The following is a 104,352-nucleotide window of genomic DNA, read 5'->3' as shown; positions in this document are numbered from 1 at the left end:
CATGAAAACATGAAAAACAATAAATCCCAGCAAAAACAGACAAACAACCAGCATTACTGCTGTTGTCCATCAACAATTGCCATACAAAAAATGGCATCAACAAACAGACACGCTATTGAGATATCAAACAACACGCGCACTCGAAAACCCGAGCCGATCAGGCTCTTCGCTCCGGGGCAACCCCACCAGATTAAGCCAGCCACTCACCGCGAGTCAAATCGATCCGATGTGATCCGAACCGCTTCCCAACTCACGCCCTAGAGAAGCCGACCCCGAACCAGACCCATCGGAACCAACTCTGCGAGCCGCTCCGATGCCCCCGGTTCAGCGGGGCACGAGGAAGAACATTACGGAGAAGTAGTTCTGGTCGTCAAGCCGAGAAGGGGGTTCTGAGGGGTGGTCTCCCCCACATGACCTGCGGCACAGCACGTGGGCCCCATCAGCTGGGCCCTACCCGCAGCTGGGCCCTCCCATCAGCCGGGCCTCCCCGGCTTACCCTCCGCTGCTCTCTCCAGCGTCCACCGTGGCCGCCACCCCAGCAGACGCTCCGCGGCATCATCGGCGATTGTCTCCGGCGCGGCGGTCACCGAGATCGCCTCCCATGTCCTTCCCTTAGTCCGGTCGATCGCCGCGAGCACCGCCGCGGCAAGATCCGTCGGGTGCAGGCCGCACACCACCGTCCCGTCGGCCATGGTGTGGACGGTGGGCGCGTCCTCGGGGCCGTGGAGCGGCCCCACCCAGTGTGGCCACGCCTCCGCAGTGGTGGGGAAGGCCAGGCGCAGCGAGGTGACAGTGATGTCCTGCTCCTGCGCGGTGGGGGCGGGGCCCTCGCAGGCAACCTGCAATGCCAGTTCGGCGACCCGCTTGGACAGTCCATAGATCTCCGTCGCATCGGGCGCTGTGCCCGCCGCGATGGGGTCGATCGCGTAGCGCTCGAAGACGGACAGGGAGCTGATGTGCACGAAGGAGCGCACGCCCAGGATGCGGGCCATTCGCATTGCCAGCAGCACGGAGCCGACGTTCACGGCGATCGCCTGCGCGGTGCCGGGCAGCTGTTCGGCCTCGGAGCCGCGGGGGATCACAGCGGCCAGGTGCACCACCGCATCGGCACCGTCGAGGGCGCTCTCGAGCGCTGCGGGATCATCGGCCTCCCCGACGATCTCCCGCACCCCGGGCAGGGGCGTGGTGGAACGGTCCAGGACGGTGAGCTCGTGCTGGTCCTGCAGGACCCCGATGAGCAGACGCCCGACGCCGCCTTTGCCGCCGATCAGTGTGATGCGCATGCGCGCATCATCGCAGATCGGTACGCGGCTATTGACGGATCGTCCATCCGCGTCCTTTGAGGATCTCAGCGCCAGTTCGCCGGGAGCGCGCCAGCCCCTTCCACCCTCTCGACCGACCAACCGGTCCCTGCCAGCCTAGGCAGGAGCGCCCGCGCGCCGTACGGTCCGAGGGTGAGCTCCCTCTCCGCCGCACCGTCGGCCACTGCATCCCGTCCCGAGACCCCCGCCTGTGCGAGCCTCCCGCCGATCGCAGAGGACATCTCCGCGGCGGTGGGCGCGACGCCGCTGGTGCGCCTGACACGTCTGTTCCCCACCTGCCGGGCGCAGCTGTTCGCCAAGCTCGAATCCGTGAACCCCGGGGGCAGCACGAAGGACCGCCCGGCCCTGGCGATGGTGCAGGCGGCGCTGGCCGATGGCACCCTCGCTCCCGGCGGCACCGTGGTGGAGTCCAGCTCCGGGAACCTCGGGGTGGCGCTCGCGCGCACCTGCGCGGTGAGTGGGCTGCGGTTCGTGTGCGTCGTGGACTCCCGCACCAATGCCACGACGATTGCCACGATCCGGGCGCTCGGCGGGCAGGTAGAGGTCGTGGACCAGCCCGATCCGGAGACCGGCGACCTGCTCACCGCCCGGCGGAAGCGGGTGCGCGCCCTGCTCGAGGAGATCCCCGGCGCGGTGAACCTCAACCAGTACGCGAACCCCGCGAACCCGGGAGCGCACCGCAACGGCACGATGGCGGAGATCGCCGCGGCGCTCGAGGGCCGGGTAGATGTGCTGCTGGCGGCCGTGAGCACCACCGGAACGCTCTCCGGCTGCACCGCCTACCTGCGCGAACACGCGATGAGCACCCGCACCGTCGCCGTCGACGCGCAGGGCAGCGCCCTGTTCGACGGCACCCCGGCGCCGCGGCCGCTGCCGGGCTTCGGCGCCGGGATGGTCACCGAACTGTCCCGCAGCGTGCACCCCGATGAGCTGGTGCGGGTGGCGCCCCTGGACGCGGTGGCGGGGGCGCGGCTGCTGGCCCGACGGGAGGGCATCCTGGCCGGCGCCTCGACCGGCGCGATCGTGCACGCCCTGGCGCAGCTGCCCGGCCAGCTCGCCGCCGACGCCCGGGTGGCGCTGATCGTGCATGATTCCGGCGTGCCCTACCTCGAGACCATCTACAGCGATGCCTGGGTGCGCGAGACCCTCGGGGCGAGCCCCGCAGATATCGCCGCCGCGATCACCCGCCTGGAGGAGGCGGCCCGTGCCTGAGCCCTCCACCCGGTGCTCCGCCCCGGGCCGTGATCCGCTGCGCCTGGTCGTGATCGGCGCCGGTCCGAAGGCCCTGTTCGCCCTCGAAGAGTTGCAGGCCCGCCTGGCCGCTGGTGCCGGTCGCGCCCTAGAGGTGGTCGTCGTGGATCCCGGGGAGCATCCGGGCACCGGCGCCGCCTACCGCCCGGATCAGCCGGCGCCGCTGCGGCTGAACGTGGACTGCCGGGTGATCGATGCGCCCGCCAGCAGCACCGCGGCGAGCTTCCCGGCGTGGTGCGCCGAGCATGCGCCGCAGCTGGCCGAGGAGCTCTTCCCGCCGCGTGCCGTCGTAGGCCAGTACCTCGCCGAGCGCTGGTCGCGCCTGTGGTCGGCCCTGGGCGAGCACGCCGACCTCACCCGGGTGCGCACGCGCGCCACCGCCGTCCAGCCGGTCGGCGAGACCTGGTCCGTCCAGCTGAAGGGCGGCGAGGTGATCACGGGGGCCGACGAGGTGCTCGTGGCCACCGGGCATGCCCGCGCACATGAGGGCGCTCTCGCTCGCAGCTGGCAGGGGGCTGTGCCGTTGCGCCCCGCGGTGCTGCCGCCTGAGGAGATGCTCGATCCTGTGCACGTCCCGCCGGGCTCGCGGGTGGCGCTGCGTGGGGCGGCGCTGACCTTCCTGGATGCGGCGCTCATGCTCACCGAGGGCCGCGGCGGCCGCTTCGTCGAGCAGCCGGACGGTGCGCTGCGCCATGAGCGGGGTGCGGCCGAGCCGGCGGTGCTGCTACCCACCGCACGCCGCGGTCTACTGCTGGATGCGAAACCGCAGCCGAACAGCCCCGCCGCGCACGTGCCCGAGCGTCTCCTCACCGTCGGGCAGGAGCGCCTGCGCCGCCTGGACCCCGCGGATCCCCGGGTCGTGGAGCAGGTGCTCGCGGTCGTCGTGGACACGGCGCTTACGCTGCTGGAAGACCGTGGCGCCCCGGCCTCGCGCGTGGATATCGAGCACACGCTGGCCACCGGCGCGGAGCCGGATCTGCCCATCGGCCCCGGTCAGGCGCTCACAGCGCTGGAGCGCAGTGTGCAGGTGGCCTGTGGGGAGCGTGCCCCGGGACCGGCGTGGGCGCTCGGGCGTGCCTGGGCGCGGCTGTACCCGGCGCTCACCGGGCTGCTGCGCGGCCTGCCTGCTCCGGAGGAGACGTGGCAGCGCTTCCGCGACGCCGCGCAGGTGCTCGAGCGTTTCGCCTTCGGGCCGCCGCTGGCCACCGCACTAAAGCTCCTGGCGATGCATGCCTCCGGCGCCGTGGACCTGGGGCCGCTCGAGGCCGGGACCACGGTCGAGCAGCTCGCCACCAGCGGCGAGGCTGATGTGGTGGTCGATGCGGTGCTGCCCCCGCCGGGCGTGCAGGGCCTCGACGAGCCGCTGCTGCGCCAGCTCCTGACCGACGGGCTGATCACGGTGCGGCCGGGCCGGCGCGGTGCCATGATCGCCCCGGATGCGAGCGCGCTGCGCGCCGATGGCAGCACCGTGACGGGCCTTGCGCTGCTGGGACGACCGACGGAGGACCATGTGATCGGCCACGACACCCTGAACCGCCACCTGCACCAGGAGCCCGAACGCTGGGCGGAGCGCCTCACCGGGCGCCTGCGCACCACCGATCCGCTGCGGGCTCACTGCCAGGGGATGCCGCCGCTGGATGCCCGGCTGGAGCCGTGGATGCGCGAGTTGCTCGGCGACCCCGAGGCCTGCCGTGACCTGGTGGAGCGCTTCGGCAGCCCGCTGAACGTGCACGACTTCTCCGCCCTGCCCCGCCACGCCGCGGAGCTCACCGAGGCAGCCGACGACGCCGGGGTGGAGCTCGCCGTGTTCGTGGCCCGCAAGGCGAACAAGACCCTGGGCATGGTCGCCGCCGCGCAAGAGGCGGGGCTGGGCCTGGATGTGGGCAGCCTGCGGGAGCTCTCCCAGGCCCTCGAGCACGGCATGCCTGCTCAGCGCATCGTGGTCACCGCGGCGATCAAGCCGCGGCCGCTGCTGGAGCTGGCCCTGGAATGCGGGGCGATGCTGGTGCTCGACAACCTCGATGAGGCCGCCGCGGTGCTGGACGTCCTCGCCACCGCGGGGCGTACCGACCGCCCGGGCGCCGCACCGCCGGCGCTCGCTCTGCGCCTGGCGCCCACTCCCGTCGGCCCGGTGCCGCCCACCCGGTTCGGAGAGTCCGCCGCTACCTGGCGGGCGTGGGTGGCCTCCCCCGCCGCGCGGGAGGCCGGGGCGCGGATTGCCGGGGTCCACTTCCACCTGCACGGCTATGACGCCGCGGCGCGGGCGCTCGCGATCGGTGAGGCCTGCACGCTCATCGATGCCCTGCGGGAGGCGGGACACGAGCCGACCTTCGTGGACATGGGCGGCGGGATCCCGATGTCCTACCTCGATGACCAGCAGCAATGGGAGGCCTCCGAGCGTGCGGTGCGCACCGCGCAGGGCCCGGACCCCGCGGACTGGATCACCTGGGAGGGGGCGCCGCTCACCCAGCACTACCCCTACCACCAGGCCCCCGTGCGCGGGGACTGGCTGCGCGGGCTGCTCGCTTCCCCCGCGAGTGTCGATGAGGCCGACGGGGCTGCCCGGGCCGATGGAGCTGCCGGGTCCGTGCCCACCGCCGCGGAGGCCCTGCGCTCACGTGGGCTGCGCCTGGCCTGCGAGCCGGGCCGCTCGCTGCTGGACGGCTGCGGGATGACCCTGACGCGCGTCATTCAGCGCACCTCCACCAGTCACGGCGCGGCCCTCGTGGGCGTGGAGATGAACCGCACCCAGTGCCGCTCCACCTCCGATGACTTCCTGGTGGACCCGCTGCTGGTACGCATCGGCACCCAGAGCGGGGAGCCGATGGACGCCTTCGTCGTGGGGGCTTACTGCATCGAGGCGGAGCTGATCCTGCGGCGCCGTCTGCACTTCCCCAGCGGGGTGGCCGTCGGGGACATCCTCGCGCTGCCGAACACCGCGGGGTACCTCATGCACATTCTGGAAAGCGCCTCCCACCAGCTCCCACTGGCCTCCAATGTGGTCCGACGGGAGGGCGGTTTCGTACGCGATGGGATCGATGCGATCGCGCCCCAGCGCCCCTGGGAGGAGGAGCCGCAGATCAGGCCGCCGACTCCCGCTCCCCGAGCCACGGGGCGAGCCGATCCTCGCAGCCCAGCCACGGCGCCAGCCCGTCGGCCCATTCCTCCTCGGTGAGCAGGGCGCGTCCGAAAGCGGTGCGCACCCGCTCGCGGTCCTCGGGGTGGATGCCGGTGACGACCAGACGCGTGGTGGGCAGGTCATCGCGGGTGCGCCACACGGCGCCGACGGCGACCTGTCCCCCGGCGCCGTCCCACTGGCAGATGCTGTCCGGGCGGTCGGGGACCCAGAAGCGGCCGCGGCCGCGCAGGTGTCCGGCGCCGATCGCCTCGATCTGCTCGAGCAGGCGATCGGGGTGGAAGGGCCGCTCGGAGATGAGATCCAGGGTCCAGGTGCCGTGCCCGGTGGGGCCGCCGTAGGGCTCGACGTAGCGCACGTCACGCCGACGCAGCGCCAGCATGTGGTCCAGGCGCCCACTCAGCAGCATCCGCGCATCCAGGGCATAGATCCCCTCGATGAGCTGCTGCTCGGGGGCGCGCAGATGCTCGATGAGCGCCGCACCGGCGCCAGCCCCGTCGCCCTCGAGCACCACGGTGGGCGCGTATTCGAGCTGGGCGGCGAGCGCCTCGCCCACGGCCCGATGGTCCTCGGCGAGCCACTGCAGTCCGCGCTCGGCGAGGGTGTCATCGCCCAGCAGGTCGTGGATCGCGGTCTCGGCATCGAGCACCACGGCGGCATCGGCCAGGTGCCAGCCGTCCTCCTGGGCGCGCAGGGCACCGCAGACGGTGGCCGGCTCAGCGGACAGCGGCGGGGCCAGCAGGATCGCGGCGATGCCGGGCGTGCGGGCGAGGCGCTCGAGGGTGGGCACGGCGTCCTCGCGCATGGCGCAGGAGTGGCAGGGGTGGTCGAGGTCCACCAGCTCGTCCTCGAGGACACCCCGGGAGCTGACGATCAGGCGGCGCAGTGCGGCAGATTCTGCGACGAGCTCGTAGCGCAAGGCCACGGCATCCTGGGCATCCAGCAGCAGACTCGCGATGAGGGCGTCGCGCAGCACAGGGTCCACCGCGGAGATCACCGCGACGGGGACGCTGCGCCCCCCGTCGGCGGCCGGGTGGGCGCGATCAGGCTGGGACTGCTGGGGCACGGACAACTCCTCCGCTTGACGATAACGGTTCTCAGTAGCTAATCTCAGCGGTCGTCTCGCGCGGCTGTCAAGTCCGCGCTCCCGCATCGGAAGGAACCCATGGCCCGCAAGAACGAGGTCCGCGCGCAGGTCGCGCTGCGCTCGAGCGCCGGAACCGGCACCGTGTACCGCACCACGAAGAACCGCCGCAACACCCCCGATCGCCTGGTGCTGCGCAAGTACGACCCGAAGGTCCGGGCTGTCGTCGAGTTCAAGGAGTCCCGCTGATGGCCAAGACCTCGAAGATCGCCGCCGACGCCCGCCGCCGACGCACCGTTGCCCGCTACGCCGAGCAGCGCGCTGAGCTCAAGCGCACCATCAAGAGCCCCGACAGCTCCCTCGCGGAGAAGATCCAGGCCCAGCGTGCCCTGCAGCGCCTGCCACGCGACGCGAGCCCCACCCGGCTGCGCAACCGCGATGCGATCGACGGCCGCCCCCGCGGTCACCTGCGCCGTTTCGGCCTGTCCCGCGTCCGGCTGCGCGAGCTCGCCCACCGCGGCGAGCTGCCCGGCGTGACCAAGTCCAGCTGGTAAGCCCCGCTCACCGCCCCGAAGGAGAACCCCGATGAAGCCCGGCATCCACCCCGAGTACCGCCCCGTCGTCTTCCGCGACAAGGGCGCGAACCACGCCTTCCTCACTCGCTCCACCCGCACCTCGGATCAGACCATCGAGTGGGAGGACGGCAACACCTACCCGGTGATCGACGTGGAGGTCTCCTCCGCTTCGCACCCCTTCTACACCGGCCGCGCCACCGTGCTGGACACCGCTGGTCGGGTGGAGAAGTTCCGCCGCCGCTACGGCCAGAAGGGCTGACCCCGGGGCGGGGAGGACGAGCAGATCTCCGTGGACCGCACGTGGATCGCGGTCAAGGGGTACTCCGATGCGACGACGTACCTGCAGGTGCTCGCCGCCCGCAAGGCCCGGCTCGATGAGTCGACGCTGCTCGCGCTGCATTTCATGGTGCAGGGGTACGACCTCTCCCGCAGCCCCGGCCGATACCGGGACGGTGAGGTGTTCGTCCATGACGACGATGCCCGTCGGACAGTGCACGTCGGCCCGCCCGCGGAGCAGGTGCCCGACCTGATGGAGGAGTTCACCGCACGGTTCACCGCTCCACGGGCCGACGGGACGCCGCCGCTGGCCGACGCAGCGATGACGTCGTAGACGCTGGTGCCGATCCCTACCGTGCCGTGCGGCTCGGTGAGGAGATTCCGACGTCGGCGACCGCGTGAGGTCCCCGGGAAGCAAGGCTCTCGCGCAGCGTCTCCACCGCATAGCTGAGCTCGATGCGCTCCTGCTCGAGCCGCAGCCCGTCGGCCTGCAGCCGCTGGTACATCTCCTGCTCCCCCTCCGTGAGCGAGGGCAGCTCCGCCATGGGCGGCGGGGTGCTCGTCACCGCCAGCTCCGCATACCGCGCGAAGGTCTCCGCGTCCATGAGGATGCTCGTGACGGCGGGATGGTGGGCGCGGGCGCGGTGGAGGATCCGGAAACCGTCCGCATCCAGATCACCCCAGTACAGCACCGGTGCACGCTGGACCCACGGCACCTCGAGCACGCTCGCCACCGCGTATCCGGCCCCGGAGAGCGCGACGGTGCCGGGCAGGTCCGGGAGCACCTGCACCGTTTCGGAGTTCTCGCAGATCAGCACGATACGCGGACTGAGCTCCAGCTCAGCGAGGAGCGCGGCGTCCACGCGGCTGGCGCGCGGCATGCGCGGGCCCAGACCAGCGCCGCGCAGCGCAGGATCGAGCACCAGCACATCGTGGAACGACGGCTCCGCGGCAAGCCCCAGGTCCTGATCGACCGCTGTCCCCTCGCCCTGCGCCGCGGCGACCAGGGCGCGGACCACGGCGCGATGCGCTTGCAGCCATTTGGTGTGCATCCCCGGCAGCGGCACCTGGCGGATCCGCAGACCCGAGGCCGGATGGGCGAGCACCCACGCGGCCGCCCGCAGACACAGCTCCGCATCGACCCGATCCATGCCGAGCCAGCGACTGCGCTGCGCGACGATCGCCCGCGCCAGAACCTCCCGCAGCTCCCCTGCCGGTCGGTCCGACGCGCCCGTGAGCAGCACCAGCGCCCGCTGCACCCAGTGGCTGAGCTGCGTGAACTGCTCATGCGCAGCAGGCCCGGCGGCGCGGGTGAGCTGCTCGGCGCCGGCGAGCTCCCAGCGGTGCGGCAGCTCCTGCGCCCCCAGGTGCGCCCAGGCCACGCGGCGCCAGATGACCGCATCGCGCAGCACCGCGGGTGCGCTGCTCCACTGCTCCACCCAGCGCTGCACCGCCGCGGGATCCGCGAGCACCTGCGGCTGCGTCGGCGGGTGCAGGGGAAGGGAGACCGCAGCCGCCGACGGGTCCGCGAGCCATGCCGCCATCGACCGCTTCCAGCGAGTGCGCAGCAGGTCACGCACCTCTTGCACGGACCTCACGACCCCGCCTCCGGGCTCTCTTCTGTTGAGGACAGGAACGTCGCTGCCGCGAAGGTGGAGCAGTCCCGGGAGTTCTTACTGACCACGGCCGCGCCGCCCACATACGCCTCGATGGTCTGCAGCATCTTCAGCGGCGTCGCGAGCAGCAGCTGGAAGCCGAAAGAGCGGAAGACCTCCAGGCCAGCGCGCGTGAAATGCACATCGGTCTTGTCGAAGGCCTCATCGAGGACCACCAGGCCGTAGGGCGGCAGGCCCTCCGCGGAGTCGGTCAGCTGGTAGCGCAGCGATGCCGCGAGGCAGAAGGTGACCAGGCGCTGGCGCTGTCCCCCGGAGCGGCCCCCCGCATCGGAGTACAGGTCCAGGACGGTCCCGCTCTCATCGAGCTCCTGCGCCACGAACTCCACATGCTGACGGGTATCCAGCACCCGTCGGCGCCACGACACATCCGCGGTCTCCGCGGAGCCGAGGCGCCGCAGCAGCGCATCCATCCCGGCGAACCGCGCCTCCGCTCGCTCGATCGAATCCTCTGGCCCGAACGCCCCCTCCGTGATCGAGGTCAGCTCGGCGAGGAACTGCACCACCTCCTGGGTGTGGCGCTGCCGCGCCACCAGGCGCAGCCAGGTGCGGCGCTCGGTGTCGAACTGGCTCTGTCGCAGCGAGGCATTCACCGGGTCCAGCCGCTGGTGAACATCCCGGATGGCCTGCGCGATCACGGCCCGCAGCTGGCCGATGTTGTTCTGCGACTGAGTGCGCAGCAGCTCCCGGAACCGCTGCTCGAAATCCGGCAGCCGGTCACGTTCCAGCCGCTCCAGCACCGCCAGGAAATCCTCGGTCGCCACGATGTCATCGACGAGGTTCACCGAGCGTTCCGCCCAGCGGCGCAGGTACTCGGCCCGGGCCGCCGCGAGGGTGCTCTCCGCGGTGCGCCGCGCCCGCTCGGCGGCGTTCAGCTCCTCTCCCAGCCCCCGCTCGAGCGGCAGCATCGCCTCGGCGAGGGACCGACGGGTCAAAGCGCTACGGCGGGTCCCGCGGACCCGGCGATCCAGGGCCTCGAACACCTCCGGCTCGAGCTCCACGCCCTCCAGGTGGGTGCGGGCGGTGCGCAGGTCCTCGCGGGCCTCCGCGACCTCCTCGCGCAGGCGCCGCAGTGCATCGCGCGCCGCCGCGGAAACCTCCGTGGCCTCGCGATACTCCTGGTCAGCCCGCTGCTGGGCTGCATTCAGCTGGGCAAGGTCAGTGGAGGCCAGCAGGCGTTCGCGCTGTTCCCGCAGTCGCGTGAGGCGAGCTGTCGCCCCCGCGTGGTCCACGTCCTCCCAGGTCTGCTCGCCCAGGCGCTCGAGGTCCCGTCGGCGCTGTTCAAACTGCCGCTCCTGCTGGGCGACCTCCCCCACACGGGCCTGGTGGCGCTCGACCGCGCGCTTCGCGACCTGGAGCTGCTCGCGCAGGCGCTCGCGCCGCGCGGTGTTGTCGGTGCCGATCACCCAGCGGGACCAGTCATCGATCCGATGCCGGTCGTCCTTGACGTGGTGATCGCGGTTCTTGATCTGACCGGCGCGAGAGAGGGCTCGTTCGTGGCGGGCGAGCTCCGGGACGTCCTCCACCAGGACGTGCGGGAAGCCCGTGGTGAGCCGATGCTGTAGCCACGCTTGGTGCGGGCCCTGTGCGAGCTGCAGGACGCTGAGCACCGTGCGCTCCTGCGGCGCGTCGGGGGCGAGGGTGCCGCTGGGCTCCCGCATCCGCTCGTAGGCGATGCGCTGCCGCCAGTCGCGGCCGTCCACGGCGGCAGCGACCTGGGGGTACAGCCGCTCCGGGACCAGGATCGTGGTGGCGAGTCCGCGCAGCAGGCGCTCCACTGCGCCGCGCCAGGACGCCTCGCGCACATCCATGAGCTCTCCGGCGAAGGGCAGCTCCCAGGTGTGCACGCCGATACTCTCGGCGATCTGGTCACGGGCGGCCACCAGGTGGGAGGGCAGGTTGGAGCGTCGTGTGTTGAGCGAGCGGATCTCGTGCTCGAGCTCGGTGCGGTGGGCGACGGCGTCGCGCTGGGCCACCAGCAGCTCTCCGGAGGATTCGCGCAGCCGCTCCCGTTCGGCATCCAGGCGTTCGATCTCCCGTTGGGCCTGCGCCTGGATCTTCGCGAAATCCTCAGCGTTCGTGGGTTCGTCCGCCTCCAGCCGCTCCAGTACCGGGGCGAGGTAGCGCGTCTGCGCCTCCACGGCGTTCAGACGCTGCTCAGCCAGCTCGATCTCCCGCTCCGCTGCAGTGAGCTCCCCGCCTCCACGCGCCGCGAGCGCCTGATCGGCCAAGCGCAGAGCCTGGCGGGCATCGGCCTCCGCCTGCTGCGCGGCCTCGCTCTCATGCTCGGCGGCCTGCAGCGCGACCTGCGTGTCCTCCAGGTCCCGCTGCGCTAGGCGCTGCAGGACTGTGTATCGGAACGGTTCAGTGCACTCGCGCAAATGCTGGATCTCATCACGCTGCCCCGTGGCGCGGGCGTGCTCGGCCCAGGCCTCTCGCTGCGGCAGCAGGACATTCACCTGCTGGCGGGCATCGACCACGGTGGCGTGCGCATCCTGCAGCGCCCGGAACTGCTCGACGGCCTGCTCGGCCAGGGAGAAGGTGCCGGGCTCCTCCAGCATGAAGCTGCGCAGCAGGTCATTCAGGGAGGTGAGGGATTTCGCGGACTGGGTGCGGTGCAGCAGGCGCTGGGCCGCCTCAGAGCCGATGCCCGTCAGTCGGCGCAGCGCCACCCCGAAGGTCGTGTACGAATCAGACGCCACCTGCGGCGAGAGGGCTCGCTTGAGCCGTCGGCGATCGATCCCGGAGGTGGACAGCTCCAGCACCTCGTTCAGCTCCACCGCCCGGTCGAACAGCAGGAAGGCCGAGCGCAGGTCCGCTGCCGCGGTGCCGCGGCCGGGCACATGCATCACCCGGATCGCGGTGACCGCGCCGCCAGTTCCGTTCTCGAAGGTCAGGGCGATGCCGGAGACCGTGGTGGACGGGCGGAGGTACCCGGCGCGCATCTCCCCGGTGTCCTCATCGGACTCCTTGCGATACGCGCCGCGGACGTAGCTGAGCGGCGTCCGGTCGCGGTCCCCCGCACCGCCGTCCTGGGCCGCGGCGTTGAACCGCACCTCCCCGGGTTTCATGAGCACGGCGCTGATCGCATCCAGCACCGAGGACTTGCCGGATCCGGATTCACCAGTCAGCAGCAGGCCCTCACGCGGCACTGCGAGGTCATGGCCTTTGTCGAAGGTGCCCCAGTTGTGCAGCTGGATGCGGGCAAGGCGCATCTGTCCGGGCGCGACGGGTGACTCCTGCGGCGCCGAGCCTTTGCGGGCAGTGGGGGTGGGGCTCGGGGTCATGCGGTCTCCTCCTCCACCTCGGTGAGCGCGGGCTGGGTCCCGTCGGCCGCTGCCTCGCGCAGCCGCTGGTATTCCTGTTCGATCCCCGTGATCTCTTCCGCGGTGAGCACGAGGGCGAGCACCGAGGAGATCTCCCAGCGGTCCGCGGTGTCCGTGTCCACGAGCAGCGACCATTTGCGCATCCGCTCCAGGCTGGCGGCCAGGCGTTTGGCGAACTGCGCCTCATCGTGCCCGGAGGAGGCGAGGTAGGCGCTCATGTGCGCGGCGATTTCGTCGCGGCCCACCACGGCGCGTTCCTGCTGGGCGGTGGCCTGCAGCAGCAGGTGGCGCAGGTGCAGCAGCAGGGCGGAGTCGATGAAGCTCAGCGGGGCGGTGCGCAGCACCGAAGGGACGGGCTGATCGAAGTCGGGGTCCGGGCGCAGGTTCCGGGTGAAGGCCACCTCGGAGTCGGCGTCGATCTCGAGTTGCAGCAGCAGATCCCCCAGGTGGGCGCGGATCACGTCGGTGTGGGCGAGCAGCGTGGCCCACAGCACCGAGTCACGCCGCTGGGAGAGGTAGGGCCCGCGCAGCAGGGCCACCAGGGTGCGTCGGACATTCAGCGGCAGGGTTCCGGGATCCCCCTCCCACAGGGTGACGCGGCCGACGGGGGCGGTCTCCTCGGGGGCGGTATCCAGGTCCTCGACGGTGTCGGGGCTCTCGGGGGTCATGTCAGCTCCTTCGCGAGGCCGGGGACGGCAGCGGAGATCGGGCGGGTGAAGCGCAGGGCTGTGATCACGGCGCTGCGGCGCTGCCCGGGGGCCTCGGGGAGATCCCATGCGACCCGTTCGGTCGCCGGGGCCGGGTCTTCGTCCGCGTCGGTGGTCTCGTCGGTGACCGGTTCGCCGTGGCGCTGGGCCAGCAGCAGCAGTCCGACGATCGAGGCGAGGCCCTGGGTGGCCGGATGGACGGAAAGCACCTCCCCGATGGTGGCCGTATCGCGCCAGGCCAGGACGTCATCCACGGCGTCGGTGAGCTCGGCGAGGTCGATCTCCGATTCGCGGACCACTTCGCGCAGGTGCTCCAGATCCAGCGGTTCGGCGTCCGCGGCGGAGAGGTCATCATCGGCGGTGACCTCCGCCGGGGACAGCAGGCGCAGCTGGCCGACGGAGCGCGGCGTGAAGGTGGACAGGGTGAGTCCCACGCCGATCCGATGATGAGGGCGCACGAAGGGGGCGAGCTCGAGGCTGAGGCGCTGGGGCCGGCGCAGCACGTCGCCGAGCGCCCGGTACTGCTCGAACTGACGGGAGCGCACGAATTCTCGCAGTGAGCGGGAGAGGTCGATCATCGCGTGGCGCACCTGGTGGGATTCCTGCTGCAGGCGCCCCAGGTAGTTCTGCAGGAAGCGGATCTTCGCCGCCCCCAGGTGGCTCGCGAAATCGCGGGTGGCCAGGGCGTCTGCGGCCGCGTGGTAGCGCTGTTCGAGCACCGGGGAGATGAGCATCGAGTGGAAGGCGGCGAAGGAACGCCCGGCCTCGGAGTCCTCCACCGCGTCCACGCCGAGGAACAGCTGGTCGAGGATTTCGCCCTGTGGACCGTCGTGTTCGATGAGCTCCAGCCGCAGCGAGCGGTGCAGGCGCTCGAACTCGGCCCGCACGCGCGCGAAGTCGGAGGGGACATCGAGTGCCAGGGCGTAGAGCTCCTCTGCGGCCTCGACCGCCTGGGAGATGGGCAGTGGGGAAGCGCCGTGCTCCTGCAGGGTGCGGATCTGCTGGGCAATGCGCTCCTGCTGCTCCTGCAGCGCGGTGATGCGCCGGCCGGCGTCGGGGTCCGTCTCCTGCGCGAGCTGCAGCAGCCGGTCAGTGAGCAGGCTCAGGCGGGAGCGGGTGACCGCTTCGCGCGGGGAGGCGAGGTCGGCGAGGAAGCGGATGGCCTGGTGCGCCGATTCGGTCAGGGAGAACAGCTCGGTGCGCTCCTGCTGGGCAGCCCGCCGGGTCAGGTACCCCTGCTCCACCCAGGTCTTGCAGTACTGCTGGGCGCTGCGCGGCAGATCCTGGCCATGGAAGCGCAGCTCATCAAGATCCGCGTCCAGCAACTCGTACAGCTCTGCGGCGGTACGGCTGCGCTCGTCCTGCCCCAGGTGGGTCTCGAGCAGCGCAAGGGTGATGGGGGCGTTGTCGGCGCGCAGCAGGGCGAGCACCGGTGCGTCATCGAACAGCTCCAGCTGCTCCAGGGCGCGGCCCGCACCGCTCATCGCGCCCCCTTTCGGCAGGTTCGTCCGGTCTTGAGCGTCCGGCCCAGCGTACTGGGGGCGTCCGACAGTCGGTGGTCCTCACTACGATAGCGGCCAGGGGAGATCACTCCACACCCATCTCGTCCCCATCGGCACCCGTCCCGGGAGACGGCGCCGATGCCGATGTTCCAAAGGAGCCTGTTCATGACTGAGCCGTACGAGAACCAGCCGCCGACCAGCGCGAATCCTGTTCCCTCGGAGCAGCCGACGAGCGCGCAGCCCGCGCAGCAGTCACACGCGGGGCAGCCCGCGCAGCCGGCGGCCGACTACTCCGCCTACGGGCAGTCCGCCCCGTCGGCGCCCTCCGCGCCTGCGCAGCCCGCAGCGGGCGCCGCGCAGTCCGCCCCGTCGGCGCCCTCCGCGCCCGCACAGCCCGCAGTGGGGTCCACCTCCCAGCCCGCCCCCGGCGCAGCGAGCGGCACCACCGCCGACACCGGCACTGCCGCTGCAGGGAGCGCCACCGGCACTCCCAGCAGCACCAACACCGACGGCGACCCGAACATGATCCAGGCGCTGTTCGACTTCAAGTTCAAGCACTTCGTGTCCCTGAAGTACGCGAGCGTGCTGTACATCGTGGCGATCATCGTGGCGCTGCTGATCTGGGCGGCACAGGTGGTCGGCTCCCTGATGTTCGGCGCGATGCTGGGGGCATTGAACTCCTCCTGGTACGGCGAGCCCTCGTTCAACGCGATTCCGCTGCTGATCGCACTGCTGCTGGGCTGGATCCCGTCGGTGGTGGCGCTTATCGGCATGCGCCTGGCGATCGAGTTCTCCGTGGCCTCCGCCCGCACCGCCCAGAACACCACCGCGATCCTGGAGCACCTGCGCCGCTGACGCCGGTGCGAGGCTGACGCCGGACGGCGAGGCTCAGACGGGGCGGCGAGGCTGACGCCGGGGGCGGCCACCCGCCCATCGGCACCACAAATGTGAGGTCTGGTGGCATGTTTCTGCGGAACATGCCACCAGACCTCACATTTGCGTGGGGGTGGGTCCGGCGGGCCGGCGCTGGTGGGGCCGGGGGCCCGCCGGGCGCGCAGGTGGGGCCGATGGGGCCGGAGGGTTCGGCGCTCTCAGGCCTGGCCGGAGTCGAAGTACTCGCGCATCTGGGCTGGCACGGCCGGAACCTCGCGCGGCACGCCGCCGTCGCGGATCGAGAGGGCACCGTGCACGCCGGTGGCCACGGCCTCCCGGGCGGCGATCACGGACACGTCGGTCTTCCCGCCGTCGCGGGCGAAGCGCAGGAACTCCGAGACCAGGCTCGGATCCGCACCGCCGTGCCCACCGGTCGCTCGGGCCACGACCTCGACCGCATCAGGTTTGCCGGCGCCGGAGTAGCGGGATTCCCAGATGTGGATCTGGTCCCCAGAGCCATCGCCCATGTTCTCGATCCGCCCGGCGTCGCCGATCACGGTGTAGTTGCGCCAGTAGTCGGGCGTGAAGTGGCACTGCTCGTAGGAGGCCAGCACCCCGTTGTCCAGCGTCATGTGGATCATCGAGATGTCCTCGACGTCAATAACGGGGTTGAGCTCCTTCTGCGCGGTGGGCGGCCAGATATCCGCGTCGTACCAGTCGACCATGAGGCGGTCGGAGTTGTCGCGGCGGTCGGTGATGTCCCCGTAGATGGCGAGGTCGCCGATGCCGGAGACGCGCCGCGTGTACCCGCCGGCCAGCCAGTGGATGACGTCGATGTCGTGCGCGCCCTTCTGCAGCAGCAGGCTGAAGGCCTTCTCCCGCTCGGCGTGCCAATCCTTGAAGTAGAAGTCGCCGCCGGCGCCCACGAAGTGGCGGCACCACACGGCGCGCACCGTTCCGATGCGGCCGGAGTCGATGATCGCCTTCATCTGGCGGATCACCGGCATGTGGCGCATGTTGTGGCCGACGTACAGCCGGGCCCGCTTCTGCATCGCCATGTCGAGCATCGCGTCGGTGTCCTCGACGGAGATCGCCATCGGCTTCTCGCAGAACGTGGGCAGTCCTGCCTCGAGGGTCTTCAGCGCCACGGAGGCGTGCGCGAAGTCCGGGGTCAGGATCATCACGGCGTCCACCGCGTGCTCGGCGAGCAGCTGGTCGACGTCATCGACCACGGCGACGTCCTCGCCGAACAGCTCACGGGCCTTGTCCTTGCCGCGCTGCGTGGGGTCGGCGACGACGGTGACCTGGGAACCCTCTCCGGGCTGGTGGGCGTGGCGGGCCAGGCCGCCGCGGGCGCCGAGCCCGATCACGCCGATGCGCAGGTCAGTCATGAGGTACCACCTTCAGAAAGGTCCGATGGACACGCGGCGCAGAGAGGTCACAGCTCGGAAACAACGCCGTCCAGATGTCGTGAACCGATTTACAAGTCCGATGAAAGCATTTACTATCTCCCTCAACCTGTCAAGCGGGGCACCCGGTCCGACCGCCTCGCTCTCCCCGGCAGGGATTACCGAGAGGACCCAGCACGTGACGATGCGAAGCCCTGAACAATCTCCCGCGCCCCCGCTCTCAGCATCCCCGGATACCGCGCTCCCCGCGTCCGGAGTGGCGAAGTCAGCGGGAACCGCGCGCCGCGGACGGCGAGGGAAGAGGCCGCTGTCGGTCCGCCTCCGACGCGACTGGCAGATGCTCGTGCTGATGCTCCCCGGGGCCGTCGCCCTGCTGCTGTTCTTCTACATCCCCATCCTCGGCAACGTCATCGCCTTCCAGGACTACCAGCCCTACTACACGATCACCCAGGCACCCTTCGTCGGGTTCGAGAACTTCATCGACCTCTTCGATGACGACCGGTTCGGACTGGCGCTGCGCAACACCCTCTTCTACGCCGCTGTCCAGCTCGTTCTGTTCTTCCCGCTCCCGATCCTCCTCGCACTGATCGTGGACTCGATGATGAGTCCCCGATTGCGCAAGGCCTTCCAGTCGATCGTGTACCTGCCGCACTTTCTGTCGTGGGTCCTGGTGATCGCCCTCTTCCAGCAGATGCTGGGCGGCGCCGGCCTGATCAACCAGACCCTCGTGCAGAACGGGATGGACCCGATCCCCTTCATGACGAATCCGGACACCTTCGCGCTCCTCCTCGTCGCGGAGGTGGCATGGAAGGACGCCGGCTGGGGAATGATCATCTTCCTGGCGGCCCTGGCATCGATCGATCAGTCGCTCTACGAGTCCGCAGCTGCCGACGGTGCAGGACGCTTCCGCCGCACATGGCACATCACTCTGCCCGGCATGCGACCGGTGATCGTCCTGCTGCTCATCCTGAACCTCGGTTCGATCCTCACCGTGGGATTCGAGCAGTTCATCCTCCAGCGTTCCGCGGTCGGCGCCGACACCGCGGAGGTGCTGGACACCTACGCCTACTACACCGGCGTGATCGGCGGCGACTGGTCGATGGGCGCCGCCGCAGGCCTCGCGAAGGGCGTCGTCGGCACCATCCTCATCCTCCTCGCGAACAAGGTCGCGCACATGCTCGGCGAGGACGGCATCTACCGCGGGAGGCCCCAGTGAGCTCAGCAGCCACCACGAAGACCACGCCGCGACGCAAGGAGACGGCGCATCAGAAGCTGTGGTCGTTCGCCTTCGGCAGGGTGCACCGTCCGGCCTGGATGGAGAAGCCGAGCGTGCCGCTCACCGCGGCCAAGGCGATCATCATCCTCACGATCAGCATCTCGATCCTGGTGCCGATGCTCGTCGTCATCTCCACCTCTTTCGCCTCCGGTGATCAGATCCGTGACGCGGGCGGCTACGTGCTCTTCCCGACCGATCCCACCCTCGAGGCGTACACAACGATCTTCTCGAGCCCGCTCATCTTCCGTTCACTGGGAGTCAGCGTCTTCGTCACCGTCGTGGGAACGCTCCTGGCGCTGTTCGTGACCATCTGCATGGCCTACGCGCTGAGCCGCCCCGTCATCGGCGGACGGTTCATGCTCATGGCGATCATCTTCACGCTGTTCTTCAGCCCCGGGCTCATCCCGATGTTCCTCATGGTCAAGCAGCTCGGCCTGTTGAACTCGATCTGGTCTCTCATCCTCCCGGGAGTTTTCGCCGGGTTCAACTTCATCGTCATGAGGTCGTTCTTCATGGGGATCCCGACGGAGATGCTCGAGGCGGCCCGCATCGACGGCGCGAGCGACTTCCGCATCCTCCTCAGCGTGGTCCTGCCCCTCTCCAAAGCGGTCATCGCGGTGATCGGACTGTTCTACGCAGTCGGATTCTGGAACTCCTTCTTCAACGCGATGCTCTACATCAACGACCAGTCGCTGTGGCCAATCCAGATGATCCTGCGCAGCTACGTCATCCAGGGCACCTCGCTGACCGCCGACCAGCTCGGCGTCCAGCAGGCGCCGCCTCCGCAGTCCATCAAGATGGCCGTCGTCGTGGTCGCGCTCGCTCCCATCGTCATGGTCTACCCGTTCCTCCAGAAGTACTTCTCCAAGGGCGTCATCACCGGCGCCATCAAGGGCTGATCCACCCACCGAACGCACCAAGGACGGTGCTCCACGAAAGGAAATGGCATGCGATTCGAGATCCGACGACGTGACCTCTTCGCCCTCACCGGAGCCGCTGCGGTGGCCACCGGCGCAGCAGCCTGCGGTGGCGGGACCACCCAGGAGGGTGGCGCAGAGGCCTCGGCCACTCTCGAGCTCCCCACGTACCAGCCGATCGAAGGACTCACCCCGGACCTGCCGGGCAATGAGGAAGGGCTCCACAACGTCTTCCTCAAGGCGCCGGAGGAGCTGCTCCAGACCACCGACGCCAAGCCCATCACCTCCGGCGAGATCACCGCACTGACCCAGACCTTCGCCACTCCCCCCACCCCCATGGCGGACAACGGGATGTGGCAGCGGCTCAACGAGGCGCTCGGCGGAACCCTTAACCTCGATATCGCGATCGACTCCTACCCGGAGAAGTTCGCGACCATCCTCGCCTCCGGCGATCTGCCGGATCTCATGTGGGTGCCGCCGAACCAGGGCATCCCGAACATCGGCCCGATGCTCGAGGCGCAGTTCACGGACCTCACCGGGTACCTTTCGGGCGATGCGGTGCTGGAGTACCCCAACCTCGCAGCGCTCACCCCTGGCTCGTGGCGCACCGCAGTGGTGAACGGGAAGATCTGGGGCGCACCGATCCCCTCCACGCCCTTCGGCCAGGTGTATCTCGGCAACCCCACGGTCTGGGAAGAGGTCGGCGGATTCCAGTCGGCCAGCGCCGAGGAGTTTCTCGACAAGTGCAAGGAGCTCCTCATCCCGGGCCAGCGCTGGGCGCTGGAGCCTTTCCTGCCGAACGCCTTCCACATGTTCAGCCAGTGGTTCGGGGTCCCGAACATCTATCGGGTCAACGAGGACCGCACCCTGACGGCGAACTTCCAGCTGGATGAGTACTACGAGACGCTGGAGTATGCCCAGAAGGTCTTCGCGGCCGGCGTGTTCTACCCGGATCTCAACCACGCCGAGACGGCTCAGGACTTCGCCAACGGCTCCATCGCAGCGCTCGTGTCCGTGGGCCCGCGCGGTGCGACCGAGTACCGGCGGTACAAGAAGGAACTGCTGGCCGACATCATGGTGCCGTTCTCCGCTGTCGAGGGACGCCGCCCCGTATACAACATGGGATACGGCACTGTCGGCTTCACTCCGTTCAAGAAGACCGACGACGAGGCGAAGATCCGCGAGCTGCTGGATCTCATCAACTGGCTCTCCGCTCCGTTCGGCACTGTCGAGTACATGCAGAAAAACTGGGGCACCGAGGGCAAGGACTACGAGCTCAAGGACGGCAATTACGTCGGAATCGGATCGTCGGAGGCCGACGTCCCGGGTCTGCGCAGCGCGCTGGAGATCATGACCGCGGGCGAAGGTGTCATCTACAACCCGATCCCGTCCGACTCCGAGTACATCTACGGCAAGGAGCAGGAGCTCCTGAAGCTCGCGATGCGCCGTCCCACCAACGGCCTGTACTCGGACACGAACTCCTCCAAGGGCACCGAGCTGAATAGCCGGCTCAACGATGTCCGCGACGACGTCATCCAGGGCCGTAAGACCATTGATGACTTCAAGGCCGCGGTCAAGCAGTGGGAGGAGGACGGCGGCAAGCAGATCCTCGACGAGTTCGCCGCAGTCCTGCCCGAGGACGTGCCGGTGACCCCGCCGAGCACCCTCTGATCAGAGCGCAGCATGGAAGAGGGGCGGCCCGACGGGCCGCCCCTCCTCGCCCCGCAATTCACCCCTCGCTGCGCCCGAACCGATGCTCGGTCGCAAGCGCGAGCCGCTCTGGCCGCTGCTCAAGGTCCAGCAGCAGCACCTCATTGCGGCCGGCGCGCACGAGCGGCGCAGGGACGTACAGGGTCAGCTGCGGGCCGATGCTGGACCAGTAGCGGCCCACGCACACGCCGTTGACGTAGGCGACGCCGTGCCCGGCCCCGGAGACGTCCAGGAACGTGTCGGCCGGCTCCTCGGCGTCGAAGGAGGCGGCGGCGAGCACCGGCAGGGCCTGCTCATCCGATGTGTCTGCGGGCAGGTGCTCCCCGGCGGCGAGGAGCTCGGCGAGCTCCTCCCCCATCTCCTCGAGCGGCCACGGGTCCGCCTCCCAGTCGTTGAGGAAGCGGATGGTCTGCCACACGCCGCCCAGGATGCCCTTGCGCTCCCCCAGGTACGGCCCGAAGTTCACGCGGCCCAGGTTCTCCACGAGGATGTCCACTCGCACGGTCCGACGCTCCGCACCGGCCAGCAGACGCTCGCTGTAGGGTGCCAGCTCGATGACGGCCGGGTCGATGGGCTGCTGTTCGTTGCCGACCACGCCGGTGGCGCCGACGTACACCCCTTCCACATACACCCAGGCCCGATCATGCAGGTCATACAGCCGCAGCGGGCCCACCTGCCCGTCGGCGTCGGCCGCGATCTCGATCTTGCGCGACAGCCGCAGCAGGCCGCGCTCGAGCCCCAGGTCCTCGAAGGACGGCGGCTTCGGGTACACCTCGGCACTGCGGGTGAAGCGCTCGCTCTGCCGCAGGGCGACGGTCTTGTCGATCGTGAGCTCGGCGGCGGGCAGGGTCCGCGGCTCTGCCTGCAGGCCCAGCTGCGCCAGCTGCTCATCCAGCGGTGGCAGCTCACGGTGGCGGGCGATGACCTCGCGGAAGGCGTGGAACTTTTCGGTCAGCGCGCCGTTCTCCGCGATCGGGGCGTCATAGTCGTAGCTGGTGGTGGTGGGCTGCAGGGCGCCGTCGTGGTTCGCCCCGGCGGTGAGGCCGAAGTTCGTGCCGCCGTGGGCCATGAAGAAGTTGACGCTCATGCCGTTCTCGAGCATGTCGGCGAGCTCGGCGGCGGCGTCCTCGCCGGTGCGGGTGTGGTGCTCCTCGCCCCAGTGGTCGAACCAGCCGATCCAGAACTCCATGCACATCTGCGGCTGATCCGGCAGCTCGTCCTTCGCCATCTCGAGCACCTGCAGGGTGCGGGAGCCGAAGTTCACGGTGGCGAGCGCTCCGTCCACGGTGCCGCCGGTGAGCCACATGCGCGCCGGCCCGTCGGAGGTCACCAGCAGCTCCTCGATGCCGCGGGCGCGCAGGCCGTCGCGCAGGTGCTCGAGGTAGGCGGTGTCATCGCCGTAGGAGCCGTACTCGTTCTCCACCTGGAGCATCACGACGTTGCCGCCGCGGGTGGTCTGCCGCTCGGCGATGACGGGGATGAGCTCATCGAACCAGGCGTCCACCTGCGCGAGGTAGCGCGGGTCGCGATGCCGCAGCCCCATGTTCTGATCGCGCAGCAGCCAGCCGGGGAAGCCGCCGTTCTCCCATTCGGCGCAGATATAGGGGCCGGGGCGCACGATCGCATCCAGCCCCTCCTCGGCGGCGAGGTCGAGGAAGCGGCCCAGGTCCGCCATGCCCTCGAAGGTGGTGGTCTCGGGGGTGGGCTGGTGGAGGTTCCAGGCCACGTAGGTCTCCACGGTGTTGCAGCCCATCGCGACCAGGCGGCGCAGGCGGTCGCGCCACTGCTCGGGGTGGACGCGGAAGTAGTGGATGGCCCCGGAGATGACCAGGTGCGGCTCCCCGCCGCGCAGCAGGCCGTCAGGGGTGGGGGTCAGCAGGGCGGGCATCAGCGTCCATCCTCTCGGGGGTGAATCGGTTCACAGCATGGTAGGTGATTCCGGGCCGACGGGGCGGGGCCTCTCGCCCTGGTGACGCAGGCACGCGCCGGTCGAGCGGTCCGAGCTCCCGACGTGGCGCCGCACCTCGGCTCCCTCAGGCCTGCGGGTCCTCGATCCGGCCGACGAGCAGCGGGGTGCGCCTCGCGGTGTCGCAGACCAGCAGCAGGTAGGGGCGGTCCAGGGTGAGCTCGTGCCGCGGGGTGGCGGGGGCGCCGGTCAACATGATCGCGGCGGTCGCGGCGGCGGCCTCCATGCCGTGCTCATCGATACTCAGCACGGCCTGCTGGATGACCATCGAGATTCCCGCGGGCCCCTCGAGGATGCCGCGGAGATCCGCGGCGGGTGAGAGCGCGCGGCGAAGGCCCAGCTCGCGCAGCGGCCCGCTGAGGTCCGCGCCCCAGCTGGTCTCGAGCGCTGGCATCCCCAGCCGCACCCGGTCACCCCCGCCCAGCGCGCTATCCAGCAGACCCGCAAGGGCCGACGGGTCCGCCGCCCACGCCTCCAGCACCGCATCCGTGCTCGCGGCCGGTCGCACGAGCACGAGCGACAGCGCCCCGCCCTTCGTCGGCAGCGCGGTGGCCGTCGCGTGCGCATCCTCGTGCCAGCCCGAGCCCGTCCCGTGCAGCATCGGGACGGTGACCTCGGTGCCGTCGGAGAGTGCGAAGTCCCCGTCGGCCCGGTGGAGCGGCGTCATCCAGGGGGCCGTCACGTGCAGAGCGCTGATGAGCACCAGGAGCGTCTGCGGCGTGAGCATCCCCGGGCTCAGCAGCTCGGGGATCCGCCCGCCGGTGCGCTCGGCGACCCAGGCGTTGATCGCGGTGCGGCTGCGGTCGATCGCCGCGGCATCCGTGAGGTCCAGGGCGCCGATCCCCGCGCCCAGCTCCTGCTCCACCCGCTCGCGGTACTGCCCGCGCAGCGCCTGCTCATCGTGCACCCACACGCCGCTGGCCAGATGCGCGGCCGCGGGATCTGTGATCGCAGCGAGGGACTGCGCGAGCTCAGCGGCAGTGCGGGCGAGCTCGCGTGCCGGCGCCCCGAGCACCTGCTCGAGCTCGGCGAACGTCTCCCCGCGCGCGCCGAGCGCCGCGAGGGTCAGCGCCACCTGGGCCGAAAGCGGCGAGCAGACGGTGTTGCCGCCGGGCCGTGCGAGAGCGGGCAGCAGGCGGGCGGTGAAGGTCGTGACCGGTGAGAGCTCGACAGTCATTCCGCCATCGAACCGCACCCGGCCCCGGCGGGCAACCGCCGCCCGGTGCGTGGCGGGATCCGCACCGCCCCGCCTCGAGCAGCTCAGCGAGTCTCGCTCGGGTCCCCGATCCAGCCCAGCACGAGCGGGGCAAGGGTGCTGCGCTCAAAGACGACCAGCAGGAACGGGGAGTCCAGGACCAGCGTCCGCGGCTCCGCCGGAGCGGATGTCGCCCCCGCGATCGCCGCGGTCGCGGCCGCAGCCTCCAGCCCGTTCTCATCCACGGTGAGCACCGCCTCCTGGATGACGTCGCTGATCAGCAGCGAGGTGTCACTGATACCGGAGAAGTCCGCGGCATCGGTGAAGGCCTGCTCCATGCCGAGCTGCTTCAGCGGGTCCGTCAGGGAGTCCGTCCAGCCCACGTCCAGGGCGGGCACGCTGACCAGCACCGGATCCTCGGATTCCGTGACACCGGCGAGCAGCGCACCGAGCCCGGCCGTGGGGTCCTCCGCAGCATCCGCCCAGGCCTGCTTCACGGCCCCGATGGTGTCCACCGGCTGGATGAGCGCGAGCGAGATCGCATCACCGTAAGTGGGCAGCGCGGTAGCTCGGCATACATCGTCCTCGAACCAGCCGGTGACATCCCCGCTGAGCATCTCCACGCTCAGCTCCTGCTCATCGGCCGTACTGAACCTGCCGCCCTCGCGGGTGAGGGGCTTCGGCCAGGCGGCCTTGACGTGCAGGGCGTTGACCAGCACCAGGCGCGAAGCCTCACTGAGAGTCCCTTCGGGGACCAGCTCCTCGATGAGATCCGCGGTGTTCTCCGCGACCCATCCGTTGATCTCCTGACGCGCCTTCTCGCGCGCCTTTTCCTCGGCGAAGTCGGCCTCGAACAGGCCCGCCCCGAACCAGGTGCCCAGGTCCTCCAGATAGGGCTCGTGGACCTCGAAGCCCTCCTGGATCCAGGCTCCATTGACAAGACTGGCGCGCGGCGGCTCCAGGGCGTCCTCGTCCTCCTCCTCACGCTCAGCATCCCCCACCGCATCGAGCACCTGCGACAGGGTGTTCGCGCTCTCGGCGAGCTCCGGCATCGGCCCGCCAAGTGCCTCCTCCATCTCGGCGCGGGTGTCCCCGGCCGCGCCGAGACCCGCCATGGTGAGCGCCACCTGCGCGGACAGCGGCGAGCACACGAGGTTCACGGCCTCGGGATCCAGGGCGCTGAGCAGCCGAGCGCTGAAGGGCACCGCCACGCTTCCCGCGCCCTCGGCGGTACCGGGCTCGGCGCGGTCCACCTCGGCGCGCAGATCCGGCTCCGCCGCGCCGCCGCCTCCGCCGAGGTTCGGCCCGCCATCGCAGGCGGCCAGGCTCGGCAGGGCAAGACCGGCCAATGCCGCACCGCCCAGCACGGTCCGACGGGGCAGGGCAGGGACTGCAGTCACAGCGCGCATGCCCACAGTGAACACCGCCCGCCCGCTCCGCGCACCCGGTTCTGCACAACCTTCACACCGCGGAACCAGGTGCGGCGAGATAACGACGCGAGGGCGGCGTGAGGGCGGCGTGAGGGCGCGACCGCTCGCCACGCCGCCCGCTCAGCCCTTGACGGAGCCTTCGGTGAGGCCGCCCTTCCAGAAGCGCTGCAGCACCAGGATGAGGATCGCCAGCGGGATCACCGACAGCAGCGCACCCGTGGTGGTCAGCTGGAAGAACTCCGGCAGCCGGTCGGTCTGCGCCCGCCAGTTGTCCAGACCAAGAGTGATCGGGTACAGCCGCTCATCGGCCAGCATCACCAGCGGCAGCATGTAGTTGTTCCAGATCGCGACGAACTGGAACAGCAAGATGGTCACCAGCGCCGGCACCAGCTGCGGCAGGGCAATGCGATGGAAGATCCCCAGCTCCCCCACGCCGTCCAGGCGCCCCGCCTCGAGCATCTCGTCCGGCACCGCGGCCGAGGAGTAGATCGAGGAGAGGAACAACCCGAAGGGGCTCACGAGCGAGGGGATGAGGACCGACAGGTAGCTGTTGGTCAGCCCCAGGCTGGAGAACAGGAAGAACAGCGGCAGCGCCACCGCGGTGCCGGGCACCAGCACGCCCCCGAGAACGAAGGCGTACACGAAGCGCCGACCGGGGAAGCTGTACTTCGCCAGCGCGTACCCGGCGGCGGTCGCGAAGTAGGTGGCGATCACCGAGCCCAGCCCCGCGTAGATCACCGAGTTCAGGGCCCACCGGGGGAAGATCCCCCCATTCGCCGTGAGCACGGCCTTGAGGTTCTCCCCCAACACGAAGCTGTCTCCGAACCAGAAGCCGCTGGTGCCGAACAGATCCTCGGTGGTCTTGGTGGCGTTGATGATCACCCAGTAGACCGGCACCAGGAAGTACATCGCGACGATCGCCAGCACGGCGGTCACGATGATCGTCGTGGCCGGATTGCGGCCGGCGTCCCGTGCTCCGGCGCGGTGGTCCTCGCGGGCCTTCACGGGTCGATGGGTCTTCGCGGTCGGGGTCGAGGTGTTCGCGGTGGTGCTCATCGGCGCTTCTCCAACCAGTTCGAGACGCCCAGCGCGATCGCCGACAGGCAGAAAGCAGAGACCGCGATGATCACGGACTGCGCAGCCGCCATGCCGATGTCGTTGTACTGGAACGCAAAGGCGTAGGCGGACATGTTCGGGGTGTACTCCGACGTGATGCCCGCGCTCATGGTCTGCAGCAGCCGCGGCTCCGCGAACAGCTGCAGGGTGCCGATGATCGAGAAGATGACCGTCAGCATGACGGCCGGGCGGATCAGCGGCAGCTGGATGGACCAGGCCACCCGGAAGGAGCCGGCCCCGTCCACCTTCGCGGCCTCGTAGAGGTCACCGGGGATGGACTTCAGCTGAGCGATGATGATCAGCATGTTGTAGCCGGTGTATGTCCAGGTCACGATGTTCGCGATCGACCACAGCACCATGTTCGGCGCCAGGAAGTCCACCTGGAGCCCCATCCACCCCAGCACGTCCACAATGGGGCTCAGACCCGGGATGTACAGGAACGACCACAGGATCGTCGCGATCACGCCGGGGATGCCGTAGGGCAGGAAGTACGTGGAGCGGAAGAACCCGGGCCACTTCGCGGAGGCGCTCTCGAGCAGCAGCGCGAGGATCACCGCGGCGACGATCATGACCGTCACCTGCACCACGCCGAACAGGATCATCCGGCCGATGGAGGTGATGAAGTTGATGTTGGTGAGCGCGGCGACGTAGTTGTCGAATCCGGCGAACATGCTCTCCACACCCTGCTCACCGAGCAGGCCGGAGCGCTCCACACGCGTGAAGCTGTAGCCGATCGCCATGATGATCGGCACCACCATGGTGCCGATGAACAGCAGCAGGAAGGGCGCCATCAGCACCCACGGGGCGTATCGCGCCTTCATCGTGCCTCCTCCGCGTTCAGGCCCATGGTCTGCATGATCTCGACGATCTCCTTCTGCGCATCGGCGAACATGTCCGCCAGCGGAACCTCGCCGGTGACCGCGCGGGTCATGCCGTCGCCGATGATCGCCTGGGCGCGCTGCATGAGCGGTGCCCACGTCCAGTCGAGGTTCTGCCCGTCGGCCATCGGCTTGATGACGTCCTCGTTGTAGTTCTGTCCGGAGTAGAACTCGCTGGGCTGCTCGCGCACCTCGCCGATGTAGTCCTTCGCAGGCGACCAGCCGATGCCGGAGAACTCGATCATCGCGTCGATACCAGCGGGGTCGGTGCACATCCAGGTGCAGAACTCGAGCGCCTCCGCGGGGTGCTCGCTGTTCACGGAGATCGCCGCAGCCGAGCCGCCATGGCCGCCGGAGGCGTAGCCGTCGGGCCAGGTGGGCATGGGGGCCACGGCCCATCGGCCCTCGCCGTTCGGGACGGTGGCGATCAGGGCGTCGGACCACGAGCCCGAGATCGAGGAAAGCACCTTGTCCTCGCCGGCGGCGGCATTCCACGGAGTGGACATCGCGCCGTAGCCGGTCCCCACGAGCTTCTCGGCGAGGATGCGGTCCCAAAACTCAGCCACCCGCATCGAGGCGTCGTCGGTCATGTTCACGATCCAGCCGTCATCTTCGGTCTGGAACCATCGGGCACCGGACTGCATCACCCAGGCGATGGGGTGGGAGCCGTCGGAGGGGTCCAGGGTCATGAGCGTGGCGCCCTGCTCCCGCACGGCGCCTGCGGTCTCGTAGAACTCGTCCCAGGTGGCGGGGGGCTTCAGCCCCATCTCGCCCTCGAGCACCTCGCGGTTGTAGAACATCGCGACGGGCCCGGTGTCCTGCGGGATGCCCCAGGTGTTCTCCCCGACCTGCGCCTGGGTGAGTGCGCCGGGATCGTAGAGATCCGCCGTGGCCTCGAAGTCATAGCGGGTGAGGTTCACAAGGGAGCCGGCAAGGGCGAACTCGGGGATCTGCCGCAGCTCGATCTGCATGATATCGGGCCCGCCGCCGGCGGCGATCGCGGAGAGGATCTTCGCGTAGCCGCCGGTGTTGCCGCCGGGGATCCAGGTGGCGTCCACGTGGATGCGGTCCTGAGAGTCGTTGAAGACGTCCGCGACCTTCTGCAGGTCCTTCAGCCAGGCCCAGTAGGTCAGGTGGACTTTGCCGTCGGCCGGCGGGATGGTGGGCCGGGAGTTCGCATCTCCCGTGTTGGGCGGGGCGCATGCCGCGAGGCCGGTGGCCAGGGCGGCCCCTCCGGCACCCCACAGCGCACTGCGTCGGGTCAGGCGTGGCGTCATCGCTCTCCTTCTCCTTGAAGCCGAGTCCGCGCTCGCGGGACTCGGGGCCGATGGGCCCCCGCATGTGGGGTTCCCCCGTCGGAACCGGCTCCGCCCGGGTGCGGACACCCGGATCGTGAACGTTCCCACTTTGACATGAGGAGGGGCTCTTGCGCCAGTGGGGCGGCGTGTCGGGGCGCTGCAGGGGACGGGGGCGACTGCGCACGCTGGCGTGTAGCGTCGGCTGCGACCCGTCCCCCGCCGCGAAGGAGCCCCGCGTGAGCACCGAGCCCGCCACCCCCGAGACCCCGTCGGCCCCGAGCCCGACCAGCACCGACGCTCCCGCCGCGTCGAAGGGCCCCGAGGACCACCTGGTCACCACCGTGCACACGCTGGATCTGCCGGATGGGCGACTGGACTACACGGCGACGGCCGGGACTGTGGTGCTGCGGGAGGAGCCCGAGGGTGAGAAGTACGGGCGCGGCGCGGCCTACGCGGAGCTGTTCTCCGTCTCCTACGTGAAGCAGGGTGCCGATCCGGCCGAGCGCCCGGTGATGTTCGCGTTCAACGGCGGGCCGGGCGCCTCGACCGTGTGGCTGCACCTGGGGCTGCTGGGGCCCCGCCGCGTGATCTCCGGGGATGCGGGCGCACCCGCGGCGCCTCCGCATCGGCTGGTGGACAACCACGAGACGATCCTGCGCAATGCGGACCTCGTGGTGGTCGATGCGATGACCACCGGCTATTCTCGTCCAGCGCCCGGGCAGAAGCCGGATCGGCACCACGGGCTCATCGCGGACCGGGACCTCATCGCGAGCTTCATCATCGACTGGCTGACTCGCCACCAGCGCTGGACCTCCCCGATCCACCTGGCCGGGGAGTCCTACGGCACCACGCGCGCCTCCGCCGTGGCGGCGCGCCTCATGGACCGCTATTACGTCGCCGTCGCCGGCGTCGTGCTGATCTCCCCGGTGCTGGACTTCGGGTCGATCGACTTCTCCGCCGGAAACGACCGGCCCTACATCCACTACCTGCCCACCTATGCGGCGATCGCCCATGCGCACGGTAAGCATGAGGAGCGGATGCTGCAGGACGTGGTTGATGAGGCGGAGGCCTTCGCCGAGCAGGAGTACCCGGCACTGCTCGCGGCCGGGCGGCGCCTGGGGATCAGTCAGCGGCAGGAGGCAGCAGCGCGGATCGGCGCGCTGATCGGCGTGGATCCCGACTGGGTGGAGCGGGCGGACCTGCGGGTGGAGCATCTGGCGTTCCTCGCCGAGCTGCTGCGCGATCAGGGGCTGATCACCGGACGGATCGACGGGCGGTTCACCGCGCCGATGGGGGCCGGGAACGCGGCACAGATGGAGACCGATCCGTCGATCGACCAGCTCGCCCCCTCCTACACAGCGACGATCAACCAGTACCTGCGCACCGAGCTCGAGTTCACGACCGATGTGGTCTACGAGATCATGTCCGGACGCGTGCACCCGTGGAGCTACAAGGAGTTCCAGAACCGCTCCGTGGAGGTCGCCTCGGACCTCTCCCGCCTGCTGCGCACGTCCCCGCACACGCGGGTGCTCGTGGGGCATGGCTACCACGATGCGGCCACGCCCTTCCACGCCAGCGAGCATGTGCTCGCGCAGCTGGCGATCCCACGGGAGGACTACGCCGAGCGGATCCGCGTGGAGTACTACGAGGCCGGGCACATGATGTACTGCCACGAGCCGAGCCGCCGCGCGCAGTCGCAGCACCTGCGAGAGTTCGTCACCGGCACGGACGGCGGCGCTGATGGCAGCGCTACCGGCGACAGCACCACCGATAGCGGCGACACGCAGGGTTGAGCCGGCTCCTCACAGGAAGGGCCGCAGCGGCACAAGGGCCTTCTCCGCCACCCGAGCCATGAGATGCCTCTCCTTCCAGTGCGGGGAGGTGAGGATCTCGCTGTGCTCGGAATCGGCCTCGAAGACCTGCTCCATCGTGCGTGCGAAGCTCTCGTCGATGATCTCCACGTTCGTCTCGTAGTTGAAGGACAGGGAGAGACGGTCGATGTTCGCCGTGCCCACCGTGGACCAGATCCCGTCCACGGTGGCGGTCTTGGCGTGGATCATCGCCGCCTCGTACAGCAGGATCGTCACCCCTGACTCCAGCAGTTCCGCGTAGAAGCCGCGGGCGGCAAAGTCCGCGACGATGTGGTTGGACCTTTTGGGGACCATCACCCGCACGTCCACCCCGCGCCGGGCCGCGGCCTGCAGCCCGCGCAGAATCTGCTGGTCCGGGATGAAGTACGGGGTGGTGATAAAGATGCGGTGCTGGGCCCGCTCGATCGCGGAGAGGTACAACTGCCGGATGGGGTACACCAGCTGGGTGGGCAGGTTCGCCGCCACCCGCACCGTCGGATCCCAGTCCTCCGGCGGGATCCACGGAACATCCTCATCATCGGGGCTCGCGTCATTCCACAGCCGCGTCATGGCGTGGCGCAGCCCCCACACCCCGGCCTCGATCTGACGCACATGCGTGTCCCGCCACTGCTTGGCATAGGTGTCGCCGATGTTGTACCCGCCCACGAAGGCGATCCGGTCATCGACCACCAGGATCTTGGAGTGGTTGAACCCGGTGTGGCGCAGCAGTCCCCGCCAGTAGGGGCGCGCGAAGGCCGGGAGGCGCCGCACCTTCACCGTGTCCGAGAAGCCCCGGTAGAACGACGGCGGCACCACGAGGTTGCCGAAGCCGTCATAGGCGACCCGCACATCCACCCCGCGTTCGCCCGCCCGGTTCACGGCATCCATGAACCGCTGACCCACGGAATCGCCCTTCCAGATGAACGTCTCCAGCAGCACCGACTCTTCCGCGGCGTCGATCGCCGCGATCATGTCGTCGTACACGGTGTCCCCGGAGGTGTAAACCGTCAGGTGCGATCCGCGCACCGTGGTCTCGAAGGTGCCCGGGTGCGGCGCCTCGCGCGTCTTGCGCTTCAGGTTCTGGATCTCATCGATCACGATGAGAGCCGTGGCCGCCACGAGCGGCGGGGCAGCCACCGCGGCCGCTCCGATCATCGCCAGGCGCCGCAGCGGGCGCTCCCCGGTGATGGCGCGGATTCGAGTCAGGATGCTCATGAGCACAGGGTATGCGGCCGCGCCCGTCCCTCGCGAGCACGCCGGAGCACCCGCAGTCGCGGAAACGGCGGGATACCGTCGACGGGACGACGCCCTGATCGACCACAGCCTTGATCGACCGCAGTGATGATCGATCACGACCCTGATTGACCGCAGCGGTGAACGACCACAGCCTTGCTCGACTGCATCTGGCAGGTGATCCTGGTCATCGACCACGGCGTCACCTGCGATCTGATGGAGGAGTTCCGATGACCCCGGCCGACACCACCCAGTCCGCGCGCATCACCGCCCTGCTCGAGGCAGTGCCTCGCAGCTCCTTCGTCGACGGCGCCTTCCTGGGCGGCAGCGCGGGACTGGAGGTGCTCGACCCGGCCACCGGTCAGGCCCTCACCAGCGTGGTCGATGCGGATGCCGCCGTCGTCGGCACCCAGGCGCTGGATGCCGCCGTGGCAGCGCAGGAGGACTGGGCGCGCACCCTCCCGCGGGAGCGCTCGCAGATCCTGCACCGTGCGTACGAGCTGTGCCATGAGCGCGCCGAGGGTCTCGCCCTGCTCATGACCCTCGAGATGGGCAAGCCGCTGGCCGAAGCTCGCGGTGAAGTGACCTACGGCGCGGAGTTCCTGCGCTGGTTCGCCGAGCAGGCGGTGCGCCTGCCCGGCTCGTTCCGCACCGCCCCCACCGCTGCCGAAGCCATCCTCACCACGAGCCGCCCCGTCGGACCGGTGCTCGCGATCACGCCATGGAACTTCCCGCTGTCGATGGGGACGCGGAAGATCGGCCCGGCGCTCGCTGCCGGGTGCACGGTGGTGCTCAAACCCGCCTCCGCCACGCCGCTGACGTCCCTGGTGCTGATGGAGATCCTGCGGGATGCGGGGGTGCCCGACGGGGTGGTGAACTGCGTGGTGACCTCGGATTCCCGCGGCCTGTCCGCCACGCTGATGGCCGATGCACGGCTCCGCAAGGTCTCCTTCACCGGCTCTACCGCGGTGGGCCGCACCCTGCTGGCCCAGGCTTCTGAGCATGTGCTGCGCTCCTCGATGGAGCTGGGTGGCAACGCCCCGTTCCTCGTGCTGCCGAGCGCCGAGATGGACACCGCGATCGCCGCGGCGATGCCCGCGAAGTTCCGCAACAACGGCGAGGCCTGCACGGCCGCGAACCGTTTCTACGTCCATTCCTCGCGCGCCGAGGAGTTCACGACGCGGCTGCGTGAGGCCACTGAGGAGCTGGTGCTGGGGCCGGGCATTGATCCGGCGAGCACCATCGGCCCCCTCATCGACGCCGCGGCGCTGAAGACCGTGGAGGAGCTCGTGGCCGATGCCGTGGAGCGTGGCGCGCGTGTGCTCACCGGCGGCCGCCGCGCCACGGCCGAGGAGCTGCCGGCCGGCTGCGCGGACGGCTTCTACTATCTGCCGACGGTGCTGGCCGATGTCCCGGCCGATGCGCGCCTGACCCGCGAGGAGATCTTCGGGCCGGTCGCTCCCGTGATCGTCCTGGACGAGGTGGAGGAGATGATCCGGGCTGCGAACCGCACCGAGTTCGGGCTCATGAGCTATGTGGTCGGGGCGGACCTCGCCGAGGTCACCGCCGTGGCCCAGCGCATCGAGTCCGGGATGGTGGCGGTGAACCTGGGTGTCGCCTCGGACCCCTCGGCCCCCTTCGGCGGTGTGAAGGAGTCGGGGCTCGGCCGCGAAGGAGGGCCGACGGGCATCGAGGAGTACCTGGAGACCACCTACGTGCGCCTGCCGCTATGAGCCGTGCGCCTGCCGCTCTGGGCAGAGCGTCAGCGGCTGTGAGCTCGGCGCTGTAGGGCCTCCGAGGTGGGGCTCAGGCCCCCTGGTAGCCGGAGAAGTGGTCCGGGTGCCCGCCGCGGCGGCCGTCCTCACCCTTGTCCAGCGCGTCGATCGCCGCGATCTCCTCCGCGGTGAGCTGCAGCTCGAGGGAGGCGAGGTTCGAGGTGATCCGCTCGGGGGTGACGGACTTGGGGATGACCACGTGCCCCTGGGCCAGGTTCCAGGCCAGCATCACCTGCGCCGGGGTGGCGCCATGCGCCTCAGCGATCCCGGTGATGACGGGATCCTCGAGCTCGCCGCCGCCCTGGCCCAGCGGGGACCAGCTCTCGGTGACGATGCCCTTGGAGGCGTGGAACTCGCGCATCTCGTGCTGCGCGAAGTAGGGGTGCAGCTCGATCTGGTTCAGCACCGGCAGCACGCCGGTCTCCTGCTCGAGCATCTCGAGGTCCTGGATGCGGAAGTTCGAGGTGCCGATGGAGCGGATGCGCCCCTGCTCCTGCAGCTCGATGAGGGTCTTCCAGGTCTCCAGCGCCAGACCGTTGGCGGGGGCGGGCCAGTGCACGAGGTACAGGTCCAGCTCCTCCAGGCCCAGGTCCTGCATGGTGCCCTCGAAGCTCTTGAGGGTCTTGTCGCGGCCCTGGTCCTGGTTGGGGACCTTGGAGGTCACGAACACCTCATCGCGCCCCAGACCGGCGCGCTTGAGCGCCTGTCCCACACCGGCCTCGTTCTCGTAGCCGCGGGCGGTGTCGACGTGGCGGTAGCCGGCCTCGAGAGCGGTGACCACCACATCGGCCGCGACATCGTTCGGGACCTGCCAGACGCCGTATCCCAGCTGCGGGATGGAACGGCCGTCGCGGAAGGACACAGCGGGGGTGGTGATCATGATGCTCCTCAGGTCGGTGACGGTCGGATCCGCACCAGGCTATCGGGCGCCGGGAGAACTCACACCCCGGTGACGCCGAGGGACAGCGGGCGCGAGCTGGGATCGGACTGCAGCCACGCCCCCAGCTGCACCGGGTGGATCGGATGCGCGTCGAGCTCATCGAGCGCAATCCAGGCGGTACCGGCCTGACCGCGATCCGGGGAGGGGCCGAGCCCCGGCTCCTCTCCCTCGGCGAGACCGCACCAGTAGACGGTGTTGACCTGGTGGAAGGGCGGGATCGGGGCGCCGCCGACCATCCGCCGCTCCATCATCACCTCATAGATCAGCGCCACCTGGTGCACCTCCACGAGCGCGCCGATCTCCTCCTCGCATTCGCGCACGAGCGCCTCCGGCTGGGATTCACGATGCTGCTGGCCACCGCCGGGCAGGGCGTACGCCTCCCCGCCGCGGTCATCGACGTAGTGGTTCAGCAGCACCTTCCCGTCGTCGATGATCAGGGCTTTCACGCCCACGCGAGGCTGGCTCATGCGTTCTGCTCCCCCGTCAGATGCTGCTCGGCCAGCGCCCGCAGCGATGCGTCATCGGGGGCTGCGAGCAGCTGCGTCACCAGCTGCTCATCGCGCAGCACACCCATCAGGCGCTGCAGGGCGGCCAGGTGCTCGCGGGCGTCGGTCAGCAGCGGCATCGCGACCAGGCGCACCGCGACCTCCCGGCCCGGCGCGGCCATCTCCCCGAAGGCCACCGGCTGAGCGAGGGTGGCGAGCGCGAGGCCGGGGCGCTGCACATGCTGCGGATCGGCGTGCGGGATCGCGGTGGGGATCGGGGTGGGCAGGCCCGTCGGGTAGGCGGCCTCCCGCTCGGCGAGCGCGCGCGGGAAGTCCGCGGAGACCACGCCGTCGTGCAGCAGCTGCGCGGCGAGGGTCTCCAGGACCTCCGCGCTGCTCGCGGCCTCGCACTGCGCGAGGACGAGGTGCAGGGCGAGAGGGGCGCGGGGCGCGGGGGTGTGCTCGTGGGTCATGGGGCTCGCTTCCGCCGGAGGTGCTCCTTAGATTCTGACACTCACGCAGCGCCGATGCGTACGCTGAGCGCAACCCGCGCGGCCCGCCCCGGCGCCGCGCGTCATCCCCGTCCCTGCAGGAGGACCCATGCCCGCGCCTCGCGATTCCGCCGTGATCGTGCGCGCGGCCCGGCTGTACTACGAGCAGGGCTGCTCGCAGACCGAGATCGCCGCGGAGCTCGGGCTGTCGCGCTCGAATGTCTCACGGATCCTCTCGCAGGCGCGCGAGCGCGGGATCGTGGAGATCACGATCCATGATCCCGACGGTCCGCCGCAGCGGGATGCCGCGCTCGAGGCGGCGCTGCGCTCAGCGTTCTCGCTGCAGGCGGTGCAGGTGGTCTCCGCCCCCCGCACCCCCGGGATCGAGGCGGTGGCGCGGGCGGGCGCGACGCTGCTGGAGCAACTGGCGCCGCAGGTGGGAAGCATCGGGGTGTCCTGGGGGCAGACGGTGCAGTCCACTGTGGCGGCGCTGCCCGCCCATCGGCTGCGTCCGGCCCCGCGGGTGCTGCCGCTCGTGGGTGGGCACAGCGCCCTGGATGAGCTGGATGCGGGCGAATCGGTGCTGCGGACTCTCGCGGACCGGCTGGGGGCGCGACCGGAGATGCTGTATGCCCCGGCGGTGCTGGAGTCGGGGACGGCCGCGGCGACGCTGCGGGCGGAGTCCTCGATCGGCTCGGTGCTGGAGGCGGCCGCGCAGGTGGAGCTCGCGCTGGTGGGCATCGGCTCGGTGGGCGTGCACTCCTCCTCGCGGATCGTCGAGCTCATGGCGCTGGATTCGGCCGAGCAGGAGCGGTTTTTCGCGCAGCGGCCGGTGGGCGATGTGTGCGGGCGGTTCGTCGATGCCTCCGGGGTGCCGCTCGGGGCGCCGACGGATCAGCGGGTGCTCGCCGTGACGTTCTCCGAGCTGCTGCGCGTCCCCCAGGTGCTGGGTGTGGCGGCCGGCGCGGAGAAGGCCGCGGGGCTCACGGGGGTGCTGCGTTCCGGGGCGATCCACACCCTCGTGGTGGACACGGAGCTGGCCCGCGCGGTGCTTGCCGGGATCTGAGAAGCGGCGGGCGCTCAGCTGCGCCCGGCGATGGCGTCGCCGATGCGGGCGGTGAGCTCGCGGTCCACCGGCAGCTCGGCCTCATCGAGGTGGGTGATGGGGCAGGCGAGTCGGCCTGAGGACAGCAGCCAGGCGCCCTGGGACTCCTTCACCTGCGCCGGGGTGAGCAGCTCCTCGGCGCACTGGCGTCCCATCGCCCGTAGCGCATCGAAAGCGCTGGTCACTGAGGTGCCGGGGAGCACTCCGGCGCTCACGGGGGTGGTGAGGAAGCGGTCCTCGCGCTGCACCAGGAGCGTGGAGGTGGGGCCTTCGAGGGCGTAGCCGTCGGAGGAGACGAACAGCACCTCCTCGGCGCCGCGGCGCTGGGCCTCGCGCAGCACCGCCATGTTCACGGCGTAGGAGAGGGTTTTCGCGCCCGCGAGCAGCCAGGGGCTGGTTGCCGGGGCGGTCGTGGACAGGCCCCTATCGAGGGTGATCACGCGCAGTCCGGCGCGGGCGGGTGCGTAGTCCTCGGCGGTGCGGGCGTGGATCCAGCAGGTGGGCTCATCGGTCCCCTCGACCCCGCGGGTGAGGGACAGGCGCACGGTGAGCTCGCGCACCGGCTCATGGGCGGCGACCGCCGCGTCGAGCGCGGCTGTGAGGACCTCGAGGTCCGGGGCGGGCAGGTCGATCATCGCGGCGGAGCGGGTCAGGCGCTCCAGGTGCGGGCGCACATTCACGAGTGTGCCGTCGAAGGCACCGAGCGTCTCGAACACGCCATCGCCGCGCGTGGCCACGAAATCGGTGACCAGCAGCTGCGGGGAGTCGATCGCGGCCAGGTGGAATGCCTCGGCGCCGTCCGGCGCGGAGCCCATCACCCCCGGCACCATGACGAGGACGTCGGATCGCCGATCGCTGCTGTTCATGACACATCTCCTGCTGCGCGGTCCCCGCCGAAGGGGCTGGAACCAGGGTAGCGCCGGGATATGTGTGCGCCGGGCTGCGCGAGGAGCGACGGCTCAGCGGGACTGGTGGCCGACGGTTCAGCCGCGGCCGATGGCCTCCCCGGCGGACGTGCCGCCACGCTGACCGAAGGCCTCCGAGAGGTAGGCCACGAGCCGCTCGAACATCGTCATGCTCTCGCCGGAGCTTTCGGCGATGAAGCGTCCGCCCAAAGAACCGCCGGTCATGCTCGCGCCGTGCTCGAGGCCCTGCGGCCCAAGGGTCGTGACCACCGGGGCGGCGGCCTCTGTCTCCCCGCCACCGACCGGAGCGCTCGCGCCACCGGAGGCACCGCCACCCCCGCCGGACGCACCGCCGCCTCCGCCGCCCGCAGCGTCACCACCGCCGGAACCCCCGGCAGCGCCGGCATCGGATGCACCCCCGCCGCCACCAGCACCCCCGCCGCTGGAGAGCTCGGATCCCGCGCCGCTGAGCGCCCCGGAGCCGATCATGTCTCCGACCCCGGTGCCGATGCCCATCCCGGTCTCGTGGTTCAGGCCGGTGCCGAGATCGCGCAGCCCCTCCCCCACGGAGCCGGCGCCCCCGGAGAGCAGGGAGGCGAGGATCCCGCCGACCAGCCCACCGAACACGGTGCCCATCAGCGCCCCGAGGAATGCGGCCCGCGCCACCGGGTTGTTCATCACGGCGCTGAGGAGCTCACCGAAGGCATCGGCCACCCCACCGCCGCCCTGGCCACCCTGGCCCTCGGGGCCGAAGGCCGAGGCGAGCACACGGGACAGCTCCTCACCCTGCGGGGTGGAGCCGAGCAGCTCGAAGGACTGCTGCAGTGCGCCCTCCCCGACGGCCGCGCCGAGCAGCGCCCCGATACCTGCTTCCACCTGCTCCTGCGGAGTTCCGCCCAGGCCAGCCCCGGCGCCACCGGAACCCGAACCGCCACCAGAGCCCGTGCCGCCGCCTGCACCGCGAGAACCGCCGCCGCCAGAGCCGGAGCCACCGCCGGAACCGGTACCGCCCCCACCACCGGCGCCCCCGCCAGCGCCTCCGGAATCATGCGCACCCAGCGTCGAGGCGCTCTCCTGCTCATCGGCGTGCTCGAGCAGCCGCCGGGCGCGATGCCGCAGCTCCACGCTGCAGTCCTGCAGGCCGGGGCGCACGGCGCCGGACCAGTCGGCGCGGAACCGGTCAGCGTCCTCGCCGAGCCACTCGACGCGGTCGATCAGGCCCGTCAGCAGGGTCTCGAGGTCCTCGACCGCGCCCGAGCGCCGCGCCACGATCTGCGACATGGTGCGCAGCGCCTCGGTATCCGCCCCCCAGAACGCGTTCATCGACCGCCGTCCCCCTTCTGTGCTCGCTGCTGCCTGTCCTACTGTGCTCCCGCCGGGCCCATCGGCCCGGGTCCCTCGTCATGACCAGCGTAGGGGCGCTGGTCACTGGCGACCATGGGGAGGAGTCCCCATGGACCGCCCCACCCCTGAACCGCCCGGCCCATAGACCGCCCGGCCTCTGGACCGCCCGGCCCCGCTCAGACCTCCGGGAGCATCTCCCGCACCCAGGCCGGCACGCGGTCCGCCCCCACCCGGGAGGCGAGCTGGTAGGCGTAGGCGCGGTCGATCCCGCCCAGGCCATCGAAGCTCCCCGGATCCTCGTCGTAGGTGAAGTCCGTGGACAGGGCGATGCGGTCCGGGTCCTCCGCCGGGCGGCGGAAGTCCAGGCGCACGGAGACAAACGCTTGCTCCTGCTCGGCGGTGGCCTGCTGCAGCGCATCCAGCAGCAGGGTGATCTGGGAATCAGTCGCGAAGGTGGCGTCGCCGCCGCTCGCGGTGCCGTCCCGGTCGGTGATGACGATCCGGCCGGCCCATTCTTCCGCATGCGGGATGAATGCCGCGCCCACCCCGGCCCAGCTCTCGGTGAGGTCCAGGGAGCTCAGCAGCACGGTGGCGAGGTCGCGCAGCAGCTCCCCTTGGCGCTCCATCGGGGATGGGCCCGGCGCTGGTGGTCCGGGGGGCATCGGCTGGTCGGTCATGGCATTCCCTCTCGGCGGTGGATCAGGCGCGCTCAGCGCGGGAAACGGGCACCGTCAGGGTAGTTGGCCAGATGATCGTCCACGATCTTCTCGCCGTCCTCGTGGATGGTCACGTCGTAGCTCTCGGGCACGTACTCCCACGGGGCGGAGCCCTTCTCCGGGCTGACCCCCTTGGGCTGTTCATCGCCCCAGTTCACGCGCGTCTCATAGGAGTAGGACTTCCCGTCGTCCTCGATCCCGTCGGCCATGAGGGTCTCGTAGGTGTAGATGGTGTCCTTGCCGCTGCGGGACTGGTTCACCTCATCCCACTGGCGGGTGTAGTTGATCTCCTCGCGGATGCCGCCCAGCTGGCGGGCCAGCACGTGGCCGGCATTGAACTCGACCGGCTCGGAGGTGCCGTCCCCGGCCATGTCCCAGCGCTCGGCGATCTTGGATTGGATGGACTGGGAGCGGGACATATCGCGGTCCACGATGACGTCCGGGACGTACATGTGCTCGGTGCGGCCCAGCTCATCGGTCTGGTAGTACGTGGACTCGTTGACGTGGTACGTCGCGTCGGGGAAGACCTCGCGCAGATTCGGGTTCATCTGCTTGCCGCCGCCGGTGGCCTCGACGTACACCACATCACCGTTGCCATCGGTGTAGTAGGTGCCGTGATCTCCCACGTCATAGCGGGTCTCGGGGTCCAGCTGCAGCGGATTGCCCTCGCTGTCCATGCCGAAGGGGACGTCATCGGCCGACGGGGCGAGCTCGTGGTCGCCATCGACGCGGACCGTGTGCTCCGTGGGCGGGGGCTCGAGCATCATCCCGGTGTCGTCATAGGCGAGCTCGCTCTCGGCGCCCACCGCATCGGAGGCGTCCGCGGCGGAGGCCGCCATGCGCTGCGCCCCGTCGAGCGGGGCGCTTGCGGCCAGCAGCTGGATCTCCCCGAGCTCCATCTCTGTCGCCGCCTCAGCAGCGGTGGCCGCGGCGCCGATCGCGGCTCCTGCTGCGCCGCCGAGGGCGCGTCCCACGGCGCCGATGGCCTCGCCGACTCCCGCCCCGCGGCCGGACTCGCCGCCCGGATCGGAGGTGGCGTCCTGCTCCTCGGCGTGATCCGTCAGCTCGCGGGAGTCCTCGCGCAGCCGCATGGCGCTGCGATCCAGGTCAGGGCGCACCCGCGCGGCCCAGTCGACGCGGAAGGCCTCCGCATCCGGGCCCTGCCAGTCCACGCTCTCGATGAGTGCGGCCAGGCGTACGGCGAGGTCGTCGATGCGCTGGGCACCGCGTTCTACGGTGCCGCCTGCCTGCCGTAGGGACTCGGTATCCGCCCCCAGGAATCCGTTCACGGCCTCTCCCCTGTTACGCCCGCTCTGCTCCGGCCGCAGCCAACCTATCGGCGGCGCTGTGGGCTGGACATGGGGAGTTCTCCCCATCCGGTACGACAGGGCTCTGGCAGGGCTGCGGGAGGACCCCGGGTGGGCCGACGGGGGTGCGCTCAGCCGTCCTGCAGGGCGATGCTCAGCCGTCCTGCAGGGTGACCACGAGCCCGTCGGCCCCGAAGCGCACATGCAGGGCGAGCGGGTCGCCCGGGGTGTCGGTGTCCATGAGGTCCACGCGGGTGCCGAGCGCGGCGCCGCGCAGATCCCAGATCGCCAGCGCCCCCGCCACCTCGGCCGCATCAGCCACCTGCTCCGCGGAGCAGGGCGCGGCCTGCGGCATGTCCGCGAGCTCGCGCATGCCCAGCAGTGCGGCGAACAGGTGCTCGTCCATGAACTGTTCGGCGGCGTCGGTGCGGGCGTCGGCGGAGTCCTCGGCGGCGGGGCCGCGCTCGGTCAGGGCCGCGAGGGTCCGCTCGAGGGCGTCCGTGAATCGGTCGAGGTAGGTGGGCAGGTCGGGGGCGGCCAGCTGCAGGGCGAGGTCCTCGCCGATGCCGTACACCGCGCCCGGGGCGCCGTGCTCATCGAGGGTGAGGATCACCGCGGCGTCGGGCGTCTCGTAGAGGGGGTAGAAGCTCGTCGGCTCCCCCAGCAGGGTGTAGGGACCCACATCGGTGCGCTCCTCGATCTGCAGGGTCAGCAGCGGTAGTTCCCGCAGCCTCACCCCGCCCAGCTCATCGGTGAGCTGTTCGAGGGCGGGCGGCGGATCAGCGGCCACCTCCGTCTCGGCGAGGGCCGCGCCGGGGATCATCTGCACATCCTCACCATGCCGCGTGGCGAGGGAGGACAGGCGGTCCAGGACGGGGCGCAGGGATGCGAGCGGCAGGGGCTCGGCGGCGGTGGGCCAGGGCAGGCGCGGGGCGGACATCGGGGTGCTCACGCGCCCAGTGTGCCAGGCGGACCGCTGCTGACCGCAGTGTCAGACGGGCTCGCCGTCGAGGGCGGGGGCGTGTTTGGATGTCCCCGCCCGCCCCGAGCACCTGGAGGTCTGATGGGACGCGAGATCGGCACCACCGAGTACACGAGATCCCAGCGCACCCGCTACCGGCGGGACCTCAAGCGCAACCTCGACCTGTTCGAGACGTTCCTGGACACCTCCGAGTTCGTCGACGAGGGCACCGTGGGCGTGGAGCTCGAGATGAACCTCGCCGAGACCGGTTCGATGGAGCCCGCGCTCGTGGCGTCGCAGGTGCTCGAGGATCTCGACGATGAGGAGTATGTCCACGAGATCGGTGCCTTCAACCTCGAGGTGAACCTTCCGGTCAGCCACCCCACCGGTCGCGGCATCGCCCAGCTCGAAGAGGATCTGGGGGCCAAGGTCGATCGGGCCGATGACGCCGCGCGGGGGCGCGGGGCCCGGGTGGTGCCCATCGGCCATCTGCCCACCATCACCGAGGACCTGTTTGCTGAGGAGAGCTGGCGCGCCCCCGGCGCTCGCTACCAGGCGCTCGAGAACTCCGTGCTCGAGGCCCGCGGGGAGGAGATCACCCTGCGGATCGAGGGCGAGGGCAAGGGGCTGGATGCGAGCTTCGACTCGATCGCCCCGGAGTCCGCGTGCACCTCGATGCAGCTGCACCTGCAGGTGCCGCCCGAGCAGTTCGCGGCCGCCTGGAACGCGGCCCAGGCGATCGCCGGTCCGCAGGTGGCGCTCGCGGCGAACTCGCCGTTCCTGTTGGGCAAGCGGCTGTGGCACGAGACCCGCATCCCCACCTTCGTGCAGGCCCTGGATACCCGGCCCATCGAGTATGCGACGCAGGGCGTGCGTCCGCGCGTGTGGTTCGGCGAACGCTGGATCACCTCGATGTTCGACCTGTTCGAGGAGAACGTGCGGCTGTTCCCCGCGCTGATCCCGGAGTCGCGGGAGATGGCGGAGGAGCCGCTGCTGACCGCAGGGGCGGCGCCGCGGCTGCATGAGCTGATGCTGCACAACGGCACCGTCTGGCGGTGGAATCGGCCGATCTACGACCCGGGGACCGACGTGCCGCATCTGCGGCTGGAGAACCGGCTGCTGCCGGCCGGGCCGACGGCCGCGGACATGGCCGCGAACGCCGCATTCTTCTACGGGCTCGCACACGCACTGGTGCATGAGCGGCGGCCGCTGTGGTCACGGATGAGCTTCGAGCAGGCCGATGAGAACTTCCACCAGTGCGCCCGCTGGGGCCTGGAGGCGCGAATCCGCTGGCCCCGCATGGGCCGCGTGCGCGTGGCGGACCTGCTGCAGGAGAAGCTGATCCCCCAGGCCGTGGAGGGGCTCAAGCACCTGGGCGCGGACCCGGATGTGGTGGACCACTACGGCGGGATCCTCTCCGAGCGCGCCCGCACCGGCCGCAACGGTGCCCGCTGGCAGATCGACACCGTCACCACCCTCGAGCTGCGCGGCGCCACCCGCGCGGAGGCACTCGCGGAGATGACCCGCCGCTACCGCGATGCGGTCAGCTCCGGGGCGCCCGTGCACGCCTGGAAGGTCCCGGCCCGGCAGCGGTGAGAGGGCGGCACTGACGCCACTCTGCTGGCCTGACATCCTGGAACTCATCGCCCCGCCAGCCTCAGCCACCACCCCGGAGACCTCATGACCACCAGCCCCACCGCTCCCCGTGCGACCCGACGCACGCTCGCCTGCGCGGCCTCGATCCTGCACGACGACGCAGCCGGGGCCTGACCACGATGGCCGCTGCTGTGCTCGGGGCGCGGCTGCACCGTTTCCGCACCGCCCCCTCGGTGCTCGCGATGCTGTGGTACCTCTCGCTGGGGCCCCTCGTCATCGCGATGTCGATCGTTCTGAGGATCTGGCGGGAGCTGCCGTGGATGCTGTGGGCCGCGGTGCCCGTCGGCGGGATCATCGGGATCTTTGCGGTGGCGTTCCTCGCCTGGAGCTGTTCGTCGTTCCTGGACCTGCACGAGCGTGGCGTGGTGGTGGGGCGGTCGCTGCTGGGCGGGGCACCGCGGGAGACGCTGTTCACGGAGATCCATCCCGCGTCGCTGCGCGTGTTCTCCTCGATCGATGACATTCGGCCCTTCCGTGGCACCTCCCGCATGATCAGCAGCGACTGGAACCTCGCCCCCGGGGCCGACCTCGCGGTCACCTTCGTGGGGCCAGATCGGCGCACAGGGCTCGGTCCCATCCCGCGCCCACCGCAGCCGGGGCGCGGGATCGTCATCTTCAGCACCCCGCAGGCACAGGTGCTCGCCGAGCAGCTGCACCGCGGCTTGGAAGCCGCGGGCTGCCCGGCCCATCTGGCCCGCTGGTCGCAGCAGTTCGGGGTCCAGGAGATCCGGGGCATCGGCGGACGCACGCATGCGCAGATCCCCGGGATGCACGTCGACTGGCACCCCTGAGCCGCTCTCGGCTCCTGCCGGGCTGATCCCACTGTCCGGCACGAGACATCGTCGGCGATGCGCGGCGGGGAGTCCTCCCCATCGCACGGCTGCATGAGGCGGTATAGCGTGTGGCCAGCAGTTCGTTCACATCGCATGGAGGACCCCTCATGAGCAACCCCTACGGGATGCCGCCCACCCCGCCGAAGAAGAGCCGCACTGGCCTGTACATCGGGTTGGCCTGCGGCTGCCTGGCACTGGTGGCGCTGCTCATCGCCGTGATCGGCGGCGGGGTGTGGTTCCTGGGCCAGAGCGGCGACACGGAGGATCCCACCTCCGGCCCCACCACGAGCGAGGAACCCATTGAGGACCCGACGGACGATCCGACGGACGATCCGACGGACGATCCGATCGATGAGCCCACCGAGGATCCGACCACCGAAGAGTCCGGGATGACGCTGTCGTCCTCGACGCCGCGCACGGCCTCCACCTTCGAGTTCGAGGGCGAGGAGAAGAAGCCTCAGCTGGACACCTTCATCATCCTCGAGCTGACGATCACGAACAATCTGGACGACACCATCGACCTGGCGGACGCCGACTTCGCGTTCTACGACACCTCCGGCAATGACGTGCACGTCAGCTACGTGACCGCTCCGCAGCAGGAGATCCTCCCCGGAGACTCCGTGCCGGTGACTCTGGTGGGGGATGCTGAGAGCGGGGTCACGGTCGCCGAGGTGGAGATGACCGATCCGGTGGGTACCGGCGGCAACCCGGTGAAGGTCCCCGCAGGTTCCTGATCTGCGGTTCCACTCCCGTCCCGGGATTCGCGCCACCGTCCGGGAACGATTTTCAGCAAATCGCCAGGCGCGGCCCAGTGATCTTCGAACTAGCACCGGTTCACTAGTGGCAACGCGTCACCGGAGGAGCCGCTGACTGAGGAGGAGCAGGCTCCGCTGATCCGGGACGCGGGGGAAAGGGATGGCCCCGGCTCGTGGGGACGAGCCGGGGCACTTTCCTGTTCAGGGCCGGTGTTCGGGGTCGGCCCGGTCAACGCGACGGGACCGGTCAGCGCCGCAGGCCCGGTCAGTGCCGCAGGTCGATGCCGAATACGCGACGGATCTGCGCGACCGCGTGGCGGGTGAAGCGACGGTCCGACGGGGTGGAGGCGAAGGGCACGAACAGCCCCGGATGCTCCGGGTGGGTGACACGGCCATGGGTGGACCCGGCACGGACCACGAACCCCGCCTGCTCCATGCGCTCCAGCAGCTCACGTCGACTTGTGGGATGGCGGGTGCCGCGGCCCCCACGGGCGGAGCGCCCGGCCGCATCCTCCGCGATCGCGAGGCTGCGCTCCACCTCCGTCGGCCGTACCGACAGCGCATAGGCGCGAGAGAACGCGCCGATCACGGCGTTGTCCACGCGCCGCACCTGCACCACGAGGGGGCCGCGCAGGAAGTGGTCGCTGGCCCCGGCATCGGCGCTCCAGGCGTCCTCCGGGTCGGCGACCGTGAGCACCACCTGCTCCCGCTCGAGCGTCTGGATGCCCACCACACGGATCTCACCGTCGTCGATCCGCAGCGGGCGCGGCACCGGCCGCGGATCGTCGGCGTCCAGGGTCACCAGCGCCTCTGAGGGGGCCGATGGAGCGCGGCGCGGCAGCTCGATCGTGCGAGCCCGGCGTCGCGGCAACGGGCCCGACGGGGAGCGCCGCGGCAGCGGGCCCGACGGGGTGGACGGGGCGGGCGCCTTCTCGGGGGTGTTCTGCGGCTCCGCGCTGCCCGGCCGTGGCACGGCGGTGTAGTCGACGGGGGTGACGCGGCGAGCGGGGTCGATGCGGCCGGCGAGATCGCGCGGGCTCGGGCGGGGTGGGGTTGCTGCCATGTGCCTTCCCTCCGCTGCTGTGGCCCTGCCGGTGTCCCCAGCATGGTGGCATGCCCGGGCGCCTGCGTCCGCCGGGCGGTGGCCGAGGGCACCCGGACCAATCGACTACCGTGGGCCCGTTCGCGCCCGTCGACGTGAGGATCTGCCCGTGAGCGCGCTGCCCACTTCCCGTCCCGCCCGTGCCCGCCTGGCCGGCGCACTGTTCGCCCTGACCCTGCTGGGCACCGCCTGCACCGGCGGCGAGGAACCGTCCCCGGCGGAGGATCCCGCCGCAGCCTCAGATGCCGGGGGTGCTTCCGATGCCGGCGGTGAGGCGGACGATACCTCCGATGGCGGCGGGGAGAGCTCGGTCGCCCTGCCGCAGGATCCCTACCCCATCACCCCCGCACCCGAGGACTTCGAGGCACCCGCGGCCTGCTCCGGTGAGGGCGCCTTCTTCGCCTCCGTGGGTGACACCGCAGAGCCCGGCCTGCCCGAACGCGCCGGGGAGACCCTCACGGTGACGGTCGTCGACATCGAGGATGATCGCGCGCTGCTGGAGGCCACCATCGGCGATGGGGAGCCGCGTGAGGTCGAGCCGATCACCCTCGGGGAGACCGTCACGATCGACCTGTGGACCCTGTCGGTGACCAGCGTGTGCGCGGACACCGAGCAGGTCGAGTTCGACCTCATCGACTGAACCGACGGGTCGGCTGAACCGCCTGCATCACTAGAATCGGCTGCACCGCGACGTCACCGATGGCGACTAGCCGCACCGGGGACGCGCCCCGGTGCGGCTGCGGCTCAGGCGCGGCGGGAGCGGCGCACCAGCCAGGTGCCCAGCAGGCCCAGGCCCGCGGCGGCCGCGGCGAGCGCACCCGCCTCCAGACCGGTGCGGGCGAGCGGCCGGGCACCGGTCGCGGTGCTGCCGGACGGGCTCGTGCCCGACGGGGCGCTGCCGCCGGTGCCGACTTCGATTACGGCTCCGGACTCGTCATCGGCGGAATCCTCATCGGCCGCATCCTCCTCGCCCGGGGTCTCGTCGTCCGGCTTCTCCTCGCCGGGCTGCTCCTCCTCGGGGGCGCTGCCGGCATCGCAGCGCTCATCCAGCAGGCCGATGCCGCGCAGGTTCGTGCCGTCGGTATCCGCGTCATCGGCGAACCAGGCCATGCGCACCCCTTCGGTGCACACATCCGTCGGCTCGAGGGCCACACCCTCGTTCGCGAACTGCTCGGGCATACCCTCTGCGCGCTCCAGCACCGGACCGGCCTCGACGGTCTTGGCGCCGAGGTTGTACTGCACCGACATGCCCTGCACCGCCTCATCGCCGAAGGCCCACAGGGTGTTGCTGGCCGCGTCGTAGTCCAGCGCCATCAGGCCATCGAGCGGCGAGGGAAGGGTGGCGAGCAGCTCCGCGGACCCATCGGCCTGCAGCGCCAGGGCATACACGTCACCGGTGTCCTCGAGCACCACGAAGGCGTAAGCCTGCGCGGCCGGGACCTCTACCCCCAGGTTCGCCATCGCCTCGGGGCCCACCATCTCGATGCCCTCGAGGCCGCCGTTGGCCGACGTGGTCGGCAGCACCTCGGTGAGGTTCCACTCGGAGACGGCCACGAGCTCCTGCTCGCTGCTGCTCGCATCGAAGGCAAGGATCGTATTGCGGCTGGTGCCCTTGGTGTCGTTGTCCCGCTCGGCGGAAACGTAGATCAGCCCGTCGGTGCCCACGGAGATGCCCTCCCCGTCGGGGGTGCCGGCGCCGTCGGCGAAGCGGGTGAGCTTGCCCCCGGTGGGCCAGCCCTCGCTCTGGCGCCAGATGCCCTCGCCGTCGCGCTCGAGGCGGGAAATCTGCCCGGCGTCATTGTTCACGGCCCACAGCACCTGGGTGCCGTCCTCGAGGATCTGCAGATCCAGGCCCGACAGGTCCTCACCCCACTCGGAGGGGTCATCGGCCGCGATGACGTTCCCATCGGTGGGCAGCGGAGTCGTCTCGAGGTCACCCTCGCCCGGACCGCAGTCGTTCTGTGCACCGGGGGTCGCGGCGCCGGAGGGCCCGTAGACGCCGTCGCACAGCGCGTTCGAGGGCAGCACATGCTCGCTCCAGGCGACCTGGCCCAGCAGCTCGCCGCTCGGGTCCTGCAGGCGCACCATGTCCTCGCCGCCCAGACCGAAGCCCAGCTCATCCCCGGTGATCAGGAGGATCTCGCCGGGCTGCAGCACGGTGCCCTCGGGGATCGTGAACACGTGCTCGTCGTCGTCATCGAGGATGCGATGGCCCGAGAGGTCCGCCGGCTGCTCGCCGAGATTGGTGAGCTCCACGAAGTCATCGCCCTTGGAGTTCGTCTCCGTGATGACCACATCGCCGCAGGCGTTCGGGGCGCCTGGGGTCGCCACGTGGCTCATGCCCGCCGTGCCCTCGGGGCCGCACAGCTGCCAGGAGGGGGCGGCGTGCGTGCCCTCCGGCCAGGCCAGACCGTCCATGAGGTAGCCGTTATCGGTGAACAGGCGGGCCTGATCGCCCTTGCCGAGGCCGAAGGGCATGCCGGTGATCTGCAGGATCTCCCCGGGGGCGAGGGTCGTGCCGGCGGGCAGCACGTGCGGGGTCTCGTTGGGGAGGTCCTTCTCATCCAGCAGGTACCAGCCGGAGAGGTCCACCTCGCGGTCGGAGACATTCATGATCTCCACCCAGTCATCCCCCTCGGAGACCGCCTCGGTGACCCGGATGGTGCCGGCATCGGGGTGGTCGCCGGGCGCCTTGGGCGCCTCGTAGGGCCCGGAGTTCTCGGCGCCCTTGGTGGGCTCGGCGGAGGCGACCACCTCGCCGTCGATCCGGATGTACGTGGTGGGGGCGTGCTCGGTCCAGGTGATCTCGTCGATCAGCGTGGTGCCGTCGGCGGCGAACAGGCGGGCCGCATCCTCGCCGCCCAGGCCGAAGTCGAACCCGCCCGGCACGGCCTTCTCGTGGTCGAGCACGAGGAAGGCGCCGGGCTCGATGACGGTCCCGGCGGGGATCTGCCAGGTGCGGTCGTCGTTGTCGTCCTTGAGGTACCAGCCGGAGACGTCCACCGGCTCAGTGCCGGTGTTCTGCAGCTCCACCCAGTCCTCCCCGCCGTCGGGGTCGGAGGACTCCACCTCGGAGATCACCACGTCCGTGTCGGCGGCCTGGGCCGGGGCGGCGCCGACCACCGCGGCGGCCAGCGGCGCGGACAGCGCGCCGGCGATCAGCAGGGCGCCGGCACGGCGCGACAGGGCGGGCAGGGAGCGCATGGGTTCTCCTTCACGGGGGTGGGATGGGCCTGCGGGATCTCACCAGATCGGTGTGAATGATCCGCGGCGCCCCGGTGGCCCGCGAGTGAACGCGGGTGTGAACGAGGACGTGATCGGGGTGAGGGGCGGATGGGGCCGACGGGGCTGGCGAGCGAGGGCCGGGGCCGACGGGGGCGCCGGGCGCAGGCATGATGGAGCACATGCCTGCTGCCGCCGCCCCGCACCGTTTCGACCTCGCTCGGATCGGAGCGGGACTGCCCGTCGGGACGCAGCAGGCGCAGCTGGAGGAGGCGGCGCGCCGGGGCGCGATGGTGGTCACCGCCCCGCCCGGCACCGGCAAGACCACGCTCGTGCCGCCGCTGGTGGCGAATCTCGTCGAGGGCACCACGCTGGTCACGCAGCCGCGGCGGGTGGCGGTGCGGGCGGCGGCCCGTCGGCTGGCCACCCTGGACGGGAGTGCGCTGGGCGGGCCGGTGGGTTTCACCGTGCGCGGGCAGCGGGAGGTGAGCGGCTCCACCCGCGTGGAGATGCTGACGCCGGGGGTGCTGCTGCGGCGGCTGCTGGCCAATCCGGAGCTGCCCGGCGTGGGGGCGGTGCTGCTGGATGAGGTGCATGAGCGGTCGCTCGAGACCGATCTGCTGCTGGGCATGCTCGCCGAGGCCCAGCAGCTGCGCGAAGATCTCCTGGTGGGGGCGATGTCCGCGACGCTCGACGCCGCCGCGGTCGCGGCCGTGCTGGAGGGCGCGGCGATCGTCGAGGTGCCAAGCGCCCTGCATCCCCTCTCGATCGAGCACGCCCCGGCGCCCGGGCCGCGGCTGGATGAGCGCGGCGTGCGCGGCGAGTACCTGGATCACCTGGCGCGGGTGACGGCGAGCGCGCACCGCAGCGCGGACGGGTCCGATGCGCTCGTGTTCGTGCCCGGGGGACGGGAGGTCGATGAGACCGTGGCCCGTCTGCGTGGGCTCGTCGGCGACGGGGTGGAGGTCCTCGCGCTGCATGGTCGGCTGCCGGCGGCGCAGCAGGACCGCGCGACGGCCGGACGGCAGCCCGGGGAGCGGCCGCGGATCGTGGTATCCACGGCAATTGCGGAGAGCTCCCTGACGGTGCCGGGCGTGCACCTGGTGGTCGATGCGGGGCTCTCGCGTGAGGTGCGGCGCGATCGCGGGCGGGACATGTCGGGCCTGGTCACGGTGAGTGCGTCGGAAGCCGCGGTGGCGCAGCGGGCCGGGCGGGCGGCGCGGCTCGGCCCCGGCCGGGCGGTGCGCGTGTTCAGCGAGGCGGAGCTTGCGGGGATGCCTGCGCAGGCGCCGCCGGAGATCACCGCCGCGGACCTCACCGATGCGGCGCTGCAGCTGGCCTGCTGGGGCACGCCGCGCGGGGAATGCCTCACGCTGCTGACCGCCCCGCCGGCCGCGGAGATCCTCGCGGCAGAGGAAACGCTGCGCGCCCTTGGGCTGGTCGATGAGCAGGGGCGGCCGACGCCCGCCGGGCAGGCGGTGGCGCGGATGCCGATCGGGGTGCGGGAGGCGCGGGCCCTGGCCGACGGCGCCGCATCCCTGCCAGGCCCGCAGGCAGCGCGACAGGCTGCCGAGGTGGTCGCGGCGGTATCCGATGACCATCGGCCGCCGGGCGCGGACCTGCCGCGGCTGCTCGCGGATCTGCGGGCGGGCCGCGCCCCGGGGGCGCCGCGGTGGCGACGGGAGCGGGACCGCCTGGGCCGCCTGGTCACGTCGCGGCGCGGGGAGCGCAGCGACATCACCGCTGGGAAAACCGCAGCGGCCACCGCCGCGGCAGAGATCACGGCCTCGACGGACGCGGAGCAGGTCGGGGCGGTGCTCGCGCTTGCCCGGCCGGAGCGGATCGCGCGCCGCACTGGGGAGGGTTCGCGCTCCTATCTGCTGGCCTCGGGGACGCGGGCGGCCCTGCCGGAGGGCAGTGGGCTGCTGGGTTGTGAGTGGCTCGTGGCCTGGGAGGTGCAGCGCGCTCGGGGGCGGGCGGCGGATGGGACCGGGGCGGTGCTGCGGGCCGCCGCACCCCTGGCGGAGGCCGATGCGCTCGCGCTTGGGGCCGGGTTGCTCGTCGAGGAGCGCTCGGCGCGTCTGGAGGGCGGTGCGGTACGGGTGCGGCAGCTGCGGCGGCTCGGCGCGATCGAGCTGGCCTCCACGCCCGTGCGGGTCCAGGGCGATGATGCGCGCGAGGCGGTGCTCGCGGCGGTGCGTGAGCAGGGGCTTGCGGCCCTCACCTGGAAGGAGTCGGCCGCGACGCTGCGGGCGCGGCTCGCACTGCTGCACCGAGAGCTCGGGGCACCGTGGCCGGCGATGGATGAGGCGGCGCTGCTGGAGCAGCTGGAGGTCTGGCTCGCCCCGCAGCTCGGGGCCCGGAGCACGAACCTCGCCGCCGTGGATGTGACCGGGGGTCTGCGGCTGCTGCTGCCCTGGCCGGAGGCATCGGCCCTCGATGAGCTGGTGCCGGAGCGGCTGCCGGTGCCCTCGGGGCGGACCGCACGGATTCAGTACCCGGACCCGGAGGATCCGACGGGCCGCTGCGTCGTGGCGGCGAAGCTGCAGGAGCTGTTCGGGCTGGCGGAGACCCCGCGCCTGGTGGGCGGGCGGGTGCCGGTGCTGTTCCACCTGCTCTCCCCCGCCGGTCGGCCCCTTGCTGTCACTGATGACCTGCGGTCCTTTTGGGACGGCCCCTACCAGCAGGTGCGCAAGGAGATGCGCGGCCGCTACCCCAAGCACCCGTGGCCCGAGGACCCCTGGACAGCGCCAGCCACCGCCCGCACCACGCGGCGCCGGGGCTGAACCGTCGGCTCAGGTCACGGGCGGCGGTCCGGGCACTGAGCGCCCGGTCCGACGCGCGGCGTATCAGGTGGTGATGGTCGTGGTGGAGACCACGGTCGTCGCCACGATCACCGCCGTCATCGCCTCATCGATGATCCGCTTCACGGCCTTGGCCTCGGGAGACTCGACCTTCAGCGCGGCGATGGCCTTCTCGAGGTCCCGTCGGCCCATCTCCGGAACGTCGTCCTTGAGGATCCGGTGCGCGATCCCGAGGCCGCGCAGCAGCTCCAGCAGGATCCCGTCCTGCAGGCTGGCCTGCCGCGGCTCGCGCACGGCGCGGGCCAGTCGAGCGCGCAGCGCGGTCTCGACGGTGTCGTCGTGCGTGGGCCAGGTGGTGGTGAACCAGCCGTCCTTGCGCTGCACCACCCCGTCGGCCGCGAAGGACTCCCCGATCACCTCGGTGAGATCCATCGACCGGTGGCCGATCACGGACTTCACGGCCTTGCCGTCGAGATCCGCGAGAGCCCCGAGGGCCTGGTCGAGAGTGGGCAGGTCCGTGGGCACCGTGTCGCGGACCTGGACCTTCGGGTTGCGGCCCTCCGTGAGCGCGATCTTCTCGCGCAGCACAAGCTCAGCGATGGCTGCGCCCGCGAGGGCCTGGCGGCGGTAGGAGGTGGAGTCCTGGCGGCCGGAGTCGGTGGTCAGCAGCAGGAACAGCTCTCCGGGGATCGTATGCGTCGTCATGACCCCACCCTTGCAGGCGCTCCGCCGCACCGAATCCGACGATCGTCGGACCCCGCCCCTGCTCCCGGGTGGGATCCAGCGGGCATCTGGCACCATGAGGGCCATGCGTCTGATCCGGACCCCATCCCGCCTGTACCGTCTGCTGGCCCTGGCCGAGATGGTCACCTGGACCCTGCTGCTGCTCGGCATGCTGCTGAAGTACGCGCTGCAGGTCACCGAGGTGGGGGTGCGGATCGGCGGGAGCCTGCACGGCTTCGTGTTCCTGTCCTATGTGGTGGTGACGGTGCTGGTCGCGATCGATCAGCGCTGGAGCCTCGGGCGCCTGGCGATGGGGCTGGGCTCCGCCCTGGTCCCGTATCTCACGGTCCCCTTCGAGCGCTGGGCGCACCGGAAGGGCCTGCTCGGGGACTCCTGGCGGCTGCGCGAGGACGCCCCGCGCTCGTTCCCGGAGAAGGTGGTCGCCCTCGCGCTGCGCCATCCGCTGCTCGCCGGCCTGATCGCGATCGTAATGGTCGCGGTGGTGTTCTCGCTGCTGCTGATGGCGGGCCCGCCCACGGAGTGGTTCGCCTGATCAGCCCGGCGATCGGGGTCAGCGCGGCCTGATGAGCGGGTCGATCTGCACGCTCCCGCCGCCGCGCAGGTGCAGCCGGCCCAGGTGCGTGACGGGCACCGCCTCCGCCAGGCGCGGCACCTGCGGCTGATCCGGCTCCGGCGGCAGCGCCTCCCCGAAGCACACCCCGCAGCCCAGCATCGCGACGGCCTGCGCACGCCGCGCCTCCCAGTCGATCTGCGCCTCCTGCGAGGCGCGGATCCAGGGGCCGCCGACGGGCCGACAGGGCCCGCAGCCGTCCTCGCCCTGCAGCGGGCACTGCGCGGGCCGGGCCGTGACCTGCAGCTGGAGCCCCTCCAGCACGGGGACCCGCGGGTCCGCGCCGGTGGGGTGGACGTCGAGCCCGTCCGGCCCGATCCGCAGCACCGCCACCTGTCCGAGCTCCCGCGCGGCCGCCAGCGCGCTCTCGAGCGCCTGGTCCGGATGGGCGCCCAGCAGGTCCTCGCGCGTCGCGACGGCCGGCTCGTACCACTCCCGGCGAGGGCCGACGAACGCTCCGCGACCGACGATCCCGCCCCTCGCCCGCAGCGCCGCCGCCACGGCGGGGACGCGGAACCAGCCCCAGCGCGGGGAGAGCGGACGCCGCCGAGGAGCCCCGATCGGAGCCCCGACCTCCACCCCTTCCCGGCTGGGACGGGCCGGCGCAGCGCTCTCGCCCTGCACCTCCTCGGGCGGTCGCCGGCCGGACAGGTCGCCGACCAGCCCCACGCCCTCTCCGTCCACCGGCAGCACGGGCCCGAGAGCGGGCACCACCAGCCAGGCGTGCTCAAGCACGAGCGGCGGCCGTGCGGCGAGCGTGCGGCGCACCGTCTCCCGTGCCGGCGGCACCGTCGGCTCCCGCCGCCGGAAGCCAGGCTCGTCCTCCGGCGTCTCGTCGGCCGGGGGCGTGTCGTCCACCCGTGCCGTCACCGCCCCGACCCCGGGCAGGGACAGCTCGACGAGCTGGTCGCGCCAGCTCGCGACGTGCTCATCGAGGGAGGCGTCGTCACGGGACATGTCCCGGAGGCTAGCGCGGAGGTGCGACAGCCGACTGCCCGGCTCGTAGACTCCGGGGGTGCGGTGCCACCACTTCGACTCCGGCGCGTGCGGGTCCTGCACGCTGCTGGACCTCCCCCGCCCGCGGCAGCTCGCCCGCGGCCGCGAGCACGTCGAGCAGCTGCTCGCCCCGCATCTCGCGCCGGGCACGATCTGGTCGGAGCCGATCGTCGGCGCGGAGCGGGGCTTCCGCGCCCGCGGGAAAATGGCCGTCGGCGGCACCGCCCAGGCGCCGTTGCTGACCCTGCCCGGGCAGTCCCGCGGCGCGGACCTGTGCGACTGCCCGCTGTACCCCGCAGGCGTGGAGGCGGTGCTCACCGGCGCGAAGGAGCTGATCCGCCGCGCCCAGATCCCCCCGTATGACGTCGCACGCCGCCGCGGCGAAATCAAGAACGTGCTGGTCACAACCACGCCCGACGGAGAGCATCAGCTGCGGTTCGTACTGCGCAGCGACAAGGCCCTGCCGCGGCTCGTCGAGCATCTGCCGCGCCTGCTCAAGGCCCACCCCTCGGTCATCGCCGTCAGCGCGAACCTGCATCCCGAGCACACCACCGCCGTGGAGGGCGCGACGGAGATCCCGTTGCACGGGCCCGCAGCGATCCCGGTGCGCACCGGGGACGTGACGCTGTTCGCGCCGCCGGGCTCCTTCCTACAGACCCACACCGAGGTGGCTGGGCAGCTGTATCGGCAGGCCGCCGCGTGGATCGCCGCACTGCCCGCGGCCCGCCACGCGGGGATGCGCATCTGGGATCTGTACTGCGGGCTCGGGGGCTTCGCCCTGCACGCGGCGCGCGCCCTCCCGTCGGCCCTCATCACCGGGGTGGAGGTCTCCGCCGCCGCGATCGCTGGGGCGCGAGAGGGGGCCGACGCGCTCGGCGCGGAGCACACAACGTTCCTGGCCGGAGACGCCACCCAGTGGGCCAAAGAGACAACTCAAGGGGCCGACGGGCCGCCCGACGCCGTGATCGTGAACCCGCCGCGGCGCGGGCTCGGCGAGGAGCTCACCACCTGGCTCGAGGGCTCCGGGGTGACGGATGTCGTGTATTCGAGCTGCAACCCCACCACCCTCGCCGCAGACCTCGCTCAGATGCCGTCCTACCGGATCGCCCAGGCGCGATACGTGGACATGTTCCCGCACACCCGGCACGCGGAGGTGCTGACCCGGCTCGTGCGGACGTGAGGCCAGCGGTACACGCCACCCGCACGCATCCCATGATGGGATGCAGCGTGCTGCGGTCGCGCCATGAGCACGCAGATCGCCGTCCGTCCCGAAGACCGCCTGGTGGAGTTCCTCGACGCCGAGGTCGAAGCCAGCCGTGCAGATCGTCTCCGAGCTGGATGAGAGCGAGCCACCACCCCGCACCTGCCATGATGGCGCCATGGAGCTGACCTCCCCTGACCTCTCCCCCGCGGCCCCGCGCGCCCGGGTGGCGCTGCTGTCCCTGGGCGGGACGATCTTCATGCAGCAAGACGCCACCGGGCTGCGCGCCACCCCCGGTGACCACGCCCCCGAGAATCTCACCCGCACGCTCGTGGACGACGTGGCCGTGGACCACGAGGAGATCGCGAACATCGGCTCCCCGTCGGTCACCCCCGCCCACCTGGCCCGCGCGCTCAGGGCCGCCCGCACCGCCGTGGATGGCGGTGCGGCTGGGGTGGTGCTCACCCACGGCACCGACACCCTCGAGGAGTCCGCCTTCCTGCTGGACCTGCTGTGGGACCGGGAGGCGCCGCTCGTGCTCACCGGCGCGATGCGCCCCTCGAACGCCCCGGGGGCCGACGGGCCCGCCAACCTGCGCGACGCGGTGCGCACCGCCGCCGCGCCGGGTGCGCGCGGGCTCGGGGTGCTCGTGGTGTTCGATGCCCAGGTGCATCTGGCCGACCGCGTTACGAAGGTCAGCTCCCGCTCGGTGGACGCCTTCGCCTCGATCCCCTCTGGCCCCGTGGGACTCGTGGCGCGCGAGGACGTGGACCTGCTGTATCGGCCCGTCGCCGCACGCCGCACTCCCCTGCTGACCGAGCTGCCGGACCAGCTGCCGCGGGTGCCGGTGCTGCACGCGGGCCTCGGCGAGGAGGGCGCCCTGCTGGATGCCCTCGCCCCGGGGAGCCTGGATGGCCTGGTCATCGCCGGGGTCGGGCTCGGGCATGTAGCCGCGGACATGATGCCGCGGCTGCGGGCCCTCATCGCCGCGGGAGTGCCGGTGGTGGTCGCCACGCGCATCTCCCACGGCGGCACCTCCACCCACCACTACGACTACCCCGGCAGCGAAGTGGACCTCATCCGCAGCGGCGTCGTGATGTCCGGGCGCCTCACCCCGCATGCGGCGCGCCTGCTGCTGGAGGTGCTGCTCGTCGGCGGGTACGGGGCCGACGGGATCCGCGCGGGATTCGCGCCGTACGAGAGCTGAGGCCGTCCCGCACCGAGCCCCTGCCGCGCCCGCCCGGCACCCTCGTCGGCACGCCCCCGCGGCAGGTGACACACTGGAGGGGTTCCCGACCATCGAGAGGTGAGCTGATGACCATCCCCGCTGATCCGAGCCCGGCCCTGCAGGAGTACGCGCATCCCGAGAAGCTGGTGACCACCGACTGGCTGGCGGAGAACCTGGGCGCCGAGGGCCTGGTGGTGGTGGAGTCCGATGAGGACGTCCTGCTGTACGAGACCGGGCACATCCCCGGCGCCGTGAAGATCGACTGGCATCTGGATCTCAACGATCCCGTGACCCGCGACTACGTGGACGGCGAGGGCTTCGCCGCGCTCATGGACCGCTCCGGCATCACGCGCGAGACCACCGTCGTGATCTACGGCGACAAGTCCAACTGGTGGGCCGCCTACGCGCTGTGGGTGTTCGAGCTGTTCGGCCACCCGGATGTGCGGCTGCTGGACGGCGGGCGCGCGGCCTGGCAGGCCGAGGGCCGCGAGATGACCACGTCCGATGCTGGCATCCCCGCCCCCACCAGCGGCTACCCCGTGGTGGAGCGGGTGGACGCCCCGCAGCGGGCCTTCCGCGAGGACGTGCTCGAGCACCTCGGCGGGCCGCTGATCGACGTGCGCTCGCCCCAGGAGTACACCGGCGAGCGCACCCACATGCCGGACTACCCGCAGGAGGGCACGCTGCGCGGCGGCCACATCCCCACCGCCCGGTCCGTGCCGTGGGCGCGCGCCGCCCAGGAGGACGGGCGCTTCAAGCCGCGCGCCGAGCTCGAGCAGATCTACCAGGATGAGCTGGGCTATGAGCCGTCGGAGCCCACCATCGTGTACTGCCGCATCGGTGAGCGGTCGAGCCACACCTGGTTCGTCCTCACCTACCTGCTGGGCTTCGATGCGGTGCGCAACTACGACGGTTCCTGGACCGAGTGGGGCAATGGCGTGCGTCTGCCTATCGTCCACGGCGAGGAGCCCGGGGAGGTGCCGAGCCGATGAGCACCGATCAGCTGCCCCCGGCCTTCGCCGAGATCGCCGAAGATTTCCATGCCCTGACCGGGCGGGACCGTCTGCAGCTGCTGCTGGAGTTCTCCCGCGAGCTGCCCCAGCTGCCCGAGCGGTACGCCGATCATCCCGAGCTGCTGGAGCCGGTGCCGGAGTGCCAGTCCCCGATCTTCCTCATCACCGAGGTGGAGGGCGAGGGCAGGGATGCGACCGCGCAGCTGTTCTTCTCCGCCCCCGAGGAGGCGCCGACCACGCGCGGTTTCGCGGCGATCCTCGCGGAGGCGCTCGATGGCCGCAGCGTCGGCGAGGTGCTGGACACCCCGGAGTCGGTGACCCATGAGCTGGGGCTCGCCGAGGTGGTCAGCCCGCTGCGGCTGAACGGCATGGCGGGGATGCTCGCACGCATCAAGCGGCAGCTGCGCGAGAAGGCGGGCGTCGCGGCGGGCTGAGCCTCAGCGGCCGCTGCGGCGATGCCGGGCGGCGCGTTCGGCGCTCTCGCGCAGCAGTGCGGCGGCGGTACGGCCGACGTCGCTGCGGGCGCGGCGCAGCGCCTCCTGCGCCCGGCCCGTGAGGTCTTCGCGCAGGCTGCGGCTGATCGGCTCCTCCCCCACTCCCGACGTCACGCCGTGGCGGGCCGCGAGCTGCCCGGATTCGATCTGCTCATGCCGCTCGAGGGCCCGACGCAACTCGAGCGGCGCGCTGACCAGGCGCTGCAGACGCTCGCGCACGAGGGCCGGGATCTGCTCGGCCTGGGCGGCGAAGAACTCCTGCTCATCGTGCGGCACTTCGGCGCTGTGGGCGGGCAGCTGCGGCAGCGGCGCCTCGAGGGCCTGCGTCCGTTCGATGCCCTCGAGCAGCCAGGCGCGGGAGAGGATGAAGCAGGCCAGATCCGCGCTCGCCTCGAGCGAGAGACCGTAGTCATCGGCCGCGTAGCTGCTGGTCAGCAGGGCGGCGGCGTCATCGGCGGCGAGGTCCGACGGGGCGATGTGCAGCGCCGCGATGACGTCCTCCACGAAGGCGGTGAACCCCGGATCAGCGGGGATATCGGCGCTGCGCAGCTCGGCACGACCCCAGCCATCGGGCAGATCCACGAGCGGGGTGCCTTCGCGGGCGAACTCGTGACAGGCGGCCTCGAGCACCAGGCGGTGCGCGTGGCGGATGAGCCGCTGCGCATCGGCGCTGCGCGGGATGCCCGGCAGCACCTCCCGCACGTCGGAGATCACCGCGGCGCGAGCCGAGCCTGCCCCGTCCAGGCGATCGCGCAGGGCATCCAGCGGGCGCATCCCGACCTCAGCCCTGAGCCTGCTCACGCTGCTCGGCGAGCACACGGTGCGCCGCCTCCAGCAGACCGCGGGCATCGAAGTCATCGCCCGGCTGCAGGCCCGTGTACCAGGTGGGCCAGCAGCGCAGGGTGCTCTCCAAAAGCGCTGCCGCATCGGGCTCGCCGCCGCCGGCCACGACATGCTCGCTGCGGTCCAGCCAGCGGATGATCAGGCTCAGCTGGCTGCCGGCGAAGGCATCCGAGGCGACCATCCGGTCGACCTCGGAGGGGAGGCCCTCCCCCAGGGCGTCGAAGGCATGCCGGTGCCGCACGGAGATCATCTCGATCAGGGCCAGGAAGGTGCGGTGGGAGAACTTCCAATCCAGGGCGCCCAAAAGGAAGGTGCGGTGCTGCTCGACGTAGGCGACGACCACGGCGGTGGCGCTGCGGACGCGCTCGTGGGGGCTCGCGACGCCACGGTGCATCGCCGCCCCCTCTTCCCACACGGTCTGGAACATGTCGTGCAGCATCTGGCCGATCAGCTCGTCCAGGCCGGAGAAGTGACTGTAGAAGGCAGCGCGGCTGATGCCTGCGCGGCGGGTGAGCGCATTGACGGTCACCTCGCCATCGGCGCTGCTCAGCTCGCGGGCCGCGGTGTAGATCGCAGCCCGAGTGCGGGCCGGACGAGGGTCAGGAGCCCGGGTGGGAGAGGACATCGGCGGTGGTTCACTCCGTGGATCGTCGGGGCGGATGCGGATCCCTCCACCATGGCACGACGGCGGCGCTCTGACAGGATGAGCGCATGCGTTCATTCCTGTCAGGTCTGGGGGCGATGGGGTCCGCGGATCAGCCTACTCCTCACCCGCTGCTGGCCGAGCTCACTGGTCAGACCGTGATCCATACGCGTGTCGCGGCGCGTGGAACATGGACCGTGACCGGTCGCGGCTGGGTGGTGCATTCGCGGATCCAGCGCCTGGATGCTCCCGCGCTCGCGGCGGAAGATCCCGGCTCGCTCGCGGTGACGCTGCGGGATGCGCGCGTGGTGGGGACCCGCATTCAGGGCGCGGAGATGCTCGGCGATGGCATGCTGCGCCTGGTGCTGCAGGGTCCGGCTGGGCCACTCACGCTGTCCACCGTGGCGCCCTGGCAGGTGGAGGGTCCACGCGGGGCGCTGCTGCAGGTGGCGCCCAAGGGTGAGGTGCATGCGGTGCCGCCGGGGCCGCCCGTCCACGCCAGCCCCGAGCGCTTGGCCGAGCATGCGGCCTCCCGTCCGAGCGGTCCGGAGCTGCGGCTGCTGGAGCGGGCGGAGGGACGCGTCCTGCATCCCGGGGATGTGGTGGAGGTGCTCACCGCGGCCGGGGCGCTGGATGAGGAGGAGTTCGAGCGGCGCGGCCCACTGCTGCTGGCCCGGCTGCTCAGCCGCGGCGAGCTGCAGGCCGGCTGGGTCGACCGCGGCGTGTTCACCCCCTGGACCCTGGAGCTGCCGCAGGTCATCGAGCACATCGGGGCGACCTGGGTGGCCCTGGGCGGTTCCACGCCGGGACCGGACATGATCGCCTGGTTCGAGCGCACCGATGCGGGGCGGGCGTCGCTCGGGCCCCGCGTGGATGGGGCGCGTGGCGCCGGCATGTCCGGCTACAACAGCCCTGGCGTGGTGGGCGGGGCGCGCTGAGCACGGCCCCGCCCGCGTGCCTGCCGCACCCATCGGCCTCCCGCCACCCCTGACGATGACGCTCACGGTAACGGCGGGCAGCATCGGCCCACGAGCACTTCCGGGCAGTTGTCATCTATATCTCGCGGTCGCCGAACCGACGGTGAACGCACGGCGATCACCGCGTGAACTGCGCGGTGCAGGCCGCTCCCGTTACCCTGGGGACGATCCCGTCGAGAAAGGCTCGCATCCATGCCCGCACGTACCGTGAAGGTCGCCAGCGCGAGCGGCTTGCATGCCCGGCCCGCCGCCCTGTTCTCGCAGGCCGCGAGCGAACAGCCCGTCCTGGTCACGATCGAGACCGCCGAGGGCAATGCGGTGCGGGCCTCCAGCATCCTCATGCTACTGACCCTCAACGTGAATCACGGCGATGAGGTGACGCTGCGCGCCGAGGGCGAGAGAGCCGAGGAGGCGCTCGATCATCTCGCGGCGCTGCTGGAGAAGGATCTCGACGCGGAGTTCGCCTGAGCCGTCTGCGCCGCCCGGTTCGCCCGGTGCACTCGATGCGCCTGGCGCGCCGGAGCGGCATCCCGTCGGCCGCTGCCCCTCACCGACGATCAGAGCCGATGCACGAAGGCCCCCGCCATGCTGGGCGGGGGCCTTCGTCGACCGGGGTGAAACCCCAGGTCAGGAGCGGTAGCGGCGGGATTTGAACCCGCGGTACGGGGTTACCGTACACATCATTTCGAGTGATGCACCTTCGGCCGCTCGGACACGCTACCGCCGATAAGGGTAACCGGGCGGCCACTCGGCGTTCAAACCGATTCCCCGCCGACGCGAGGGACGTCACGGGCGGCCACGGCACCTCTGCCCTCAGCATCGGCCCGGGTGTTCGCCCCAGCCCCCGCCGCCCCGGAAAACCGCGCGCCACATGAGACCGCATCCCAGTAGGCTCGCGCCCATGACTACCGAGCTGCCTGCCGCCCCCACGCCCATCCAGCGCCCCACCGAGCGCACGCACCACGGCGATACCGTCGTGGATCCGTACGAGTGGATGCGCGACAAGACCGATCCGGAGGTCATCGCCCACCTGGAGGCAGAGAACGCCTACGCCGACGCCCGTACCGCCCACCTGGAGGGTCTGCGAGAGCAGCTCGTCAAGGAGTTCGTCGGCCACACCCAGGAGACGGATCTGTCGGTCCCGGTGCGCCGCGGCGACTGGTGGTACATCACCCGCACCACCGAGGGCGATGACTACCCGAAGTTCACGCGCCTGCCCGTGCAGTCCCCGTCGGACGACGACACCGACCCGCTGCCGCCTGCGCTCGAGCCCGGTGTGCTCCTGGACGGCGAGGAGGTGATCCTCGATGCGCAGGCCATGGCCTCTGGTCAGGACTTCTTCTCCCTCGGCGGTTTCCGTCCCTCCCCGCAGCATGACCTGCTGGCCTACGCGGTGGATGTGGCCGGGGATGAGCGTTTCGCGCTCGAGATCAAGGACCTGGGCAGCGGCGAGGTGATCGACCAGGCGGTGACCGGCACCGGTTACGGGCTCGCCTTCTCCCCCGATCAGCAGTGGCTGTTCTACACCCGGGTGGACGAGGCGTGGCGGCAGCACCAGATCTGGCGCCACCGCATCGGCTCCGACGCCGCGGAGGATGTGCTGGTCATCGAGGAGACCGACGAGAAGTTCACGATCGGCCTGGCGCCTTCGCGCGACGGATCGACCCTGATCATCGGCGCTGCCTCCACCACCACGAGCGAGTACTGGATCCTCGACCTCACTGATCCGACGGGCGAGCCGGTCTCGGCGGGCGGCCGTCGGCAGGGCGTCGAGTACGACCTGGACCATGCCGGGGACCGCCTGGTCATCGTGCACAACGACGGGAACGTCGGCTTCGCTCTCGCCGAGGCACCGCTGGATGACCCTGCGGCGTGGCGCGAGGTGGTGGCCGCGGCAGAGGGTGAGCGCTTCGAATCCGTAGAGGCGTTCGCGCAGGCGATCGTGCTGGAGCTGCGCACGGGCGGTCTCGCCTCGGTGCGCGTGTTCCCGCGCCGCGCCGACGGGTCGATCGACGTCGGCGCTGCCTGGGACATCTCCCACGGCGGGGAGCTGGACACCGTGTGGGCCGATGCCAGCCCGAACTGGGACCAGACGCGGCTGCGCTACCAGCTGACCAGCCTGCTCACCCCGCCCACCGTGGCGGAGGTGCCGATGACCGGCGGGGAGCCGATCATCCTCAAGCGCACCGAGGTGCCGAACTTCGACCCGTCGCTGTATGTGGAGCGGCGCGAGTGGGCGACCGCGGCGGACGGCACCCGCATCCCGCTGTCGGTGATGCACCGCAAGGACGTCACGGCCGATGGCACGAACCCCGGCTACCTGTACGGCTACGGCTCCTATGAGGCGTCGATGGACCCGTCCTTCGTGGCCACGCGGCTGTCCCTGCTGGACCGCGGGCTGGTGGTCGCGATCGCGCATATCCGCGGCGGCGGCGAGATGGGTCGGCCCTGGTACGAGCACGGCAAGCTGCTGCAGAAGAAGAACACCTTCACCGACTTCGTGGACAGCGCCCGCCACCTCATCGACACCGGCTGGGTGGCGCCGGACCGGCTCTCCGCGGAGGGCCGCAGCGCTGGCGGGCTGCTGATGGGCGCGATCACGAACCTCGCCCCGGAGCTGTTCCGGGCGATCATCGCCGGGGTGCCGTTCGTCGATGCGCTGACCACGATCCTGGATCCTTCGCTGCCGCTGACCGTCGGCGAATGGGAAGAGTGGGGCGATCCGCTGCACGATCCCGAGGTGTACGCGTACATGAAGGAGTACTCGCCGTACGAGAACATCCGCGCCGTCGAGTACCCGGCGATCTTTGCCTCGACCTCGCTGAACGACACGCGCGTGTTCTTCGTGGAGCCGGCGAAGTGGGTGGTGCGCCTGCGCGAGACGGTCACGAGCGATCAGGCGGAGCGGCCCATCGTGTTCCGCTGCGAGATGGTCGCCGGGCACGGCGGTCGCTCGGGCCGGTACGCCAAGTGGGAGCAGCGGGCCGATGAGCTGGCCTGGCTGCTCGACCAGATCGGGGCGACGGAGCTGGTCTGAGGCGGGGCCAGGCGGGGCCAGCAGCCGATTACGACCCGAAACCCCTGCAAGCCCCCTGCATCGACCCCGCATCACCCCTGCATCACCCCTGCATCACCTATGATGCACGCATGCGTACCACGGTCACGCTTCCCCCTGCAGTCCACCGCCGTGTCAGCGAACTCGCCGAGGCACGGCGCAGCTCCCTCTCGGCCGTCGTGAGCGACCTCGTCGTGCGCGGGTTGGCGCAGGAGGACAGCCCGGTGAAGCTGATGATCGATCCGAAGACCGGCACGCCGTCGATCAGCATCGGGCGGCGCATCACCACAGATCAGGTGGCAGATCTGATCGACGAGGATGCGTGATGCCGACGGCATATCTGCTGGATGCCAGCGCCCTCATCGCCCTGACGCTCGCGGAGCATGAGCATCACCGGCACGCGCTCAAATGGTCGCGCACCGCAGATCTGATGGCGCTGTGCCCGATCACGGAGGGAGCGCTGGTCAGGACCCTGCTGCGGCTCGGTGAGAGCGGAACAACGGTGCAGGCGATCCTCGATGCCCTCCACCGGGCTCCGCGCTGGACATTCTGGCCGGACGAGATCTCATACCGCAGCCTCGACCTCGCGTCTCTGCAGGGGCACCCTCAGGCCGCCGATGCATACCTTGTCGCTCTCGCGTCACATCACGGAGTTCAGCTCGTCACCCTCGACAGGGCTCTCGCAGCGACCTACCCAGACCACACGCTCCTGCTGCCCTGAGCTTGCCCTCAGCGCAGCGCGCGCAGCACGGCCTCCCACTGGCGGGGGTGACGCACCCACAGCACGGGGGTGCCCTCGTCCGCCGCGATCTGCTCGCGCAGCCAGGCGCGCTTGCGGGCGAAGGTCCGGAAGTGCCAGCGGATGATCGAGTCCTTGCCCAGCGTCCGCCCCCAGGTCTCCACGTTGCCGTTGCACGTCGGGGTGCGGCGCACGATGCGGGAGATCGTGCGCCGCAGCAGGCGGGCGAGGGTCAGCAGGCGCGGGTAGTCCAGGCCGACGATCACGTCGGCGCGCTCCATGACCAGTGGCCGATAGGAGCTGTACGCGGAGTCCAGCACCCAGACGGGCTGCGCGGTGATGGCGTCGGCGAGCTGGTCCTGCTCAGCCGTCTCCCGGTTGATCCAGCCTGGCAGCCAGCCGATCTCCTCATCGACGAGGGTGACCGGCAGGTCCAGCGTCTCCCCGAGCCGCGTGGCGGCGGTGGACTTCCCGGAGCCGGTGACCCCGTGGAACAGGACCCGACGGGCGGCGCGGAGATCCGCGATCGTGGCGAGGGGCATAGGGCGAGGATATCCGCGGCGCGCTCACTTCAGCGGGCGGTTCCACGTCAGCCCGGCAGGCCGTACCAACACGCCATCCCCACAGCTCGAAACCACCGATACGTGCCAGAACTGGCACAGATCGGTGCTCTCGGCGCAGAACACTCGGCGTGGTGCGCGGTAGCCGACGCTGCCCGCCCTGACGCGGTCATGCCCCAGCCGACGCGGCCCGGCCCGGCCCGGCGCAGCCGCGCCCCGCCCCTCAGAACGCGGGGATCACGGACCCGTCGGCGTAGGTCTCCTCGATGAAGGCGGCGACCTCCGGGGAGTGCAGCAGCTCATCGAGCTTCACGATCGCCTCGTCCTCGGCGTTCTCGCTGCGCACCGCGAGGATGTTCGCGTACGGGTTGTCCTGCCCGGATTCGAGGACGAGCGCGTCCTCCGCGGGGCTGAGCCCGGCCTCGATCGCGTAGTTGCCGTTGATGACGGCGGCGGCGAAGTCCCCCAGGGTGCGGCCGATGACCGCCGCATCCAGCTCGGTCAGCGTGAGGTTCAGGGGGTTCTCGGCGATGTCATCGAAGGTCGCATCCACCGGCTCCACCCCGTCGGCGAGCGCGAGCAGACCCTCCGCGGCCAGCAGCGCGATGGCTCGACCGCGGTTGGTGGGATCGTTGGGCAGCGCCACCTCGTCGCCGTCCTGCAGCTCCTCGAGGGAGCCGAGCGACTCGGAGAACACGCCCATCGGCTCGATGTGGATGCCCTCGAAGCGGCTCAGCTCGTAGCCCTTCTCCTCGATCTGCTGCTCGAGGAACGGAACGTGCTGGAAGAAGTTCGCGTCGATCTCCCCGTCGGCCAGCACGCGATTGGGGATCTGGTAGTCGGTGTACTCCTCGATCTCGAGCGCGAGTCCAGCGTCCGCGGCGAGCTCATCGGCCACGAACTGGAGGATTTCGGCGTGCGGCAGCGGGGTGGCGCCCACGCGCAGGGTGGTGGTGCCGTCGCTGTTCTCGGTGGGGCCGGCGGCCTCGTCCCCGCCGCAGGCGGCGAGCGCGAGGGCAGCGGCGGTACCGCCGGCGGCGAGCAGGGTCCGACGGTTGAGGTGCGCGGGGGTGGTCATGGTGTCTCCTTCATGGGTAGCGGGCGAGGTGGGGCGGGAGAAAGAGGTCGAGGTGGGACGGGAACGGACGGCGGGGTGAGCCAACGGGGGCTCGTCGGGGCTGGCTCCGGGCGTCGGGCCGACGGGGTTGACGGACCAACGGGCACAGCGGGCCAACGGGCCAACACGCTCAGCGGCTCCGGGCGCGGTGGTCGACGGCGCGGGAGAGGACTGAGCCGAGCGTCTGCACCACCACGACGATGACCACGAGGATCACGACGGTGGCGATGAGCACCTCGGTCTGGTAGCTGATGTAGCCGCGGTTGTAGGCGAGCTGCCCGAGGCCTCCGCCGTTGATCGAGCCGACCATGGTGGTGTAGCCGATCACCGCGATCATGGTGGTGGTGATGGAGCTGATGAGGCCGGGCAGCGCCTCGGGCAGCAGCACCTGGCGGGTCACCTGGGCGCGGGTGGCGCCCATCATCTCGACTGCCTCGATCTTCCCGGCGGGGATCTCCCGCAGGTTCGTCTCCACGAGGCGGGCGAAGAAGGGGATCGCGGAGATCGCCAGCGCGATGAGGGCGGCGTTCGCGCCGGTGGAGCGGCCGACGATGGCCTGTGAGACGGGGATCAGCACGATCAGCAGCACGAAGAACGGGAAGGACCGCACGACGTTCACGACGAAGCCCACCACCTGGGCGAATCCGCGACCGACGGCGGTGGCGGCGCTATCCAGGCGGAACAGCCAGATCCCGAGCGGCGTCCCGATGGCGACGGTGATGAGCATCGTGATCACCGACATGTAGAGGGTCACGAGGGTGGACTGCCAGATCCCGCCCCGCCACTGGGTGAAGGCGCGGTTCTGGGCGGCCTCGCGCAGCCAGTCGATGAGGGTGTCCATCAGGCATCGCTCCCTTCGGTGGCGGGGGTGCGCGGAGCGGGGGTGCGCTGCGCGGGGGTCATCTCCGCGACCTGCGCGCTGCCCTGCGCACCCTGCTCGGTGGCGACGACGCCGGCTTCGCGCAGTTCAGCGAGGTAGCGCTCGAGGCCGGGGCGGGAGATCGGGGTGGCGTCGCGGTTGCGCAGGGCGAGCTGCACGCGGCCCACCTGCACCCCGGCGATGGTCTCGATCGTCCCGGCGACGATCTCCGCGTCGGCCTCGTAGCTCGCGGCGATGTCCACGAGGTCCTGAGCGGAGTGGACGCGGGGGCTCGCGCCGTAGTCGCAGTTGACCACTACGGCGGAGATGCCGGTGGGCGCGGGTGGCAGGGGGATCAGCTCGGGGGCGAGCTCGCCGTGCGGGTCCGACGCCACTTCCAGCAGGGTGCCGCTCTGGGCCACGCGGCCGCCCCGCAGCAGGGTCACGGTGTCGCAGACCTCGCGCACCACAGCCATCTCATGGGTGATGATCACGACGGTGATGCCGAGGCGTTCCCGCAGGTCGGCGATGAGACGGAGGATCTGGCGGGTGGTGGATCCGTCCAGGGCGCTGGTGGGCTCATCGCACAGCAGCACCTTCGGCTCAGCGGCCAGGCCCCGGGCGATGCCGATGCGCTGGATCTGCCCGCCGGACAGCTGCGCGGGATGGTTATGCTCCCGGCCCTCGAGTCCCACGAGCTGCACGAGTTCGGCGACGCGGCGGGCCCGTTCGCGGCGGGGCACCCCGGCGATCTCGAGCGGATGGGCGATGTTCTGCGCGGCGGTGCGGGAATCCAGCAGGTTGGCGTGCTGGAACACCATGCCGATGTTGCGCCGCGCCTGACGCAGGGCTGCACCATCCAGCGCGGCGATGTCGGTGCCGTCGATCTCCACCCGTCCGCTGGTGGGCTTCTCCAGCCCGGTGAGGCAGCGGATCAGCGTGGACTTCCCCGCCCCGGAGCGACCCACGATGCCGTGGACCTGCCCGGGGGCCAGGTGCAGCTCGATCCCATCGAGCGCAGTGACGGACTCTCCCCCGCCGGGGGCGGGGAAGGTCTTGGTGAGGCCGTCGAGTCTGATCACATCGGGCAGTGAAGCACCGGGGTGCAGGCGGGGGGCTCCTCGCGTTCACATGCCGTCATATTGGGGATGAGCTGGGGGTTTTCCTGTGCCGGGGGTCACCTCGGCCGGCCGACGGGGCCCGACGACAGCACCGACATGACAGATGTCATCCCCGGGCCGTGGATTCCTCCCGCGCGCTCATGACATCACGCTCTACAGCGGATCGCCGCGGGCCACGAAAGTGGAGCCATGACGCAGACGACCACGCCCGAGCAGAACCGCCCCGACCGGACCGCCGCGCTCCCGTCGGCTCACGAGACCACCCCGTCGGCCCGCAACAACGCGGCGGCGTCCGACCGCGGCGAGGTGATCGTGCGCGCCACCGGTCTCACCCGCCGCTACGGCCGTGGCCGCGACGCCCATGTGGCCGTGCGCGGCATCGATCTGCAGGTGCGCCGCGGTGAGCTGTTCGCGCTGCTGGGCACCAACGGCGCCGGCAAGACCTCCACCCTGGAGGTGCTCGAGGGGATCGCCGCTCCCACCGCGGGGACGGTGGAGGTGTTCGGGCAGAACCCGCACACCGCCCGCGATCAGGTGCGGCCCCGCCAGGGCCTCATGCTGCAAAGCGGCGGCTTCCCCGAGGACCTCACCGCCCGGGAAGCGCTCGCCATGTGGTGCGCGACCATGACGCGCCACCGCCCGGTGGATGAGGTGCTGGCCGATGTGGACCTCGCCCATCGCGCGAAGACCCGCATCTCCTCCCTGTCCGGTGGGGAGGTGCGGCGCCTGGACCTGGCGTGCGCGATCGCCGGCGAGCCGGAGCTGCTGTTCCTCGACGAGCCCACCACCGGCCTGGATCCGGAGTCCCGGGCCCGCACCTGGCGGCTGATCACTGCGCTGCGCGAGCGCGGCACCACCATCGTGCTGACCACCCACTACCTCTCCGAGGCGGAGGAGCTCGCGGACCGGATCGCGATCATGCACCAGGGCGAGATCGTCCGCGAGGGCACGCTCGCGCAGATCGTCGCCGGGCATCCCGCGCACATTCGCTGCACCCTCCCGCAGGGGGCCGACGGGGCTGCGGCGCTGCCGGCCTTTGCGGGCACGCTCACCCGCACCGGCGCTTCCCTCGAGCTGTCCACCCCGGACCTGCAGCGCGATCTCGGCGCCCTGCTCGACTGGGCCGCCGAGCACGGCCTCGAGCTGGAGAACCTCAGCGCTCGCGCGGCCAGCCTCGAGAGCGTGTTCCTCGAGATCGCCGGCGAAGACACCTGAGCCGCTGCAGCTCGGCCGCTGGGCCCGGGGCTCTCACCCCCGTCGGCCCCCTGAGACCACCTGACCCCACTGCCCGAAGGAGACCGTGATGACCACCTTGGACACCACCCGCGAGACCACCCGCCCCAGCGACCTGATCCCCCGCCGCGCCCCGCGCATCCTGGGCCTGGCCCGCGCGGAGCTCGCCCTGCTGCTGCGCAACCGCATGCAGATGGTGATGGCCGTGATCACGCCGCTGTTCGTGCCGCTGATGATGCTGCCGGTGAAGAACGCCGGAGCGGGGCCGGAAGCCCTCGCCACGTCGCTGGGGACGATGTACATCTTCGCGCTGCTGTTCGTCGTGTTCTACACGCTGCTGTCCACCTATGTGGCCCGACGCCAGGCCCATGTGCTCAAACGCCTGCGCACCGGTGAGGCCCGGGACCTGGAGATCCTCGGGGCGGCCGCGGTGCCGTCGCTGGCGATCGCGGCGGTGATGATCACCCTCATGACCGCAATCGCGATCCCGCTGCTGGACCTCCCGATGCCGCAGAACCCGCTGCTGCTGGCCCTGGCCCTGCTGCTGGGGGCGCTGGTGATGGTGCCGTTCGCGCTGCTGACCGCGAACATCTCCCGCACCGTCGAGTCCGTGCAGGTGACGTGCCTGCCGTTCATGGCCCTCGCGGTGATCGGCGCCGGCGCCGCCCTGCCGGTGGAGATGCTGCCGGAGCTCGCTCAGCGCCTGATCGCCTACGTGCCCACTGCCCCGATGGTGGAGCTGATCCGGATGGCGTGGCTCGGCGAGGACGGGGACCTGGTGAAGTCGCTGATCATCCTGGTGGCGTGGATCGGACTGGGCATGTGGCAGGTGCTGCGCTCCTTCCGCTGGGAGCCGCGCGGCTGAGCGGCGGGCAGCCGCTCATCGGGCAGGGGGGGCCGACGGGGATGCATCGGCCCTACCCCTGCCGTCCCGTCCACCTCGCATACCTCCGTCCCCATGGAACGATGTCCCCGATGACCTCTCCACCCTCGGCCAGCCCGACGCCGACGCCGTCTGCGTCCCCGGCGTCATCCGCGCCGCGCACCACCGCCCCGTCGCGCAGCTGGACCACCTTCTACCGCTACACGATGGTCTCGCTCGTGCTGTCCGTGCTGGTGGTGATCCCTTTGTGCAGCTGAGCACGCTGGAGCGGGTGCTGGGCGCGGAGCCGGACCATCCGGGGGCGGCTCTCGCACTGCTGCTGGTCCAGACCCTCGCCACCGCGATCGCGGTGTATCTGGTGGTGGATCGGGAGCGGGTTGACGGGTACCTGCGATGGCTCCCGATGCTGGCCACGGTGCTGCCGAGCGTGGCAGCGCTTGCCCTGGTGCTGCCGGCCGGTACCGGGCGGGCGGAGTGGCTGTGGGTGCTCGGCATCGTGGTGCTCGGGGTGAGCGGGCCGCTGTCCGCCCTGCGCTGGTGGATGAGCGTGCCGGTGACGGTCGGGGCGGCGGCGGTGCTGAGCCTCGCCGGGGTCCGGCCCGCTGAGTCCCTGCCGCTGCTGGCCGCCCTGCTGGCGATCGTGCTGCTCACCCGCTCCACCCTGTGGCTGCTGCAGCTGGTGCACGCCCTCGAGGAGGCCCGCACCGTCGAGGCGCAGCTCGCGCTCGCGGAGGAGCGGCTGCGGTTCTCCCGGGACCTGCACGATGTGATGGGGCGGGATCTCTCCGCGATCGCGGTCTCCGCGGAGCTGGTGGCGAAGCTCGCCGAACGCGGCGACGAGCGGACGGCCGATCAGGCCCGCGGCATCGCCCGCACCGCCCGGTCGTCGCTGGCGGAAGTGCGGGCGCTCGCCCGCGGCTACCGCGAGGCGGATCTGGAGACGGAGCTGCGCGGCACCCTGTCGCTGCTGCGCTCAGCGGGGGTGGATGCGACGGTCACCGGTGGCGTCGCGGAGGTACCTGCCCCGCATGCCGAGGCCGCTGCGTGGGTGCTGCGCGAGGCGGGCACGAACCTGCTGCGCCACGCCCGGCCGCGGCACGTCACGATCCGCCTGGGCGCCGACGGCGTAGCGGTCACCAATGATGGACTGCTCGCGCCAGGGGCCGACGGGCCGCTCGTGGAGGGCACGGGCCTGACGGGCCTGCGCGAGCGCCTAGGTCCCGGCCGCCAGCTGCGCGCTGAGCGGCACGGCGACCAGGTGACACTGACCGTCGGCTTCCCTGTCCCTGCTAACTCTTCGCCCGCGGAGTCTTCGCCCGCCGAGGCCCCGTCCACTGAGTCCCCGTCCCCCGAGCCCCTGCCCGCTGAGTCTGAGGAGCGTCCATGACCCCGACCCCCGCCGCGCCGCTGCGCGTGGTGCTGATCGACGACGAGAACCTGATCCGCTCCGCGCTCGCCATGATGCTGGACCTCGAGGACGACCTCGAGGTGGTCGCGCAGGCGTCGACCGCCGCCGACGGGGTGGCGGCGCTGCAAGAGCATCAACCGGACGTGGCCCTCGTGGACCTGCAGCTGCCCGACGGGGACGGCATCGAGGTGTGCTCGCGCCTACCGGAGATCTCCCCGGAAACACGCGCCATGATCCTCACCTCGCACGCCCGTCCCGGCTATCTCAAGCGGGCGCTCGAGATCGGGGTGCTGGGCTTCCTCGCCAAAACCACGGCCTCCGAAGAGCTCGTCGCCGCGGTGCGGTCCGTGGCGGCGGGTCGCCGAGCGATCGACCCGGAGGTCGCGGCGGAGACGATCTCCGCCGGAGACTCCCCGCTCACGCCGCGGGAAGCGGATGTGCTGGAGTTCGCGGCCGACGGGGCGAGCATCGAGCAGATCGCCCGCCGCGCGCACCTCGCCCCGGGCACGGTGCGGAACTACCTCTCCGCCGCGCAGGCGAAGGTGCAGGCCGCGAACCGGCACGAGGCCGTCGCGATCGCCCGCCGCCACGGGTGGATCTGACCGCTCACCAGATCCGCGCGAAGGTCTCTACCGCTTGCGGCGGGCCCGGAAGAAGTCCCGCAGCAGGTCACCGCACTCCTGCTCGCGCACTCCCTTCGTGAGCTCCACGCGATGGTTCAGGCGCGGCTCGCGCACCAGGTCATAGAGGGAACCCGTCGCCCCGGCCTTCGGATCCATGGCGCCGACGACGACGCGCTGGATCCGCGCCAACACGATCGCGCCCGCGCACATGGTGCACGGCTCCAGGGTGACGTAGAGCGTGCAGCCGGTGAGGTTCCAGCGGCCCGTGGCCCGCGCCGCCTCACGCAGCGCGAGGATCTCGGCATGCGCCGTCGGATCCTCATCGGCCTCCCGCCGGTTCCCGGTCGCGGCGAGCACCGTCCCGTCGGCCCCCACCACCACCGCGCCGATGGGAACATCCGCCGGCTCGCGATCCGCCGCGGCACGCGCCTGCTCGAGCGCCAGCCCCATGAGCTCGTCGTCTTTCATGCGCCCATTGTCTCCGCAGCGGCATCGTCCCCGCGTCGACGCGAGGAGTCCCCCGTGGCACCCGGGTACCTCCGGTAGATTCGGGCCCATGCGCGTCCTGGAGATTGATCACCCGCTCGTCGACCACAAGCTGACCGTGCTGCGCGATGCCAGCACCCATTCCTCGGTGTTCCGCCAGCTCGCCGATGAGCTGGTCACCCTGCTCGCCTACGAGGCGACCCGCAATGTGGCCGTGGCGCCGGTGGAGATCACCACCCCGGTCACCACGATGACCGGCAGCAAGCTGACCAACCCCAAGCCGATGGTCGTGCCGATCCTGCGCGCGGGCCTGGGGATGCTGCACGGGCTGACCACCCTGCTGCCCACCGCCGAGGTCGGGTTCTTGGGCATGGTCCGCAATGACGAGACGCTCGAGATCACCACCTACGCGAACCGCCTGCCGGAGGACCTCTCGGGCCGGCAGTGCTTCGTGCTGGACCCGATGCTCGCCACCGGCCACACCCTCATCGCCGCGTGCGAATACCTGCACGAGCGCGGCGCGAAGGACATCACCTGCGTGACGCTGCTGTGCGCGCCGGAGGGTCTGAAGGCCATCGACGAGCAGCTGGACCCGTCGATCGACCTGACCGTGGTCACCGCCGCGATCGATACGAAGCTCAACGAGAAGAGCTACATCGTGCCGGGCCTCGGCGACGCCGGCGACCGCCTGTTCGGCGTCGTGGACTAAGGGCGGCGGGGGCTGAGGTCGGGGGCCGAGCCGGGCCCCACGATGCGCCGCCCCGTCCCAGAATGTGAACGCGCGCTTCCTCGCCAGGCCTCCAGCGTCCTATAGTTCCGGCCATGACCTCGATCGCATCGCTCCGTGAGGCCGCCCGCCGGGTGGCCCGCCGCGCCATGCGCTCGATGATGTCCATGATGATGATGCCGATGATGCATCGTCAGCCGAGCCTCTGAGCGCTCACGCACCTTCTGAGGTCGGCTGACAGGAGCCGGCCGGAGGGCGCGGGCTCCAGGTGCCGCCGGGAGCACACCCCGCCGATCCGCCGCAGGCGTCGATCCACCGGGATCCCGGGACCACCATCCGCCGCGCATAGCGCGCCGCATCTCGGAGAGCTCGCATCATGACCATCACCCTAGACCGCACTGCCACTCGCACCACTGCCCGCACCACCAGCCGCACCACCGCCTCCCGCACCACGGCCCGCACTGTCACCCCGCGCACCGACGGTACCGCCGCCCGCGCCACCGCCCCGAGCACGGATGTCACGATCACGCTGACCGTCACCCTGCCCGCGGACACCGGCGACATCGAAGCCGCGCTTGTGGCCGATGAGCTGCGCACCTCCGCGCAGCGCCTGGTCGGCGCGCGCGACGGCCGCACCGCCGTCAGCGTGAACACGCCGCACAGCGCCCCCGCGGCCCGACGCACCGGCCAGCGTCGCACGGCGCTGCCGCCCCGGGCCCAGGGCGCTGCGGCGATCACCCCGCTGCGGCCGCGCCGGGCCGGCACCGTCTCCCCCACCTCCCCGGCGCGGCGCGACGCCGAGGCGGCGCGGCTGCGGGCGCTGGCCCTCACGGCCGTGAGCCCCGCCAGCCCCTCGTCGGCCCCGGCCGATGCGCTGGTCATCGACCTGACCGGGCGGCGGGTGCGGATCGACGGGCAGGACGTGGAGCTGACCTACAAGGAGTTCGAGCTGCTCGCGGCCCTGGCCCGGCAGGCGCGCCGCACCGTCTCCCGCACCGAGCTGATGGAGACGGTGTGGGCCGGGGCGCCCGAGGACACCGGCGAGCGGACCGTGGATGTGCATGTCCGACGGGTGCGTGCCAAGCTCGGCCGATTCCGTCGCCTGATCTCGACCGTGCGCGGCGCCGGCTACCGCCTGGACCCCGGCAGCGACGTGGTGCTGCTGGGACGCTGAGCCGCCCCGCACACAAAAGAGCGAGCGGTCCGGAGCTCTCAACCGGCAATGCCGGGGGCTCACGGACCGCTCGCGTGGCCTGTCGTCCGTCAGGGGTGGGTGCGGGCGATCAGGCGGGACGGGCTGCCAAAGGTGGGGGGAACCTGGCGTGTTGCCCGTCCGGCCGCTCCCCATGAGGGGGGGGTCTTGAGGAGCGGCACTCTTTTAAGTTTTCAACGTTCCTGTAGTGGGAACCCTACACATCCTCAGCGGGGATGCAACAGCCCCCACCGTCTCACATTCGCGAGATCCATGTCTCCTTGGCGACCCGTGCCACCAGGGAGGCTGCCCCCGCGAGATGCTGCGCTCGCAGTCTACTGGTCTCCAGCGATGCTGTAAACGCGCGGAGGTCCCGGATCTGCGCAGGTCGGACAGGGTACTGGCAAAACTTTACCGAGCCCGTGCCAGAGTGCGGGGGTGCGCTCGGCCCGCGCACGGCCCCACGACGCCCGCCCCGCCCGAAAACAGTCAGCGACTTCCCAGCTCCACCGTGACCACTGTCGCATCGTCATGGACCTTCCGCGGGCGCCGCCCAGTTGGCAGGTCACGCTCGGCGCCGCGGATCTGAGCGATCACGGCCGATGGGTCCGTCGCAAGCGCCGCCACCAGCGACGCATCGTCATGCAGACCCAGCAGATCCACGGCGCGGGTGATGCCGTCGGAGACCAGCTGCACCCGCCGCAGCTGTGCCAGCGGGGTGCTGCCGGTAAGCGCCTGTGCGGCCGCCTCCTCCTCATGCCGCGCCACCCAGAAACCGCCGGACCGATTGCGCTGAGCCTCAATCGCCTCGGCGCCGCGCTCGCGGGCCACGACCTCACCGACCCGCGGATCGGTGAGGCGCCGCACCGCCCCATCGGCCCCGGTAAGCAGCAGCGAAGAGTCGCACAGCACCAGATGCTCGAGCACGTCCGCGCGCTGACGCACGGCAATGACGGTGGCCGATGGGCCGCCGCGCTCGAGCTCGCACTGATCCTCATGCAGGGAGCGCACCTCGCCGATCGCGGCGGCGAGCGCCGCATCGAGCCCCACCGCCGGGTCCTGGGCGCGCAGCAGCAGGCGCCCGGCGAGCTGGTGGGAGAACCAGGCGACGCTGTGGTGGCAGCCGGCACGGAAGCGGGGCGGCACCCCGGCGCCATCGAGCATGACGGCGACGTCCCCGAGGATCCCGGCGGCATCCTCGTTCCCACCGGGGACGGCGGCGTCGGAGCAGACGTGAGCGCGCACGCATCTGAGCCTACGGGGGCGCGGTGGTGCCGGTCACGGCCGTAGAGTGGAGCGCGACCATGTCGGCGCCGCCCCCGCGGCGGGCCCGGCGCAGCGTGCAGAAGGGATGACGATGATCGCTCAGGCGCGGATCACCTCGGACACCAGTGCCACCGTGCACCTGGAGAAGGAGGCCGTAGAGGTCACCGGTGTCGATCTCGCGCAGGTCCGCGACCGGGTGAAGCAGGTTTTCATCACCGCCGCGAAGCTGGACGGGCAGAACCTCGATGTGGTGATCGTCGAGCCGGATGTGCGCCACCACCTGCGCGTAGAGCCGTCCGGGCGAATTACCGGGCGTGAGGCCGATGACCGGGAGGTCTGGGGCCCGGACATGGATGCTCCGCTGGTGCCGCCGATGGGGGATGACACCGCGGAGTTGCAGGGACTGCGTGCGGCTCTGGCCTCCCCGGCCACGGGTGAGCTGCCGACGGTGCGCTCGCATCGGGCCCGTCGGCGCCGTGCGGCGCTGCCGCCGCAGACCTCAGCGGACGCCGAGCGCGCCGACAGTGCCGCCACGGGTGAGCATCCCGCGCTGGTGATCTCTTCGGGACAGGTGGCGCCGATGCCGCGCGGCGCGCATTCGGCCGCGTCCGGGGCGACGGCGAGCTCGGCCCCGACGGCGTCGTCCGCGAGCCCCGCCCCGTCCGCTGACTCCGCGCCGTCCGCCGGTTCTGCGCCCACCGCGAGCTCGGCCCCATCGGCCCCATCGGCCCCGTCCTCCCCCACGGCTCCCTCCGCCCCGTCGGCGGCCTCCGCCTCGGAGCCGCCGCGTCGGCGCACCACGCCCGTGCGGGAGAAGAAGCCGCTCGCCCCGCGCACCGTGCCGGGCGCGGACGGCCGGCCTACCCTGCAGGATCTGCAGTCCTCCACCCGCAAGAATCGCCGCCTGAAGGCCACCAAGGGCCTGCCGGGCCTGATCACGAAGCTGACCGGCGGGGTGATCTCCCCGCGCCCGGGCAAGAAGGAGCGCTTCGAGATCGAGCGTCTGGAGCGGATCCGTCGGCCCCTGGACGGCCCGAAGAACATCGCGGTGGTGAACCTCAAGGGCGGCGCGCACAAGACCACCGCCTCCCTGATGATCGCCGCGACGCTGGGCGTGGTCCGCGGCGGCAGCGTCCTGGCCTGGGACAACAATGAGACGCGGGGGACGCTGGGCTGGCGCGGGCTGCCCACCGAGCATCACCGCACCGTGGTGGACCTGTTGCATGACATGGATGCGCTGCATGCGGGCGGGGCCAGCAACTCGGATCTGGATCCGTATGTGCGGCCGCAGGGCGAGATGCGCTTTGACATCCTCGCCTCCGATGAGGATCCCGGGTCGATGGCCTCGATCGATGCCGAAGCGTTCCAGGAGCTGGATGACACGCTCTCGCGCTTCTACCGCATCAAGGTGATCGACACCGGCAACAATGTGCGGGCCTCGAACTGGCTTGCGGCGGTGGAGAGCGCGGATCAGCTGGTGATCATCTCCACGGTGCGTGAGGACACCTTCAATGCGGCTGCGTGGATGATCGATGAGCTGCGGGCGACGGGCCTGGCGGAGCAGGTCGACAATGCGGTGACGATCCTGTCCCACTCCTCGAAGGGGAAGTTCGATCCGAAGCTGCGTTCGCGTCTGATGGCGCATTTCGGGGCGCACACCCGCGCGGTCACCGAAGTGCCGTATGAGCAGCAGTTCGTGGATGGTTCGCATCTGGATTGGCCGCAGGTCTCGGATGCCACGAAGAACGCCTGGATGAATGCGACGGCGCTGATCATCGACGGGCTGTGAGCGTCGGCCCGCCGTCGCCGCCACGCACGTCCCGGGCGCCTTTCGCAACGTCCTCCACAGTGCCCGGTTATCCACAGCGCCCCGACGGGTGTGGGAGTGCGCCCCTAGGCTTCGAGCATGCCTGAGCGTCGCCTGCACCTGATCGTCGATGACGATCTGGGTCCTGCCCTGTGGGTGCGCGAGCAGACCGGCCCGGGCCGCTCCCGCGCCCTGGAGGACCTCGCCGGGCTGCACGCGGACGCGCCACCGCCGCTTGCGGCAGCGCTCGCGGGTGCCCCGGAGCGGCTGCGGCACCGGGTGCGGATCGGCAGCGCGGAGCAGGGCCGACGGGTTCCAGCGCTGCCGCGGGAGGGGCCGGGGCTGACGGTCTTCATGGATGCGGTGCACGAGCTACTCATCGAGCGTTTCGGCGCTGAGCTTGAGGAACAGCTGGCGCACCTGGTGGCCGAGGGCGCGGCGGTGCGTCTGAGCCCCGAGCTGATCGCCATGCCGGATCTGGTGGCTGCGGCGGTGCTGGATCTACGGGCCCGCGAGCTGGTCGCGGAGCGGAACCTGCGGATCCGCAGCGGGGAGCGGTTCGAGCGCGGGGTGCTGCGCTGGCACGCCCCCGACGGCGATGCCCCGCCGCTGCTGCACGCCCTGGTCGATGCCCGCGCCCGCACCGCTTTTGCCGCGCACCTGGCCGCGCGCCCCGAGACCCCGGACCCGCACGGGGTGCTCACGGCCTTGGCGGGCGATGGGGACCTGCCGCTCGAGCTGCCCGCCCGGCGCCGCCTGGACCGGGCGCTGGCCGCCTACACGGACTCGGGCCGCCCCGGCGTCACCCTCGGCTCAAGCGAGAACGAGCTGGTGGTGCGGCTGTTCGCGCCGCCGCTCGGGTCGGCGTGGCCGCTGCAGACGTGCCTGCGCGAGCCCGATGGGACGGTGCACCCGGTGGCGGATCTGCGGGCCGTCGGGGACCTCACCCCGGCGGGGGCGGCGGAGGCAAGCGCCGAGGTGATGCGCCTGGCCCCCACGGTCCGAGAGGCCGCGGTGGATGACACGGGCGTGGACTGGCTGCTGACCACGGCCGAGGCCTCCCGTTTCCTGTCCCTGGACACCCCGGCGCTCGAGGAGGCGGGGGTGACGGTGCTGCTGCCCCGCGAGTGGACCGCCCAGCGCACCACCCTGCGCCCCCTGGAGGTTGAGGAGGAGCAGGAGCAGCCGCGGGAGGGCTCCGGGGTGGGCCTGCAGGCGATGGCCCGTTTCAGCTGGCGCGTCGCCGTCGGGGAGACGGAGCTGACCGCGGAGGAGATGGAGCAGATCCGCTCCGCCCAGTCGGAGCTGGTGCATCTGCGCGGCCAGTGGGTGCGGCTGGATCCGACGACGCTGCGCGCCGCCGAGCGGTTCCTGGAGAGCTTCCGCTCTCGCTCCACCACCTTCCCGCTCGCCCGCGCGCCCCTACCCCGGCTCTCGCTCCCAGGGGCCGACGGGACCGTGGTGCCCCTCGCCCCGGCGAGCGCCCCCTTCGAGGTGGTGGGGCAGGCGCCGTGGATCGAGATGTTCTCGATGATCCTCTCCCCCGAGGCGGCCGATGTGGACTTCGGGATCTCCGCGATGCTCGCGGGCGGGGCCGATGGGCTGGCGCGGCTGCTGCCGGGCGGTGCGGGTCCGGCCGAGCTGCCGCCCCCGGCGACGCTGCGCGCCACCTTGCGGCCCTATCAGCTGCAGGGCCTGAACTGGCTGTGGGCCCTGCACGACCTGCAGCTGGGCGGGATCCTCGCCGATGACATGGGGCTGGGCAAGACGATGCAAGTCCTCGCGCTGCTGTGCCGGGAGCGGGAGGAGGCGCTGACTGCCGCAGCGGAGGGTCGGCAGCATCCCATCGGCCCCACATTGCTGGTGTGCCCGATGTCGGTGGTGGGGTCCTGGCAGCGGGAGGCCGCGCGGTTCGCCCCGCATCTGGCGGTGCATGTCCATCACGGCGGGGACCGGCTGCGCGATGACTCCTTCGTGGCTGGAGCGGAGGATGTCGATCTGGTGATCACGACGTATTCGCTGCTGGCGCGGGATCAGAACCTGCTGGCCGCGGTGCCGTGGCATCGCCTGGTGCTGGATGAGGCGCAGCATGTGAAGACCCCCAGCACACAGGTCACGCAGGCGGCGCGGCGCCTGAAGGCACGGCATCGTCTGGCCCTGACGGGTACGCCGGTGGAGAACCGGCTGGGGGATCTGCATTCCCTCATGGAGGTGGTGAATCCCGGTCTGCTGGGCAGTGCGCAGAGCTTCACCGACCGCATCGCCACCCCGGTCCAGGAGGAGGGCGATGCCGCGGCGCTCAGCCGCCTGAAGTTCATCACCAGCCCGTTTGTGCTGCGGCGGTTGAAGACGGACCGATCGATCATCAGCGATCTGCCGGAGAAGATCCAGCTGCAACGGGTGGTGAACCTGACGCCGGAGCAGGCAGGCCTGTACGAGGCGGTGGTCGAGGAGCTCATGGCGCAGATCGGCGGGGAACCCCCGGGGCGCCGTCGCACTCTCGTGGCGGGGGCGATCACGCGGCTGAAGCAGGTGTGCAACCATCCAGCGCACTTCCTGCAGGATGGTTCGCCGCTGCTGCGCGATGGCCAGTCCCGCTCGGGCAAGCTGGAGCTGGTGGATGACCTGCTGGCGACCGTGTTCGAGCAGGGTCACAAAGCGCTCGTGTTCACGCAGTTCACGACGTTCGGGCATCTGCTGGTGCCGTACTGGACGGAGCGTTTTTCCGCCTACGGCATCGAGGTGCCGTTCCTGCACGGCGGGGTGCCCAAGCCCGCGCGGGACCGCATGGTCGCCGAGTTCCAGGAGCACCCCGATCGGCCCGGGGTGATGCTGCTGAGTTTGCGGGCCGGCGGCACCGGTTTGACCCTCACGGCGGCGAACCATGTGGTGCATCTGGACCGCTGGTGGAACCCGGCGGTGGAGAACCAGGCCACCGACCGCGCCTACCGCATCGGCCAGCGCCGTGATGTCACCGTGCACACCCTGGTCAGCGCCGGCACGATCGAGGAGCGGATCGATGACGTGCTGCAGGACAAGCAGGCGCTTGCGGAGCTGACCATCGGCCCGGGTGAGGAGTGGATCGGGGATCTGGATGATGACCGGCTGCTGGAGCTGCTGCGCCTGGATGATGAGGAGGACCGATGAGTATTCGGCTGCGTTCCCGCCGTGGCCCGGTGGGAAAGGCCTGGCAGGCCACGGCGCTGCGGGAGCAGATCGAGCGCCTGCTGGGGCCGGGGCGGATCGCGCGCGGGAAGGCCGATGCGCGCGCCGGCCGGGTGCAGTGGCTGGATGTGCAGACCGGGGCGGCGCGCGGCGATGTGCTCGACGCCGACGGGAACCTGTACCAGGCCCGGATCGACGTGCCGCCGCTGCGTCCGGGGGAGGCGACACAGGTGCGGCGCATCGCCCGGCAGCATCCCGAGCTGCCGGCACGTCTGGCCGGGGGCAGCTACCCGGAGCCGGTCGAGGAGCAGCTGGCCGCCGCGCAGGTTCCGCTGCTGCCGCGTGACGCCTCGGAGCTGTCCCATGACTGCTCCTGCCTGGACTGGCCCGGCCCCTGCCGACACGTCAGCGCCCTGGTATATGTGCTGGTGGAGGCCGTGGACGCGGATCCCACGCTGCTGCTGACCCTACGCGGGATGAGCCTTGCGGATCTCGTGGAGGAGCCGCAGCGCCCCCGCGCCGAGCTTCCCGAGCGCCCGACGGGCCTGGATCCCACCCGGCTGCGCCCGGAGCTGCTGGAGGCTGAGCTCGGCGCCGAGGCGGCCGCGACGCTCCACGCCTTCTTCACCGAGCCCCACAGCGAGCGCCTACAGTGACATCCATGCCTTCCACCTCCCCTGCCCCCCGTTCCTCCCAGACACCCGCCAAGGTCGTGCCCGACGCAGTGCGCACCGAACTTGCGTCCCTGTTCAGCGCGGCGGTGGACGAGCATCGCACCGCCGGCGTGACCTGGGCGGTGATCGGCGGGCACGGGCATGACCGCGAGATCCTCGCACACGGAGCGGCGGGGCAGCGGGAGCTGCTGGACGGGATGCCCGCCCCGGGCAGCGGGCCGATGGACGAGGCGACCGTCTCCCGCATCGCCTCGATGACGAAGTCCTTCACCGCCGCGACGATCCTCGCGCTGCGCGATGAGGGCGCCCTGCGCCTGGATGACCCGATTTCCCAGTACGTCCCGGCGGCCGCCGGAGCGTTCGCCCTGGCCGCCGATGACCGCGAGCCGACCCTGCGGCAGCTGCTCAGCATGAATGCCGGGCTCGTCACGGACAACCCGTGGGGTGACCGGCAGGAGGCGATGAGCCCCGAGGACTTCGACGCCATGCTGCGCCAGGGCCTGGGTGCCGTGCACCGTCCCGGCACCGGCTTCGAGTACTCCAACACCGGGTATGTGCTGCTGGGCCGCGTGATCGACGAAGTCACCGGGCGAAGCTACCGCGAGGAGATCCGCGAGCGGTTCCTGGACCCCCTGGGGCTGCGGGACACCGGCTGGAGCGATGTCGAGATCGACAGGGACCAGCTGGCCGTCGGCCACCGGGTGGCTGACCGCACCGACGCCACCCGCTTCGAGTCCGTCCCGCTGTCCGGCCCCGGCGCCTACGGGGCGATGGCCGGACTGTTCTCGACGGTGACCGATGTGGCGCGCTGGGTGCGGTTCCTCGCCGCAGCCGATGCGCCCGATGCGGCCCAACGTCCGCGCGGACCGCTCGCCACCGCTTCCCGCCGCGAGATGCAGCAGATGCACCGCCACCAGATGCTGCCCGCGCGCCGCCCCCAGGCCTCGCCGGAGGCCGGGGCCGCCGATCAGAGCACGGATGCCGGGAGCTTCGATCGCATCCGCGGCTACGGTTTCGGCCTGGTCATCGAGCAGTTCCCGGATCTGGGCGAGGTGATCTCCCACTCCGGCGGCTACCCCGGCTACGGCTCGTTCATGGCCTGGCATCGGGACAGCGGCGTGGGCATCGTGGCGCTCGCCAACTCGAAGTACGCCCCCGCGGTGCCGCTGGGGATGCAGGCACTGCGGGTCCTGCAGCGTGAGCTGCCGCAGCTGCTGGCCCCCGCCCCGATCCCGCTCGGGCCGTGCACCCGCACCGCCGCGGAGGCGGCCCTGGCCTGGCTGCGCACCGACAACTCCTACCTCGCCGACCGCTTCTTCGCCGACAACATGGATCCCGACGTGCCGCGGGCTGAGCGGCGGCGCCGCCTGGACGCGGCACTGGCCGCCAGCGGCCGCAGCATGCAGGACATCGCCCAGCTGGTCGTCGACAATGCCGAGGTGATCACCCCGCAGCAGCTGCGCTGGCGCCTCACCGCCCGGGAGGAGGGGCAGGAGGACCTGGTGATCGACCTGCTCATGGATCCACGACGGGAGGCGCTGCTGCAGGCGCTGAACGTCAGCTCCATCGCCCGGCGCTGAACCGGGCCCCGGGCGGGTTACGTCTGCGGTGAGGGCGCGGAGGGCAGCTCAGCCGAAGGCGAGCCCGCCCTCGCCGTCGGCGCGGCAGGACAGGTACGTGCCGTCCTCGGTGATGCCGATGACACCGAGGTCCTCGCTGACGCACTCCTGCCCCGGCTCCACGTGAGCGAAGGCGGGGTCGACGGGGCTCGCGGGCCCGGCCGAGCTGCCGGGGCCGAACATCATCACGAGCACCACTGCCGCGATCACGCCGAGCACCACTGCGGCGAGGGCGCCGATGGTCACGGCGATCATCGTGCTGCGGTCCGGGCCGCGGCGCGCCCCCGTCGTGGTGGTGGAGGCAGCGGTCTGCGTCGTGCCGGCCACATGTGACCCGCCGGGCCCACCGGGGCCGCCGGGTCCTCGCTGCCCGGGAGCTCCAGGCGGGCTGCCCGGGCCGTAGCCGGGGCCATGCCCCGCCGCGCCCGGCAGCTGCCCCCCGGGGACGAGCCGCTGCCCGGTCTGCGGGGACGCGGAGGGCGGAGAGAAGCCCTGCTGCACCTGCCCGGCCCGGATCGCCTCCATCGAGGAGGCCGAGGGATGCGGGGCGGGACGCTCGGGCCGCGCGGCACCGGGGGCGTTCGGCGGCAGCGGATCCAGGGTGTCGTGGAACTCCAGGGGGGTGCCATCGGCCAGGGTCAGCGGGTAGCCCTGCGGCACACGCGGCAGGTCCCGCCGCACCGATTCGGCGTCCTGGTAGCGGTCCTCCGGCTGTGCGGCCACGAGCTTGCGGATCACCGCGGAGAGCTTCGGGGTCACGCCGCGCAGATGCTGGGTCAGCTCATCGGGACGGAACGCGCCATCACGCAGCTTGAGCGGGCCGTTCAGCGCCACAAGCGCCACCACGCCCGCGGCATACAGGTCATGGGAAGGGGCGGGCTCAGCCATCGCGAACAGCTCCGGGGCCATGTACCCGGGGGTGCCGTTGACCATGCCGACGTGGGTGAAGCGCACATCGGTCTCATGCACGGCGATCCCGAAGTCCGCCAGACGCGAGACCGGCCACGCCCTTCCGCGCGGTTCGAACATGATGTTCGCGGGCTTCACATCGCGGTGGATCCACCCCTGGGAGTGCACATGCGCGAGCCCGGACAGCAGCTGGTCCAGGATCACTACCACGGCGGGTTCGGCGAGCTTGCCGCGCTTTTTGACCACCGCCTCCAGGGTGCCGCCGGAGACGAGCGGCATGGCGATCACCACGTGCTCATCCTCGGCGCCCCACCCGTAGGGGGTCAGCAGATGCGGATGGTCGAAGCTGACGCCCTTCTCGCGTACGAAGCGCATGAGGTCTGCGGAATCGCGCTGCCGCAGCACCTTCGCGGCGCACAGCTCCTTGGTCTTGGAGTCCCAGGCGCGCCAGACGGACCCGGAACCGCCCTTGGCGATCAGGTCGATGAGCGCGAAGCGCCCCACAATAACGTCAGCCATGATGTTTTCAGCATAACCGGCGTGGGGTCCGCCACGGCCTGCCCGCTATGCTGGAGCGGTTCCGGGCGCCCGTCGCGGCGCCGTGAGCGCAGGGACGAAGGGGGCAACGATGGACCGGCTGACGCAGATCCCCGGCGCGCCCCTGGCCGGGGGGTTCCGCGGCGACCCGTTCTGGGATCCGGTCCCCTTCGACTGGACGCTCATGCTGATCCTCGTGGCCATCTGTCTGCTGCTGACCCTCGCGGTGGTGGTGTGGTTGGTGATGCAGCCGGAGGAGCCCGAGCACAGCACCAAGCACCTCGTGGACGACGCCGTGCAGCGCGACCATGACCGCGCCCGAACAATCCATCAGCGCATGAACGCCGAGTCCGGCCGCGCCGATGCCGCGCAGCCCGATCCACGATGACCTCCCGCACCCCGCGCCCCCTGCTGCCGCGCCCGCAGCTCCCGCGCCGCCGCATCCTGCTGACCGCGCTCGCCGCGTCCCCGGCGCTGCTGGCCGTCGGCTGCGGCCCCTCCCCCGTCGCCACCTCCTCCCAGGTGCCGCGCGACCCGCTCGCTGAACTCGACCCGCAGGTGTGGAACGCCCGCACCGCCGAAGAGCTGCGCGCCCTGCCGATCCAGGGCGCCGCCGTCGGCCTCGAGGGCTGGCAGGAGCTCGGCGAGGACGACTCAACGCTCGATGACCTACGCGATGAGATCACGACCTTCGTGGACACCGCCTACCTCAGCCCCGCACGGCAGCAGGACCTCGACCCCGCCGAGCGGGAAGCCCTCATGCTCGAGACAGTGCCGCAGACCCTCGCGGAGAAGGTGACATCGACCTGGGCCGAGCGCCGGGGGCACTTCCTCTCCTTCGCGCTCGCCCCGAACTTCCGCACCGTCGGCGCCCCTGCGATCGCCGCGGGCTGGCACCGCGCCTCCGATGACGGCACACCAGCGCTGGTGCTCGCAGCGACCATCGCCCACACCGTCATCGACACCACCACCCGGCGCGTCGGGGTGATGGCCATCCAGGTGGGGCTGGTGGCGGCGATGGAGACGGACGGCAGCCCCGCACCGGGCCGTCTGCACGTGCTCCTGCACGGCCTGGACGACTGCGCGACCGACGCTGCGAACGCCCTGCTGACCCCGGCCCTGGAGGAAGCCGAGAACCATGAGGCCGCGCAGCGCGCAACCATGGCCGAGGTGATCGAGCACTCCGTCATCGCCCCGGAGGATGTGCTGGAGGACAGCGGGACGTTCACCGCTGACCACAGGACCTACGTCGAGTGCTGACATCCGCGGCACACTCTCCGTGACGGGGATCCGATTGCAGCACCGGGTGTTCATCTGGCCGCCCGCCCCTGCTCACCGGCGCCTCGCACCGAGGTCGCCAGCCCTCCTTAAGGTTCTGCGGGTGCACGCACCGCCGCGGAGCGAGAAGGGGGAGCCGATGGAAGCCGGACGCACACTGATCCTGGCCGTCGACGGTCTGGAGGCCTTCGAGGCGACGAGCCTGCTGCATGCCCCGGATACCCGCACCCTGACGGTCCGGCCCGGCGGGCCCTCGGAGTCCGCACCGGCGCTGGCGAGCCTGACCACCGGTGCGACCGTCGCCCACACCGGGGTGGCGACCGAGGAGCCCTTCGACCCCACCGCCCCGGAGCGCCGCTCCACCTGGTACTCCGCGGCGATGCGCGCCCAGACCCTGTTCTGCCGGGTGCGCGAGGCAGGTGGGATGTGCGCGGCGCTGCAGTGGCCGGCCACCGCCGGCAGCGGCATCGACCTATGCCTGCCGCTCGTGGAGGACCTGCGGCACTACCGCAACCGCTGGCAGATGACGGAGGCGACGAGCTCCCCGCGGATGGTCGCCGAGCATCTGGCTCAGCGCCGGGCCGCCGGGGTGCAGCTGTCCCAGGTGGCGCCCGATGCGCTGGTCGCCGAGATCGCGGAGGAGGCCCTCGCCGCGGGGCGCATCGACCTCATGGCGGTGCGGCTGACCGGCCTGGGGGCGGCGCGACGCTGCGCGGGCCTGGATGGCCCGGAGGTCTCCCGCTCCCTGTCCGACACGGTTGAGGCGATCCAGCGGATCCGCAGCGCCTTCGCCACACAGACCGACGACCGAGTGGTGCTGGTGCCAGGTCGGCCGCTCGTGCCCACGGCGCTGCTGGTCCACCCGAACACGGAGCTGGCCGCAGCCGGGCTGCTGCGCACCGACGGTACGCGCATCGCGCAGTTCCGGGCACTGGTGTGGCCCGATGGTCCGCGCGGCGTGATCCATGTGCGGCGCGAGGAACCGGCAGCGGTGCGCGAGCAGACCCTCGCGGCGCTGCGGGAGCTGGGGGCGCATACGCGGCTGACGCTGCGGGAGGTGGCCGACGGGGTGGGGGCCACGCGCGAGACCGATGTGATCGGGGTGCTCGAGGGCACGCCGGGCACGGTGTTCGGGCTGCCGGCGACGCATCGGCCGCTCGTGGACGGCGAGGATCCGTACTATGCGGGGCCGCGCGCGGTCAGCGATCCGTCGGCCCCCACCGTGACCTCCGCGCGCGGACCGGGCCTGCCGGAGGGCCCGGTGGAGGGATCCTGGGCGGATCTGGGGGTCACGCTCGCCACCGCGATGGGTGTGCAGCTGCCGGATGCGACCGCGAGCGGGATGCGGGGCATGGTCCAGCCGGTGTGAGCCGACGCCGCGGGGCGCAGCAGCTCAGCGCAGGCGGCGCAGCGTCTCGCGCAGCTCGTCCCAGGCCTGGCAGATCCGGCTGGGCTCGGGCGGCGCGAGGCGGTCGCGCAGGTCATCGAGGGCCGGGGCGTGATGGGCGATGTGGTGCGCCCCGCCGTGCAGCGCCGGATGCTGGGGCCGTTCGGCGAGCTCGCGGGCGGTGACGGCGACGTCGAACGTCACGTAGACCAAGCGCTGCCCGTCGGCGTCCAGGAGCACCGAGAGCATGTCCGGGCTCTGCCCCAGGTCCGCGGCGACATCGGCCCACAGGCGGGCGAGCGCCGCATCGAGCTGCGCAGAGATCTCGGCGTCGGCGCGCACGGCGTCCCGCCGCGGCAGGGAGACGAGGTTGCCCCCCACATCGGCGATCTCGTCGATGACCTCGTGCACCTCGGGGCTGTGAGCCTCGCCGGCCGGGTCCGGGGTGAGACGGATCTGCTGCAGGGCCACACGCAGCGCCCCGCTGGTGGTGAACCGCCACAGCAACTCGTGGATCGTCTCGACCGCGGGGGTGACACCATCCCACGTCACCGATCCCTGAACGGGGTGGGTCACGGGGCGAGCCCCTCGCGGATGGCGCGGATCTGGTGCCGACGGGCCTCCTGCGCAGCAGGACCCTCACCGCGGACCGCCGGGGAGCGGCCGGCCGTAACGCTCACGAGCTCGCGGGGCGTGCCGGCTCTGGTCAGGGCGGTGGCGAGGTCCTGGGCGTCCTGCCGCAGCTCATCGTGCTCCCCGGTGACGATGAGCACGGGTGGCAGGCCGGCGAGGTCGGCGAGCGCCGGGCTGATCCGCGGATCCTCGCGCGGGACGGATGCGGTGTACAGCTCGGCGGCGGTGCGCAGCTGATCGAGGTCATGCTGCTCGCGGGTAAGGTCCACCCACGGTGACTCGACCAGCAGCGCGGCCGGGAGGGTCGCGCCCTGCTCGGCGAGGGTCTGCGCGGCGGCGAGAGCGAGCGCGGCGCCGGATCCCTCACCGCTGAGCACCCAGTGCCCGGGCCGCAGGGTCACGTCCTCGCTGAGATCCTCGATGACAGCCAGGACGTCGTGCAGCCCGGCGGGGAAGGGGAAGCGGGGCGCCAGGCGGTGGTGGATCATCACGGCGGCGGCACCGGAGCGGCGCGCCACCTCTTCGAGCCAGGCCCAGTCCGCGCGGCTTTCGCCGTACAGGTGGTCCCCGCCGTGCAGGTGCACGATGATGCCGTCGGCGGCGCGGTCGCGGTCGATCCAGGTGATCGGCACTCGGCCGCGGCGCTCACGGTGGACCCGGGACGGCGCGGCGATGGACCGCGGCGGCGTGGTGGGCCGTTGGGAGGCGAGGATCCGCACGGTGCGCAGGGTGCTCACGAGGCTCATGGGGGCATCTTCCCATGGACCGGCGTTCGGCTCGCAGGCCGCGGCATGCCCGTATCCGGGCGGAGGCTTACCCTGGGGCGCGGTATCCCGCCCCACCCCCGCGCTGTGTCGAAGGACCGTCATGACCGCCGTCCCTGCCCCCTCTCCCGCTGCTGCCCGGAAGCATCCTGTCGATCAGGTGCCCGCTCCTGGGAAGCTCGCGGTGCTGTCGATCCAGCATGTGCTGGCCTTTTACGCGGGCGCAGTGATCGTGCCGCTGCTGATCGCCGGCGGTCTGGGCCTGTCCGCGGAGCAGACCATCCACCTGATCAACGCGGACCTGTTCACCTGCGGTATCGCGACGCTGATCCAGTCGGTGGGGTTCTGGAAAGTGGGGGTGCGCCTGCCGATCATCCAGGGGGTGACCACCACGGCGGTCAGCCCGATCATCGCGATCGGCCTTGCGGCTACGGGCGGTGAGGGCGGCGCCGAGGGGCTGCCGATGATCTACGGCTCGATCATCGTGGCGGGTCTGTTCACGTTCCTGGCCGCCCCGTATTTCGCGCGGATCCTGCGGTTCTTCCCGCCGGTGGTGATCGGCACGGTGCTGACCACGATGGGCATCACCCTGCTGGGCGTCTCCGCGGGGGACATCACCAACTACGCCGAAGGCACGCCGGCGACCCGCGACATCCTGTACGCCCTGGGGACGCTGGGGATCATCGTGCTGGTGCAGCGGTTCTTCCGCGGCTTCCTGGCCACGATCGCGGTGCTGCTGGGGCTGGTGATCGGCACGGCGGTGGCGTTGCTGCTGGGGGACACGTCCTTCGCGGGCGTCACCGAGGCGAGCGCCTTCGGGGTCACCACCCCGTTCTACTTCGGCTGGCCGGCGTTCTCGCTGACCGCGTGCGTCTCCATGATCATCGTCATGCTCATCACGATGGTGGAGACCACTGGGGATGTGTTCGCCGCCGGGGAGATCGTGGGCAAGCGGATCCGGCCGCGCAATATCGCCGAGGCGCTGCGGGCCGACGGCCTCTCGACCCTGCTGGGCGGGGTGCTGAACTCCTTCCCGTACACGTGCTTCGCGCAGAACATCGGGCTGGTGCGGCTCACCCGCGTGACCTCCCGCTGGGTGGTGGCCGGGGCGGGCGTCATCATGATCATCCTCGGTGTGCTGCCCAAGGCCGGTGCGGTGGTCGAGGCGATCCCCTCCCCCGTGCTGGGTGGGGCGTCGCTCGCGCTGTTCGCCTCGGTGGCGCTGGTGGGCATCCAGACTCTCACCACGGTGGATCTGACCGATAACCGCAACAGCGTGATCGTGGGGACCTCGCTGGGTCTGGCGATGCTGGTGAGCTTCAAGCCGGACATCGCCGGGGTGTTCCCGGCGTGGGCGCAGGTGTTCGTCTCCTCCGGCGTGACCGTCGGGGCGATCACCGCGATCGTGCTGAACCTGCTGTTCTTCCACATCGGCCGCCAGCAGGGCTCCCATGTGGCAACCGACGCCACGGGCCGACGGATCGGCATCGAGGCAGTCAACGCCATGGACCGCGAGGAGTTCGTAGCGACCTTCGGCACGCTGTTCAACGGGGCCACGTGGCCGCTGGAGCGGGCGTGGCAGGCGCGGCCCTTCGCCGATGCGCCCGCGCTGCGGGAGGCGATCGAGGACGCGGTGCTCGCCGCGGACCGGTCCGAGCAGGATGCGCTGATCGCCGCCTACCCGGATATGGGCACCCTGGTGACGGCCGATGAGGAGGAGGCCGGGCGGATCAGCCAGGACGTGGGCTCGCTCGCGCTCGACGGGCTGAGCGAGGAGGACGTCGAGGCGCTCACGGACCTGTCAGCCCGCTACCAGGAGAAGTTCGGCCTGCCTTTCGTGGCGTTCCTGGGCCGCACCGACTCCTTCCGCCAGATCCTCGCCGACGGGGTGCGCCGCCTGGACCACTCCCCCGAGCATGAGCGACGGGTGGCCCTCACCGAGGTTGCGGAGATCGCCGGGGACCGCTTCTCAATCATGGTCGCCGACGCGAACCCCATCGGCAGCGCCTGGGCGCGGAAGTTCGAGTCCCTGCGCTGACACGGGGGCGGCGCCGCGCCCACCCTTCTCACCTCTCGCCGATCCGGTGACATTTCCGTGGAAATACCTCCCCGATTTCCATCAAAACGTAGCCGGATCAGCGGGGTGGATCAGGGTCGCCTGTGGGGTGCGTGGGCGCTGCGCAGCAGTGACGGCGGGATCCGCTCGGCGCCGCGGACATCCGTCAGGAGCGCTGGGTCGATCTGCTGGCCGCGACGGATCACGGTGAGGGAGCCGCGCGGTTCGAGGATCACGAGGTCCGCGTCGATCAGGTGACGCACTCCGGCCCTCCGCAGCAGGGCGGTCAGGTGCTCGCCATCCATGCCCACCTGGTGCAGGGTGTCCGGCAGTGGGTGCCCGTGGATCATGACGACGCTCGCGCGCGGTCCGCCACGGCGGAACACCCGGCCGAGTCCCCCGCGGATCCGCCCCAGCGTGGATTCGAGCAGCAGCAGCACGGCAACGGCGAGGAGCCAGCCCAAGAGGGTGGGCGAATTGCCGAGCATGGCACGGGCGGTCAGGGCGCCCAGCAGCGCCATCACCGCGAAGCTCAGCACTGAGGGGTTCGCGGACAGCCGCTGCCCGGCGACCTGCAGGATCAGCGTGAACAGCAGGTACAGCGTGACCGTGGCCAGCAGCACGCCCATCACCCCGGCGGGGGTGATGCCGATCTGGAACCACAGCTGATCGAGGAAGGTCATGGGTCAAGTCTGGCAGGGCGGGCAGTGGCGGGCTGGCCGACCTCGCCACCGAGCGATCTGCCCGGCCGTGAGCCTCGCGGCCTGACACCCCAACTGTCACCTGATCGTGCGGCAGACCCATCGCCGGGTACGGCTATCCGCGCCCCACATCCTTCGACCCCAGAGGCGAGACTGCTGCTCCACAGGGCAAGGGCTCGCCACATCTGCGGCGAGCCCTTGCCCTCACGGGAGCTTTTCTCTCAGTCCTTGTGCTTCCGATGCCGAGATCCACGGTCCCCAAAAGCAATCTTCACGATAGCTAAGGCCAGGACCCCCAGCCCTCCGACTAGCAGTACCTCAATCGGTCCGATTCCCAGATCCATGGTTCTCCTTTCGTGGACCGCTCAGGACCACTGTGTGCCCCAGGCGCTGCCCGTGACCCTGAGCTCGAGGCACCAGGTCTTCGTCACTCCAGCGATCTCCGACTTGATCCACGTGCTGCCCCAAGCGTACATCGAGGACGTGCTGGTCTTACGGCCGATGTATGTGGACTGCGCCGTGACCGTCCGGCTTGGCACGTTGTTGTAGGTGAGGTCCTCTCTAGGCTTCACGCTGTCGACGCGTCCTGCTCCGCTCTTGACGGAGTAGTTGGCCTGGAACCCCATGCCGAGCCCCTCTCCCACCCCTCAGAACCCGCCCTCGAACCCTGAACGCCAGATAACCCAGCCTCCACCAAACCCGGGGCTTGACAGGTGCTGGCGTTCCTGGAGTGGCTCAGCTGAGGTCCATGACCTCCACGGCGCAGCGCGGCCCGGAGGCGCGAGCGAGCCGCTCATCGGCCGTGAGCAGCGTCGTCTCCAACGCTTCCGCGAGGACAACGTAGGCCGCATCGTACGGGGTGATGTTGTCCCGCAGCTCCCAGCAGCGAGCCAGCAGGGCGGTGGGGACGATCCTGCGCATCGGAAAATCCTGGAGGTCGCCCACGGCATCTTGGATCCTCTCAGCAGGAATCCGGCCCGAGCGCGCGAGCCCTCGCCACGCGGAGATCACCTCGAGGTCGATGTGCGACGGGGCGACGAGCTGCTCGCCCCGGAGCCGGGCACGGACGGATCGGCCGGCCGGCCCGTCGTCCAGGAGCCCGACGACGAGCACGCTCGCATCAACGACGAGCACGGTCGGCGTCCAGGGTATCCAGCGCGAGGGCAATGTCGACTCGGCCACCGTGACGCCCCGCCACCCGATCCAGCACCTCGTCCACGGTGGGCCTCGAGGCCTGTTCCACCAGGAGCGTCAGCAGATACTCCTGGAGCGACTGATGCGCAGCGGAGGCACGCTCGCGCAGCACGGCATGGGTCTCTGCCGGGACGTCCTTGATCTGAATATTGGGCATGGAGCCATCATGGCTCCATCGTGATCGGTGCGCCAGCCTCACCCGCCAGTCCTGCAACAGGAGGTCCGGGCCACGCGAGACCGCTGGCTCACCAATGCCGACCTCTACGACGAGGATGGCCTCCCCCGATGATCCTCGACACCTCGGCAGCAGTCGACCTCCTCGTGCTCACCGTCGATGAGTTCGACGACTACTTCTCCGGAGCCGGTAGGTTCTGAGGGACACCACGGATCGGAGGCACCATGCGACGACGCGTCATCCTGATCGCCGCGCTCGTGCTGGGCTCCGCAGCATGTCGTCGCGGACAGCCTGTTGCTCCTGAGCCGGAACACCCGAATTCGGCTCCCGAGGAGGATGCGATGACCTGCCCTGAGGCTTTCGACCATGAGCTGCGTGAGGGCCTTGCGGGTCCGAGCTCCACGACGCTGCCGGCCACCGATTCCGGGGCGAGCCTCGAGCTCACCGCGAACGTCGTGGACCACACCGCTGAGCCGCCCACCGCGAACATCGCCTGGCAGACGTCCCCTCCGAGCGACATCCCGGGCCGCGACCGGGTGTTCATGGCGCAGCAGGTTGGCGATGTGCTCGAGATCGACGGGGTGCGGCTCAAGATCACCGGGATCTGCGAGGGCAGGGTGACTCTCGACGAGGCAGGATGATCGGCTGCCATCGACTGCGGCTGCGGCCGCTCAGCTGAGGCCCATGACCTTCACGGCGCGTTCGCGCGGCACGGCGTGGGTTGTGGCCGGGACGTCTGTGATCTGGATAGTGGGCATGGAGCCGTTATGGCTCCATCATGATCGGTGCGCCAGACTCAGCCGCTGAACCCGCCGGTCCCCGCCATGTCCTTGAACCGCGAGTAGTGCCCCTCGAAGGCGACGGGGATGGTCTTGGTGGCGCCGTTGCGGTGCTTGGCGACAATGAGATCCGCTTCGCCGGCGCGCGCGGACTCCTTCTCGTAGTAGTCCTCGCGGTGGATCAGCACGATGAGGTCCGCGTCCTGCTCGATAGAGCCGGATTCGCGCAGGTCGCTCATCATCGGGGTTTTGTCGGTGCGCTGCTCGCTGCCGCGGTTCAGCTGCGAGATCGCGATGACCGGCACCTCGATCTCCTTGGCCAGCAGCTTCAGAGCGCGGGAGAACTCGGAGACCTCCTGCTGGCGCGATTCGACCTTCTTGCCGGAGCTCATGAGCTGCAGGTAGTCGATGACCACGAGTTTGAGGTCGTGCTTCTGCTTGAGGCGCCGACACTTGGCGCGGATCTCCATGAGCGACATATTCGCGCTGTCGTCCATGAACAGCGGCGCATCGGCGATCCGGCTCATGGCGCGGGCCATGGACTGCCAGTCGCGGTCGTCCATGGAGCCGTCGCGCATGCGGTTCATTGGCACCTGGCTCTCTGCGGAGAGCAGGCGCATCGTGATCTCGGTCTTGTCCATCTCGAGGGAGAAGATGACGGAGGTCTGCCCGTTGTGGATCGACGCCGAGCGCAGCACGTCCATGCCGAGCGTCGTCTTTCCCATCGCGGGGCGGCCCGCGAAGATGATCATCTGCCCGGGGTGCAGGCCCTGGGTGAGCTCGTCGAACTCCGCGAAGCCGGTGGGGATGCCGGTGACCTGCCCGCCCCGGTTCTGCGTGGCCTCGATGGCGTTGAGCGTTTCGTCGATCACCTCGCCGAGCGGCACGAAGTCCTCGCTCTGCCCACGCTCGGTGACGGAGTACACCTGGGCCTGGGCCTCGTTGACGGCCTCATCCACCTCGCCGCCCTCGCTCGCGTAGCCGAGCTGGACGATGCGAGTGCCGGCCTCCACGAGGCGCCGCAGGGTGGCGCGCTCGGCGACGATCTCGGCGTAGAACCCGGCGTTCGCGGCGGTGGGGACCATGTCGATGAGGTCCGCGAGGTACGCGCCGCCGCCCACGCGCTGCAGCTCACCGCGCTTGGAGAGCTCATCGGAGACGGTCACGAGGTCCGCCGGCTCGCCGCGCCCGTACAGGTCGATGATCGCCTCGTAGATCATTTCGTGGGCGGGACGGTAGAAGTCGTCGCCGTGGAGCGTCTCGACGACGTCGGCGATCGCGTCCTTGGACAGCATCATGCCGCCCAGCACGCCCCGCTCCGCGGCGAGGTCCTGCGGCGGGGTGCGCTCAAGGGCACGGTCGGGTCCGGCTTCGAAGGCGTCGGTGGAGGTCACCGGTCCAGTGTAGGAAGGAGGGCCGACGGGCGGGCGGCAGGGCCCGGAGGCTGTGGACAGATCAGGTGCGGGCGGCAGCCGCGAGGGCCTCCCGCAGCGCCTCAGCATCGCGGCGTCGCAGTGAGGTGCCGGTGCGCCGCAGCGCCGAGGGTCGGGCCCGCAGGACCTGTCCCAGGTGAGCGCGGTCCCCTCGCCGCGCCGTCCCATCGATCACGAGCTCGGGCAGCGGATGGGTCGGGGCACCGTCGCTGCTGTGCTCGGGCGACAGGATCTGCACGGCCCACAGGAAGCCATCGGCCGTGCCCAGCAGGATCCCGCGCCAGCCCCGCCGCCCGCGCACCACGTGACCGGCCTGTGCCGGGTCCAGGTCCCTCGGCAGGGCGCTGGGCGGACACGGCCGCAGACGTCCGAGCAGCCGACCACGCGGGGCCAGGACGTCGCCGATGAGGTGTTCGAGCAGGGTGGCCACAGGCATGGGCACACCGTATCGAGGGCGCTCAGCCCTCAGCCCGCAGGACGCGCACATCCCCCACACCGGAGCGGGCGTGGATCTCGAGGACCCGCTCGGCGGCACCGGCGCCGCTGGTGGGGCTCAGGCGCACGTCGCGGTCGCCGCGCCCGGTGGCGAGGTCCACCTTGGTCGCGGTCCCCTCGGCGACGCGGACGGTGACATCCCCGGTGCCGCTGCGGATGCGCAGTGCGCCCTCGAGGGCGCGGGACACGGTCACGTCACCCACGCCGGAGGTCAGTCGGGCGTCACCGCGCAGCTCCTCGATCGTGATGTCCCCGCTGCCGGTCGTCACGCTGAGATCCGCCGGAGCACTGCTCACGCGCACATCCCCCGCGCCCGTGCGCGCCTCCACGCGCGCCAGCTCACCGCTCACCCGCAGGTCCCCGGCGCCATCATGCAGCACGGCCCGCGAACCTTCGGGCACCACGACGGTGACAGCCAGGGTCCCCGCGAGCCCTTCCACACTGCGCCAGGTGGAGCGCATAGAGGAGGCGAAACGGTCGGTCCAGGAACCTCCGCTCCCCTCACCCCCGCCCATACCGCGCAGGAGGTCTCCCAGCCGACCGCCGACATGCTGAGCCTCCTCCGCGGGGGCGTTCACGGTGAGGCGCCCGCCCTCGAAGCGGACCTCCATGCGCTCGACAAGCTCCTGCCCGGCCTGCCCGCGGGGCGCGAGCTCGACGCGGATCTGATCGCCGGGCTCGGTGCGCAGGGAGATGTCCCCGCGCAGGTTCTGCACCGAGACGTGGATCGGCGTGGAGGAGGAAAAGGTGTGGATGGTGGGGGCGATGTACTCGTCGGTGCTGCTCATGGCGCTCTCCGTTCGGGCGGGCGGTGTCTGGCGGGGCTCAGAGGAACCAGCCGCTGGTGCGGCCGGCGCCGTGGCTCGGGGCCTGGGTGGGGGCGGGCTCATCCAGGTGCGCGGTGAGCGCCCGCACCAGGTAGGTGTTCAGGCTCAGCTGCTCCTGGGCGGCGGCGCGCTCGAGGCGGGTCTTGAGCGCCTGCGGGGGCCGGAAGGTGACGCGGCTGGTCGCGCCGCCGGTCTGCTCGTCCTCATCCGTCGGGGCCGATGGGGCGGTGGCAGGCGCAGGCGGGGTCACGGGCGGAGGCGTGACGCGGATGTCGGCATCGGCGCCCAGCATCGTCACATCCACCCGGCCGGGGGCGATCTGGGCGGAGATCTCGGCGGCGACTTGCCCGATGACGTCCTGCAGTGCGAGCCGCAGCGCGGGTTCGAGGGAGACGGTGAGCAGATCGGCGGCGCGGCGGATGTTCTCGTCCCCGAGCGCGGCGGTGGTGTGGAGCTGATCCTGGACGGAATCGGTCACGGCACGAAGATCCATGGCGCCAGCCTGACGTCATCATGGCGTCGCGTCAAGGTCTGCGGGAGCGCGGCGCGCGTGGCACCATGCTTGCGTGACCCAGGATCCCGTACAGCCCCACTCCTCCCCCGCCTCCGACTTCTCCCGCGCCTCCGATGCGCTGCAGAGCCATCTGCCGCCCTCGCCCGTGTGGGGCGATGAGCGGGAGGCCGTGAACCTGGCGCTGGGCTGGGCCGCCGCGCACGCCACCACCCCGAGCGACCCCAAGACCACTGCCCGCAGCGCCGAAGAGCTGCAGGCCGAGGTCGGCGAGACGATCACCGCGGGCGGGATCGGAGCACCCCGGGCGATGCAGCTGTTCGATGAGGTGCTGCTGCCGGCCACCCGCGCGAGCGATGACCCGATGAACCTCGCCTACATCCCGGCCGCCCCCACCCGCGCGGCGGTCGCCTTCGACACCGTCGTCTCCGCCGCCAACGTGTTCGGCGGCATCTGGGAGGGCGGCGCCGGCGCGATTTTCGCGGAGAACCAGGTGCTGCGCTGGATCGCCGACCTGCTGGGATGGCCGGCAGACGCCGCGGGCGTATTCGTCTCCGGCGGCACCTCCGGGAACCTCTCAGCGCTCGCCACCGCGCGGGAGGACGCCCTGCGCCGACGGGGCCGTCGGCCCGAAGGCGGCTGGGCGCTGGCCTGCGCCTCGACCGCACACTCCTCCGTGGCGGGAGCCGCGCGACTGCTGGACATGGACGTGGTGACGGTGCCGGTCGATGACCGCGGGCACCTCACGGGCGCGGCACTCGCTGCCGCGCTGGAGGCGGATCCGCGGATCTGCGCGGTCGTCGCCTCGGGCGGCACCACCAATGCCGGGATCGTCGACGACATCGCCGCGGTGGTCGAGGCGGCGCACGCCCACGACGTGTGGGTGCATGTCGATGGCGCCTACGGCGGGGCGGCCCTCGCCGCGCCGAGCGCCCGCGAGCGCTTCACCGGCATCGAGCAGGCCGATTCCTTCATCGTGGACCCGCACAAGTGGCTGTTCGCGCCGTATGACTGCTGCGCCCTGCTGTATCGGGATCCGCGCCCAGCGGCGGCCGCCCACTCGCAGCACGCCTCCTACCTCGACTCGATCGACCGCGGGGAGTCCAACCCGTCGGACCTCGCCGCGCATCTCTCCCGCCGCACCCGCGGCCTGCCGCTGTGGTACTCCCTGGCCACGCACGGCACCGAGGCGTACAGCGCGGCCGTGGAGAAGGGGCTCAGCAACGCCCGCACCGTGGCCCGCGCGATCCGCGAGTCCGAGCATCTGGAGCTGATCGCGGAGCCGGAGCTGTCGGTCGTGGTGTTCCGCCGCCCCGGCTGGACGGCACCGGCGTATCGCCGCTGGTCGCAGCGCCTCGCGAAGACGGGGACGATGCTGTGCGTGCCCACCAGCGTCAATGGTGAGGTGGCGCTGCGGCTCGCCTTCGTGAACCCCGCGACCGATCCGCAGGCCGTCATCGAGGTGCTCACCACCACGATGCAGGAGGCCGACGGGTCCTGAGCGGCTCAGCCTGCCCCGGGTGTCAGCCCGCCCCGGGTCTCAGCCTGTGTAGTGGGCGTAGCGTTCGCTGACGTAGGTGCGCCAGTACTCCGCGCGTTCGGTGTGCCCGGGCGGGGCGGCGTCGATCGCCGTGCGCGCCTGCTTGAGGCAGCGGTCGAGCTCGGCGCGGGCGGCGGCCAGCGCGCCCTCGTCGGCAGCCTCATCATCGGCCGTCTCCCGCAGCTCCTCCCCGGCGGCGATGAGGGCTCCCGCGCGCGCATCCACCCGGTGGTCCCACAGCAGCTCAGGTGGCAGCCCGGTCCAGCCGGCGCCGGGCGCGGTGCGGCGCTCGATCGCGCGGACGCACCTGCTGACCACGCCGCGCTGACCGAGGTCCAGGGCGCGCCGCAGCGCAAGCGAGTTCGACTGCAGTTCGAGCCGCACCAGCTCCGGCTGTTCGGCGCGGGCGGTGGCGAGGTCATCGGCCAGCCAGCGGGCCTCGCGGGCCAGTCGCTGCAGCTCGCGCAGTGATCCGGCCTGGTCCTGTTCGCGCTCGCGCAGGCTCGCGCCGAGCCGGGCGGCCTCGAGCAGACCCCGGTGGTCACGGTGGCGGGTGGCGATCTCGCGGGCCTGCTCAAGCGGCACCCACGCGGCCTCATACCGCTCGGCCTGCAGGCGCTGCGTCGCAACCGCGAGCAGGGGCGCGACGCGCAGCGGCTCCTGCTGCAGGGTGCGCTGCAGGGAAATCAGGCGGCCGGCGGTGAAGGACGCCTCGCGCTGCGCATCGGCGGCCAGCAGGGCGCGCAGCAGGGAGGTGATCAGGCCGATCCGCAGCGGCGGATCCTCCACTGCGGAGAGGGTCAGGAGCGCTGTGACGGCGTGCTGGGCGGCGAGCGTCGGATGGGACAGCCCCAGGGTGCGGGCCAGCAGAGCACGGGCGGCGGCAGCCAGATGCTGAGGGTCCGACGGGGCGGTCTCACCGGGCGTCTCCAGCAGGTCCAGCACGTCCAGGGCAGCGCTGGTCGCGGCGGCATCATCCCCGCAGCCCTCGAGGGCTTGGGCGAGGCGCAGCCGCAGCTCCGCCTCGGGATCAGCGGCGAGCTGCTCCCGCACCTCGGGCAGCGCGCTCAGGGCCGCGCGGGTGCGGGCGAGCAGCCGCGCGGGGTCGTCGGCTCCGGGCAGGGGTGCGAGGGCGCGCGCCACGGCCAGCAGCCCCGGGTCCACGGCGACCGGTGCGGCCCGTCGGCGCCCCCGCGCAGAGGACGGGGCAGGATCCGGCGGGGTCTGCTGGGCGAGGGCGGCGCGGGTCGCGGCGGTGGGGCCGACGGGAGTCAGCATCTCCTGCAGCACCTGCGCGGTCGCCGCGGCCTGCGCGCGATGCCCGCCGCGGCGCAGCAGGCTCACGTACTGCCCGGCAGCCTGCTGCAGCATCTCGGGTTTGTTGGAGGCGTCGGCGACCCGTACGAGGGCGCGGGCGAGATCCAGGCGGTCGGCGGCAGACCCGTCGGCGGCAGCGTCTCGGGGCGGCTCGACGAGGGCACGGGTCGCGAGGGTTCGGGCGGCAAGGTCACGGGCGGCTTGGTTCTGCCCGGCGCCCAGCAGATCATGCAGACGCTCGGCGATCTCCGCGGCCGTGCGGGGGGTGGGCAGCGGCAGAGCGGCAGGGCGCAGGGCCTGGCGCAGCTGCTCCCCGTCGGGCAGCTCTGCGCTCAGGGCTCCCTCAGGCGCGGACGGGAGGGAGGCGGCGCCGGGAGCAGTCACACGGGCAACCTACCAAGGTGGGGTGGGCCACGGCATCGGCCGATCGTCTACACCGGCGCTGGCCAGGACGTTCATCTTCCTGAGATCCCTCTCATGAACGCCTCATCGCGACCTCATGGCGCAGGAGTCTGCTTCACCTCGCACGGCAGGACCGCAGCGGTCCCGCCTGGACCATCGTTTCGAGGAGCACCACATGACCGTCCTGGACCACGACCTCACCGCCACCGCGCCGGCTCTCCCCCGCCCCGCTGCCACGGCCGTGAGCACCCGGGTGCGCCTCGAGCGCGCCAAGCACGCCTTCTCCACCCGCACCGTCGGGGCGTTCCTGCGCCGCGCCACCGGGCTGGACCTCATCACCGAGGACCATGTGCCGAGCGCCGGCGAGGTCGTCCTCGCGCGGGTCATCGAGATCGGGCAGCACAAGCGTCTGGAGTCTCCGGTGTCGCGTCGGCAGATCCTGTTCCCCGGTGACGAGATCCTGGTGGCCTACGGCTCCCGGTACGCCGCCGACCAGTTCCTTGCGGTCATCCCCGGCGACCTGGGCCCCTGCCATCTGGCGGCGGCGGGTGGCCTCGCCTCTCGCGTGATCGACCAGCACGCGGACATCGATCTGCCCACCGAGATCGAGCCCATCGGCGTGGTGCGCGATGCGCACGGCCCGGTGACGCTCGAGCGCGCCGCCGCCCATCACGTGGTGCGCGGCGTGACGGCCCGCCCGCAGCGGCCCGCGCATGACGTGCCGGTCATCGCGGTGCTGGGCACGTCGATGAACTCCGGGAAGTCCACGGTGCTGGCGCATCTCGCGCACGGCTTGGCGGCGGCGGGCCTGCGGGTCGCGGCCGGGAAGGCCACCGGCACCGGGGCCGGCAACGACTACAACCTGTTCACCGACGCGGGAGCGCATCGGGTCCTGGACTTCACCGACTTCGGCTACCCCTCGACCTTCCAGGTGGAGTACGAGGAGGTGCGTGACCTGGTGCTGTCGATGGCCGATGAGCTGGCCGGCGGCGCGGAGCGGCCCGATGTGGTGCTGATCGAGATCGCCGATGGGCTCTACCAGGGCGAGACCTCGCGGCTGCTGCAGGATCCGCATGTCACGCAGGTGGTGGATCGCATCGTGTTCGCCGCCGGGGATGCGCTGGGCGCGGCCGGGGGCGTGCAGGCGCTGACGGGGCTGGGCCACGGGCCGGCGCTCGTCTCCGGTGTGGTGACCGCGTCCCCGCTCGCGGCCGCGGAAGCGCGACGGGCCCTGGAGGTGCCGGTGATCGACACCTTCGACCTGGGGCTGCCGGAGGTGGCGCGCGGCGCTGTCGAGGATCTGCTGCAGGAGGCCTGAGCTGATGCTCCTGCGCCGTCGCGAGCGCGAACCCGTCCTGCTGGACAACGGGCTGCTCAAGCACGCCCCGCCGCTGCCCCCGCTGCTGCGGGGTGCGCGGCGGTGGTGGCTGCTGCTGCTGGTGCTGCTGGGCCTGGGTCAGGCGGCGCTGGGTGCGCTGTCCGCGTGGGCGCTGGTGCGGCTGCAGGCCGCCCCGGCCGGGTCCTCGGATCTGCTGCTGCGAGCGGTGATCCTGCTGGTCCTCACGGCGGTCGCAATCGGTGCGCTGACGATGCACGAGTGGGTGGTGGGCGAGAAGCTGGGGCAGGACTACGTCCACCAGCTGCGACTCACGCTGCTGGGCGATGCCCTCACCCCGGGGCATTCAACGTCGCTCGGCGTGACGGTGGCGCGGACCACGAATGATCTTTCGGGGGTGCGCAACTGGGTTTCGCAGGGCATCGCGCCGCTGACGGTCGCGGTGCCGCTGGTGGGCGGCAGTCTTGCGACGCTGCTGGTGCTGCACCCATACCTGGCGCTCGCGATGGCGACGCCGCTGCTGGTGCTGGGTTTGTGCCTGGTGGTGTGGTCGCGCTCAGCGCTGATCAAGACCCGTCGGATGCGCCGTACCCGGGGGCGGCTCGCCTCCCGGATCGCGGATACGGTCACGGCGTCCGAGGGGATCCTCGCGGCCGGTGGGTCGAAGCGTGAGCTGCGGAATCTGCGGGACGCTTCGAGTGACCTGGTGGAGATCGCGGTGGACCGCGCGGAGACGGTGGGCACCATCCGGGCTGGCGGCGTCGTCGCCTCGACGCTGACCACGCTGATGGTCGCGGCGACCGGCACCTACCTGGGGCTGCAGCCAGGGGTGACGATGGCGGCGATGGCCGTCGCGGGGATCGCGTCCACGCCGGTGCTGGGGATCGGCCGGGTGGTGGAGTACCGGCAGACGTACAAGTCGGCCCGCATGGTGCTGGGCCCGGCGATTGCGGCGGCGAAGGAACGCCGGACGCATGCGAAGCAGCGGCGCAAGGCGGGGGCAGCGGTGCGGTTGCCGGCCGCGGCCGATGATGCTGCGGCGATCCTGCTGGACCTGCCGGGCCTGACCGCGCCGGGTGCGCCGGTGCAGGGGCGGCTGGGGGAGATCGTGCGACTGGTGTCCGATGACCCGCAGGCTCCGCAGGAGTTCCTGCGCCGCCTGCTGGAGTTGTCGCCGGGGCCGGAGGATGAGGCACCGGATTCGGTGTGGGTGCGGCGGCACAACCTGCGGGCAATCTCGCCGAAGGAGACGCGGGTGCTGGTGGGGCATGTGGCCTCCGGCACCGTGTTCGAGCGCGGCAGCGTGCGGCGCGCCCTGCACTACCGGCGCCCGGACCTCGATGCGGCGCTCGATCAGGAGGTGCTGGACCTGGTGGGGCTGGACCTGGCGCATCTGCCCGGTGGGCCCGGCACGAAGCTGCGGCGCGGCGGGGATCCGCTGTCGCGGGCCGATAAGGCGCGCCTGGCCCTGGCCCGTGCGGTGTACGGGACGCCGCCGCTGCTGTTGATCGACGGCCTCGAGGGAGATTTGGACGATGCCGGCCGACGGATGCTCGAGCGGCTGCTGGCCGGGTACCCGGGGATGGTGGTCATGGTGGGGTCCGACGGGCTCGCCGCGGCGGTCGGAGCACGCGAGCACCGGCTCGAGGGCGAGGCGCGGGATGCCTGGAGTGCCGGGGATGGGCGTGCTGGGGCTGAGGGCGCTGGCGGCGGGGATGACGGCTGAGGTGTTGGCGCCAGGATTCCATGGACGGTACTCAGGCGACCGGCTGCGTGCATATGGCAGGTGGCCGGTCGTCTGAGTGCCGTTCGTGGTTGGGGTCGGGGAGGCTGCCCGGGGCTCGGGCGTAGGGTGCGCGGGCCTGGCGCAGTGCCGTCCGTGCGGAGCGGTGCTCTCAGTACGGCGGGTGCTCGGGGTCGTAAAGCGGGGCAGCGGGGCTGGGTGGGTCTGCGGCTGGCTCGCTCTCTTCGTCTACCGCTTCACCCCGTGCTCGGCGGTGGGCGTCTTCCTCGCGTTCGAGGTAGGAGTTCCAGATAACCCGCAGGTGGTCGCCGAGCTCGCGGGTGACGAGGTCGGTGTTGCGTGCGGTTTCGGTCAAGGGGCGGCTGCGTCCGCGGGTTCGGGCAGTCCAGGTGGTCACCCCGGTGTTGGGGTCGCGGATCGGGTCGATGAGCCCGAGGGTTTTCAGCCGGTGATGGCTGTAGCAGAGCCGGTGGAGGTTCTGGGGGCTCGTGGGGCCACCCCGGTCTGGATGCTGGTGGTCGAATTCTTCGATGTGGTCCGTTTCGCCGCTGGTGGTGACGATGGTGCTGCAGCCGGGGACTGCGCAGATCGGGTCGATCTGCCGCAGCAACTCCTGCATCGACCGACTCACCTGATACGTCTTCGCC

The 104,352-nt window shown here is 71.2% G+C and carries 94 protein-coding genes and 1 tRNA gene; 47 read left to right on the top strand and 48 right to left on the bottom strand.

Annotated features, from left to right (window positions below; genetic code table 11):
* Nucleotides 1–473: 473 nt before the first annotated feature.
* Nucleotides 474–1,283, bottom strand: coding sequence for an NAD(P)-dependent oxidoreductase (locus tag CJ197_RS11460; protein WP_102236883.1), 810 nt, complete (start codon nucleotides 1,281–1,283; stop codon nucleotides 474–476).
* A 171-nt stretch (nucleotides 1,284–1,454) separates the two neighbouring features.
* On the opposite strand from CJ197_RS11460, the gene sbnA reads away from it, so the two are divergent.
* Both sbnA and CJ197_RS11450 read left to right on the top strand, forming a co-directional pair.
* Nucleotides 1,455–2,534, top strand: coding sequence for a 2,3-diaminopropionate biosynthesis protein SbnA (gene sbnA, locus CJ197_RS11455; RefSeq protein ID WP_233190881.1), 1,080 nt, complete (start codon nucleotides 1,455–1,457; stop codon nucleotides 2,532–2,534).
* Nucleotides 2,527–5,748 carry an FAD/NAD(P)-binding protein gene (locus tag CJ197_RS11450; RefSeq protein ID WP_158239467.1) on the top strand — a complete coding sequence of 1,074 codons (3,222 nt, stop codon included), beginning with the start codon at nucleotides 2,527–2,529 and terminating at the stop codon, nucleotides 5,746–5,748. The genes sbnA and CJ197_RS11450 overlap by 8 nt, the downstream gene beginning before the upstream one ends.
* On the opposite strand, the gene CJ197_RS11445 is transcribed toward CJ197_RS11450, so the two are convergent.
* Nucleotides 5,654–6,775 (bottom strand): GTP-binding protein, encoded by a 1,122-nt coding sequence (locus tag CJ197_RS11445; RefSeq protein ID WP_102236881.1) that lies wholly within the window; start codon nucleotides 6,773–6,775, stop codon nucleotides 5,654–5,656. The two genes, CJ197_RS11450 and CJ197_RS11445, sit on opposite strands and share 95 nt — an antisense overlap.
* 99 nt (nucleotides 6,776–6,874) lie before the next feature.
* On the opposite strand from CJ197_RS11445, the gene rpmG reads away from it, so the two are divergent.
* Genes rpmG through CJ197_RS11425 form a run of 4 tightly spaced genes read left to right on the top strand, consistent with a single transcriptional unit; the run spans nucleotide 6,875 to nucleotide 7,978 of the window.
* Nucleotides 6,875–7,042 carry a 50S ribosomal protein L33 gene (gene rpmG / locus CJ197_RS11440; protein WP_102236880.1) on the top strand — a complete coding sequence of 56 codons (168 nt, stop codon included), beginning with the start codon at nucleotides 6,875–6,877 and terminating at the stop codon, nucleotides 7,040–7,042.
* Nucleotides 7,042–7,347, top strand: a complete 306-nt coding sequence (gene rpsN / locus CJ197_RS11435; RefSeq protein ID WP_102236879.1) for a 30S ribosomal protein S14 — start codon at nucleotides 7,042–7,044, stop codon at nucleotides 7,345–7,347. The genes rpmG and rpsN overlap by 1 nt, the downstream gene beginning before the upstream one ends.
* A gap of 31 nt (nucleotides 7,348–7,378) precedes the next feature.
* Complete coding sequence (locus CJ197_RS11430; RefSeq protein WP_102236878.1) at nucleotides 7,379–7,627, top strand: type B 50S ribosomal protein L31; 249 nt, start codon at nucleotides 7,379–7,381, stop codon at nucleotides 7,625–7,627.
* A 30-nt stretch (nucleotides 7,628–7,657) separates the two neighbouring features.
* A complete protein-coding gene (locus CJ197_RS11425) occupies nucleotides 7,658–7,978 on the top strand; it encodes a Fic family protein (RefSeq protein WP_102236877.1) in 321 nt (106 codons plus the stop codon).
* Between the two features lie 16 nt (nucleotides 7,979–7,994).
* Here the strand turns inward: CJ197_RS11425 and CJ197_RS11420 are convergent, their stop codons facing one another.
* The 4 genes from CJ197_RS11420 to CJ197_RS11405 are packed head-to-tail and all read right to left on the bottom strand — an operon-like array spanning nucleotide 7,995 to nucleotide 14,834.
* Entirely contained in the window at nucleotides 7,995–9,242 is a 1,248-nt protein-coding gene (locus tag CJ197_RS11420) for a Wadjet anti-phage system protein JetD domain-containing protein (RefSeq protein ID WP_102236876.1), read from the bottom strand.
* Nucleotides 9,239–12,604, bottom strand: a complete 3,366-nt coding sequence (locus tag CJ197_RS11415) for an ATP-binding protein (protein WP_158239466.1) — start codon at nucleotides 12,602–12,604, stop codon at nucleotides 9,239–9,241. Before CJ197_RS11415 ends, CJ197_RS11420 begins: the two co-directional genes overlap by 4 nt.
* Entirely contained in the window at nucleotides 12,601–13,311 is a 711-nt protein-coding gene (locus CJ197_RS11410; protein ID WP_158239465.1) for a DUF4194 domain-containing protein, read from the bottom strand. Before CJ197_RS11410 ends, CJ197_RS11415 begins: the two co-directional genes overlap by 4 nt.
* Nucleotides 13,308–14,834, bottom strand: coding sequence for a DUF3375 domain-containing protein (locus tag CJ197_RS11405; RefSeq protein WP_102236874.1), 1,527 nt, complete (start codon nucleotides 14,832–14,834; stop codon nucleotides 13,308–13,310). Before CJ197_RS11405 ends, CJ197_RS11410 begins: the two co-directional genes overlap by 4 nt.
* Before the next feature lie 183 nt (nucleotides 14,835–15,017).
* Between CJ197_RS11405 and CJ197_RS11400 the strand changes: the two genes are divergently transcribed.
* The gene (locus CJ197_RS11400; protein WP_102236873.1) at nucleotides 15,018–15,707 is read left to right on the top strand and encodes a DUF4282 domain-containing protein; all 690 of its coding nucleotides are present in this window, start codon (nucleotides 15,018–15,020) and stop codon (nucleotides 15,705–15,707) included.
* A 236-nt stretch (nucleotides 15,708–15,943) separates the two neighbouring features.
* Here the strand turns inward: CJ197_RS11400 and CJ197_RS11395 are convergent, their stop codons facing one another.
* Complete coding sequence (locus CJ197_RS11395; protein ID WP_102236872.1) at nucleotides 15,944–17,116, bottom strand: Gfo/Idh/MocA family protein; 1,173 nt, start codon at nucleotides 17,114–17,116, stop codon at nucleotides 15,944–15,946.
* Nucleotides 17,117–17,318: 202 nt separating this feature from the next.
* Here CJ197_RS11395 and CJ197_RS11390 point away from each other — a divergent pair, with 202 nt between their 5' ends.
* The 3 genes from CJ197_RS11390 to CJ197_RS11380 all read left to right on the top strand — a co-directional run bounded on the left by CJ197_RS11390 (nucleotide 17,319) and on the right by CJ197_RS11380 (nucleotide 20,998).
* Nucleotides 17,319–18,350 (top strand): sugar ABC transporter permease, encoded by a 1,032-nt coding sequence (locus CJ197_RS11390; RefSeq protein WP_102236891.1) that lies wholly within the window; start codon nucleotides 17,319–17,321, stop codon nucleotides 18,348–18,350.
* 98 nt (nucleotides 18,351–18,448) lie between these two features.
* Nucleotides 18,449–19,309, top strand: coding sequence for a carbohydrate ABC transporter permease (locus CJ197_RS11385; RefSeq protein WP_102236890.1), 861 nt, complete (start codon nucleotides 18,449–18,451; stop codon nucleotides 19,307–19,309).
* Between the two features lie 48 nt (nucleotides 19,310–19,357).
* The gene (locus CJ197_RS11380) at nucleotides 19,358–20,998 is read left to right on the top strand and encodes a sugar ABC transporter substrate-binding protein (protein WP_102236871.1); all 1,641 of its coding nucleotides are present in this window, start codon (nucleotides 19,358–19,360) and stop codon (nucleotides 20,996–20,998) included.
* A gap of 58 nt (nucleotides 20,999–21,056) precedes the next feature.
* On the opposite strand, the gene CJ197_RS11375 is transcribed toward CJ197_RS11380, so the two are convergent.
* The 6 genes from CJ197_RS11375 to CJ197_RS11350 all read right to left on the bottom strand — a co-directional run bounded on the left by CJ197_RS11375 (nucleotide 21,057) and on the right by CJ197_RS11350 (nucleotide 28,899).
* A complete protein-coding gene (locus tag CJ197_RS11375; RefSeq protein ID WP_102236870.1) occupies nucleotides 21,057–22,925 on the bottom strand; it encodes a beta-galactosidase family protein in 1,869 nt (622 codons plus the stop codon).
* Nucleotides 22,926–23,070: 145 nt separating this feature from the next.
* Entirely contained in the window at nucleotides 23,071–24,180 is a 1,110-nt protein-coding gene (locus CJ197_RS11370) for a serpin family protein (RefSeq protein WP_102236869.1), read from the bottom strand.
* An 83-nt stretch (nucleotides 24,181–24,263) separates the two neighbouring features.
* Entirely contained in the window at nucleotides 24,264–25,607 is a 1,344-nt protein-coding gene (locus CJ197_RS11365) for a serpin family protein (protein ID WP_102236889.1), read from the bottom strand.
* A 141-nt stretch (nucleotides 25,608–25,748) separates the two neighbouring features.
* Nucleotides 25,749–26,684 carry a carbohydrate ABC transporter permease gene (locus tag CJ197_RS11360; RefSeq protein ID WP_102236868.1) on the bottom strand — a complete coding sequence of 312 codons (936 nt, stop codon included), beginning with the start codon at nucleotides 26,682–26,684 and terminating at the stop codon, nucleotides 25,749–25,751.
* Complete coding sequence (locus CJ197_RS11355; protein ID WP_102236867.1) at nucleotides 26,681–27,565, bottom strand: carbohydrate ABC transporter permease; 885 nt, start codon at nucleotides 27,563–27,565, stop codon at nucleotides 26,681–26,683. The genes CJ197_RS11360 and CJ197_RS11355 overlap by 4 nt, the downstream gene beginning before the upstream one ends.
* A complete protein-coding gene (locus tag CJ197_RS11350) occupies nucleotides 27,562–28,899 on the bottom strand; it encodes an extracellular solute-binding protein (protein WP_102236866.1) in 1,338 nt (445 codons plus the stop codon). Before CJ197_RS11350 ends, CJ197_RS11355 begins: the two co-directional genes overlap by 4 nt.
* A gap of 257 nt (nucleotides 28,900–29,156) precedes the next feature.
* On the opposite strand from CJ197_RS11350, the gene CJ197_RS11345 reads away from it, so the two are divergent.
* The gene (locus tag CJ197_RS11345) at nucleotides 29,157–30,713 is read left to right on the top strand and encodes a S10 family peptidase (protein ID WP_102236865.1); all 1,557 of its coding nucleotides are present in this window, start codon (nucleotides 29,157–29,159) and stop codon (nucleotides 30,711–30,713) included.
* 9 nt (nucleotides 30,714–30,722) lie between these two features.
* Here the strand turns inward: CJ197_RS11345 and CJ197_RS11340 are convergent, their stop codons facing one another.
* Complete coding sequence (locus tag CJ197_RS11340) at nucleotides 30,723–31,985, bottom strand: phosphatidylserine/phosphatidylglycerophosphate/cardiolipin synthase family protein (protein ID WP_102236864.1); 1,263 nt, start codon at nucleotides 31,983–31,985, stop codon at nucleotides 30,723–30,725.
* A 248-nt stretch (nucleotides 31,986–32,233) separates the two neighbouring features.
* Between CJ197_RS11340 and CJ197_RS11335 the strand changes: the two genes are divergently transcribed.
* Complete coding sequence (locus CJ197_RS11335; RefSeq protein ID WP_102236863.1) at nucleotides 32,234–33,736, top strand: NAD-dependent succinate-semialdehyde dehydrogenase; 1,503 nt, start codon at nucleotides 32,234–32,236, stop codon at nucleotides 33,734–33,736.
* A 73-nt stretch (nucleotides 33,737–33,809) separates the two neighbouring features.
* On the opposite strand, the gene CJ197_RS11330 is transcribed toward CJ197_RS11335, so the two are convergent.
* Genes CJ197_RS11330 through CJ197_RS11320 form a run of 3 tightly spaced genes read right to left on the bottom strand, consistent with a single transcriptional unit; the run spans nucleotide 33,810 to nucleotide 35,676 of the window.
* Nucleotides 33,810–34,658, bottom strand: coding sequence for an aldo/keto reductase (locus CJ197_RS11330; protein WP_102236862.1), 849 nt, complete (start codon nucleotides 34,656–34,658; stop codon nucleotides 33,810–33,812).
* Between the two features lie 59 nt (nucleotides 34,659–34,717).
* Nucleotides 34,718–35,185, bottom strand: a complete 468-nt coding sequence (locus CJ197_RS11325; RefSeq protein ID WP_102236861.1) for an NUDIX domain-containing protein — start codon at nucleotides 35,183–35,185, stop codon at nucleotides 34,718–34,720.
* Nucleotides 35,182–35,676 carry a PTS sugar transporter subunit IIA gene (locus CJ197_RS11320; RefSeq protein WP_102236860.1) on the bottom strand — a complete coding sequence of 165 codons (495 nt, stop codon included), beginning with the start codon at nucleotides 35,674–35,676 and terminating at the stop codon, nucleotides 35,182–35,184. The genes CJ197_RS11325 and CJ197_RS11320 overlap by 4 nt, the downstream gene beginning before the upstream one ends.
* A 127-nt stretch (nucleotides 35,677–35,803) precedes the next feature.
* Here CJ197_RS11320 and CJ197_RS11315 point away from each other — a divergent pair, with 127 nt between their 5' ends.
* Nucleotides 35,804–36,760 (top strand): sugar-binding transcriptional regulator, encoded by a 957-nt coding sequence (locus tag CJ197_RS11315; protein ID WP_102236859.1) that lies wholly within the window; start codon nucleotides 35,804–35,806, stop codon nucleotides 36,758–36,760.
* 14 nt (nucleotides 36,761–36,774) lie between these two features.
* Here the strand turns inward: CJ197_RS11315 and CJ197_RS11310 are convergent, their stop codons facing one another.
* The 5 genes from CJ197_RS11310 to CJ197_RS11290 all read right to left on the bottom strand — a co-directional run bounded on the left by CJ197_RS11310 (nucleotide 36,775) and on the right by CJ197_RS11290 (nucleotide 42,023).
* The gene (locus CJ197_RS11310) at nucleotides 36,775–37,665 is read right to left on the bottom strand and encodes an aminotransferase class IV (protein ID WP_102236858.1); all 891 of its coding nucleotides are present in this window, start codon (nucleotides 37,663–37,665) and stop codon (nucleotides 36,775–36,777) included.
* Nucleotides 37,666–37,782: 117 nt separating this feature from the next.
* The gene (locus CJ197_RS11305) at nucleotides 37,783–39,027 is read right to left on the bottom strand and encodes a hypothetical protein (protein ID WP_102236857.1); all 1,245 of its coding nucleotides are present in this window, start codon (nucleotides 39,025–39,027) and stop codon (nucleotides 37,783–37,785) included.
* A gap of 197 nt (nucleotides 39,028–39,224) precedes the next feature.
* Nucleotides 39,225–39,725 (bottom strand): hypothetical protein, encoded by a 501-nt coding sequence (locus CJ197_RS11300; protein WP_102236856.1) that lies wholly within the window; start codon nucleotides 39,723–39,725, stop codon nucleotides 39,225–39,227.
* A gap of 32 nt (nucleotides 39,726–39,757) precedes the next feature.
* The gene (locus tag CJ197_RS11295; protein WP_102236855.1) at nucleotides 39,758–41,053 is read right to left on the bottom strand and encodes a DNA/RNA non-specific endonuclease; all 1,296 of its coding nucleotides are present in this window, start codon (nucleotides 41,051–41,053) and stop codon (nucleotides 39,758–39,760) included.
* A gap of 172 nt (nucleotides 41,054–41,225) precedes the next feature.
* On the bottom strand, nucleotides 41,226–42,023 hold the full coding sequence (locus CJ197_RS11290) for a hypothetical protein (protein ID WP_233190877.1): 798 nt from the start codon (nucleotides 42,021–42,023) through the stop codon (nucleotides 41,226–41,228).
* Between the two features lie 111 nt (nucleotides 42,024–42,134).
* Between CJ197_RS11290 and CJ197_RS11285 the strand changes: the two genes are divergently transcribed.
* The 3 genes from CJ197_RS11285 (at nucleotide 42,135) to CJ197_RS15190 (ending at nucleotide 45,255) form a co-directional block, all read left to right on the top strand.
* Nucleotides 42,135–43,628: a glutamate--cysteine ligase gene (locus CJ197_RS11285; protein ID WP_102236853.1), complete on the top strand. Its 1,494-nt coding sequence runs from the start codon at nucleotides 42,135–42,137 to the stop codon at nucleotides 43,626–43,628.
* A gap of 179 nt (nucleotides 43,629–43,807) precedes the next feature.
* A complete protein-coding gene (locus tag CJ197_RS11280; protein WP_102236852.1) occupies nucleotides 43,808–44,479 on the top strand; it encodes a hypothetical protein in 672 nt (223 codons plus the stop codon).
* A 149-nt stretch (nucleotides 44,480–44,628) separates the two neighbouring features.
* Nucleotides 44,629–45,255: a hypothetical protein gene (locus CJ197_RS15190; RefSeq protein WP_158239464.1), complete on the top strand. Its 627-nt coding sequence runs from the start codon at nucleotides 44,629–44,631 to the stop codon at nucleotides 45,253–45,255.
* Nucleotides 45,256–45,541: 286 nt separating this feature from the next.
* On the opposite strand, the gene CJ197_RS11265 is transcribed toward CJ197_RS15190, so the two are convergent.
* Nucleotides 45,542–46,339, bottom strand: coding sequence for a hypothetical protein (locus tag CJ197_RS11265; RefSeq protein WP_102236849.1), 798 nt, complete (start codon nucleotides 46,337–46,339; stop codon nucleotides 45,542–45,544).
* Between the two features lie 148 nt (nucleotides 46,340–46,487).
* Here CJ197_RS11265 and CJ197_RS11260 point away from each other — a divergent pair, with 148 nt between their 5' ends.
* Complete coding sequence (locus CJ197_RS11260) at nucleotides 46,488–47,018, top strand: hypothetical protein (protein ID WP_102236848.1); 531 nt, start codon at nucleotides 46,488–46,490, stop codon at nucleotides 47,016–47,018.
* A gap of 104 nt (nucleotides 47,019–47,122) precedes the next feature.
* Here CJ197_RS11260 and CJ197_RS11255 read toward each other — a convergent pair whose 3' ends face one another.
* Nucleotides 47,123–49,582 (bottom strand): lamin tail domain-containing protein, encoded by a 2,460-nt coding sequence (locus CJ197_RS11255; protein ID WP_102236847.1) that lies wholly within the window; start codon nucleotides 49,580–49,582, stop codon nucleotides 47,123–47,125.
* 200 nt (nucleotides 49,583–49,782) lie between these two features.
* On the opposite strand from CJ197_RS11255, the gene hrpB reads away from it, so the two are divergent.
* Nucleotides 49,783–52,386 carry an ATP-dependent helicase HrpB gene (gene hrpB / locus CJ197_RS11250; RefSeq protein ID WP_102236846.1) on the top strand — a complete coding sequence of 868 codons (2,604 nt, stop codon included), beginning with the start codon at nucleotides 49,783–49,785 and terminating at the stop codon, nucleotides 52,384–52,386.
* A gap of 63 nt (nucleotides 52,387–52,449) precedes the next feature.
* Here the strand turns inward: hrpB and CJ197_RS11245 are convergent, their stop codons facing one another.
* On the bottom strand, nucleotides 52,450–53,109 hold the full coding sequence (locus CJ197_RS11245; protein ID WP_102236845.1) for a GPP34 family phosphoprotein: 660 nt from the start codon (nucleotides 53,107–53,109) through the stop codon (nucleotides 52,450–52,452).
* A gap of 103 nt (nucleotides 53,110–53,212) precedes the next feature.
* Here CJ197_RS11245 and CJ197_RS11240 point away from each other — a divergent pair, with 103 nt between their 5' ends.
* On the top strand, nucleotides 53,213–53,680 hold the full coding sequence (locus tag CJ197_RS11240) for a DUF3817 domain-containing protein (protein ID WP_102236844.1): 468 nt from the start codon (nucleotides 53,213–53,215) through the stop codon (nucleotides 53,678–53,680).
* 18 nt (nucleotides 53,681–53,698) lie between these two features.
* Here the strand turns inward: CJ197_RS11240 and CJ197_RS11235 are convergent, their stop codons facing one another.
* Nucleotides 53,699–54,715, bottom strand: a complete 1,017-nt coding sequence (locus tag CJ197_RS11235) for a hypothetical protein (protein WP_102236843.1) — start codon at nucleotides 54,713–54,715, stop codon at nucleotides 53,699–53,701.
* 58 nt (nucleotides 54,716–54,773) lie between these two features.
* Here CJ197_RS11235 and CJ197_RS11230 point away from each other — a divergent pair, with 58 nt between their 5' ends.
* From CJ197_RS11230 to CJ197_RS11215, 4 genes are all read left to right on the top strand, one after another.
* Nucleotides 54,774–55,934: a methyltransferase domain-containing protein gene (locus CJ197_RS11230; RefSeq protein WP_102236842.1), complete on the top strand. Its 1,161-nt coding sequence runs from the start codon at nucleotides 54,774–54,776 to the stop codon at nucleotides 55,932–55,934.
* Nucleotides 55,935–56,133: 199 nt separating this feature from the next.
* On the top strand, nucleotides 56,134–57,162 hold the full coding sequence (locus tag CJ197_RS11225; protein WP_102236888.1) for an asparaginase: 1,029 nt from the start codon (nucleotides 56,134–56,136) through the stop codon (nucleotides 57,160–57,162).
* Between the two features lie 107 nt (nucleotides 57,163–57,269).
* Nucleotides 57,270–58,175: a sulfurtransferase gene (locus CJ197_RS11220; RefSeq protein ID WP_102236841.1), complete on the top strand. Its 906-nt coding sequence runs from the start codon at nucleotides 57,270–57,272 to the stop codon at nucleotides 58,173–58,175.
* On the top strand, nucleotides 58,172–58,630 hold the full coding sequence (locus tag CJ197_RS11215; RefSeq protein WP_102236840.1) for a SufE family protein: 459 nt from the start codon (nucleotides 58,172–58,174) through the stop codon (nucleotides 58,628–58,630). The genes CJ197_RS11220 and CJ197_RS11215 overlap by 4 nt, the downstream gene beginning before the upstream one ends.
* A gap of 3 nt (nucleotides 58,631–58,633) precedes the next feature.
* Here the strand turns inward: CJ197_RS11215 and CJ197_RS11210 are convergent, their stop codons facing one another.
* Both CJ197_RS11210 and CJ197_RS11205 read right to left on the bottom strand, forming a co-directional pair.
* Nucleotides 58,634–59,464 (bottom strand): hypothetical protein, encoded by an 831-nt coding sequence (locus CJ197_RS11210; RefSeq protein ID WP_102236839.1) that lies wholly within the window; start codon nucleotides 59,462–59,464, stop codon nucleotides 58,634–58,636.
* 7 nt (nucleotides 59,465–59,471) lie between these two features.
* Nucleotides 59,472–60,158, bottom strand: a complete 687-nt coding sequence (locus CJ197_RS11205) for a TetR/AcrR family transcriptional regulator (protein ID WP_102236838.1) — start codon at nucleotides 60,156–60,158, stop codon at nucleotides 59,472–59,474.
* Between the two features lie 86 nt (nucleotides 60,159–60,244).
* Here CJ197_RS11205 and CJ197_RS11200 point away from each other — a divergent pair, with 86 nt between their 5' ends.
* Together CJ197_RS11200 and CJ197_RS11195 are read left to right on the top strand one after the other, a co-directional pair.
* Nucleotides 60,245–61,114: a hypothetical protein gene (locus CJ197_RS11200; RefSeq protein ID WP_102236837.1), complete on the top strand. Its 870-nt coding sequence runs from the start codon at nucleotides 60,245–60,247 to the stop codon at nucleotides 61,112–61,114.
* 231 nt (nucleotides 61,115–61,345) lie between these two features.
* Nucleotides 61,346–61,621: an HPr family phosphocarrier protein gene (locus CJ197_RS11195; RefSeq protein WP_102236836.1), complete on the top strand. Its 276-nt coding sequence runs from the start codon at nucleotides 61,346–61,348 to the stop codon at nucleotides 61,619–61,621.
* 166 nt (nucleotides 61,622–61,787) lie between these two features.
* On the opposite strand, the gene CJ197_RS11190 is transcribed toward CJ197_RS11195, so the two are convergent.
* Nucleotides 61,788–61,875, bottom strand: a tRNA-Ser gene (locus CJ197_RS11190).
* Between the two features lie 179 nt (nucleotides 61,876–62,054).
* On the opposite strand from CJ197_RS11190, the gene CJ197_RS11185 reads away from it, so the two are divergent.
* The 3 genes from CJ197_RS11185 to CJ197_RS11175 all read left to right on the top strand — a co-directional run bounded on the left by CJ197_RS11185 (nucleotide 62,055) and on the right by CJ197_RS11175 (nucleotide 64,929).
* Nucleotides 62,055–64,190, top strand: a complete 2,136-nt coding sequence (locus tag CJ197_RS11185) for a S9 family peptidase (protein ID WP_102236835.1) — start codon at nucleotides 62,055–62,057, stop codon at nucleotides 64,188–64,190.
* 110 nt (nucleotides 64,191–64,300) lie between these two features.
* Nucleotides 64,301–64,534, top strand: coding sequence for a CopG family transcriptional regulator (locus tag CJ197_RS11180; RefSeq protein ID WP_102236834.1), 234 nt, complete (start codon nucleotides 64,301–64,303; stop codon nucleotides 64,532–64,534).
* Complete coding sequence (locus CJ197_RS11175; protein ID WP_102236833.1) at nucleotides 64,534–64,929, top strand: PIN domain-containing protein; 396 nt, start codon at nucleotides 64,534–64,536, stop codon at nucleotides 64,927–64,929. The genes CJ197_RS11180 and CJ197_RS11175 overlap by 1 nt, the downstream gene beginning before the upstream one ends.
* Nucleotides 64,930–64,937: 8 nt before the next feature.
* Here CJ197_RS11175 and CJ197_RS11170 read toward each other — a convergent pair whose 3' ends face one another.
* The 4 genes from CJ197_RS11170 to CJ197_RS11155 form a co-directional block, all read right to left on the bottom strand.
* Complete coding sequence (locus CJ197_RS11170) at nucleotides 64,938–65,489, bottom strand: adenylate kinase (RefSeq protein WP_102236832.1); 552 nt, start codon at nucleotides 65,487–65,489, stop codon at nucleotides 64,938–64,940.
* Nucleotides 65,490–65,730: 241 nt separating this feature from the next.
* Nucleotides 65,731–66,585: a MetQ/NlpA family ABC transporter substrate-binding protein gene (locus tag CJ197_RS11165; RefSeq protein ID WP_102236831.1), complete on the bottom strand. Its 855-nt coding sequence runs from the start codon at nucleotides 66,583–66,585 to the stop codon at nucleotides 65,731–65,733.
* Between the two features lie 169 nt (nucleotides 66,586–66,754).
* Nucleotides 66,755–67,465, bottom strand: coding sequence for a methionine ABC transporter permease (locus CJ197_RS11160; RefSeq protein WP_158239463.1), 711 nt, complete (start codon nucleotides 67,463–67,465; stop codon nucleotides 66,755–66,757).
* Nucleotides 67,465–68,565, bottom strand: a complete 1,101-nt coding sequence (locus tag CJ197_RS11155; RefSeq protein ID WP_158239462.1) for a methionine ABC transporter ATP-binding protein — start codon at nucleotides 68,563–68,565, stop codon at nucleotides 67,465–67,467. Before CJ197_RS11155 ends, CJ197_RS11160 begins: the two co-directional genes overlap by 1 nt.
* Before the next feature lie 228 nt (nucleotides 68,566–68,793).
* Between CJ197_RS11155 and CJ197_RS11150 the strand changes: the two genes are divergently transcribed.
* The 5 genes from CJ197_RS11150 (at nucleotide 68,794) to CJ197_RS11135 (ending at nucleotide 72,730) form a co-directional block, all read left to right on the top strand.
* Nucleotides 68,794–69,819 (top strand): ABC transporter ATP-binding protein, encoded by a 1,026-nt coding sequence (locus CJ197_RS11150; protein WP_102236828.1) that lies wholly within the window; start codon nucleotides 68,794–68,796, stop codon nucleotides 69,817–69,819.
* An 88-nt stretch (nucleotides 69,820–69,907) separates the two neighbouring features.
* Nucleotides 69,908–70,702, top strand: a complete 795-nt coding sequence (locus tag CJ197_RS11145; protein WP_102236827.1) for an ABC transporter permease — start codon at nucleotides 69,908–69,910, stop codon at nucleotides 70,700–70,702.
* Nucleotides 70,703–70,812: 110 nt separating this feature from the next.
* Nucleotides 70,813–70,977: a hypothetical protein gene (locus CJ197_RS15185; protein ID WP_158239461.1), complete on the top strand. Its 165-nt coding sequence runs from the start codon at nucleotides 70,813–70,815 to the stop codon at nucleotides 70,975–70,977.
* The gene (locus CJ197_RS11140) at nucleotides 70,968–72,107 is read left to right on the top strand and encodes a sensor histidine kinase (RefSeq protein ID WP_102236826.1); all 1,140 of its coding nucleotides are present in this window, start codon (nucleotides 70,968–70,970) and stop codon (nucleotides 72,105–72,107) included. The genes CJ197_RS15185 and CJ197_RS11140 overlap by 10 nt, the downstream gene beginning before the upstream one ends.
* The gene (locus tag CJ197_RS11135) at nucleotides 72,104–72,730 is read left to right on the top strand and encodes a response regulator transcription factor (protein WP_102236825.1); all 627 of its coding nucleotides are present in this window, start codon (nucleotides 72,104–72,106) and stop codon (nucleotides 72,728–72,730) included. Before CJ197_RS11140 ends, CJ197_RS11135 begins: the two co-directional genes overlap by 4 nt.
* 27 nt (nucleotides 72,731–72,757) lie before the next feature.
* On the opposite strand, the gene tadA is transcribed toward CJ197_RS11135, so the two are convergent.
* Nucleotides 72,758–73,219 carry a tRNA adenosine(34) deaminase TadA gene (gene tadA / locus CJ197_RS11130; protein WP_102236824.1) on the bottom strand — a complete coding sequence of 154 codons (462 nt, stop codon included), beginning with the start codon at nucleotides 73,217–73,219 and terminating at the stop codon, nucleotides 72,758–72,760.
* Nucleotides 73,220–73,307: 88 nt separating this feature from the next.
* On the opposite strand from tadA, the gene upp reads away from it, so the two are divergent.
* Both upp and CJ197_RS11120 read left to right on the top strand, forming a co-directional pair.
* Nucleotides 73,308–73,946 carry a uracil phosphoribosyltransferase gene (upp, locus tag CJ197_RS11125; protein WP_102236823.1) on the top strand — a complete coding sequence of 213 codons (639 nt, stop codon included), beginning with the start codon at nucleotides 73,308–73,310 and terminating at the stop codon, nucleotides 73,944–73,946.
* A 394-nt stretch (nucleotides 73,947–74,340) separates the two neighbouring features.
* Nucleotides 74,341–75,138: a winged helix-turn-helix domain-containing protein gene (locus CJ197_RS11120; protein ID WP_102236822.1), complete on the top strand. Its 798-nt coding sequence runs from the start codon at nucleotides 74,341–74,343 to the stop codon at nucleotides 75,136–75,138.
* A gap of 507 nt (nucleotides 75,139–75,645) precedes the next feature.
* On the opposite strand, the gene CJ197_RS11115 is transcribed toward CJ197_RS11120, so the two are convergent.
* Nucleotides 75,646–76,401 carry a protein phosphatase 2C domain-containing protein gene (locus tag CJ197_RS11115; RefSeq protein ID WP_102236821.1) on the bottom strand — a complete coding sequence of 252 codons (756 nt, stop codon included), beginning with the start codon at nucleotides 76,399–76,401 and terminating at the stop codon, nucleotides 75,646–75,648.
* A gap of 106 nt (nucleotides 76,402–76,507) precedes the next feature.
* Here CJ197_RS11115 and CJ197_RS11110 point away from each other — a divergent pair, with 106 nt between their 5' ends.
* From CJ197_RS11110 to CJ197_RS11095, 4 genes are all read left to right on the top strand, one after another.
* Complete coding sequence (locus CJ197_RS11110; protein ID WP_233190876.1) at nucleotides 76,508–78,211, top strand: chromosome partitioning protein; 1,704 nt, start codon at nucleotides 76,508–76,510, stop codon at nucleotides 78,209–78,211.
* 117 nt (nucleotides 78,212–78,328) lie between these two features.
* Nucleotides 78,329–81,376: a DEAD/DEAH box helicase gene (locus CJ197_RS11105; RefSeq protein ID WP_102236819.1), complete on the top strand. Its 3,048-nt coding sequence runs from the start codon at nucleotides 78,329–78,331 to the stop codon at nucleotides 81,374–81,376.
* Complete coding sequence (locus tag CJ197_RS11100; RefSeq protein ID WP_102236818.1) at nucleotides 81,373–82,050, top strand: hypothetical protein; 678 nt, start codon at nucleotides 81,373–81,375, stop codon at nucleotides 82,048–82,050. The genes CJ197_RS11105 and CJ197_RS11100 overlap by 4 nt, the downstream gene beginning before the upstream one ends.
* Before the next feature lie 5 nt (nucleotides 82,051–82,055).
* Nucleotides 82,056–83,648 (top strand): serine hydrolase, encoded by a 1,593-nt coding sequence (locus CJ197_RS11095; RefSeq protein ID WP_102236817.1) that lies wholly within the window; start codon nucleotides 82,056–82,058, stop codon nucleotides 83,646–83,648.
* A gap of 48 nt (nucleotides 83,649–83,696) precedes the next feature.
* Here CJ197_RS11095 and CJ197_RS11090 read toward each other — a convergent pair whose 3' ends face one another.
* Complete coding sequence (locus CJ197_RS11090; RefSeq protein ID WP_102236816.1) at nucleotides 83,697–85,115, bottom strand: serine/threonine-protein kinase; 1,419 nt, start codon at nucleotides 85,113–85,115, stop codon at nucleotides 83,697–83,699.
* 109 nt (nucleotides 85,116–85,224) lie between these two features.
* On the opposite strand from CJ197_RS11090, the gene CJ197_RS11085 reads away from it, so the two are divergent.
* The 3 genes from CJ197_RS11085 (at nucleotide 85,225) to CJ197_RS11070 (ending at nucleotide 87,780) form a co-directional block, all read left to right on the top strand.
* The gene (locus CJ197_RS11085; protein WP_102236815.1) at nucleotides 85,225–85,521 is read left to right on the top strand and encodes a hypothetical protein; all 297 of its coding nucleotides are present in this window, start codon (nucleotides 85,225–85,227) and stop codon (nucleotides 85,519–85,521) included.
* Nucleotides 85,518–86,393: a hypothetical protein gene (locus CJ197_RS11075; RefSeq protein ID WP_158239460.1), complete on the top strand. Its 876-nt coding sequence runs from the start codon at nucleotides 85,518–85,520 to the stop codon at nucleotides 86,391–86,393. Before CJ197_RS11085 ends, CJ197_RS11075 begins: the two co-directional genes overlap by 4 nt.
* 157 nt (nucleotides 86,394–86,550) lie before the next feature.
* A complete protein-coding gene (locus CJ197_RS11070; RefSeq protein ID WP_102236887.1) occupies nucleotides 86,551–87,780 on the top strand; it encodes an alkaline phosphatase family protein in 1,230 nt (409 codons plus the stop codon).
* A gap of 24 nt (nucleotides 87,781–87,804) precedes the next feature.
* On the opposite strand, the gene CJ197_RS11065 is transcribed toward CJ197_RS11070, so the two are convergent.
* Together CJ197_RS11065 and CJ197_RS11060 are read right to left on the bottom strand one after the other, a co-directional pair.
* Nucleotides 87,805–88,374, bottom strand: a complete 570-nt coding sequence (locus CJ197_RS11065; RefSeq protein WP_146007765.1) for a hypothetical protein — start codon at nucleotides 88,372–88,374, stop codon at nucleotides 87,805–87,807.
* Nucleotides 88,371–89,177: an alpha/beta hydrolase fold domain-containing protein gene (locus tag CJ197_RS11060; protein ID WP_233190875.1), complete on the bottom strand. Its 807-nt coding sequence runs from the start codon at nucleotides 89,175–89,177 to the stop codon at nucleotides 88,371–88,373. The genes CJ197_RS11065 and CJ197_RS11060 overlap by 4 nt, the downstream gene beginning before the upstream one ends.
* 121 nt (nucleotides 89,178–89,298) lie before the next feature.
* On the opposite strand from CJ197_RS11060, the gene CJ197_RS11055 reads away from it, so the two are divergent.
* Nucleotides 89,299–91,233 (top strand): solute carrier family 23 protein, encoded by a 1,935-nt coding sequence (locus CJ197_RS11055; protein ID WP_102236812.1) that lies wholly within the window; start codon nucleotides 89,299–89,301, stop codon nucleotides 91,231–91,233.
* 110 nt (nucleotides 91,234–91,343) lie between these two features.
* Here CJ197_RS11055 and CJ197_RS11050 read toward each other — a convergent pair whose 3' ends face one another.
* The 4 genes from CJ197_RS11050 to CJ197_RS11040 all read right to left on the bottom strand — a co-directional run bounded on the left by CJ197_RS11050 (nucleotide 91,344) and on the right by CJ197_RS11040 (nucleotide 93,303).
* Nucleotides 91,344–91,934, bottom strand: coding sequence for a YetF domain-containing protein (locus CJ197_RS11050; RefSeq protein WP_102236811.1), 591 nt, complete (start codon nucleotides 91,932–91,934; stop codon nucleotides 91,344–91,346).
* Nucleotides 91,935–92,317: 383 nt separating this feature from the next.
* Complete coding sequence (locus tag CJ197_RS14925; RefSeq protein WP_146007764.1) at nucleotides 92,318–92,578, bottom strand: hypothetical protein; 261 nt, start codon at nucleotides 92,576–92,578, stop codon at nucleotides 92,318–92,320.
* Between the two features lie 109 nt (nucleotides 92,579–92,687).
* Nucleotides 92,688–93,086, bottom strand: a complete 399-nt coding sequence (locus tag CJ197_RS11045; RefSeq protein ID WP_102236810.1) for a type II toxin-antitoxin system VapC family toxin — start codon at nucleotides 93,084–93,086, stop codon at nucleotides 92,688–92,690.
* On the bottom strand, nucleotides 93,073–93,303 hold the full coding sequence (locus CJ197_RS11040; protein WP_102236809.1) for a hypothetical protein: 231 nt from the start codon (nucleotides 93,301–93,303) through the stop codon (nucleotides 93,073–93,075). The genes CJ197_RS11045 and CJ197_RS11040 overlap by 14 nt, the downstream gene beginning before the upstream one ends.
* A gap of 242 nt (nucleotides 93,304–93,545) precedes the next feature.
* Here CJ197_RS11040 and CJ197_RS11035 point away from each other — a divergent pair, with 242 nt between their 5' ends.
* Nucleotides 93,546–93,962 carry a hypothetical protein gene (locus CJ197_RS11035; RefSeq protein WP_102236808.1) on the top strand — a complete coding sequence of 139 codons (417 nt, stop codon included), beginning with the start codon at nucleotides 93,546–93,548 and terminating at the stop codon, nucleotides 93,960–93,962.
* 155 nt (nucleotides 93,963–94,117) lie between these two features.
* Here CJ197_RS11035 and dnaB read toward each other — a convergent pair whose 3' ends face one another.
* The 4 genes from dnaB to CJ197_RS11020 all read right to left on the bottom strand — a co-directional run bounded on the left by dnaB (nucleotide 94,118) and on the right by CJ197_RS11020 (nucleotide 97,333).
* Nucleotides 94,118–95,494: a replicative DNA helicase gene (gene dnaB, locus CJ197_RS11030; RefSeq protein WP_158239459.1), complete on the bottom strand. Its 1,377-nt coding sequence runs from the start codon at nucleotides 95,492–95,494 to the stop codon at nucleotides 94,118–94,120.
* Nucleotides 95,495–95,555: 61 nt separating this feature from the next.
* Nucleotides 95,556–95,969: a hypothetical protein gene (locus CJ197_RS14920; RefSeq protein WP_146007763.1), complete on the bottom strand. Its 414-nt coding sequence runs from the start codon at nucleotides 95,967–95,969 to the stop codon at nucleotides 95,556–95,558.
* Nucleotides 95,970–95,991: 22 nt separating this feature from the next.
* Nucleotides 95,992–96,816 carry a DUF4097 family beta strand repeat-containing protein gene (locus tag CJ197_RS11025; RefSeq protein WP_158239458.1) on the bottom strand — a complete coding sequence of 275 codons (825 nt, stop codon included), beginning with the start codon at nucleotides 96,814–96,816 and terminating at the stop codon, nucleotides 95,992–95,994.
* Between the two features lie 37 nt (nucleotides 96,817–96,853).
* Nucleotides 96,854–97,333: a hypothetical protein gene (locus CJ197_RS11020; protein ID WP_146007762.1), complete on the bottom strand. Its 480-nt coding sequence runs from the start codon at nucleotides 97,331–97,333 to the stop codon at nucleotides 96,854–96,856.
* A gap of 88 nt (nucleotides 97,334–97,421) precedes the next feature.
* On the opposite strand from CJ197_RS11020, the gene CJ197_RS11015 reads away from it, so the two are divergent.
* Nucleotides 97,422–98,867, top strand: a complete 1,446-nt coding sequence (locus tag CJ197_RS11015) for an aminotransferase class V-fold PLP-dependent enzyme (RefSeq protein WP_158239457.1) — start codon at nucleotides 97,422–97,424, stop codon at nucleotides 98,865–98,867.
* A gap of 39 nt (nucleotides 98,868–98,906) precedes the next feature.
* On the opposite strand, the gene CJ197_RS11010 is transcribed toward CJ197_RS11015, so the two are convergent.
* Nucleotides 98,907–100,607 carry a hypothetical protein gene (locus CJ197_RS11010; RefSeq protein ID WP_102236805.1) on the bottom strand — a complete coding sequence of 567 codons (1,701 nt, stop codon included), beginning with the start codon at nucleotides 100,605–100,607 and terminating at the stop codon, nucleotides 98,907–98,909.
* A 193-nt stretch (nucleotides 100,608–100,800) separates the two neighbouring features.
* Between CJ197_RS11010 and CJ197_RS11005 the strand changes: the two genes are divergently transcribed.
* Complete coding sequence (locus CJ197_RS11005) at nucleotides 100,801–101,943, top strand: DUF1611 domain-containing protein (protein ID WP_102236804.1); 1,143 nt, start codon at nucleotides 100,801–100,803, stop codon at nucleotides 101,941–101,943.
* Between the two features lie 4 nt (nucleotides 101,944–101,947).
* Nucleotides 101,948–103,687, top strand: coding sequence for an ABC transporter ATP-binding protein/permease (locus tag CJ197_RS11000; protein WP_102236803.1), 1,740 nt, complete (start codon nucleotides 101,948–101,950; stop codon nucleotides 103,685–103,687).
* Between the two features lie 169 nt (nucleotides 103,688–103,856).
* Here CJ197_RS11000 and CJ197_RS10995 read toward each other — a convergent pair.
* Nucleotides 103,857–104,352: HNH endonuclease signature motif containing protein (locus tag CJ197_RS10995; protein WP_233190873.1), on the bottom strand; the 496-nt coding region annotated here is incomplete at its 5' end.

The sequence above is a fragment of the Brachybacterium sp. UMB0905 genome, assembly GCF_002871795.1.
Classification (GTDB): Bacteria; Actinomycetota; Actinomycetes; order Actinomycetales; family Dermabacteraceae; genus Brachybacterium.
Note: the sequence above shows the minus strand (reverse complement) of the source record. Positions and strands in the feature narration are given on the sequence as shown.

Bases quoted from the DNA above. Each gene is read 5' to 3' on its own strand.
- CJ197_RS11460 (WP_102236883.1), bottom strand. From the start codon at position 1,283: ATGCGCATCACACTGATCGGCGGCAAAGGCGGCGTCGGGCGTCTGCTC.
- rpmG (WP_102236880.1), top strand. From the start codon at position 6,875: ATGGCCCGCAAGAACGAGGTCCGCGCGCAGGTCGCGCTGCGCTCGAGC.
- rpsN (WP_102236879.1), top strand. From the start codon at position 7,042: ATGGCCAAGACCTCGAAGATCGCCGCCGACGCCCGCCGCCGACGCACC.
- CJ197_RS11430 (WP_102236878.1), top strand. From the start codon at position 7,379: ATGAAGCCCGGCATCCACCCCGAGTACCGCCCCGTCGTCTTCCGCGAC.
- CJ197_RS11415 (WP_158239466.1), bottom strand. From the start codon at position 12,604: ATGACCCCGAGCCCCACCCCCACTGCCCGCAAAGGCTCGGCGCCGCAG.
- CJ197_RS11410 (WP_158239465.1), bottom strand. From the start codon at position 13,311: ATGACCCCCGAGAGCCCCGACACCGTCGAGGACCTGGATACCGCCCCC.
- CJ197_RS11405 (WP_102236874.1), bottom strand. From the start codon at position 14,834: ATGAGCGGTGCGGGCCGCGCCCTGGAGCAGCTGGAGCTGTTCGATGAC.
- CJ197_RS11400 (WP_102236873.1), top strand. From the start codon at position 15,018: ATGACTGAGCCGTACGAGAACCAGCCGCCGACCAGCGCGAATCCTGTT.
- CJ197_RS11395 (WP_102236872.1), bottom strand. From the start codon at position 17,116: ATGACTGACCTGCGCATCGGCGTGATCGGGCTCGGCGCCCGCGGCGGC.
- CJ197_RS11390 (WP_102236891.1), top strand. From the start codon at position 17,319: ATGCGAAGCCCTGAACAATCTCCCGCGCCCCCGCTCTCAGCATCCCCG.
- CJ197_RS11385 (WP_102236890.1), top strand. From the start codon at position 18,449: ATGGAGAAGCCGAGCGTGCCGCTCACCGCGGCCAAGGCGATCATCATC.
- CJ197_RS11380 (WP_102236871.1), top strand. From the start codon at position 19,358: ATGCGATTCGAGATCCGACGACGTGACCTCTTCGCCCTCACCGGAGCC.
- CJ197_RS11375 (WP_102236870.1), bottom strand. From the start codon at position 22,925: ATGCCCGCCCTGCTGACCCCCACCCCTGACGGCCTGCTGCGCGGCGGG.
- CJ197_RS11370 (WP_102236869.1), bottom strand. From the start codon at position 24,180: ATGACTGTCGAGCTCTCACCGGTCACGACCTTCACCGCCCGCCTGCTG.
- CJ197_RS11365 (WP_102236889.1), bottom strand. From the start codon at position 25,607: ATGCGCGCTGTGACTGCAGTCCCTGCCCTGCCCCGTCGGACCGTGCTG.
- CJ197_RS11360 (WP_102236868.1), bottom strand. From the start codon at position 26,684: ATGAGCACCACCGCGAACACCTCGACCCCGACCGCGAAGACCCATCGA.
- CJ197_RS11355 (WP_102236867.1), bottom strand. From the start codon at position 27,565: ATGAAGGCGCGATACGCCCCGTGGGTGCTGATGGCGCCCTTCCTGCTG.
- CJ197_RS11350 (WP_102236866.1), bottom strand. From the start codon at position 28,899: ATGACGCCACGCCTGACCCGACGCAGTGCGCTGTGGGGTGCCGGAGGG.
- CJ197_RS11340 (WP_102236864.1), bottom strand. From the start codon at position 31,985: ATGAGCATCCTGACTCGAATCCGCGCCATCACCGGGGAGCGCCCGCTG.
- CJ197_RS11335 (WP_102236863.1), top strand. From the start codon at position 32,234: ATGACCCCGGCCGACACCACCCAGTCCGCGCGCATCACCGCCCTGCTC.
- CJ197_RS11330 (WP_102236862.1), bottom strand. From the start codon at position 34,658: ATGATCACCACCCCCGCTGTGTCCTTCCGCGACGGCCGTTCCATCCCG.
- CJ197_RS11325 (WP_102236861.1), bottom strand. From the start codon at position 35,185: ATGAGCCAGCCTCGCGTGGGCGTGAAAGCCCTGATCATCGACGACGGG.
- CJ197_RS11320 (WP_102236860.1), bottom strand. From the start codon at position 35,676: ATGACCCACGAGCACACCCCCGCGCCCCGCGCCCCTCTCGCCCTGCAC.
- CJ197_RS11315 (WP_102236859.1), top strand. From the start codon at position 35,804: ATGCCCGCGCCTCGCGATTCCGCCGTGATCGTGCGCGCGGCCCGGCTG.
- CJ197_RS11310 (WP_102236858.1), bottom strand. From the start codon at position 37,665: ATGAACAGCAGCGATCGGCGATCCGACGTCCTCGTCATGGTGCCGGGG.
- CJ197_RS11305 (WP_102236857.1), bottom strand. From the start codon at position 39,027: ATGAACGCGTTCTGGGGGGCGGATACCGAGGCGCTGCGCACCATGTCG.
- CJ197_RS11300 (WP_102236856.1), bottom strand. From the start codon at position 39,725: ATGACCGACCAGCCGATGCCCCCCGGACCACCAGCGCCGGGCCCATCC.
- CJ197_RS11285 (WP_102236853.1), top strand. From the start codon at position 42,135: ATGGGACGCGAGATCGGCACCACCGAGTACACGAGATCCCAGCGCACC.
- CJ197_RS11280 (WP_102236852.1), top strand. From the start codon at position 43,808: ATGGCCGCTGCTGTGCTCGGGGCGCGGCTGCACCGTTTCCGCACCGCC.
- CJ197_RS15190 (WP_158239464.1), top strand. From the start codon at position 44,629: ATGAGCAACCCCTACGGGATGCCGCCCACCCCGCCGAAGAAGAGCCGC.
- CJ197_RS11265 (WP_102236849.1), bottom strand. From the start codon at position 46,339: ATGGCAGCAACCCCACCCCGCCCGAGCCCGCGCGATCTCGCCGGCCGC.
- CJ197_RS11255 (WP_102236847.1), bottom strand. From the start codon at position 49,582: ATGCGCTCCCTGCCCGCCCTGTCGCGCCGTGCCGGCGCCCTGCTGATC.
- hrpB (WP_102236846.1), top strand. From the start codon at position 49,783: ATGCCTGCTGCCGCCGCCCCGCACCGTTTCGACCTCGCTCGGATCGGA.
- CJ197_RS11245 (WP_102236845.1), bottom strand. From the start codon at position 53,109: ATGACGACGCATACGATCCCCGGAGAGCTGTTCCTGCTGCTGACCACC.
- CJ197_RS11240 (WP_102236844.1), top strand. From the start codon at position 53,213: ATGCGTCTGATCCGGACCCCATCCCGCCTGTACCGTCTGCTGGCCCTG.
- CJ197_RS11235 (WP_102236843.1), bottom strand. From the start codon at position 54,715: ATGTCCCGTGACGACGCCTCCCTCGATGAGCACGTCGCGAGCTGGCGC.
- CJ197_RS11225 (WP_102236888.1), top strand. From the start codon at position 56,134: ATGGAGCTGACCTCCCCTGACCTCTCCCCCGCGGCCCCGCGCGCCCGG.
- CJ197_RS11220 (WP_102236841.1), top strand. From the start codon at position 57,270: ATGACCATCCCCGCTGATCCGAGCCCGGCCCTGCAGGAGTACGCGCAT.
- CJ197_RS11215 (WP_102236840.1), top strand. From the start codon at position 58,172: ATGAGCACCGATCAGCTGCCCCCGGCCTTCGCCGAGATCGCCGAAGAT.
- CJ197_RS11210 (WP_102236839.1), bottom strand. From the start codon at position 59,464: ATGCGCCCGCTGGATGCCCTGCGCGATCGCCTGGACGGGGCAGGCTCG.
- CJ197_RS11205 (WP_102236838.1), bottom strand. From the start codon at position 60,158: ATGTCCTCTCCCACCCGGGCTCCTGACCCTCGTCCGGCCCGCACTCGG.
- CJ197_RS11200 (WP_102236837.1), top strand. From the start codon at position 60,245: ATGCGTTCATTCCTGTCAGGTCTGGGGGCGATGGGGTCCGCGGATCAG.
- CJ197_RS11195 (WP_102236836.1), top strand. From the start codon at position 61,346: ATGCCCGCACGTACCGTGAAGGTCGCCAGCGCGAGCGGCTTGCATGCC.
- CJ197_RS11185 (WP_102236835.1), top strand. From the start codon at position 62,055: ATGACTACCGAGCTGCCTGCCGCCCCCACGCCCATCCAGCGCCCCACC.
- CJ197_RS11180 (WP_102236834.1), top strand. From the start codon at position 64,301: ATGCGTACCACGGTCACGCTTCCCCCTGCAGTCCACCGCCGTGTCAGC.
- CJ197_RS11175 (WP_102236833.1), top strand. From the start codon at position 64,534: ATGCCGACGGCATATCTGCTGGATGCCAGCGCCCTCATCGCCCTGACG.
- CJ197_RS11170 (WP_102236832.1), bottom strand. From the start codon at position 65,489: ATGCCCCTCGCCACGATCGCGGATCTCCGCGCCGCCCGTCGGGTCCTG.
- CJ197_RS11165 (WP_102236831.1), bottom strand. From the start codon at position 66,585: ATGACCACCCCCGCGCACCTCAACCGTCGGACCCTGCTCGCCGCCGGC.
- CJ197_RS11160 (WP_158239463.1), bottom strand. From the start codon at position 67,465: ATGGACACCCTCATCGACTGGCTGCGCGAGGCCGCCCAGAACCGCGCC.
- CJ197_RS11150 (WP_102236828.1), top strand. From the start codon at position 68,794: ATGACGCAGACGACCACGCCCGAGCAGAACCGCCCCGACCGGACCGCC.
- CJ197_RS11145 (WP_102236827.1), top strand. From the start codon at position 69,908: ATGACCACCTTGGACACCACCCGCGAGACCACCCGCCCCAGCGACCTG.
- CJ197_RS15185 (WP_158239461.1), top strand. From the start codon at position 70,813: ATGACCTCTCCACCCTCGGCCAGCCCGACGCCGACGCCGTCTGCGTCC.
- CJ197_RS11135 (WP_102236825.1), top strand. From the start codon at position 72,104: ATGACCCCGACCCCCGCCGCGCCGCTGCGCGTGGTGCTGATCGACGAC.
- tadA (WP_102236824.1), bottom strand. From the start codon at position 73,219: ATGAAAGACGACGAGCTCATGGGGCTGGCGCTCGAGCAGGCGCGTGCC.
- upp (WP_102236823.1), top strand. From the start codon at position 73,308: ATGCGCGTCCTGGAGATTGATCACCCGCTCGTCGACCACAAGCTGACC.
- CJ197_RS11120 (WP_102236822.1), top strand. From the start codon at position 74,341: ATGACCATCACCCTAGACCGCACTGCCACTCGCACCACTGCCCGCACC.
- CJ197_RS11110 (WP_233190876.1), top strand. From the start codon at position 76,508: ATGACGATGATCGCTCAGGCGCGGATCACCTCGGACACCAGTGCCACC.
- CJ197_RS11105 (WP_102236819.1), top strand. From the start codon at position 78,329: ATGCCTGAGCGTCGCCTGCACCTGATCGTCGATGACGATCTGGGTCCT.
- CJ197_RS11100 (WP_102236818.1), top strand. From the start codon at position 81,373: ATGAGTATTCGGCTGCGTTCCCGCCGTGGCCCGGTGGGAAAGGCCTGG.
- CJ197_RS11095 (WP_102236817.1), top strand. From the start codon at position 82,056: ATGCCTTCCACCTCCCCTGCCCCCCGTTCCTCCCAGACACCCGCCAAG.
- CJ197_RS11090 (WP_102236816.1), bottom strand. From the start codon at position 85,115: ATGGCTGACGTTATTGTGGGGCGCTTCGCGCTCATCGACCTGATCGCC.
- CJ197_RS11085 (WP_102236815.1), top strand. From the start codon at position 85,225: ATGGACCGGCTGACGCAGATCCCCGGCGCGCCCCTGGCCGGGGGGTTC.
- CJ197_RS11075 (WP_158239460.1), top strand. From the start codon at position 85,518: ATGACCTCCCGCACCCCGCGCCCCCTGCTGCCGCGCCCGCAGCTCCCG.
- CJ197_RS11070 (WP_102236887.1), top strand. From the start codon at position 86,551: ATGGAAGCCGGACGCACACTGATCCTGGCCGTCGACGGTCTGGAGGCC.
- CJ197_RS11060 (WP_233190875.1), bottom strand. From the start codon at position 89,177: ATGAGCCTCGTGAGCACCCTGCGCACCGTGCGGATCCTCGCCTCCCAA.
- CJ197_RS11055 (WP_102236812.1), top strand. From the start codon at position 89,299: ATGACCGCCGTCCCTGCCCCCTCTCCCGCTGCTGCCCGGAAGCATCCT.
- CJ197_RS11050 (WP_102236811.1), bottom strand. From the start codon at position 91,934: ATGACCTTCCTCGATCAGCTGTGGTTCCAGATCGGCATCACCCCCGCC.
- CJ197_RS14925 (WP_146007764.1), bottom strand. From the start codon at position 92,578: ATGGGGTTCCAGGCCAACTACTCCGTCAAGAGCGGAGCAGGACGCGTC.
- CJ197_RS11040 (WP_102236809.1), bottom strand. From the start codon at position 93,303: ATGCCCAATATTCAGATCAAGGACGTCCCGGCAGAGACCCATGCCGTG.
- CJ197_RS11035 (WP_102236808.1), top strand. From the start codon at position 93,546: ATGCGACGACGCGTCATCCTGATCGCCGCGCTCGTGCTGGGCTCCGCA.
- CJ197_RS14920 (WP_146007763.1), bottom strand. From the start codon at position 95,969: ATGCCTGTGGCCACCCTGCTCGAACACCTCATCGGCGACGTCCTGGCC.
- CJ197_RS11025 (WP_158239458.1), bottom strand. From the start codon at position 96,816: ATGAGCAGCACCGACGAGTACATCGCCCCCACCATCCACACCTTTTCC.
- CJ197_RS11005 (WP_102236804.1), top strand. From the start codon at position 100,801: ATGACCGTCCTGGACCACGACCTCACCGCCACCGCGCCGGCTCTCCCC.
- CJ197_RS11000 (WP_102236803.1), top strand. From the start codon at position 101,948: ATGCTCCTGCGCCGTCGCGAGCGCGAACCCGTCCTGCTGGACAACGGG.